The organism is Enterobacter cloacae complex sp. HYC003_NIDB (assembly GCF_056673375.1).
The window spans coordinates 2,528,501-2,643,843 of the sequence record NZ_CP114220.1 but is presented as its reverse complement, the minus strand read 5'-3'; the positions used below and the strand labels follow the sequence as shown (position 1 = coordinate 2,643,843).

The window sequence follows — 115,343 nt, the reverse complement described above, 5'->3', positions numbered from 1 at the left end:
CCTCGCCGCGGCACAAGCGTGGATGGATGGCGACTGGGAGACGCCCCACCTGACGCCGCTGCTGGAGCTGATTGCGCGCAATAGCCAAATCCTCGGAAAGCTGGAAAAAGGGTTTCGCCTGCTCGGGAAACCGGTGGAGCGGCTGCGGCACTGGATGCGGCGCAACTCCCGCGCGCAGGCGCGGGAAAATATTGCCGCCCATTACGATCTGGGCAACGCCTTTTACGCCCATTTCCTTGATGAACATCTCCTGTACTCCAGCGCGCTGTTTAGCGGGGACGAGCAGGATCTGACCGCGGCTCAGCAGGCGAAAATGGCGAGGCTGTGCGACCAGCTGGCGCTCACGGCAAACGATCATCTGCTGGAGATTGGCACCGGCTGGGGGGCGATGGCGGAATATGCCGCCCGTCATTACGGCTGCCGGGTGACCACCACCACGCTGTCGCAGGAGCAGTACCACTGGGCCACCGCGCGCATCGCCCGGGCAGGGTTGCAGGATCGCGTTGAGGTGCTGCTCTGCGACTACCGCGATCTGACCGGGGTCTACGACAAGCTGGTATCGGTTGAGATGATTGAGGCCGTCGGTCAACGCTACCTGCCAACATTTTTCCGCACCTGCCAGGCGCGTCTGCGTCCAGGCGGGCGGATGGCGATTCAAGCCATCACCATTCAGGATCAACGCTATCGCGACTACAGCAAAAGCGTCGATTTTATTCAGCGCTACATCTTCCCCGGCGGCTTTTTGCCCAGCATCACCGCCATGAATGAACTCATGACCCGCCATACCGATTTTGTGGTGCGTAACCTCTTCGATATGGGACCGGACTACGCCCGCACGCTGGCGCACTGGCGTCAGCGGTTCGTTCACGCCTGGCAGGAGATTGAAAAGCTCGGGTTTGATGACCGTTTCCGCCGGATGTGGCTGTACTACCTCGGCTACTGTGAAGCCGGGTTTAATGCCCGCACCATCAGCGTGGTGCAGCTGACTGCGGAACGCGTATGAAGCGCTACGGGCAGGTATTTCTGTTGGCCATCGGGTTTGATCTCTACTGGACGCGCTCTGGGCGCTGACGGGGCTGATTGCGTTCACGGGCGCGTCCCTGATGCCGCTATGGATGGTGGCGCTGTGGCTAATGTTTGCCACCGTCTGGACGCAACTGACCCGCACGACCACCTTGCCGGGCTGGTTGCTGACGGTACTGGCGACCCTGGGCGGGCCGGTGGCCTACCTGATCGGCGAGCGTCTGGGGGCCGTTTACCGTTTATACCTCTCAGCTTCTGACGCTCGACGGCAGCTATACAGGGTTAGACGGCGATAATGCGCTGATTATCACCTATGCCCGGGACATCGATGGTGACGACCTGGTTGAGGCGACCCGCGACCAGTGTCAGGCGCAGGGCATTTTGCAGCAGGAGCCGCAGAGTGAAGCCTGGCTGAGCGAGTATCCTGAACTGCGTCAGCAGTTAATCGGAGGACCACAATGAAACGTTTCCTGTTAATGGCGCTTGCCCTGACGATGCTGGTGGCCGGATGTAGCACCGAGGTGACAGAGTATCGTCAGCAGCAGCCACGGCTTGATATTTTTACTTACTTCCAGGGGAAAACCGAGGCGTGGGGGATGGTGCAGGATCGCAGCGGTAAGCAGATCCGTCGTTTTCACGTCGAGATCGCCGGGGATGTTATCGGCGATACGCTGACCCTGAATGAACATTTTGTCTACGATGACGGCGAGAAGCAGCAGCGCGTCTGGCATATCCGCCGCGTTGGGCAGAATCGCTATGAAGGCACGGCGGGTGACATAGAAGGTGTCGCGACAGGCCAGGCGGCGGGCAATGCCCTTAACTGGCGCTACAGCATGAACGTGAAGGCGGACGGTAAAACCTGGCTGCTGCACTTTGATGACTGGATGTATTTGCAGGACAGCACCCGTCTGTTTAATAAAACCGAGATGAAGAAATTTGGCGTCACCGTCGCCACGGTGACGCTGTTCTTTACCCGCAAAGAGGGCGGTCAATCCTCTTCGGGCTGAGGTTTACTGCTTGAGTAGATGAAGAAGAGCGCAATACTCAGGCAGACGACGGCCCCGAAACGGCTCACTGAAAACGGAATGGCTTCATTGTTCAGCCAGCCAAAGTTATCAATCAGCATGCTCATGGCCAGCTGGCCCAGGATAACCGCTACCGTGGCAACGGCGGTCCCGATGCGCTGCACTGCGAGCACCATAATCACGATATAGGGCACGCCGCAGAGGGCCCCCAGAAGCTGCCATTTGGGTACATCCATCAGGCTGACCGCCTGTTTCGGCTCAAAAAAGAAGATCAGCAGGGCGGTCACCAGCGCGCCGACGGAAAACGTCAGAAACGCGCTTTTAAATACCCCCACGCTGCTGCCTAATTGCCCGTTAATAGCAGCCTGAATGCTCAGCGTTGCGCCGCCAATCACCGCCAGAATAATCATAATTACTGTCATAACGTTACCCCTGCGCCACGAGAATGAGCGCGGCGATGATAAATCCCAGCGCAATAATGCGTTTTGTATCGATCCTGCGGTGCGGCGTACCCAGCAGGCCATAGTGGTCAATAATCAGGCTTTTAAAAACCTGGCCTGCCAGAATGCCGATCATCGTCATGGCAATGCCGATCGCAGGCGTGGCAATGGTGAGAATGATGACGTAAACCGGGCCGAGCACGCCGCCCAACAGGTGCCATGAAGGCTGCGCAAAAAATGAGGGACTGTTGCGCGGGCTGAAAAACAGCATCAGCAGAAACGTCAGCCCCGTTCCCACGCTGAATATGCTGAACGCCGCCCACAGGTCGCCCACCTCTGCGCCCAGCGGCCCCAGCAGCCCGGCTTCCACGGACAGCCCCATGCCGCCGGCAATCACCAGTAAAATTAAAATAATGTGCATAACGCTTTTTCTCCTTTTTCCAGGCGGAGAAGATTACGTCTGAACATCATTGAGAAAAATGCCATAATGCAGGAAACACCTTTGCAGGAAATGCATTAATGATGGGTGCCGGACATATCAGCATTCGCGCGCTGCTGATCTTCATCGACGTTTATGAAACGCAGAATTTTTCCGTGGTGGCGAGGCGGGAAGGGATTTCTGCGTCGCAGGTCTCACGCGTGATCCACCAGCTTGAGGACGCCCTCGGGCAACAGCTTTTCTACCGCAACACGCGGGCGATTATGCCCACAGAGAGCGGGCATCTTTTTGTGCGCTATGCCCGTGCGATGGCCGGGAATATGGAGGACGCGCGACGCGAGCTGGATGAACGCGCCCGCGAGCCGTCGGGCACGCTGCGTATCAATGGCCCGGTCTTTTTCGGACAAAGGCACATCGCGCCGGGCCTGCCGGGGCTTCTGGCGCGTTACCCTCGTCTCTCCATTGAACTGACCCTCACCGACGATTTTATCGATCCGCACCGTGATGCCGCGGACGTTATCTTCCGCATCGGCGCGCTGACGGACTCCTCGTTTCACGCCCGGGTGTTCGGGCAGCAGTTCTATCATCTGGCGGCCTCGCCGGACTATCTGCAAAAACATGGCGCGCCCGAGGGGCCGGACGATCTCAGCCGTCACCACTGTCTGGTTTACCGCGGCTCGTCCGGGCCTAACCGCTGGCTGATCCGGCGGCCGGGCGAGGCGTGGGTTCACTATCCCATTGTACCGCTGATGACTTCCAATAACGCGGAAACGCTCCTGATTGCGGCGCTGGGCGGCATGGGCGTTGTGCTTTTCCCGGACTGGATGGTGAGCGAACGGCTCAAAAGCGGTGAGCTGGTGGCGCTGCTGCCGGAAATGGAGTGTTCAATTAATACGGAGCCACTGACGATTGCGGCGATTTACCCGAACGCGCGTCATCCGCCCCTGAACGTCAGGGCGGTGATTGATTACTATATTGAGCGATTCGGTACGCCACTGTACTGGCAAACCTGAAGGTTAGCGGGCAAGCTCGCGACGGATAATGTCAGCCCCGGCGCTTAACGCCTTCAGCTTACCGTTGGCGACCTGGCGGGAAAGGGGGGCCATACCGCAGTTGGTGGACGGATAGAGCTTGTCTGCATCAACAAACTGCAACGCCTTGCGCAGCGTATCGGCCACCTCTTCCGGCGTTTCGATGGTCTGGGTGGCGACGTCAATTGCCCCGACCATCACTTTTTTACCGCGGATAAGCTCCAGCAGATCCATCGGCACGCGCGAGTTGTGGCACTCCAGCGAGATGATATCGATCTTCGAGGCCTGTAACTTTGGAAATGCCTCTTCATACTGGCGCCACTCGGAGCCGAGCGTCTTTTTCCAGTCCGTATTGGCTTTGATGCCGTACCCGTAACAGATATGTACCGCGGTTTCGCATTTCAGCCCTTCAATGGCGCGCTCCAGCGCGGCGATACCCCAGTCATTCACCTCGTCGAAAAAGACGTTAAAGGCAGGTTCGTCGAACTGAATAATGTCGACGCCGGCCGCTTCCAGCTCGCGGGCCTCCTGATTGAGAATTTTAGCGAACTCCCAGGCCAGCTTTTCGCGGCTTTTATAGTGGGCATCGTATAGCGTGTCGATCATGGTCATCGGGCCGGGCAGCGCCCACTTGATCGGCTTGTCAGTCAGCTGGCGCAGGTATTTAGCGTCGTCAACAAACACCGGCTTCTGTCGCGCCACCGCGTCTACCACGGTCGGCACGCTCGCATCGTAACGGTTACGGATGCGTACCGTCTGACGGTTCTCAAAATCCACGCCGCTGAGATGTTCAATAAAGGTGGTGACAAAATGCTGGCGGGTTTGTTCCCCGTCGCTGACGATATCAATCCCGGCGCGAATCTGTTCATCCAGAGACAAACGCAGCGCATCCTGTTTCCCTGCCAGTAATTCCTCGTCCTGGAGTTTCCACGGCGACCAGAGCGTTTCCGGCTGCGCAAGCCAGGTGGGTTTCGGCAGGCTGCCAGCCGTTGATGTCGGGAGCAATGTTTTCATAAAAGAACCTTTTATCCGTATTAAATTAAAGCGTGAAGTGTTGAGACCACTGCTCAAGAAGGGTTTTATAGGGTTTGATAAACCGCTCTTCGGTATATTTACCCTGTTCAATGGCCAGCCGGCTGCGCTCTTCACGGTCATAGACGATTTTGGTTAATGAGTGATCCTGCTGATTCAGGTCGGGCTGATAGCACTGTCCCGCAGCGGAATTGGCATTGTAAATTTCTGGTCGATAGATCTTCTGGAACGTCTCCATGGTGCTGATGGTGCCGATCAGTTCCAGATTGGTGTAATCACGCAGTAAATCGCCGGTGAAGAAGAAGGCAAAAGGCGCGACACTGTTTTCCGGCATGAAATAGCGAACCTTCAGGCCCATCTTCGCGAAGTACTGTTCCGTTAGCGACTCGCCGTCCGGCTGGTACTCATAGCCCAGCACCGGGTGGTGGTTACCGGTACGACGATAGGTGTCTTTGCTGGAGACGCTCAGGCAGATCACCGGCGCTTTTTTAAAGTTCGCCTGATATTCCGCAGAATGAACGAAGCTTTTAAAGATATTGCCGTGCAGCTCGCCAAAATTCTCGGGGAGAGAGAAACGGGCCCGGTCTTTATTATGCTCCAGCAGCAGGACGCTGAAATCATAGTCACGAACATACGATGAGAAGTTATTTCCGACGATGCCTTCGATGCGCTCGTGGTTTTTTTTATCCACGATCGTCGTTTGCAGAATTTCGATGGCCGGGAAAGTAAAATCGCCGCCGATATTCATATCGACTGAAATAATCTCCAGCTCGACGGCATAGCGGTCAGCTTTCGGGTTATCCCAGCTCGCCAGCGCGTTAAAGCGGTTGTTGATCATCACCAGCGTATTGCGCAGGTTCTCCTGACGCTTCTCGCCACGCGCCAGGTTGGCGAAGTTGGTGGTGGTACGCGTGTTTTCTGACGGGTTATAATTTTCATCAAAGCAACTGCGCTTAAGGGTAAATGTGAAAGCCTGACTCATTTGGTTATGCATCCTAAGTTCATGTTGCCGGAACGTTATCAATGCATAATTTATGCCTGAGCCACTGGCGCAGGGGAAGTGACTTAATTTCACTGCAACATGAGGGTTCTTCATGAACTGCGCGATTCAGGTATAATCCCCCGACATTTCCAACCGGTTTAAACGAACATGACAAAACTCACCCTACAAGAGCAGATGCTGAAAGCGGGCTTAGTCAGCAGTAAAAAGATGGCGAAGGTCCAGCGCACGGCGAAAAAATCCCGCGTCCAGGCTCGCGAGGCGAGAGAGGCTGTTGAAGAGAACAAGAAAGCCCAGCTGGAGCGTGATAAGCAGCTGAGCGAACAGCAAAAACAGGCGGTGCTGGCAAAAGAGTTCAGGGCGCAGGTGAAGCAGCTGATTGAGATGAACCGCATCACCGTGGCGAAGGGCAATATTACCTTTAACTTTACCGACGGCAACCTTATCAAAAAAATCGAGGTCGATAAGCAGACGCAAACCCAGCTGATCAACGGCCGTCTGGCGATTGCCCGACTGGTGATTAACGCGAATGGCGACTGTGATTACGCGATTATCCCGGCGGTAGTGGCGGATAAAATTGCCCAGCGCGATGCGGACAGCATTGTGCTAAACAGCGCCCTGAGTCAGGAAGAGCAGGACGAAGACGATCCGTACGCAGACTTCAAAATCCCTGACGATTTAATGTGGTAATCCCCGCTCAGAACGGCGCGGCGTGACGGGCGTTTATCGTCTCGCCGCTCAGCGGATGAATAAAATTCAGAGCGCTTGCATGCAGCATCAGCCGGGGCGTTTCTTCCGCCCCCGGCCATTCCAGACCACCATACAGATCGCACCCCAGAATAGGGTGGCCTAACTGCTGGCAGTGAATGCGCAGCTGGTGGGTGCGCCCGGTCTCCGGGGTAAGCTCAACCCGCGTCAGCGGCATTATCGTATCCTGGTAAATACGTTCCACCACCCGATAGCGGGAGCGAGCGGGCTTACCGGTGCGGGCACAGATCGTCATCAGCGGAAACAGCGCCGGATCTTTGGCAATCGGCGCATCCACGGTCCCTTCGTCCTGTTCCACATGTCCGCACAACAGGGCGGTGTAAACCTTGTTCACGGCGCGCTGACTGAACTGGTGGCAAAGCGCGGCGTTGATCGCTTTGTTACGCGCAATGACCATCAGACCCGAAGTGCCAAAATCAAGACGATGCACCAGCGTGCAGCCGGGAAAGGTTTGAACAAGACGGTGGTGGACGGAATCGAGGTTTTGCGGATTTTTCCCCGACAGGCTGAGCAGACCGGAAGGTTTATTGATCAGCAGCAGATGCTCGTCCTGCCAGAGGATCTCAATGTCGTCGTGACAGGGTGGTGCAATAAACGTATCGATAATGACAGACATCAGGCCGCCGGGCTGGAGAGTGGGTGCGGATGATAACGAAATACGGGGGAAAAGAAAAACCCTCCCACCGGGCGGTGAGAGGGGGAAAACTTAGGCAGCGACCAGGCTGTCGATAGCGGCTTTCGCGTCGGTCTGCGCTTTGGTGGCCACTTCCGGGCCGTAAGCGATACCTTCAGCGAACACGAAGTTCACGTCGGTAATGCCGATGAAGCCCAGGAACAGCGTCAGGTACGGTGCGACCAGGTCGGTAGGGGTATCTTTGTGAATACCGCCGCGGCTGGTCAGTACAACCGCACGCTTGCCTTTCACCAGACCTTCCGGGCCGTTCTCGGTGTAACGGAAGGTTACGCCAGCGCGCGCCACCAGGTCGAAGTAGTTCTTCAGCTGGGTAGGAATGTTGAAGTTGTACATTGGGGCGTTGATCACGATAACGTCGTGCGCCTGCAACTCAGCAATCAGCTCGTCGGAGAGCGCCAGGGCTTCCTGCTGACGCGGGGTAAGAGGCGCATCGCTCGGACGCAGCGCGCCAACCAGCTCGCCGTCCAGCACAGGAATTGGGTTTGCCGCCAGGTCACGCACGGTGATTTCATCCGCGCTGTGCTGTTCACGCCACTGTTCAACGAAATAGTCAGACAGCTGACCAGACTGTGAATACCCTGCCAGAATACTGGATTTCAACACTAATACTTTGCTCATGGGAAATTCCTGTTTTGTATTTGATTGAGGGGGTTGCCCCGTTGCTTGTTGACACTTTATTCACAATCCTGCCACAGGGATAGCGCAATATATCGAAGCCTATGTTCGAATTTTTTGAATAAGGCGCGAAAAGCGCTGATGTGGTACTCTATACCAATCATTAAAAAGAGATTTTATCCGGCAGTGCACTGCCCGTTAACGCTATGACAGAACACCAAAAATTGACCTTCCCGATGCTGATGCAAAAGCTTGATTCGCTGATGCTGCGCGATAAACAGCGGTTTGCGCGCCGTCTGCACGGCGTTAAGAAGGTTAAAAATCCTGATGCACAACAGGCCATTTACCAGGAGATGGCCAACGAGATTGAACAGGCGGCAGGGAAAGTTGTGCTGCGTGAAGCCGCACGTCCGGAGATTACCTATCCGGTAAATCTGCCCGTCAGCCAGAAGAAACAGGACATTCTTGAGGCCGTACGCGACCACCAGGTGGTGATCGTCGCGGGGGAAACCGGTTCAGGTAAAACCACTCAGCTGCCGAAAATCTGCATGGAGCTGGGCCGCGGGGTGAAAGGGTTGATCGGTCACACCCAGCCGCGTCGTCTGGCGGCGCGCACCGTGGCGAACCGTATTGCGGAAGAGCTGCAAACGGAGCCGGGTGGCTGCATCGGCTACAAGGTGCGATTCAGCGACCACGTCAGCGATAACACCATGGTTAAGCTGATGACCGACGGTATCCTGTTGGCGGAAATCCAGCAGGATCGTCTGCTGACGCAGTACGACACCATCATCATCGATGAAGCGCACGAGCGCAGCCTGAACATCGACTTCCTGCTCGGCTACCTGAAAGAGCTGCTGCCCCGGCGTCCGGATCTGAAAATCATCATCACCTCCGCGACCATCGACCCGGAGCGCTTCTCAAAACATTTCAACAATGCGCCGATTATCGAGGTGTCAGGACGCACGTATCCGGTGGAAGTGCGCTATCGCCCGATTGTGGAAGAGGCGGACGATACCGAGCGCGACCAGCTTCAGGCCATCTTTGATGCCGTCGACGAGCTGGGCAACGAGAGTTCTGGCGACATTCTGATCTTCATGAGCGGCGAGCGCGAGATCCGCGATACCGCCGATGCGCTCAGCAAGCGCGATCTGCGCCATACCGAGATCCTGCCGCTGTACGCGCGCCTGTCGAACAGCGAGCAGAACCGCGTGTTCCAGCCGCACAGCGGGCGCCGCATCGTGCTGGCGACCAACGTGGCCGAAACTTCGCTGACCGTACCGGGCATTAAATACGTGATCGACCCGGGTACGGCGCGCATCAGCCGCTACAGCTACCGCACCAAAGTTCAGCGCCTGCCGATTGAGCCGGTTTCGCAGGCGTCGGCTAATCAGCGTAAGGGCCGCTGCGGCCGCGTGTCGGAAGGGATCTGTATTCGTCTCTATTCGGAAGACGATTTCCTGTCGCGCCCGGAGTTTACCGATCCGGAGATTCTGCGGACCAACCTGGCATCCGTTATCCTGCAAATGACCGCGCTGGGGCTGGGCGATATCGCCGCCTTCCCGTTTGTGGAAGCGCCGGATAAGCGCAATATTCAGGACGGGGTGCGGTTGCTGGAAGAGCTGGGGGCCATCACCACCGACGAACAGGCGACGGCCTACAAGCTAACGCCATTGGGCCGCCAGCTTAGCCAGTTGCCGGTCGACCCGCGTCTGGCGCGCATGGTGCTGGAGGCGCAAAAACACGGCTGCGTGCGCGAGGCGATGATCATCACCTCGGCGCTCTCCATTCAGGATCCGCGCGAGCGTCCGATGGATAAGCAGCAGGCGTCGGATGAAAAACACCGTCGCTTCCACGATAAAGAGTCCGATTTCCTCGCCTTTGTGAACCTGTGGAACTACCTTGGCGAGCAGCAAAAAGCGCTCTCCTCGAACCAGTTCCGCCGTCAGTGCCGGGTGGATTTCCTCAATTATCTGCGCGTACGCGAGTGGCAGGATATCTACACCCAGCTGCGCCAGGTGGTGAAAGAGCTGGGTATCCCGGTGAACAGTGAACCGGCGGAGTACCGCGAAATCCATATCGCCCTGTTGACTGGCCTGCTGTCTCATATCGGGATGAAGAATGCGGATAAGCAGGAATATACCGGCGCACGCAACGCGCGTTTCTCCATCTTCCCGGGCTCCGGTTTGTTTAAGAAGCCGCCGAAGTGGACCATGGTCGCCGAGCTGGTGGAAACCAGCCGTCTGTGGGGGCGTATCGCCGCGCGTATCGATCCGGAGTGGGTTGAACCAGTGGCGCAGCACCTGCTGAAACGCTCATACAGCGAGCCGCACTGGGAGCGCGGGCAGGGCGCGGTGATGGCGACGGAAAAAGTCACCGTCTACGGCCTGCCGGTGGTGGCCGCGCGTAAGGTTAACTACAGCCAGATCGATCCGGCGTTGAGTCGCGAGCTGTTTATCCGCCACGCGCTGGTGGAAGGCGACTGGCAGACGCGTCATGCCTTCTTCCGCGAAAACCTGAAGCTGCGCGCCGAGGTGGAAGAGCTTGAGCACAAGTCCCGCCGTCGCGACATTCTGGTGGACGACGAGACGCTGTTTGAGTTTTACGATCAGCGCATCAGTCACGATGTGATCTCGGCGCGCCATTTCGACAGCTGGTGGAAGAAAGCCAGCAAAGAGGCCCCGGACCTGCTCAACTTCGAAAAGAGCATGCTGATCAAAGAGGGCGCGGAGTCGGTCAGCAAACTCGATTACCCGAACTTCTGGCATCAGGGCAACCTCAAGCTGCGTCTGACCTATCAGTTTGAGCCGGGCGCGGATGCCGATGGTGTGACGGTGCACATTCCGCTGCCGCTGTTAAACCAGGTGGAAGAGAGCGGGTTTGAGTGGCAGATCCCCGGCCTGCGCCGCGAGCTGGTCATTGCGTTAATCAAATCCCTGCCTAAACCGGTGCGGCGTAACTTTGTGCCGGCGCCGAACTACGCCGAAGCGTTTTTAGGCCGCGTCACGCCGCTGGAGCTGCCGCTGCTGGACGCCCTGGAGCGTGAGTTTCGCCGCATGACCGGAACCACCATCGACCGCGACGACTGGAACTGGGATCAGGTGCCCGATCACCTGAAAATCACATTCCGCGTGGTGGACGATAAAAACAAAAAGCTGCTCGAAGGCCGTTCTCTGACGGAGCTGAAAGAGGCGCTGAAAGGTAAAGTCCAGGAGACGCTCTCTGCGGTGGCCGATGACGGCATTGAGCAGAGCGGGCTGCACATCTGGAGCTTTGGTCAGCTCCCGGAAAGCTACGAGCAGAAGCGCGGGAACTACAAGGTGAAAGCCTGGCCCGCGCTGGTGGATGAGCGCGACAGCGTGGCGATTAAGCTCTTTGACAATCCGCAGGAGCAACAGCAGATGATGTGGCGCGGGCTGCGTCGACTGCTTCTGCTTAACATCCCGTCGCCGATTAAGTATCTGCACGAGAAGCTGCCGAACAAAGCCAAGCTGGGACTCTACTTTAACCCGTACGGTAAGGTGCTGGACCTGATCGACGACTGCATCTCCTGCGGTGTGGATAAGCTGATCCACGAGGCCGGCGGTCCGGTCTGGACGGAAGAGGGCTTTGCTCAGCTTCATGAAAAGGTGCGCGCGGAGCTGAACGACACCGTGGTCGAGATTGCCAAACAGGTCGAGCAGATCCTTACCGCCGTGTTCAATATCAACAAGCGCCTGAAGGGGCGGGTGGATATGACCATGGCCCTGGGGCTGTCGGACGTCAAGGCGCAGATGGCGGGGCTGGTGTATCGCGGCTTTGTCACCGGCAATGGCTTTAAGCGTCTGAGCGATACGCTGCGTTATTTGCAGGCGATAGAGAAGCGTCTGGAGAAAATGGCGGTCGATCCGCATCGCGATCGTGCGCAGATGCTGAAAGTCGAAAACGTGCAGCAGGCGTGGCAGCAGTGGCTCAACAAACTGCCGCCGGCGCGTCGCGATGACGACGACGTGCGGGAGATCCGCTGGATGATCGAGGAGCTGCGCGTCAGCTTCTTCGCTCAGCAGCTGGGAACGCCGTATCCCATTTCGGATAAGCGTATCTTGCAGGCGATGGAGCAGATTTCCGGCTAAAACCGTTGCCCGGTGGCGCTGCGCTTACCGGGCCTACGGTAAAACATGTAGGCCGGGTAAGGCGTAGCCGCCACCCGGCTTTTTATCATTTCTCCGGGTATAACCCTTGCCCGGTGGCGCTGCGCTTACCGGGCCTACGGGAGAATATGTAGAACATGTAGGCCGGGTAAGGCGTAGCCGCCACCCGGCTTTTTATCGTTTCTCCGGGTATAACCCTTGCCCGGTGGCGCTGCGCTTACCGGGCCTACGGGAGAGCATGTAGAGCACGTAGGCCGGGTAAGGCGTAGCCGCCACCCGGCATGTCTTCAGGCACTGACCCAACCGCCGCCCAGCGCTTTATACAAATCAATTTGCGCCAGCAGCAGGTTGTTTTTCACCTGTACCACGCTAGTCTGCACCGAGAACAGCGTGCGCTGCGCATCGAGCTCATCCAGATAAGAAGAGTATCCGTTGCGGTAGCGGTTTTGCGCAATCCGCAGCGTCTCCTGCGCGACCGTCTGCTGTGCCAGCAGCTCGGTAAGCTGTTCCTGATAGCGGGTGATGGCATCAAGGCTGTCATTCACCTCAGCAAACGCGTTACGCACGGTTTTTTCGTAGCTGTACAGCGCCTGATTCCGCTGGGACTGGGAGATATCTACCTGCGCATTGAGCGCCTGACGGTTCAGCAGCGGCGCAAGAATACTGCCGCCCACGCTCCAGAGCTGTAGCGGGTTATCCAGCAATCCCGACAGCGTGCGATCCTGCACCGATCCCGTGGCCGTGAGGTTGATCGACGGCAGCAGGCTGGCGCGCGATGCCGCCAGCGTCGCGTCCGCCGCAATCAGCTGACGTTCAGCCTGGACGATATCCGGGCGCCGGTTCAGTAGCGTCGACGGCAGCTGGGAGGGCAGTTTCAGCGGCGTCAGGGCATCAAAGCTTTCACCGCGCGCAACGTCACCCGGGTTGCTGCCCAGCAGCAGGCTAAGCGCATTCTCCTGCTGCGCAATCTGGTGCTGAAGCAGTGGAACCTGGGCGCGGGTGGCGCGCAGCTCAGAATCCGATTGCATCAGCTCAAGGCGAGAGCTGTATCCCGTCTCAAACTGTCGCTTGGCGAGGTTGAACGCCTCTTCACGCGACTTCAGCGTGGACCGGGTAACGCGAAGCTGTTCGTCCAGCGACAGCAGGGTGACGTACCCGGAGGCCACCGAGGATGCGACGGTAAGATCAGCCGCCGCAGCCGCCGCCTTTTGTGCCTCCAGCGACGCTTCAGCGGCACGGGAGGTGCTGCGGTTTACGCCCCAGATATCCACGTCGTAGCTGGCGGTCAGGCTGCCTTTGTACAACGTACCGTATACCGGAAGCCCCGTGGCGGCGGACTGCGAGCGCGCGCGCGTCCCGGTCACGCCCGCGTCAAGCGACGGGAACAGGCTGCCGTCAGCGGCGTACACCCGGGCCTGGTACTCGTTAATCCGCTCGCGGGCAATCAGCACGTCGCTGTTATTCTTCAGCGCCTGATCCACATAGCGATTCAGATTGCTGTCGTGAAAATTTCGCCACCAGAGCTGCTCTGTCGGGCTGGCTGGCCCCGACGTCGCGCGCCACTGGGCCGGTATGTGCAGGGACGATTTGGCGGGCTCAACGTCTACCGACTGGCATCCCGCCAGGATAGTCATTATCAGCAGGCCGGCTATCGGGCGAAGCGTCATTGTTTCGCCTCCCGCGTGTCGATGGTCACCTGCACCGACATGCCAGGACGCAGCAGCCGGTACGCCTCCGGCTCACCGAGTACCTCAATGCGTACCGGGATGCGCTGGGCGATTTTAACAAAGTTGCCCGTGGCGTTGTCCGGGGTGATAGCGCTGAACTCGACCCCTGTGGCCGGGGATATGCTCTCCACGCGGCCCTGATAGGCTTTATCGTTTAAGGCATCGACGGTGAATTTCACCGGCTGGCCGACGCGTAAATTCGCCAGCTGCGTCTCTTTGATATTGGCGATCACCCAATGCTGCGGCGGGACCAGCGTGGTAAGGTGCGTCCCGGCGGTGACGTACGCCCCCAGACGCACTGCAATCTGCCCAAGCTGACCGTCACGCGGCGCGACAATGCGGGTGTTTTGCAGATCGATCTGCGCCAGCTCCAGCGCGGCTTTCGCGTTCTCAACGTCCGCTTCCAGCGAACCGCGATTGACGATGACCGTTTGTAGATCCTGACGCGACATCTCAAGCGTTGCTTTCGCCTGGTCGATATCGGCGCTCCCCTGGGCGGCACTGGCCAGCGCCGAATCGCGCTCGCGAATGGAGAGGGAACCGTCCGCGGTCAGCTCTTTCACGCGTTTCAAATCCGCCTGGGTTTTCAGACTTTGGGCACGGGCGTTTTTCAGCGCCGCCTCGTTTTTGGCAATCACCGCTTCCGCGCTTTTGCGCTGTTGCAGGTTGTTATTCAGGGCTGCAATTTTCATTGCCAGCTGCGCCTCGGCCTGATGGACGCGCTGGCGATAGATGCGGTCATCTATCTGCAACAGCAGCTCGCCTTTTTTAACCTGCGCGAAATCCTGAACATGGACCTCGGTAATGTAGCCGTTTACCTGCGGACTGATGAACGTGGTCTGGCCGCGCACGTAGGCGTTATCGGTAAACTGGGCATGACGCGTGAACGGGGGCAGCTGCCAGGCATAAAGGATCACCAGTACCCCGACAATGCCGATAGCCGCGGCGGTGAAAATGGAAACGACGCGCACATTTTTGCGGGTGTTGGCCTGCTCTTTGGCGGCATCCTGCTGACTCATAACTTCTCCTGAAAAATAGTCATTACTTGTTGCCAGTGGCGTTCTTAAGGGCCATACGGGCGGTGATGCGCAGACGCAGCAAGCGCCATAAAATCCAGACCAGCGTGGCAGTGGCAATGCTCGCCGTCAGGAGATAAGTATCGTTGTAAGCCAGAATATTCGCCTCAAGCGTCGTCACCGACTGAAGCTGAGTTATGGCCTGGGTTCCCAGCAGGGAACTGTCGCCTACCAGGCTTTTGTACATCTGGGTGTAAAGCTGTATGCGTTCGTTCACCAGCGGGTTAAGGGTGGTGAGCTGGTCAGCCAGCAGGCTGGAATGGTACTTCTCGCGCCAGGTCTGGAAGGTGCCGAGGATCGCGGAACCCAGCAGGCCCCCAAGGTTCTGACTCATGCCAAACATCACGGAAAAGCTGACCAGATTGCGCGGATCGGCGATCACCCCGCCAATGGCGGCCAGCATCGCAGGCGCAAGGAAGAACGCGCTGCCGAAGCCCAGCAGGAACTGGCTGAATATAAGCTGATCCGGCCGGGTCAGGTTGTTGGACTGGCTGTCCAGCAGCGAGGCAACGATCATCAGCGCCAGCGAGGTGATAATCGGCCAGGCCAGTTTAGTGGGCTTAATCGTCAGACAGCTGGTGACGATACCGCAGACGATCCCGGCGAAAATAGCCCACGCCAGATGGGTCATCTGTTCATTCTGTAAGCCTACATATTGCAGCCAGCCGATGACGCCCGTGTTCTGCTCCGCCAGTACGATGCGGATCAGCAGCATGATCAGCCCCAGGCGTACGATGCTGCCGCTGGAGAGCCAACGGGTATTAAGCAGCGGGTTGTTGCGGTTATGTTCAAACACGATCGCGGAGACAATCAGCACCAGCGAGAGAGCCAGCGCCCAGCCGATCCACGGCGCTTCAAACCACCAGTCCAGACGCCCTAACGACAGAACCGCGCACAGCAGCGCCATGCCGGGCGCAAGCAAAAAGAAGGTGATGAAATCTTTCTTCTCGAAGACTTTGCGCCGATCGCCCGGCGGTAGCTTGAGCGCCATCACGCAGGCCAGGGAGATCAGGGCCAGACCCAGCTCGAAGAAGTACAGCCCGCGCCACTCATCAAGCTGTAACAGCTCGGTGGAGAACAGCCGCGCCAGCGGGATCGCCAGCGACGACCCGGTTATGCCGATGGTCAGCGCCTTCAGTCGGTGCTTCGCGGGCCAGGCCTGGATCTGGTAATAAATGCCGAGCGAGCTGAGCGCGGCGGCGACCATCCCGTGTGCCGCACGTACCATCAGCGCCGAGCTGAGATCGTTCACAAACAGGTGGAAAAAGGTGACCAGCACATACAGCACCAGGAAGCCTTCCGTAAAGGCGCGCAAACCGTACTGCTGGCGAAACTTTACCAGCAGCAGGTTGATGGAGACGTTGGTCATGACATAGACGGCAGGCAACCAGGCGATTTCAGTCGACCAGGCGCCAAAGGTGCCTTGCAGGTTTTGCAGATTGGCGGTGACGACCGCGTTACCCAGCGCCCCGGTCAGACACACCAGCAGGCCGACCACGCCATAGGCGATTCGTTTCGACGTTGGATGTTCCGGGGTGGAAGGGGAACCCAGCAGGGCGGGTTTCTCGTGTGGCTGCCACTCGCGAGGAGCATAAGGGTCGCGTTGGGGCAGGCGCATAACGGGGTTTACCTTTCAAAAAGTTGAATTGTGAGCGGGCTAATGATTCTAAGGCTGACGCAAATCATAATTCAAGTGAATACGATTTTCTCACGTTAATCAAATGTGAGTGCTTTTTGAGCACATCCCGGCCCGTTTTTTCAGCATTCATGCCATAGCATGACGCAAAGAAAGGGGGATAATCGATGGCTCTGTATGCTGTAAGGAGGTAACGATGACAATGGCACTTTTCCCCTGTCTGCCTGGCACAACCCTCGACGCCGTGAATACCGTTGGGGCGTGGCTTGCTCAGGACGACTATCAGGACAACCAGCCCGTTGATCTGGTGATTCTGGCGGGTAATGCGGTGATCCCCGCGATTGATGCTGCCTGTAAAATCGCGGCTGAACAGGGTGTTCCTCTGATCATCAGCGGCGGGATCGGTCACTCGACGACCTTCCTCTACGCCGCGATTGCGAAACACCCCCGCTATAACAGGATACCCACCACCGGGCGTGCTGAGGCGGCTATTCTGGCCGACATCGCCCGTGAATTCTGGAACATTCCGGCCGAGCATCTTCACGTTGAGGATCAGTCGACCAACTGTGGCGAAAACGCCCGCTTCAGCCGGGCGTTGATGAAACAATCCGGACTGAACGCCGCCCGGGTGCTGGTGGTGCAGGACCCGACAATGCAGCGTCGCACAATGGCTACGTTTGCCCGCGTTTGCCGCGACGAGGCCGCATCGCCCGCATGGGTGAGTCATCCCGGCCTGACGCCCGTGCTGCAAAACAGCGACGACGGTCTGGTGTTTAGCGGCCCGGTCGAGGGGTTATGGCCGGTAGAGCGCTACTTGTCGCTGGTGCTGGGTGAATTTCCGCGACTCAGGGACGATATCAACGGCTACGGTCCGGCGGGACGTGATTTCATTGCCCATGTCGATATCCCTGCCGACGTGGACGCCGCGTGGCAGATCTTGCGAAACGACGTCATTCTCACCGACGCGCTGGTGAGCCGTTCCCTGCTGTGATGCTCTGCCCGTTTGCGCCATCTTTTACGCAAACGGGCATCCTGTGTTGCCGATTTGTGATTTTGGAAACGGGCTGACCCGTTTCTTTTATGAGATATCTCACAAAAACAGACTCATAGAGTAGGCAATTGCCCCGGTAATTATAGTTTTTAACATTAAGTTTACTTGTTAAAAACAGTGTGATTACAGGAGCAGGTTATGACAGTACCCGTACAACATCCTATGTATATTGATGGACAGTTTGTTGCCTGGCAGGGTGATGCATGGATTGACGTGATCAATCCGGCCACGGAAGAGGTCATTTCCCGTATTCCCGACGGCAGCGCCGAGGACGCCCGCAAGGCCATTGACGCGGCAGATCGCGCGCAGGCTGGCTGGGAGGCGCTGCCTGCTATTGAACGCGCCAGCTGGCTACGCAAAATTTCCGCCGGGATCCGCGAGCGCGTCAGTGAAATCAGCGCGCTGATTGTGGCCGAAGGCGGCAAGATCCAGCAGCTGGCGGAAGTGGAAGTGAACTTTACCGCTGACTATATCGACTATATGGCCGAGTGGGCGCGCCGTTATGAAGGGGAAATCATTCAGAGCGACCGTCCGGGCGAAAATATTCTGGTGTTTAAGCGTGCCCTGGGCGTCACCACCGGCATTCTGCCGTGGAACTTCCCCTTCTTCCTGATTGCCCGTAAGCTCGCTCCCGCGCTGCTCACCGGTAACACTATCGTTATCAAGCCGAGCGAATTTACCCCAAACAACGCCATTGCGTTTGCCAAAATCGTCGATGAGATTGGCCTGCCGAAAGGCGTCTTTAACCTTGTGCTGGGCCGGGGTGAAACCGTCGGACAGGAGCTGGCCGGGAACCCGAAAGTGGCGATGGTCAGCATGACCGGCAGCGTCGGGGCAGGTGAAAAGATCATGGCTGCGGCGGCGAAAAACATCACCAAAGTGGGGCTGGAGCTGGGCGGTAAAGCCCCGGCCATCGTGATGGACGATGCCGACCTCGAGCTGGCCGTGAAGGCCATTGTGGATTCACGCGTCATCAATACCGGACAGGTGTGTAACTGTGCGGAACGTGTCTATGTCCAGAAGGGGATCTACGACCGCTTTGTGAATCGTCTGGGCGAGGCAATGAAAGCCGTCCAGTTTGGCAATCCGGCTGAGCGAACGGATATTGCCATGGGGCCGCTGATCAACGCCGCCGCGCTGGAGCGCGTGGAGCAGAAGGTGGCGCGCGCGGTGCAGGAGGGGGCTAAAGTGGTCCTTGGCGGTAAAGCGGCAGAAGGCAAAGGGTATTTTTATCCCCCAACGCTGCTGCTGGACGTACGTCAGGATATGACCATCATGCACGAAGAGACCTTTGGCCCGGTGCTGCCAGTGGTGGCATTCGACACTCTGGAAGAGGCGCTGAACATGGCCAACGACAGCGACTACGGTTTAACCTCGTCTGTTTATACGCAGGACCTGAACGTCGCCATGAAAGCCATTAAGGGGCTTAAGTTCGGCGAGACCTACATTAACCGTGAAAACTTTGAAGCGATGCAGGGCTTCCATGCAGGCTGGCGTAAATCCGGTATCGGCGGGGCGGATGGCAAACACGGTCTGAATGAGTATTTGCAGACGCAGGTGGTCTATTTGCAGTCGTAATCAGGAGCCCCCTCCATGCGAGGGGGTTCACATTTTCAGGAAAGGTGGTTATGTTGGCGCGATAATGATTCTTTATCGGGAAACAACATGCGCACAAAATATACGGGTCTGCAAATCAGCATTCACTGGCTGGTTTTTCTGTTAGTCATTATGGCCTATTGCGCCATGGAGTTCAGAGGGTGGTTCCCAAGAACCGATCGTCCGCTTATTAATATGATCCACGTTTCCTGCGGGATCAGCATCCTGGTGCTGATGGTGGCGCGCCTGCTTATCCGCCTCAAATTCCCGGCTCCGCCTATTCAACCGAAACCAAAAGCGATGATCACCGGGCTGTCCCATCTCGGGCATCTGGTAATCTACCTGCTGTTCATTGCGCTGCCGCTGATCGGTATGGTGATGATGTATAACCGGGGAAATGACTGGTTTGCGTTTGGCCTGACGATGCCGCATGCGGCGGAGGGGAATTTTGACCTGGTGGATACCCTAAAGGCGTGGCACGTAACGCTGGCGAATCTGGGGTACTTCGTGATTGGTTTGCACGCCTTTGCCGCGCTGATGCATCACTACTTCTGGAAGGACAACACGCTGCTGCGCATGATGCCGAAAAAGCGTCAGTAACCGATAATGCCCTGCGAACCCGCAGGGCATTTTTTTGCGGCTTATTGCAGTTGCGCGCGCTCCTGCGCCGTTAAGTCCAGTTCCTGAGTTGAACCCGTTTCCGAAGATTTTACCGCCGCTTCCAGCACCGCCATCACCGCCAGGGCTTCCACCGGATGGACCGGGTTGTCAATCTTGCCGTTCAGGGCATCGCGCACGTTTATATAGTACTGCCGCTGGTCGCCTTTTGGCGCAGGGATAGTGCTGGCTTCACCCTGGGCATTAAACAGCACCATAGCGTCGCTGTCTTCACCCCAGCTTTCGCTACCCGGAACGACGCCTGCCAGCAGCTGGGCTTCCTGCTGATCGATGTGCGCTTTCACCACGCTGGCCTTATCGCCGTGGACGGTAAAGCGGGCAACGCCACCCGCCACCAGCATGCTGCAATGGAGGACCACTTTGTGTTCCGGATAATTCAGCACCACGTGCGCCCAGTCGTTAATCTCCGCGCCGTCACGCAGGGTGGCGATGTTGCCCTGTACCGACTGCGGCAGACCAAAAAGCTGTAGCGTCTGGTCAATCATATGCGGGCCTAAGTCGAACCACAGGCCGCTGCCGGGCACGTTTTGCTCTCTCCAGCGCACGCGAACCTCCGGACGGAAACGATCGATATGCGACTCAAAATGTTTCACCTTACCGATACGGCCTTGCTCAATCACCTGCTTAATGCCGAGAAAATCGCTATCCCAGCGGCGGTTATGGAAGACCGAGAGCAGGCGCTGTTTTTCTTGCGCAAGCGCAATCAGATCTCGCGCTTCCTGCATATCCAGCGTAAACGGCTTATCCACTACCACATGCTTGCCGGCATTGAGCGCCAGGGTGGCCAGCGGCGCATGGGTCGCGTTAGGGGAGGCGATAACCACCAGGTCGATATCCGGATGCTGAATGGCCTCTTCCGGCGTGGCGACAACGAGGACGTCCGGCAGGTCGCGTTTCACTTTCTCTTCATCCCGGGATGAGACCACCGCCAGCTTCAGGCCTTCGACGGACTGGATCAGCGGGGCATGGAACGTCTTACCTACAAAACCATACCCGATCAGCGCAATATTCATTGTCTTCACTTTATTCATGACCTTCTCCACGTTAATGCGCGCCAACGGTAACCTGCAAGGCGCTATGGTCCCCGAGCTCTGCCCAGGGACGATCTAAAAACAGTTGATGAATCTCGGATAACCCTGACACCAGATACGGTTCGCACTGGTTGAGTTTTAGATGGTCGGCGACTACCCAGTGCGCCTGGCTTGCGGCCAGCATGGCACGCTTCACTTCGGCATCCGCCTCCTGACTGGCGCTCAATCCGAGTTCGGCATGGATGGCACATGCGCCAAGGATGGCAATATCCGCCCGGTAGCGAGAGAGCAGGGAAAGGGTGGCGCTTCCGGCAAACAGGCGTTGTTTCTGATCCCACTTTCCACCGAGCAGGATCAGGTCAATATCTTCCCGATCGCTAACCTGCTGGGCGATATCAAGAGAAGGGGTGATGATGGTCAGCGGCCCCTGAAGGAAAGAGGCAACGGCCAGCAGTGTGCTTCCGGCGTCCAGAAAAAGCGTCGAGCCCGCAGGCACGCATTGCGCAACCTGTTTACCCAGCCGCTGCTTAATTTCAGGGAGCAAGCTATTCCTGCTTACTCGGGTCATCGTCGAGAGATTCAGCGCGATGGCGCCGCCATGGTTTTTTTGTGCCAGTCCCTGTTTTTCCAGGTCGGTCAGATCGCGACGGATGGTGTCCGCCGAAACCTGCAATCGCTCTGCCAGCTCGGTAATGCTGGCCTGGCCTTGCTCAGTAATGATATCAAGCACATATTTCTGTCTGGCGGTTTTATGCATGGGGCAGTATCCTGCAAAAGGTCGCAATAAATCGCAGTTTACAGCATTTTGCAGGAAAGGGAATCGCGACAGGTGCGGGATGTTATCCAAAAACAGTTTAATGATGTGATTATTGATATCGCATTAATCAGTCATCAAAAACATGTATGTATCTTTTAGGTATGTTGTTATCGCTATGTTTTACTTGAAAATTTGGCTTAAGCTGCCGGATTATTGGCTCTAACCAGAATGTTTAACTAATTTGTAATTATAAATTAGTGCATATATCTATGAGTTTTTGTTTTTAAAGTAAAATAATTCAATTTTATTCGGTGTATTACTTAAGTTGACATTTCTTTGAAAATCTTTGTGTCTGATTCGGGGTGAAATTAACGCAAAAATGTACACCGGGGCATTTTAGAATTTTCTTTATATTACAGGGGGTTTATTTGTTTCATCTGAAAGGCCTTTTATAACGTTTTGTCCAGAAACCCCATCTTTTTTCTTATTTGTAACACCGCATTAACATTGCGGGTGTGGTTGCTCATATCACATTTTGTTATGCTGCGAATCAATAAATATTTAAGTAAATTCTTAAAAGAAAAAAAGAGATTGAACGGCTCTCATCTCAATTGAAATGGGCTTGGGGAACTATTACCCAAATTAATCGAGAAGAGGTGAGGGATTTCTGAGAATTATTTGTACCTCTTCCTGGGTATTTATTTGGCTATCACCTGGAGTCGGGGGATATTATGAAGATGAAATGCAATAACAGGTTGCTCAGATTATCTGTCTCCCTGACCTTAATTTCGCTGGTGGTGACTGCGGCTAATGCAAATAACGGCCAGGCGGGGATATCTCCCGTTGCGGCAATGACGATGAAAGAAAGTATTCTTTTCGCTCTCGATCGCGACCCCTCGGTGAGCCAGCAGGCTGCGCAACTGGGGATCGGCCAGGCACAAATAGACGAAGCGCGCAGTGGCTGGATGCCACAAATAGCCCTGAACGGGAGTACGGGTCACAGCCAGACCACCGATTCAAGCGGCTCGTTGCGAAATTCCGCAGCCTGGGGCCTGAGCCTGACGCAGCTGGTGTACGATTTTGGCAAGACCAATAACAGCATCAGCCAGTCTTCAGCTCAGCGTGACAGCTATCGCTACCAGCTGATGAGCACGATGTCTGCCGTCGCGGAAAAAACGGCCCTCAGCTATGTGGAAGTAAAACGCTACAGCGATCTGTTGCAGGCGGCAAAAGAGAACGTGCAGGCGCTTAAAAACGTTGAGCAGCTGGCAAAACTCCGCGCCGATGCTGGCGTAAGCTCCACCTCTGATGAGCTTCAGACCCGCACCCGTATCGCCGGGATGCAGGCGACGGTAGAGCAGTATAATGCGTCTCTGAACAGCGCCCGCGCGCGGCTGGCGGTATTAACTGGCATACAGGCTGAACGCTATTCACCGGTTCCGGGAGGTCTGGCCGTGGAGCCGGATTCTCTCAATCGGATTGATTATTCACTGATCCCAACGGTGATGGCCGCGCAGAACATGGAGCGTTCAGCCCAGTACGGCGTAGAAACCGCCAGGTCTCAGCACTGGCCGACCTTAAGCCTGAAAGGGGGCCGCACCCGCTATGAGTCTGATAATCGCGCGTACTGGGATGATCAGATCCAGCTCAATATTGACGCACCGCTTTATCAGGGCGGCGCGGTCTCGGCGCGCGTCCGTCAGGCCGAGGGCGCAAGGGCAATGGCATCGTCCCAGGTCGATCAGGCCCGTTTTGATGTCCTGCAAAAAGCCTCCGTCGCACAGGCCGACTGGACCGGGGCGCGTGGACGAATGGAAGCCGGGAAGCGTCAGCTGGAAAATGCGTTGCGCGCCCGCGATGTCTACAAAAATGAATATACCCTGAGCAAGCGCAGCATTAACGATCTGCTCAGCGTGGAGCAGGATGTCTGGTCTGCCACCTCAGCGAAAATAATGGCTGAATACGATGGCTGGAGTGCGGCGATTAATTACGCCTCTGCGGTGGATAATCTCTTGCCGCTTATCGGAATAGAGAAAAACGCTGCCGCGAAATTACCTGATTTAAGTTAAAAAAAGGCGCGCCTTTCTGCGCGAAATAAGTCAGACAATAATGGGTGATTTTTCCCAAGGATAGCTACATCCCTCTGGTGGACATATCCACAGGAATACGCGCACCTGCAAGGAGAAGAATATGAGTACCGCAAAAGTTGTTGATGTCATCATTCGCAAAACGGCAGAGAAGACGAAATTAACCGGTGAAGGGAATCTCTCGGTCTCTATTTCATCGCCGAGCGTGATTGAAATTCAGGGTTCTGCTCAGGACGTGGTGCGTTATGTCCGCCAGGGGAATGACCTCCTCATTTATATGAAAGATGGCAGCGTGATCCGCTGCAATAATTATTTTGTCGAAGACACGGAAACCCATAATCATTCCGAGCTGGTATTTAACGATAACCAGGAGCTGACGCATATTTCATTTGCCGATGCCGGGGAAGCATCAGGCGTTGCCGCCACCGAATTAACCGCCCAGGCTGCACCCATTAGCAGCATTGAACCTTTCCTGGAGCAGGGAAGCGTCTTAAGCGATGCGCCGTGGGGCTGGATTGCCGGTGCGGCGTTAGGGGGCGGTGCGATCGGCGCACTGCTGGCTCACGGCGGCGATGGCGAAACCAAAACCAGGGTTATTGATAATACAAAAGAAGTCGAAAGCGCCACGCCGACATTTTTGCTCACGGACAACGCGGGTGACAAGCAGGGCGTGCTGAGTGCAAAAGAGATCACGGATGACAACACCCCCACCTTCAGCGGTACCGGGCAGCCGGGCGCGACCATTCAGGTTAAAGACGGCAACGGCAGCACCATCGCCAGCACCATGGTTGCGAAGGACGGCACCTGGACGGTAACACTCCCGACCCAGGCGGACGGGGAACATACCTGGTCCGTCGTACAGATCGACGGCAGTAAAACGACCTCTGCGGGCAGTATTACCGTAACCGTTTCTACAGCGGATACCAGCGTGACGCTCGCCACCACAGCGGGCGATAACGTGATCAACGCCAGCGAGCAGTCCGCTGGCTTTACGCTGTCCGGCACCAGCAAAAACCTGGCGCAGGGAACGGCGCTTACCGTCACGCTCAACGGTAAAACCTATACCGCAGAAGTGGGGGCAAACGGCGCATGGAGCGTGAAGGTGCCTGCTGCCGACGCACAGGCGCTGGGCGATGGTACCTGGACGGTCAACGTCAGCGGTAAAGACGCGGCGGGCAACACCGTGTCCGGCAGCCAGACGATTGGCGTCGATACCGCCTCGCCAGTGATCTCTGTCGACACGATCGCCCAGGACAACATCATCAACGCGGCTGAACATAATCAGCCGCTGACGCTGACCGGGAAAACCGATGCGGAAGCGGGCCAGATTGTGACGGTCACGCTGAACGGCAAAAATCACACGGCGACCGTGGGCAGCGACGGCAGCTGGTCCGTTACGCTTCCGGCCAGTGAAGTACAGGCGCTGGCTAACGGCGAGCACACCCTGACGGTAAACGTCAGCGACAAAGCGGGTAACGGGTCTTCCGTCACCGCCGATTTCACGGTCGATACCGCAGCTCCAGTGGTCACTATCAACACCGTCGCGGGCGACGACATTCTGAACACCAGCGAGCAGGGGCAGGCGCAGATTATTTCCGGCCAGGCGAACGGCGCGGCGGAGGGCGACATTGTCACCGTGACCGTTGGCGGCAAGACCTTTACCGGTGCCGTCCAGGCGGACGGCAGCTGGAGCGTCGGCGTGCCTGCCTCCGTCATTGGCGCGCTGGGGGAAGGTAGCCACAGCATTTCGGTCTCCGTGACCGATGCGGCGGGCAACACCGGCAGCGCGACGCACGGCATTACGCTGAGCGGCAACCCGCCGGAATTTACCCTTGACCCCATCAGCCAGGATAACGTCCTGAATGCGCAGGAGGCCATGCAGCCCCTGAGCCTGAGCGGGACCAGTAATCTGCCGAACGGCAGCGCTGTCACCGTGACGCTGAACAACGTTAACTATCAGGCCACCGTTGAGAACGGTCGCTGGTCCGTTCAGGTGCCGGTTTCCGACGTGCTGGATCTGGCGAATACCCTTTACACCGTCAGCGTCAGCGGCACCGACAGCGTGGGTAACAGCGGCTCCGCCGAGGCGAATCTGCTGGTAGACACCGTGCTGCCGCAGGTGATCGTCAACACCTTTGCCGGGGATAACCTGGTCAATAACGCCGAAGCGGCGGTTGACCAAACCCTCAGTGGACGCGTCACCGGCGCGGCGGCGGGCGATACCGTCTCTGTCACCGTGGGCGGCAAGAGCTACACCGCGACGGTTGGCAGCGACCTCAAATGGAGCGTGACGATCCCATCGGCCGACCTCCAGGCGTTTGGCGACGGCGATTTAACCTTCAGCGCCTCTGTCACCAATGCGCACGGCAATACCGGCACCGGCGAACGTGATATCAACATCAACGCCGAACTGCCGGGCCTGCGCGTGAACACGATCTCTGGCGATGACGTGATTAACGCCATCGAGCAGCAGCAGGATCTGGCCGTAACCGGCTCCAGCACTCATCTGGCCGAAGGCACACAGATCACCGTTACCATCAATAATGTCGAATACGTCACCACGGTTAACGCCAGCGGCAACTGGCAGATTGGCGTGCCGGCGGCGGACCTTCAGGCATGGACGGCGGGAGGCATGACCGTCAGCGTCAGCGCGGAAGATGCCTGGGGCAACACCGTGGCGGCTGAACACCCGATCGAGCTTGACCTGAATGCGGTGGCCGTCACCATCGATACCGTAACCACTGACGATATGCTCAACGCGGCGGAAAAAGGCGCGGATGTCACGCTTTCTGGTCAGACGCAGGGCGTGGAGGCCGGGCAGACCGTGGTGGTGAAATTCGCGGATCAAACCTTTACTGCACAGGTGCAGCAGGACGGCTCCTGGCGCCTGACCGTTCCGGCGAGCGCGATGGAAACGCTGATCGACGGGCGTGCGCAGGTGAGCGTCAGCGTGACTAACGTCAACGGCAACAGCGCGGACGCCTCACGCGTGGTGATCGTCGATACGCAGCCGCCAGCCATTACGCTTGATAACCTGACCGACGACAACATCATTAATGCGGCAGAAGCGCAGCAGGATCTGGTGCTCAGCGGCAGCACAACCGCTGAAGCGGGCCAGACGGTCACCGTGACGCTGAACGGTAAATCTTACCAGACCACGGTACAGGCGGACGGTCGCTGGCAGCTGAACGTGCCTGCCGCCGACGTAGGCGCGCTGACCGATGGCAATGTCACCGTGACGGCCACCGTCAGTGACGTGGCGGGCAACAGCAGCAGCGCGGACCGCGTTGGGCTGGTGGATGCCACCGTGCCGCAGGTAACCATCAACGATTTCGTCACCGACACCAACACCGTTAACCAGCTGGCCCATGCTCAGGCGCAGATCCTGAGCGGCTCCGTCACCGGCGCGGCGGCGGGCGATTTGGTCACCATCACCATCAATAACGTGGACTACACCACCGTGGTGGATGCGGCAGGCAACTGGAGCCTCGGCCTGCCTGCGTCCGTCGTTCAGGGGCTGACGGACGGCACCTGGACCATTAACGTCTCCGTGACCGACCAATCCGGCAACACCGGCAGCAGTTCAGTGGATGTGGTGGTCAATACTGTGACGCCCGTTATCGGTATTAACACGCTGGCCGCGGATGACGTGATCAATGCGGCAGAGAAGGGCGAAGATCTGCTGCTTTCCGGTACCAGCAACCAGCCGGAAGGAACCACCATCACCGTTAATCTGAACGGTATCAACTACACCGCCACCACCGACGCCAGCGGCAACTGGAGCGTTACCGTCCCCGCCTCTGCGGTGAGCGCGCTGGGTGAAGCCAATTACACCGTGACGGCGAGCGTCACCGATAATGTGGGCAACAGCGCCGCTGCCACGCACGATGTGCTGGTGGACAGCTCGCTGCCGGTGGTCACCATCAACACCCTCGCGGGCGACAATATCGTCAACGCGGCGGAAGTGGCCGCAGGGCAAACCCTGACCGGAAAGGTTTCTAACGCGGCATCGGGCGATACCGTCACGATTATCCTCGGCGGGCAGACATACACGGCCACCGTACAGGACGATCTCACCTGGAGCCTGCCGTTAACCCAGAGTCAGTTAACCGCGCTCGGCAACGGCGACCTGACCGTATCGGCCAGCGTGACGAACGCGCACGGCAATACCGGATCGTCTTCCCTGGATGTCACCATTGACGCGCAGCTGCCCGGCCTGCGCATTGATACCGTCGCCGGTGACGACGTCATTAACGTTATTGAACACGCGCAGAACCTGGTTATCTCCGGCACCAGCACCGACCTGGCGGCGGGTAGCACCGTCACCGTGACCATCAACGGCAAGAGTTATTCCGCCTCGGTACTGGCGGATGGCACCTGGCAGGCTGCGGTTCCGGCTGCCGATGTCTCCCGGTGGGCGGACGGGTCGCTCACCATCAGCGCCAGCGCGCAGGATACCTCCGGCAACCCGGTGAATATCGGTACCGTTGTGGATGTCGATCTCGCCCCGGTGGCGATAAGCATCAACAGCGTGACGGACGACAACGTGCTTAACGCGGCAGAAAAAGGCCAGGATCTGGTGCTGTCCGGCTCCTCCTCGAACGTTGAAGCGGGCCAGACCGTTACCATTATCTTTGCGGGTAAAACCTGGACCACGACGGTCGATGCCAACGGCGACTGGACCTGCACCGTACCGGCTGCCGATCTGAGCGGCCTGAAGGACGGCGACGCCAGCGTACAGGTCAGCGTCACCAACGTGAACGGCAACGCGGCCTCTTCCTCGCAGGCATTCAGCGTCGATACCGCCGCGCCAGCGGTCACCATCAACACCATCAGCGGCGACAACATGCTGAATGCGGCAGAGGCGGCGCAGGATCTGACCCTGAGCGGGACGTCTACTGCCGAAGCAGGCCAGACGGTCACCGTGACCTTCAACGGCAATCAGTACACCGCCCAGGTGCAGGCGAACGGCAGCTGGACGCTGGACGTTCCGGCGGCGGATCTGGCGGGGATCGCCGACGGCAGCGCGGCGGTCACGGTGACCGTGTCCGATAAAGCGGGCAACCCGGCCAGCGCGGGGGCGTCCGTGCTGGTCGACACTACCGTGCCGCAGATTATCTTCAACATTGTGGCGGGCGACGACATTGTTAATATTGCCGAGCACGGCCAGGCGCTGATTGTCACCGGCAAGGTGACGGGCGCGCAGGCGGGCGATGTGATTACCCTGACCCTGAACGGGAAAGACTACACCGCGATGCTGGATGCGTCCGGCAACTGGAGCGTGGGCGTTCCGGCGACGGACGTGGGCGCGCTGGCTAACGGCGATCAGACGATCTCCGCGACACTCACCGATAAAGCGGGCAACAGCACCAGCGCGACGCACGCGTTTGACGTCTCCCTGACCGCGCCGGTGATTGCCATCAATACCCTGGCGGTTGACGACGTGATCAACGCGACCGAAAAAGGCCAGGACCTGTTGATCTCCGGCACCAGCAACCAGCCGGACGGGACCCGCATCACCGTAACCCTGAACGGTATCAGTTACGCCGCCACCACCGATGCCAGCGGTAACTGGAGCGTCACCGTTCCGGCGGCAAACGTCTCGGTACTGGGCGAAGCAAGCTACAGCGTGACGGCCAGCGTGACCGATACCGCGGGTAATAGCGCGAATACCAGCCATAGCGTGCTGGTCGACAGCGCGCTGCCGCAGGTCACCATTAATGCGGTTGCCACCGACGACGTGATTAACGCGGCGGAAGTGGCTTCCGGACAAACCCTGAGCGGGAAAGTGAGCGGCGCGGCGAGCGGTGACACTGTCACGATCGGTATCGGGGGCAACACCTATACCGCGACGGTTCAGGACGACCTGAGCTGGTCGGTTAACGTGGCGTCTGACGTCTTAACCGCTATCGGTAACGGCGATCTGACCGTAACAGCGAGCGTGACCAACGGCCACGGCAACACCGGCACCGGCGAACGCGACATCACGATTGATGCCAGCCTGCCGGGCCTGCGCGTGGATACCGTAGCAGGCGACGATGTGATCAACAGCATCGAACATGGTCAAAACCTGATTATCACCGGCTCCAGCGACGGGCTGGCGAGCGGATCGGCGCTGACGGTCACCGTCAACGGCAAAACCTACGCGGCAACCGTGCTGGCGGACGGCACCTGGACGGCGGCTATTCCGGCGGCGGACGTCGGCGCGCTGAGCGCAGGCACGATCACCGTGACCGTTGACGGCCAGAGCGCGGCGGGTAACCCGGTTTCCATCAGCCACGACGTGAAAGTGGATCTGGCGGCAGTCGCCATCAGCATTAATCCGATTGCCTCTGACGACGTAATCAACGCGGCTGAGAAAGGCGCGGACCTGGTGCTGTCTGGCTCGACCACCAACGTGGAAGAAAACCAGACCGTTACCATCACCTTCGGCGGCAAGTTGTACACCGCGACGGTGGATGCCAGCGGCAACTGGACGGCGACCGTACCGTCTGCCGATTTGGGCGGACTCAAAGACGGCGACGCCAGCGTGCAGGTCAGCGTCACCAACGTGAACGGCAACAGCGCCTCGGCGGGCCGCGAATACAACGTGGACGCCACCGCGCCGACGGTGTCCATCGAGATCGTCAGCGACAACAACATCATCAACGCGGCCGAAGCGCAGCAGGATCTGGTCGTTAACGGTGTCTCCAACGCCGAAGCGGGCCAGACCGTGACCGTGACGCTGAACGGCGTGGACTACACCACCACCGTACAGGCGAACGGCAGCTGGAGCGTCACCGTACCGTCTGCGGATATCGGCGCGATTACCGACGGCGATTACACCATCACGGCAGCCGTCGCGGATAAGGCGGGTAACCCGGCCTCGGCGGACCGCGATGTGCTGGTGGATACCACGGTGCCACAGCTGACCATTAACACCGTTTCCGACGACGACGTGATCAACAGCGCCGAGCACGCGCAGGCGCTGATTGTCACCGGTTCCGTGACCGGTGCGGCGGCGGGCGACGTGGTGACCGTCACCATCAATAACAAAGATTACACCGCGACCCTGGACACTTCCGGCAGGTGGAGCGTGGGCGTGCCTGCGGCGGACGTGAGTGCCCTGGCCGCCGGGGATTACACCATCACCGCGGCGCTGACCGATAAAGCCGGAAACAGCAACAGCACAACGCACGAGGTTGAAGTCAACCTCACCGCGCCGGTGCTGACCATTGACACCGTGTCCGGTGACGATGTGATCAACAGCAGCGAGAAAACGCAGGATCTGACCATCACAGGTACGGCTTCCGGGCTGGCAGCGGGCGCGGTGGTCACCGTGATGCTCAACGGCAAAGCGTACAGCGCCACGGTGGACACCAATGGCCAATGGACCACAACCGTTCCGGCGAGCGAGGTGGGGCAACTGGGTGAAGCGCTTTACACCGTGTCGGCCTCCGCGACGGACAGCGTCGGCAACAGCTCCAGCACCTCGCACACCGTGAACGTGGAATCCGTGCTGCCTGGCGTCATCATCAACACCGTGGCGGGCGACGACGTGATCAACGCAGCGGAGCTGGCAACCGGCCAGACCATTAGCGGCACAGTGGTGAATGCCGAAGCGGGCAACACCGTGACTGTGTCTGTTGGCGGCCACAGCTACACCGCAACGGTACAGGACAATCTCACCTGGTCCGTCAGCGTACCGGATTCTGTGCTCACCGCGCTGGGCAATGGCGATCTGACCGTGACCGCCAGCGTCACGAACGGCGTGGGCAACAGCGGCAGCGGCGAGCGCGATATCACTATCGATGCGAATCTGCCGGGCCTGCGCGTGGACACCGTAGCGGGCGATGACGTGATTAACAGCATCGAACACGGGCAGAATCTGATTATCACGGGTTCAAGCGACGGCCTGACGGCGGGCACAGCGCTGACCGTCACCGTAAACGGTAAAACCTATCCGGCTACCGTGCTGGCAGACGGCACCTGGAGCGCGGCGATCCCTTCTGCGGACGTGAGTGCCCTTGCCGCAGGCACGGTCACCGTGAACGTTGAAGGCCAGAGCAGCGCGGGCAATCCGGTGACTATCAACCATGATGTGACGGTGGATCTGGCAAACGTCGCCATCAGCATTGACGCCATCGCTTCCGATGACGTGATCAACGCCGCCGAGAGGGGGGCGGATCTGGTGCTCTCCGGCACCACCTCGAACGTCGAAGAAAACCAGATCGTCACCATCACCTTCGGCGGCAAGAACTACACCGCCACGGTGGACGCTGAGGGTAAATGGACCGCCACGGTGCCGACTGCGGATCTGACCGGTCTGAAAGACGGCGACGCCAGCGTGCAGGTAAGCGTCACCAACGTGAACGGCAACAGCGCGTCTGCGGGACGCGAGTACAGCGTGGATGCTACCGCGCCGTCCGTGACCATCAACACGATTGCCACCGACGATATCCTGAACGCCTCAGAAGCGCAGTCCGACCTGGCAACCTCTGGCACCAGCACCGCCGAAGCAGGCCAGACGGTGACCGTATCGCTGAACGGCAAAGATTACACCACAACCGTCAGCGCGAACGGCAGCTGGACGCTGAACGTGCCGGCAGCTGACCTTGCAGGATTAACCGACGGCAGCGTCACCGTGACCGCGGCCGTCAGCGACAAGGCGGGTAACCCGGCGTCGGTGGACCACACCCTGACGGTGGACGTCACCGTTCCGGCAGTGACCATCCACACCGTGGCAGGCGACGACGTGATTAACGTGGCTGAACACAATCAGGCGCAGATTATCAGCGGCTCCGCCACCGGCGCGGCGGCGGGCGATAAGGTCACCGTCACGATCGGCGGCCAGACTTATACCACCGTGCTGGATGCGGCGGGTAACTGGAGCGTGGGCGTTCCGGCCAGCGTCATTTCCGGCCTCAGCGACGGCAGCGTGACCGTCACTGCGTCAGTCACCGACGCGGCGGGCAATACCGGCAGCGGCACGCATAATGTGACCGTCGATACCGGTCTGCCGTCGGTCAGCTTCAACGCCATCAGCGATGACAACGTCCTGAACGCCGTTGAAAAAGGCCAGGATCTGAGCGTCAGCGGCACCAGCGCCAACCTGGCGGAAGGCACCGTGGTTACCGTGACCCTGAACGGTAAAAACTACACGGCGACAACTGCGGCAGACGGCACCTGGAGCCTGACGGTTCCGGCTGCGGATCTGGCCGGTCTCGGTCAGGCCAGTTACACCCTGAACGCGACGGCCACCAACGGCGTTGGCAACAGCGTGAGCAGTTCTGCGAACCTGCTTGTCGACACCGCGCTGCCAACCGTTACCATCAACACCGTGGCGGGGGACAACGTCATCAACGCGGCGGAAGTGGCGGCAGGCCAGACACTGAGCGGCACCGTGGCGAATGCCGAAGCGGGCAACACCGTGACCGTGACTATCGGCGGCCACAGCTACACCGCAACGGTGCAGAATAATCTGTCCTGGTCCGTCAACGTGCCGTCTGACGTGCTGACCGCACTCGGCAACGGCAGCCTGAGCGTGACGGCGACCGTCACCAACGGCCACGGCAACACCGGCACCGGCGAACGCGAGATCGCTATCGACGCTAACCTGCCGGGCCTGCGCGTGAATACCGTGGCGGGTGACGACGTGGTCAACACCATCGAGCACGCGCAGAACCTGATTGTTTCAGGCTCCAGCGACGGGCTGGCGCCGGGCACGGCGCTGACGGTTACCGTCAACGGTAAAGATTACGCGGCAACGGTACTGGCAGACGGCACCTGGAGCGCGGCGATCCCGTCCACCGACGTGAGCGCGTGGCCGGAAGGCACCGTGAAAATCAGCGTTACCGGTGACAGCGCGGCGGGTAATCCGATCACCATCAGCCACGACGTGACCGTGGATCTGGCTACCGTTGCCATCAGCATCAATGCGCTTGCCACCGACGACGTGATTAACGCGGCGGAGAAGGGCGCGGATCTGGTGCTGTCCGGTGTGACCACCAACGTGGAAGCCGGGCAGACCGTGACCATCAGTCTGAACGGCAGGATCTACACCACCACCGTGGACGACAGCGGCAACTGGACTTATACCGTGCCGTCAGCGGATCTGGCTGGCCTGAAGGATGGCGACGCCAGCGTGCAGGTGAGCGTCACCAACGTGAACGGCAACAGCGCCTCGGCGGGCCGTGAGTACAGCGTGGATGCTACCGCGCCGTCCGTGACCATCAACACGATTGCCACCGACGATATCCTGAACGCCACGGAAGCTCAGTCAGACCTGGCAATCTCCGGCACCAGTACCGCCGAAGCAGGCCAGACGCTGACCGTATCGCTGAACGGCAAAGATTACACCACAACCGTCAGCGCGAACGGCAGCTGGACGCTGAACGTTCCGGCGGCGGATCTGGCAGGATTAACCGACGGCAGCGTGACGGTCACCGCCTCAGTCAGCGACAAGGCGGGTAACCCGGCGTCGGTTGACCACACCCTGACGGTGGACGTCACCGTACCTGCGGTGACCATCCACACCGTTGCAGGTGACGATGTGATTAACGTGGCTGAACACAATCAGGCGCAAATTATCAGCGGCTCCGCGACCGGCGCGGCGGCGGGCGACACCGTCACCGTCACCATCGGCGGCCAGTCGTACACCACCGTGCTGGATGCGGCGGGTAACTGGAGCGTGGGCGTTCCGGCGAATGTGATTTCAGGCCTCAGCGACGGCAGCGTGACCGTCACTGCGTCAGTCACCGACGCGGCGGGCAATACCGGCAGCGGCACGCATAATGTGACCGTCGATACCGGTCTGCCGTCGGTCAGCTTCAACGCCATCAGCGATGACAACGTCCTGAACGCGGTAGAAAAAGGGCAGGATCTGAGCGTCAACGGCACCAGCGCCAACCTGGCGGAAGGCACCGTGGTGACCGTGACCCTTAACGGTAAAAACTACGCGGCCACGACGGCGTCGGACGGTACCTGGAGCCTGACCGTTCCGGCAGCGGATCTGGCGGGTCTGGGCGAAGCGAACTATACCCTGAGCGCCGCCGCCACCAACGGCGTGGGCAATAGCGTCAGCAATACGGCGAACCTGCTGGTCGACACCGCGCTGCCGACCGTCACCATCAACACCGTGGCGGGCGACAACGTCATCAACGCGGCGGAAGTGGCCGCAGGCCAGACCATCAGCGGCAAAGTGGCGAACGCGGAAGCGGAAGCGGGCAACACGGTAACCGTGACTATCGGCGGCAACAGCTACACCGCAACGGTGCAGAGCGATCTCACATGGTCCGTGAACGTGCCGGAAACGGTCCTCACCGCGCTGGGCAACGGCGAGTTGACCGTGTCGGCGACCGTCACCAACGGCCACGGTAACACCGGCGCGGGCGAGCGCGAAATCGTTATAGACGCCAGCCTGCCGGGCCTGCGCGTGGATACCGTCGCGGGCGACGATGTGATTAACAGCATCGAGCATGGACAGAACCTGATTGTCACCGGCTCCAGCGACGGACTGGCGGCAGGCACTACGCTCACCGTGACCGTCAATGGCAAAACCTATGCGGCCTCCGTGCTGGCAGACGGTACCTGGAGCGCGGCGATCCCGGCAGCAGACGTCGGGGCCCTGGCTGCGGGCACGGTTACCGTGACCGTTGCAGGCCAGAGCGCGGCGGGCAATCCGGTCTCTATCAGCCACGACGTCACCGTCGATTTGGCAGCCGTGGCGATCAGCATTGATGCCATCGCCACCGACGACGTGATTAACGCGGCGGAGAAAGGTGCGGATCTGGTGCTTTCCGGCAGCACCTCCAATGTGGAAGAGAACCAGACCGTGACCATCACCTTTGGCGGCAAGTCTTACACCGCCAAAGTCGATGCCGACGGCAACTGGACGGCCACCGTGCCTTCCTCGGATCTTGCGGGTCTGAAAGACGGCGACGCCAGCGTGCAGGTGAGCGTGACCAATGTGAACGGCAACAGCGCGTCTGCGGGCCGGGAGTACAGCGTCGATGCCACGGCGCCAACCGTGACCATTGACACGGTAGCCGGCGACAACGTGATCAACGGCAGCGAAGCGGCTGCGGGCGTGGCCATTTCCGGCACCACCACGGCTGAAGTCGGTCAGACGGTAACCGTTAACCTCGGTGGAAACAGCTATACCGCACAGGTTCAGCAGGGCGGCGTCTGGAGCATTAACGTGCCGGCCGCCGATCTGTCCACTCTGGCGGATAACGGCTACACCGTGCAGGTGAGCGTGAGTGACGCCGCGGGTAACTCGGGCAGCGCGGGCAAAGCGATTACGCTCGATACCACGCCGCCGACCGTCAGCTTTAACGTCGTGGCGGGCGATGACGTCATCAACAGCGTTGAGCACGGGCAGGCGCAGGTCGTCAGCGGCACCGCAACCGGCGCCAGCGTCGGCGATAAGCTGGTCATCACGATAGGTTCGAACCAGTACACCACCACCGTTGACGCCAGTGGCAAATGGAGCGTGGGCGTTCCTGCCAGCGACATTTCTGCCCTGACCGACGGCACCGTGACCCTCAGCGCGACAATCACCGACAGCGCGGGCAACAGCAGCACCCAGACCCATGACGTGGTGGTAAATACCGCATCGGTCGCGCTGACCGTCAACACCCTCAGCGGCGATGACGTGATCAATGCGGCAGAAGCGGGGGCGTCGCTGGTCATCAACGGCTCCAGCGCGCAGTTCGCCAGCGGTACGCAGGTCACTATCACCCTGAATGGTAAGAGCTATACGGCCACTATCCAGAGCGATGGCTCCTGGGCAACCACCGTACCGGCCGCCGACGTGGGCACCCTGGCCGACGGCGCGAGCTACCAGGTTTCTGTTTCGGCGCAGGACAGCGCCGGGAACAGCGCCTCGGCGACGCACACCATCAGCGTGGACACCACCGCGCCGGTGATTAGCGTGAACACGTTGTCGGGCGACGATGTGCTGAATGCGGCGGAAGCCCAGCAGCCGCTCACCGTACACGGCTCTTCCAGCGCGGAAGCAGGCCAGACGGTGACCGTCACGCTGGGCGGGAAAACCTACACTGCGCTTGTGGCAAACGACGGCACCTGGACGCTCGACGTCCCGGCCGCCGATCTTGCCAACCTGAGCGAAGGCGCGCTGACGGTCACCGCGTCGGTGAACGACAAGGCGGGTAATAACGGCCAGACGACGCATACCTTAACGGTCGATACCGTCGCGCCAGCCGTGACCATCAGCACCGTGGCCGATGACGATATCGTCAACGACGCCGAGCAGCTGGCGGGACAGACCATCAGCGGGACCACCACCGCGGAGCAGGGCCAGACGGTGACCGTCTCCTTCAACGGCCACAGCTATCAGGCGACCGTGGCGGCGAATGGCTCCTGGTCCGTCTTCGTGCCGGGACGCGACTTCCTCGGACTGAGCGACGGGGATTACACCATTACGGCTACGGTGAGCGATAAGGCAGGTAACCCGGGCAGCGCAACGCACGACGTGACGCTGAACGGTGACGTGCCGACCATCGCCATTAACACCTTTGCGCAGGATGATATCGTCAACGCCGCCGAGCACGGCACGCCGCTGGTTATCAGCGGCACCACCGATGCGCCAACGGGCCAGACGGTGACCATTACGCTTAACGGTAAAACCTACACGGCTACCGTTCAAAATGACGGCACCTGGAGCTATACGGTCGGCAGCGCAGACGTGACCGCGCTGGCGGACGGCGGTTCGTACGTGATTAACGCGCAGGTGAGCAACGACATCGGCAACAGCGCCAGCGATAACCATACCGTTACCGTGGATCTCACCGCACCGTCGATGGGGATCAGCATTGATTCCCTGCAAAACGATACCGGCCTCAGCGCGAATGACTTCATCACCAACGACAGCCAGGTGGTGGTGAATGGTTCCCTGACCGCGCAGCTCGGCAATAACGAGAAGGCGCAGATCAGCCTTGACGGCGGTACCACCTGGATTGACCTGACCGTCACCGGCACCACCTGGCGCTACACCGATGGCCGTACCCTGACCGACGGTACGTACCAGTACCAGGTGCGCGTGATCGACAATGCAGGCAACGTTGGGGCAACGGACAGCCAGGACGTGGTAATCGATCTGACGAAGCCTGCGGCGGCGACTATTACCGTGGATTCCGTCTCGCAGGATACCGGCCTGTCCGACAGCGACTTTATTACCAGCGACAACCAGATCAGCCTGAAAGGGACGCTCGGCGCGGCCCTGGGCAGCGGCGACCACGCTCAGATCAGCCTCGACGGTGGCGCAACCTGGACTGACGTGAGCGTCAGCGGCCTGAGCTGGACCTACGTTGACGGCCGCACGCTGGCCGACGGAGACTACAACTATCAGCTGCGGGTGATTGACGACGCGGGGAATATCAGCGCCACTACCAGCCAGGTGGTGACCATTGATACCGTCGCGCCGGACGCCAGCAAAACGATCGCTATCGACAGCATCAGCGACGATACCGGCCTGAGCAGCAGCGACTTTATCACCAATGATACCTCCCTGACGCTGCACGGCTCGCTCGGCGCAACGCTGGCCGACGGCGAATATGCCCAGATCAGCATCGACGGCGGGGTCACCTGGCAGAACGTGATCGTCACTGGCAACAGCTGGTACTACGTGGACGGCCGCACGCTGGGTAACCAGACCTATGACTACTACGTTCGCGTAGTGGATGCGGCAGGCAACGTAGGTGCCAGCGCTCATCAGCAGGTGACGGTCGATACGGTCGCGCCGGATGCGGCGATTACGGTGACCGTGGATAACATCACCGTCGATACCGGCTTCGACAATAACGACTTCCTGACCAGTTCGACCTCGTACACGCTCAACGGGACGCTCGGGGCCGAACTCGGGGCGGGTGAGTATGTGCAGGTGAGCATGGATGGCGGCACCACCTGGGTTTACGCCACGGTAAGCGGCACCCGGTGGAGTTATAACGACACCCGCACCCTGGCCGACGGCGACTACCGCTATCAGGTGCGGGTTGTCGATCAGGCGGGCAACGTTGGGGCCACCACCACGCAGGACGTGACGGTGGATACCCAGGCGCCGCAGTACGGCATCACCATTGACAGCATCAGCGAAGATACCGGGCAGTCCGGGAGTGATTTCATCACCATGGACACCTCGCTGACGATCAACGGCTCGTTGGGCAGCGCGCTGGCCAGCGACGAGCGCGTACAGATCAGCCTCGACGGCGGTAATACCTGGATTGACACTACCGTCACTAACCAGCGCTGGAGCTATACGGATACCCGCGATCTGGCGGACGGGGATTACACCTACCAGGTGCGGATCATCGACCAGGCGGGCAACGTCGGCTCAACCTCTTCGCAGGTGGTAACGGTTGATACCACGCCGCCTGACACGGTGGGAACGGTGGTCAGCTATACCGACGGGGAAGGTGAACGTACAGGCACGTACGGCGCATCAGTCGCGACGGACGATACCTCGCCGCTGATCAACGGTACGCTTAACCGCGCTCCGGAAGATGGCGAAATCGTGCAGCTTTACCGGGACGGGATCTTGCTGGGTCAGGTCACGATGAACGGCAGCGCAAGCTGGTCCTATCAGGACAACGGCCTGCTCGACGGGAATCACACCTACATTCTGCGCGTCACCGACAAAGCCGGTAACTACACGGAATCGGATGGCTTTGTGCTGAACGTCGATACCAGCATCCCGACCACCACCGCGGCGATTACTGCCCAGACCACCTCGGATACCACGCCGATTGTCAGCGGTACGGTCTCCGCAGACCTGGTGAACGGTGAATATCTGGTGGTGACGGTGAACGGGAAAACCTACACCTCCCAGACCGGCGGTGCGGTGGTCGTCGACCCGGATCACAATACCTGGTATCTACAGATCCCGGACAGCGATGCCCTGAGTGTGGCGAGTTACGACGTAACCGCGCAGGTGAAGAGTAGCGCGGGCAACGGTAACACCACCGGTACGGCAACCGGTAGCCTGGTGATCGATACCACCTCGGTGAATACCGACTGGGCGACCACTGCGGGGAACAGCAACAACTCAACCATGACTCTCGGCATGAACAGCAGCGGGCTGTGGAATATCATTGCTAATGGACAGTCTTATTCCAGCAGCGATGATTCAACCTATGCCGGGAATACGTTAACTAACACCCGTAGCTACTATGTGGTGAGCCAGACGGCAGCTGACTTTGACCGTAACGGCACCCAGGATATCTTTGCGACGGAGAACACCTACGCGGGCTCTACGCAGGTGATGTGGACCTACGATGGCAGCAGCTACACCGCCAGCCAGCTGGCGATGGGAACCACCATCTGGTACGGCGGCGTAATTGCCTACGACAAAACCGGCGATGGCTATCTTGATCTGGCGTACGGCGATGCCGGTATGGACTCCCTGACCTACCTGGTGAATACCAACGGCGTTCTGTCGCCGGACGGCACCGGCGGGGAAGGTGGATTCTACGGCCAGTTCGATTCCGGGCGTGAAATCTCCGGCGTCGACCTGAACAACGACGGTACCGTGGACATCGTGCAGCACACCAACCGCAGCGGGGCGTACTCGCTCACCGTGATTAACAACAACGGGAACGGTACGCTTTCCATTGGCCAGAACCTGACCAACGTGTTTGTGGCCAACGCCTCGAATACCACCACGGCGGCCTCCATGACGTGGGCGGACTTTAACGGCGATGGCTACATGGATCTGTACCTCGGCAGCAGCTACAACAACAACGGCGGGGTGATTTACTACAACGACGGTACCGGGCAGCTTTCCACGACCAAAAGCGCGGTGGAAGCCTCTAACGCCACGGCGGGCTATCTGTCGGTGGCGGTAGACTGGAACGGTGACGGGCAGATGGACATCATCAAGCTCAGCACCTACGGCAGCTCACAGACGGCGACCCTGTTCACCAACAACGGCTACGGCTCAACCTGGACTTCAAGCCAGCTGGCTTCTGGGCTGGCCAACGTCACCGGTGTCGCCGCGGTGGACTACAACTGGGACGGTGCGCAGGATCTGCTGGTGTCTCAGCAGAACGGTAAGGTGGTGCTGGTGCAGAACAATGCGGAGATCGCTGACGGTACCGCGATGCATCTGCACATTGTCGATAGCGAAGGCATCAACGCGTACTACGGCAATACGGTCAATCTGTATAACGCTGCGGGCGTGCTGGTGGCCTCGCAGATCATCAACGCTCAGTCCGGCATTGGCTCGAACGATACCTCTGCGCTGGTGAGTTTCTACGGGCTGGATCCGAACGAAACCTACTCGGCGGAGATCGTGAAGATCACCAACGGCGTCTCGGATAACGTCACCTGGACCGGCCTGGACGCGGGCAACGGCAAAGAGGGTTATGTTCTCACCGCCGAAGCGGCCACCGGCGGCCACAGCGGAACCATCACCGGTACCGGGTATAACGACACCTTTATCGCAGAGGATGGGACCTATACCTATAACGGCTCCGGCGGCTGGAATACCCATTCCGACTACGACACCTGGAGCAATACCGGCGGCATGGACGTGGTGGATTATCGTAATGCCACCTCTGGGATAACCGTTGATTTGCGCCTCTCAACGGCGCAGGACACCGGATTCGGTACCACGCGGTTGTTGAATATTGAAGGGATTAACGGCTCCGACTATGACGACGTGATCACCGGCAACAGCGGTGATAACCAGTTCGAAGGCCGGGGCGGGAACGACACCTTCAACATCGGCAGCGGCGGTCACGATACGTTGCTCTATAAGCTGATCAACGCGTCTGACGCGACGGGCGGCAACGGTAGCGATGTGGTGAACGGCTTTACCGTCGGCACCTGGGAAGGGACGGCGGATACGGACCGTATCGATCTGCGCGACCTGCTTTCCGACAGCGGCTATACCGGCACCGGCTCGGCGAGCTACGTGAACGGCGTGGCGACGCTGGACAGCAGCGCGGGCAACATCGCCGACTACATCCGCGTTGTGCAAAACGGCAGCAACACCGAGATCCAGGTTGACCTGGACGGGACGGGCGGTCAGTTCACGCCCACCACGCTGGTAACGCTGAACGGCGTGCAGACGGATCTGGCGACGCTGTTGGCCAATCACCAACTGTTAATTGCGTAAAACAACGCCGCGGGGAGCGATCCTCGCGGCCTTTTGCGTTTCTTTACACGAATAGCCATAACCCTATATTTCACAAGATTATTTTGCGGGCTCGTTTAGACAGTGTTCGATTTCTAATCATCCCGGAAAGGTATCATTTCAGTGCGAAATCATCGCCCTGAACAGGACGTAGCATTATGAAGACACATCCACAGTACGAACCCTGGTTGCAGGGCATGCTCATCATCGCGAAATATTATCGGCTGGATTTTTCGGCGGAGCATGTTCGGGTCACGATTAACCATGAAAGCCAGTCTCCACGCCAGCTGGTGCTGGAGGAGATGGCGCGCCAGCTTGGGCTGGGGATGCGTTGGGTGGCGGCGGGAGCCGTAGCGCTCGATCCGTGGCGTTTACCGCTGCTGGCGGAGTTCACCGGCGGGCAAATTGCGGTCATCAACCGTATGGACAACGAAGGGAACGTCAGCGTGCAGTTTAGCGGCGACGGGGGCCTGGAGACGACGCTGACGCGCGACGAACTCGGTTCGCGGTTAAAGGGGCTGATGGTGCTGCGTCCCCTGGAGTCCACGCCGGATGCGCGCGTGGATGATTACATCAAACCCTATGAGAAAAACTGGTTCTGGCAGCTGGCGCTGAAAGACTGGCGTCGTTACAGCGACATAATGCTGGTGGCGCTGGTCGCCAACGTGCTGGCGCTCTCCGGCATGGTCTTTTCCATGCAGGTGTATGACAGGGTGGTGCCGTCCCAGTCGGAGGCCACGCTGTGGGTGCTGTTTGGCGGTGTGATGATCGCCATCGTGTTTGAATTCATCATGCGCATGCTGCGGGTGCATATTTCGGACGTGGTAGGGAAACGCGCCGACCTGCGTATTTCCGAGCGCGTGTTTGCCCACGCCCTGAGGATTAAAAACGGCGCACGGTCGAAATCGACCGGGTCGTTTATCGCCCAGATCCGCGAGCTGGAGTCAGTGCGGGAGCTGATCACTTCCACCACCATTGCCGCTATCTCCGATCTGCCGTTCTTCCTGCTGTTCGTCTTCATTCTGTGGATGATTGGCGGCCCGCTGGTGCTGGTGGTGCTGCTGGCCGTACCGCTGCTGCTCATTCCCGGCCTGCTGGTGCAGCGCCCGCTGGGAAAACTCTCCAGCGAAGGGATGCGTGAATCGGCGATTCGTAACGCCACGCTGGTGGAAGCGGTGCAGGGGCTTGAGGACATCAAGCTAATGCGCGCCGAGCAGAGGTTCCAGAACCAGTGGAATAACACCAATGACGTTGCCGCGAGCGTCGGCATGAAGCAGCGCTGGCTGACGGGGCTGCTGCTGACCTGGACTCAGGAGGTGCAGTCTATCGTCTACGCCGTGGTGCTGCTGGTGGGGTGTTATCTGGTTATCAGCGGCGACATGACCACCGGTGCGCTGGTGGGCACCTCGATTCTGGCGTCCCGGACCATTGCGCCCCTGTCGCAGATTTCCGGCGTGCTCTCCCGCTGGCAGTCGGCAAAGGTGGCCCGCAAGGGGCTGGATGACCTGATGCAGCGCCCGATTGACGATCCCCAGCACGGCAAAAAAGTGCATAAAGCCCATCTGCGCGGTGATTATCGGCTGGACGACGTCGGGTTTTATTACGACGAAGAAGAGAAGCTTACCGTGCTGAATATCAGCAAACTGCGCATTCGCGCCGGGGAGCGCGTGGCGGTGCTCGGGCGGAATGGTTCGGGGAAAAGCACCTTGCTGCATCTGCTGGCGGGAATGCAGGAGCCACAGCAGGGCAGCATTTTGCTGGACGATATTGCTCTCAATCATCTTGACCCGGCCGACGTGCGCCGCGACATGCAGTTGCTCAGCCAGCAGGCGCGGCTGTTCTTCGGCTCCTTACGCGACAACATCCTGATGGGTAATCCGCTGGCGACAGACGAGGAAATCCATCAGGCGCTGGTCAACAGCGGCGCGCTGGAGTTTGTGCGCAAGCAGAAAATGGGGCTGAACACCATCATCAATGAGGGCGGAACGGGGCTTTCCGGCGGGCAACGTCAGGCGCTGCTGCTGGCGCGCGCGCTGATCACCTCGCCGAATATTCTGCTGCTGGATGAACCCACCGCCTGGCTGGATGAGGTCAGCGAGAAGCAGTTTATCCAGCATCTGCACCAGTGGCTCGGTAAGCGCCGGACGCTGGTGGTGGCGACGCATCGTCTGCCGATTCTGGACCTGGTTGACCGCATCATCGTCCTGGAAAACGGCAAAGTGGTGATGGATGGCCCTCGTGAAGCCATTTTACGCCAGCACGGAATGGCCCCGCAGCAGGCGCCGCAGCGCACGGTTAAACTGAAAACGGAGGGCGTGGCATGAATGATTTCTCCCGCTTTAACAGCCGGCTCAAGGAGCCGCGCCTGCCGCGTTCGTCGCTGGTGGCATGGTCGCTGTTTGCCCTGCTGGTGGTCTTTATTACCTGGGCCAGCCTGTTCCAGCTGGATGAGGTCACGACGGGTAGCGGCAAGGTGATCCCGTCCTCCCACGAGCAGGTGATCCAGTCCCTTGAAGGAGGGATTATTCACAGTCTGATGGTGCGCGAGGGCGATATCGTCGAGCGTGGTCAACAGCTTGCCCAACTGGACCGGACGAAAACCGAGTCCAGCGTGCTGGAGAGCGAGTCTCGATTAAACGCCGCGATGGCGACGGCCGCGCGTCTGAATGCTGAGGTAAACGACACCGGGCTGACATTCCCGGCAGAGCTGGATGACGACGTTGAGTTGGTCAAACAGGAAACGGCGCTTTATCAGTCACGTCGCGAAAGCCTTGAAAAAGGGCTGGCGGGTTTACGCCAGGGAGCAGATCTCGTGCAGCGTGAACTGGCATTAACGCGCCCGCTGGTGACGCAGGGGGCGGCCAGTAAGGTCGAAGTCTTACGCCTTGAACGTCAAAAAAATGAGCTGGAGAGCAAAATCACCGAAATGAAAAACCAGTACTACGTTCGCGCCCGCGAAGAACTGGCAAAAGCGAACGCGGAAATGGAAGCGCAGCGTTCGGTCATGAAAGGACGCGAAGATTCACTCACCCGCTTAACGTTTAATGCGCCGGTGCGTGGCATCGTGAAGGACATTGACGTGACGACGGTGGGCGGGGTGATCCCGCCGAACGGCAAACTGATGAGCCTGGTACCGCTTGATGACCAGATGGTGATAGAAGCGAAAATCTCGCCGCGCGATGTCGCGTTTATCCATCCCGGGCAAAAAGCGCTGGTGAAAATCACCGCCTATGATTACTCCATCTACGGCGGGCTGGAAGGGGAGGTGACGATGATTTCCCCGGATACCCTTCAGGACGAGGTGAAACGGGATGTTTATTATTATCGCGTTTATATCCGTACGGACAGTAACCATCTGACCAACAGGCAGGGCAAGGAATTCCCGGTGTTCCCGGGCATGATAGCCACGGTTGATATCAAAACCGGCAGTAAATCCGTCATTGATTATCTGCTGAAACCGTTGAATAAGGCAAAAGAGGCGCTGCGCGAGCGATAAAAAAGGCGTTCAGCAAACCGAACGCCCGTCAGATCAGAGTGTAGGCGTCATGTTGACAACATGGCGTCGTTCTTTTGGTACCACATTGATGTAATGTGTGACATACGCAAAATATAATCCGGCATAATTTTCGACAAGCTCGATAAAGGCCGGATAAATCGACATCCGGCCATCGCCGCGATCTTTAAGATAACCTGCCTCCTGCGCCGATTTGATAATCCGTTTAACATGAATACGCGAAACGAAAAATTCTTTTGCCAGCGTGCTGGCTGAATACGCTATTATGGCACCATGTGCTGTTTTGTTTTTGATGGCCTGCAAATAGAGATAGAGCATAATCATTCGGCCACCATCCTTATCAATAAATAAACCCACCTCCGGAAGCACTTTCCTGAATGTTAATCCGCGGAAAAGGTACTCTGCGGCGCGCCGGAAAAAGTTGTGCCTCAGAATATCATTGTCCAGAAGGTTAGCATTTATATTGAATGTCGGAAAAAGAATGCTAACAGGCGTAAACGCCCCGGACATATAGCGTTTCAGCTCATCCAGTCCTTTTTCCGTTGGTGCGATTTTTGTTTTTCGGCGATCTTCGGTACAGCGCCAGGTCTTAATTCGCCCGGTGGTCTTAAGTATGGTGATGATCGCGATAACACTGTTAGGGCTGGCGATATTATAGCGGGTACACAGTGCCTTTATCTCTGAAACTGACTCAGCCTGATTACCAAAAACAAAACAACACATGGACAGTATTATGTTGAAGCGTGATTCCTGAAGCATCGTTTTATAGAACAAGGGTTGTTTTTTATAAATGGCATCATTGATTCTGTAGTGCTCTGTTATAGCTTCACCAAATCGCGGGTTGTTTTTAATAACATCCCTTCGATGTAGCAAAGCCCTGGATGAAATGTGATTATCCATAGCATTTTCTCTTTTTGTCTGGGCCGATAAGATGAAGTGTCTGGTCTTCTTTTTCGGAATTTTCATTATACCTTGTGAAGTGCATATTTACTGTCGTTATATGAAAAGAAAGTAATATTTATGCTGCATATGGATGAGTGGGTTGATTAACGCAAAGATGTTCCCGTGCATAACATTGATAACGGTTTATTAACCAAATGGGGTGCGGTAAAATTATTCAATGCGACAAAGAATATTGGCTTTAATCACATTTGGGAATGATATTTACATTCTCAGGAGCAGGTTATGTCTCAAAACTTACCTTTTATGCAAGGTACTTGCTACAAGCAACGATTCGTTATTTCAGCCTGCGGTTTCACCTTCGAGGGGTATAGCCTGCTTCTGAAGTCTCGTGGCGTAAACGCCACGCGGCTCCATTTTGAAGAGGATGAAGTTTGCTCAGGTGATGTGCAAAAAATGATGCAAAATCAACAACATGAAGTTTCTGTTTTTCTTGGTCGCGACGTGACTGCCTTTCTTGAAAGCCTGAAACGGTTGGTCTCGGTTCTGAATGCACTGCCGGTTATTTGTAGCGTGACCCTGTATGGTGCAATACCAGAAAGGTGGCTTTATGCCACGCTGAAAAGTCTCGTTAATAATACCAGATCGTTGTCGAGGATCAGGGTGGCGAATATTTCAGAGGTAATGAATTGTGTAGAGAATATTTCTGAAGTACATGCCGATTCGTCACGTTTATTGCGTGAAGGACCTGAGAAAGAAGGTAAGGAAAGCCTGCATGGTTTATCAAAACGTGAATTAACCGTATTGCTGAATTTTTATCGAGGTATTTCGATAAAAGAGCAGTCGGCGAGGTTAGGTTTGTCAGATAAAACCATTTATACTCATCGTAAAGTGGGGTTGGGTAAATTATATCTTATCAGAGTGTGGTTTAGCGATGCACGTGTCTTAAGGGATGAGGTCTGTGCAGTAAAGAACAAAGCGCAGGGGTTTTCGGAAGCAGAAATAAATATATTGCAGGCGTTACATAAGCGGGAAATCTTTGCGGCTTATCAAATTATTACCGATGGCGATAAAAAAGGAGTGGGCTTTGAAATTCTGCTGCGCTGGCATAAAAACGGTCAGGTCCTGAAACCAGGCCAATTTCTGGATGGGATAAAAAATGGCGAAATTTGGCTCAAGCTGACGGCGTTAGTCATTCACGCGGCCGTGTCAGGTATCAACAGATACAATGGAAAATATTATTTTTCGGTTAATATTCCTCCTCAACTGGCTGCCGGGAACGCGCTGCCGGGAATGGCGAAAAAAGCCGTTGAAATGTTACTGAAGCCGCAGTGGGCCGGGAAACTTGTCTTTGAATTAGCTGAAACCATTGATGTAACAAAGGATCCAAATATTCCTGTCACTCTCCAGCGTTTACGCGCCGAGGGGTGTCGGCTGTTTCTGGATGATTGCTTTTCCAGAGATTACGCTATGTTACCCATCCGACAGATTAATTTTGATGGACTGAAGCTTGACCGCGATATAGTTGAGCACTTTGTTGCTAACGACAATGACAATAGCATTATTAAAGCGATACAGATATACAGCGACATGACGGGAAGGGAATGCGTTGCGGAAGGCGTCGATAGCGAAGAAAAATTTGAAAAACTTGTCGCATTAGGGGTTAAGCGCTTCCAGGGATATTATCTTTCCCGGGCGGTTAAAGAAGAAGAGCTGGATCGAATGGTACGGCTATTTAGTTAATGGCTTCACTATACTGGTGGTACGACAGACTTAACTCTTCGACCACCAGCAAAAACAGTCACTCACCAGGGCAATAATCTGTTATCAGATATCATCGCGCGTAAAACCGACAACAATTTCAAGCGTGTTTCGAATGACATCGCAGGCTTCGGGCTCCTCGGTAATTTCGAGGGCGTGAATCAGTTGCAGGATAATCTCTTTATTTGAGAGATTGTCACCGGTCAGCATAATACAGCGTATTGCCGATCCCAACACTTCAACCTCACCACTGAGATGCTTTCCAGCATTAAGAAAATGTTCCGCCAGTCCTTTATCGTGCAGGGCTTCAAAATTATACGTTTGCTGCATAATCGCTTTACTCATGGTGGTCACCGTTTCGGTTAAAATTAGTGTTTCTTGTCTGGGGTCAGAAGCGTGTTGTGAGTAAAGAGAGAGCGCATGCGCCCAATATCATAATCGCCCATCACTCTTCCCCGGTCGTGCGATACGCCGGTTACACGCTGGCGTACTTCATCTTCAGCGGCAATCAATGCATTTTTGCGTTCATCATTTGATTCAACGTTAGCCATCGCCCGCAGGCGACCAGCAAGAGACGCAAAGGTAATAGGTCCGTTCTCTTTCAGTATGGATAATACGGCCTCACCGATAAGGTCATCCTTAAGTCGTTCAAATTTAGTTCTATGCATAGCTTCAATCTCACTCTGCTACACGCAGGAGGCTGTAGCATGGGGTTAGTCATCGCATTCAGGAGCTCTATTCTCACTCAGCATGACTAACTTAGTAAGTTAAAAAAACAGTGTTCAGGTTAACGCTCGAAGAAGAGGGCTATCAGAGCGTTATAGTGCGCTTTCTCAACGTCAGACGTTGACTCTTCAATTCTGCGCAACAGCTTTGTACAGATTGTCATTCTGCTCAGTTGTACATTTTCTTTGATGATCTCACTGACGATAGCACCAAGGGTTTCCTGCTGTGTTGGGACGTTATCCTTGTTAAAATACAAGGTGATAGCGCTTTCTGCTGTAGAGGGAGCATGGTTGCGACGCATAATTTTCCACCGTTAACAAACAATTTTGTAACATCAGTGGCATTGAATTTATACTATTCGATCAAATCTGTACATTAAAATTGTACAACTTTTCACGTGGATCGTGTTTTTGTCAGGAAAACTATCAATAATAGGGGGGGAAAGAGCAGGAAAGAGGGGAAAAGGAAAGGCCCCGAAGGGCCTGAAATTATTTACGTCCCAGCAGAAGTCCCAGAACGATACCTACCGCACCCGCAGCGATTAAGCCCGTTAAGGGATTGTTTCTGACGGCTTCAGTGACATCCGAGACGGCATCACTGGCCTGGGCAGCATATTTTTTCGCTGCACCTTTCACCTGGTGTTTAGGGGAATCAACGAATTCACCAAACTGCTGCTGCGCAGAGCCGGATAATTCATCAAGTTTGTTTTTGGCTTTATCGCCAGCGTACTGTGCATTTTTATCAGTGTCGAAATCAGACATTCCAGCCTCCTTTTGTTGGTAGTCTAAGGATAGACGCTGATTGCAGGAGTGAGCGAGAATTCGCTGAAATCGACGGCAGATTGCCCCTTTTTAGGACATGTCTTTCTTACATGATCACCATAACGTCCAAAAAATGTCGTTCTCTACGCAGCGCGAAGAGACTGTTTCTGCCGTGCGTGAGTGCGAAAGGTAACGTAATAGCCAAGGGATGCGGCCAGGCACAGCATATAGCCGAATGATTCCGAACCTTCCTCCACGGCGTTTTTCACGACACGCATATAGCCATGCTCCAGGATGTCGTGCCACAGCACCTGCATTCCAAAGAGGCGGGAGAAGACCAGTACAGCCAGCAGGCCGCTCAACAGAATGCCGTACCAGGGGGATTGGGTATATTTTGCCAGCTGTTCCAGGGTAGCGCGAAAATGCATAACGGGGCGAATTAACGCCAGCAGAGCCGTAATCAGCGCGAACCACACCCAACTCCCATGAGAAATGAGATCAAAAAGCGCGTCCAGTTCACGAATTAGCATTGTCAGGAAAAATCCGCCCACCAGAATATTACAGTAACGCATGGATTCGTCCATTTTCGCCAGACGAAAATGGAGAAAGACAATAGTCGCTAATACCGTTTCCTGCATAATTTCGGTCAGTGATAATTCCGGAATATCATGGCCGACAAACCGCATATCAACCCAAAGACACAGTACGATAAGTGCGCAAGCGGCCGCCGCGCCAACGAAGAATAAAAAGCTCTTTAGTACAATCATTAACACCACCATTTTGTTTGTAGCGAATATGTTAGGTGACGCGAATGTTATTTCTGTTCACATTGTGCCATATAAGTGCGGATTTTTAACATTTTGAGCTAAATAGGGTTGGTCACGACGAGACGAAAGCGTAAATATCGTCAGCCTCGTCTGTGCTGTTTAGGCCGGCGCTGTCATTACGGAGGGTGCCTTCAGGCAACGGGATGTCAGGGTATTGAGGGACCAGCGAGAGGTGGAAAACACAGCTGCGGAACTATCTTGTCGATGTTTTTTTAAGAACGAACTCTAATAGAGAAAGCGTTCAGTTCCACAAAAAATGCTGTTTCTCCACCCTGGCAATTATTTTTCTTCTTTGTACTCACCTTTTGATTTCAGTTTATCTCTAACAAGGTTGGCGCAACTGGTTGCATTCTGTAAACTCTGATCGTTTACAATAGAGGACCGAGATTTTAAAACTTTGTTGTAAGCATCTTTAACTTTCGGACTGACTGTTGCAGCATAACTATCTGGCGGGAAGTCACCCAAAGGTTCTTTGTCACCGCTTAAGGCCTTAGCGCAAGCATTATTAATTTGGTCATCAATGCTTAATTGATTTGCGTTAGCAGATAACGAAAAAGCTAAAACCAAAGAGGCGAGAACAATTCTTTTCATACTTAGTCATTCCTTAATGATGAAGCGTTGTGATCCGAATTCAATTTGTAAAACCCAATTGTGATAGTAATATTTATCAGAGTGTATATCTAATTCTATTAGATAAACCGGATCCGAACCAGTTTCAGCAATGTTTTCTGTCCGAACATGCTGTATCCGACTTATTTTGTTTATTACAGGCTAAATGTTATCAAAGATAAATATATCCAACATGTATTAGTCTATTCTTTTTCGTATTCTTATGACACCTACATTCTTTAGTGGGGGGTAGTGTGCTTGCACAAGTCTTTAAAAGTAGGATTTTTAAGGGAGAATGACGTTGTATGACTTCATCTGTACCACACTTGCATTACACTTAATAACAAGAACAACCAACACGTTAATTTTAAAGGGACAGTGCATGTCTGCCATGGATTTATCCAATCTACTTTTCGCTCATGACGCACCTGATTGCCCACTTCTGGTATATCAGCGAGTCACCAATATTAACTCCAGACGCTGATTTTTCACATTACCTACGGCTCTACTTAAAACCCACACTAAACTTCATGTTTACATAAAATCGTATTAACAGATACAATACCCCCCTATAGTATCAGGAGGGCGTATGCCGCATTCACCCGAAGATAAAAAACGTATTATGACCCGCGTCCGCCGCATTCGGGGCCAGGTTGATGCCCTTGAACGCGCCCTGGAATCGGGCGATCCCTGTCTCGCCATTTTGCAGCAAATTGCCGCCGTGCGCGGCGCTGCCAATGGTCTGATGGGGGAAATGGTCGAAATTCACCTCAAAGATGAGCTGGTGACGGGGGAGACCACCCCGGATCAGCGGGCAGTGCGGATGGCGGAAGTCGGCCATTTACTGCGCTCTTATCTAAAATAAACCCACACACCTCACAACAAGGGAAAGACATCATGAAATCTCGCGCAGCTGTCGCGTTCGGCCCAGGCCAGCCGCTGAAAATCGTTGAAATTGATGTTGCTCCGCCGAAGAAAGGCGAAGTGCTGATCAAAATTACCCACACCGGCGTTTGCCATACCGATGCGTTTACCCTGTCCGGTGACGATCCGGAAGGCGTATTCCCGGCGGTGCTCGGCCACGAAGGGGGCGGTGTGGTGGTGGAAGTGGGTGAAGGCGTCACCAGCCTGAAGCCCGGCGACCATGTGATCCCGCTCTACACCGCAGAGTGCGGCGAGTGTAAGTTCTGCAAATCCGGCAAAACTAACCTCTGCCAGGCCGTGCGCGCCACGCAGGGCAAAGGACTTATGCCGGACGGCACCACCCGTTTCTCCTATAACGGCGATCCCATTTATCACTACATGGGTACCAGCACCTTCAGCGAATACACGGTGTGCGCCGAGATCTCACTGGCGAAAGTGAATCCGCAGGCCCCGCTGGATAAAGTCTGTCTGCTCGGCTGCGGTGTCACCACCGGTATCGGCGCGGTGCATAACACGGCGAAAGTGAAAGAGGGGGACACCGTGGCGGTGTTCGGCCTGGGCGGGATCGGTCTGGCGGTTATCCAGGGCGCGGTACAGGCGAAAGCTGGGCGTATCATTGCTGTGGATACCAACCCGGAGAAATTTAAGCTCGCAGGTGAGATGGGGGCGACCGACTTCATCAACCCGAAAGACTACGACAAACCGGTTCAGGACGTGATCGTGGAGCTGACCGATGGCGGCGTGGACTTTAGCTTCGAATGTATCGGCAACGTCAACGTAATGCGCTCAGCGCTGGAGTGCTGCCACAAAGGCTGGGGCGAGAGCATCATTATCGGTGTGGCCGGCGCGGGTCAGGAGATCAAAACCCGTCCCTTCCAGCTGGTGACAGGGCGCGTATGGCGCGGGTCAGCATTTGGCGGCGTGAAAGGCCGTACTCAGCTGCCGGGCATGGTTGAAGATGCGATGGTCGGTAAAATTCAGCTTGATCCGTTCATTACGCACCGCCTGCCGCTGGAGCAGATCAACGAAGCCTTCGATCTGATGCACGAAGGAAAATCCATTCGCACCGTTATCCATTTCGGCGACAACTGATTATTCTGCCAGCGGTTTTTTCCGCTGGCATTTCTTCCCTGATCTTCTCTAAAGTGTGACCTGTCCGGCGCTTTTAGACGTAATTTAATTCCCTGGCGTGCCGATGACTCTTTTACAGGCGTGTTATTACGCATCTTACCTATAAGAGAGTCGACGGTCATGGACAACACAACATCGATGCAGGCGCAGCCTAAGCTGAGTTTCTTGCATCACATCCGGCTGGTTCCGCTGTTTTCCTCCATTCTCGGTGGCATTATTCTCCTGTTTGCATTGAGCTCAGGTCTGGCAGGCTATTTCCTGCTCCAGGCCGATAACGATCAGCAGGATGTCACGGCAGAAATCCAGGTGCGCACCGGTCTGTCAAACAGTTCCAACCATTTACGCACCGCCCGTATCAACATGATCCACGCGGGTGCGGCCAGCCGTATCGCGGAGATGGAGGCGATGAAACAAAACATCGCTGAGGCTGAGATCCGCATCAGGCAGTCGCAGGATGGATTTGCCGCCTATATGAAGCGCACCGTTCGTACCCCGGCTGATGAAGCGCTTGATGGCGATCTGAAAGCCCGCTATGACGCCTACATCGCCGGTATGCAGCCGATGCTGAAATATGCCAAAAACGGCATGTTTGAAGCCATTATTAACCACGAAAATGAGACCGCGCGTCCGCTGGACGATGCCTATAACGCGGTGCTGCTGAAGGCGATAAAAATCCGCACCGAACGCGCCAACGCGCTGACGGCACAGGCTCACACCCGCACCCGGCTGGGGCTGATGTTTATGTTCGGCGCGTTTGGCCTGGCGCTGGCGCTGGCGGTGATCACCTTTGTGGTGCTGCGCCGTACGGTGATAAACCCGCTCCAGCGAGCCGCTACGCGTATCGAAAATATCGCAAAAGGCGATTTGACCATGCCGGACGAACCGACCGGACGCAGCGAAATTGGCCGCCTGACGCGCGATCTGCAAACGATGCAGCACGCGCTGGTGACAACCGTGGGCACCGTGCGGCAAGGGGCGGAGGAGATCTATCGTGGAACCAGCGAGATCTCCGCGGGTAACACCGATCTCTCTTCCCGTACCGAGCAGCAGGCGGCGGCGATTGAACAGACGGCGGCCAGCATGGAGCAGCTCACCGCGACGGTGAAACAGAACGCCGATAACGCGCATCATGCGAGTAAACTGGCAGAAGATGCCTCCGGTAAGGCCAGCCGCGGGGGGCAGATGGTCTCCGGCGTGGTGAAAACCATGGGTAATATTTCCACCAGCTCGAAGAAGATCTCTGAAATTACCGCCGTGATTAACAGTATCGCGTTCCAGACCAATATTCTGGCGCTCAACGCGGCGGTCGAGGCGGCGCGTGCGGGTGAACAGGGACGCGGCTTTGCGGTCGTGGCGAGTGAAGTCCGCACCCTGGCAAGCCGCAGCGCGAATGCGGCGAAAGAGATTGAAAGCCTGATTAATGAATCTGTGTCGCTTATCGATCAGGGTTCCGGGGAAGTGGTTGCGGCGGGCAATACCATGAATGAGATCGTCGAGGCGGTTAAACGCGTCACCGATATTATGCTGGAGATTGCAGCGGCGTCCGATGAGCAGAGCCGCGGCATTGTTCAGGTGAGCCAGGCGATTTCCGAGATGGACAAGGTGACGCAGCAGAATGCCTCGCTGGTGGAAGAAGCTTCTGCGGCGGCGGCCTCGCTGGAAGAGCAGGGCGCACGTCTGACGGAGGCTGTTGGCGCGTTTCGTCTCATCGGGGCAGGGGCTGGACGGACTACAGCCCCTGCAACCGCAGCGAAATCCGCGCCTTTAACCCCGGCGGCGGCCGTCTCAGGTGATAACTGGGAAACGTTCTGAGTAAGACAGACCCGCCTTCGCGGCGGGTTCTGCATTTAGGGTCAGAGAGGCATTGATTTACGAATGGCGCTTAACAGCGTTTGCGCGCCTTCAGAGAGCGGGGCATCTACCCGCGTCAGGATCCCAATCGGTTCTCCCGCGCCGGGCGATGTTACCGGCAGCGCCGTAAGCACGCCGCGTCGCAGATCGTCCTTCACCGCGCCGGACGGCACAAACCACACGTAGTCGTAATCCACCGTAAGCTGGCGCGACAGCGACGCCGAGAGCGTTTCAATACACCCGGAAGGCAGCGTGCAGCCCTGCATTTGCAGCAACGCTTCCGCATTCTGACGCGGAACGGTTCCTTTTGGTGAGACCACCACCGGCCACTCCATCACGCGGCTCAGGGTCACGGTGTCCTGCAACAGGGGATGATTCGGACGCACGACCAGCTTCAGCGATTCCAGGAACAGCAGCTCGTAATTCAGGCCGCTCATCAGTTCCGGATCGGACATCCGCCCAATGCCCAGATCCAGCTCGCCTGACTTCAGGCCCGCCAGCAGCATGGTGTTATTCATGGTCGCGACCTGAAGCGTGGCGTGCTTTTGCTGACGGTGGAACTGGCCGATCGCCGCAGGCAGTATTCCCAGCGCCGCCGTTGGCAGCGCGCCCACGCGCACGATGTCGCTGGCCGACTCCTCTTTGCGGTTGAGCGCCTGACCGGCGGTATTGAGGGCATCGAGAACTTTAACGGCATGCGTCAGGAACTGTTCACCCACAAGAGTAAGCTGAGCGCCCAGACGGCCGCGATCGAACAGGCGGGTTCCGGTAAGCTGTTCCAGTTCGTTCAGCGTTTTGGATAGTGCAGGCTGACTGAGGTTAAGGGTTTCAGCCGCTCGCCCCAGCGTTCCCTGTTGAGCGACGGCCACAAAAGTATGCAAATGGCGCAAGCGTATGCGCTGACTGAACAGACCATTTTTTTCCATAGGCGATGTTAAAAACAGAGCGACGCGGGTGACAAGTTAAGATGTTTGAATTTGATAACCTGATAGCAAAATATTTTTAACATTTGATCTATTTGAGTTACAACCGTTTTTCGAAAATGCCCACGCTTTGACCACTGGTCTGCCTGGATCACAATTCGTAAATTCTTCCCAACGAAAGGAACGGGCTTCTCTACACTCCAGGTAGTATTCACTGGAGGCATGACATCATGGCGAACACCATCACGGCTGATGATATTCGGGAACACTTTTCGCAGGCTATGTCGGCGATGTACCAGCAGGAAGTTCCGCAGTACGGCACCTTGCTGGAACTGGTGGCGGACGTTAACCTGGCGGTTCTGGAAAATAACCCACTTTTACATGAACAACTGGCAAACGCAGACGAACTGGCGCGCCTGAATGTTGAACGTCACGGTGCGATCCGCGTTGGCACCGCGCAGGAGCTTTCCACCCTGCGCCGGATCTTCGCCATTATGGGCATGTATCCGGTCAGCTATTACGATCTCTCCCAGGCGGGCGTGCCCGTCCACTCGACGGCGTTTCGTCCGACAGACGATGCGGCGCTCTGCCGTAATCCGTTTCGCATTTTTACCTCGTTGCTGCGCCTGGAGCTGATTGAAAACGTTGCGCTGCGCGAAAGGGCGGCGGAGATCCTCTCCCGGCGCAACATCTTTACGCCGCGCTGCCTGGAACTGATCGACCTGCATGATGCGCAGGGACACTTTACTGAGGCACAGGCGCGCGAATTTGTGCAGGAAGCCCTGGAAACCTTCCGCTGGCATCGCCATGCGACGGTCGATCAGGAAACCTATCTGGCGCTGAGCAACGAACATCGCCTGATTGCCGACGTGGTCTGTTTCCCGGGGTGCCATATCAACCATCTCACGCCGCGCACGCTGGATATCGACCGGGTGCAGGAGCTAATGCCGAAGTACGGCATTGAGCCGAAAATTCTGATTGAAGGCCCGCCGCGCCGCGAGGTGCCGATCCTCCTGCGCCAGACCAGCTTTAAGGCGCTGGAGGAGCCGGTGCTTTTCGCGGGAGAACACAAGGGCACCCATACCGCGCGTTTCGGTGAGATTGAGCAGCGCGGCGTGGCCCTTACGCCGAAAGGGCGCGAGCTGTACGACAGTCTGTTAAATCAGGCCGGGACCGGCAAAGACAACCTGACCCACCAGCTTCACCTGCGCGAGATCTTCAGCGCCTTCCCGGACAGTGAAATGTTCCTGCGCCGTCAGCGGCTGGCTTATTTCCGCTACCGTCTGACCCCGACAGGTGAGGCGCATCGCCACGCATTTCGTCCCGGCGACGATCCGCAGCCGCTGATCGAACGGGGCTGGGTTGTGGCACAGCCCATCACCTACGAGGATTTTCTGCCCGTCAGTGCGGCGGGGATCTTCCAGTCGAATCTTGGCAATGAAACGCAGGCGCGCAGCCACGGCAATGCCAGCCGCAATGCCTTCGAAGCCGCGCTCGGCTGTGCGGTGTACGACGAGTTTTCGCTTTACGAGGGGGCGGAAGCGCGCAGCAAACAGCGTTGCGGTTTGCTCTGAAACCGTTACTCTGCAAGGGTGTGATGGAAAAAGAAGGTTGGTATGGAAAATCCCTCCGCCCCTGTGGTTGAAACGCGCCAGGGCGCACTGATTGGTTTTACTGAAGGCGATACCCACGTGTGGTGCGGCATTCCCTATGCAGCACCGCCCGTAGGCCAGTGGCGCTGGCGCTCCCCGCGTCCCCCCGCGCGCTGGGATGGCGTGCGTCCGGCGACGGCGTTCTCCGCCTCCAGCTGGCAGAGCAGCGAAAGCTGTCAGGAGCTGGGCGGCGGCGATCCCGGCCAGTTCTCTGAAGACTGCCTCTACCTTAACGTCTGGTCGCCAGTTGCACGCGCCGCGCCGCTTCCCGTGATGGTCTGGCTGCACGGCGGGGGCTTTACTCTCGGCGCTGGCGGGCTGCCTCCGTATAACGGCAGGGCGCTGGCGAAGCGCGGCGCGGTGGTGGTGACGATCAATTACCGTCTCGGACACCTCGGCTTTTTTGCCCATCCGGCGCTGGAGGGGGAAGAAGAGCGCGTGGTGCATAACTTTGCGCTGCTCGATCAGATCCAGGCCCTGGAATGGGTGCGCGATAACATCGCCGCGTTCGGCGGCGATCCTGAGAACATCACCGTATTTGGCGAGTCGGCCGGCGCGCGCAGCGTGCTGTCGCTGATGGCCTCTCCGCTTGCGCGAGGACTGTTCCATAAAGCCATTGTGCAAAGCGGGTACACGCTGCCCGACACCCCACGCGGGCAGGCCATGCATAAAGGCGAAGCGATTGCCGCCCATTTCGGCCTGCAAAATGCCACCGCTGAACAGCTTCGCGCGATCCCGCCTGAGGCGTTCTGGCCGCTGACCTCGCCGCTGAATATCGCCCCTGCGCCCATCGTGGGGGATTGCGTTTTGCCTGAGGCCATGCTCGACGTTTTCTTCGCGGCCCGCCAGCATCCTGTACCGGTGATGATTGGGTCAAACAGCGACGAAGCCAGCGTGATGTCGGTGTTCGGGGTCGATCTGGCCGGGCAGATCCAGAAGCTTCGCCGCGAGCGGCGCTTTGGCCTGGGGCTGATTAAGCTGCTTTATCCTGGCGTGAAGGGCGATGAGGAACTTGGCAGGCAGGTATGCCGCGATATGGCCTTCACCACTATGGGATACGTGGTGATGCAGGCGCAGCAGCGGGCGGGCGGCCTGTGCTGGCGATACTGGTTTGATTATGTGGCCGAAGCGGAGCACGCGACGTACATCAACGGCGCCTGGCACGGCAACGAAGTGCCCTACGTGTTCGATACCCTTGGACAGGTGGAACCCTCGCGGCAGTATGTAAATGAACGCGATCTGGCCTTCGCCGCTCAGGTGGCGGACTACTGGGTGAGCTTCGCCCGGGATGCGGGGGCACGCGATAGTCTGGCAGGGCCCACGCGCTGGCCCGCCTGCCGGAAAGGGCGGGACGTGCTGTTACGTATCGGTGTGAATAAACATGCAGGTTTTCGGCTTGAAAACCGCTTTATGCGTGCCCGTATGAGCCTCTTCAAACGGGTGATGAAACACCACGTCAGCCTCGACTGAGCAAACAGGCGCGAAACGCATCCAGCCCGTTTTCCGGGCCGGGTGCGTCGCGTAATACCAGCCGGTAGCTCGCCCCCGTCTTTATGCTTGTGTCAAAAGGCCGCATCAGCCGTCCGGCGCGCACGTCCTCCTCCACCAGCGTTTCATCCGCGATGGCGATGCCCAGCCCCTGAATGGCGGCGGTAATGGCCAGATCCATGGTTTCGAAGTGTTGATTTTTGAGCATAGCTGGCGGCGGACCCGGCTGTTTCGCCAGCCACAGCGTCCAGTCCGTTTTGTCCCGCGTGGGGTGAAGGAAGGTGAGAGTTTCCAGCGCAGAACCGGCCCGTACCGGGCTCATCACCGGGGTTAAGGCCTCTTCGAACAGCAGATCGCCGGCGCTCATGTGTGTCCCAAACACAATCGCCGCGTCACAGGATTCGGTTTTGAAATTGACGTTATGATCGGTGGTGGTGGTCAGCGCAATCTGGAGTTCCGGCTGTTCGCGCTCCACCTGTAGCAGCCGCGGCACCAGCCAGCGCATCGCGCAGGTAGGCGCTTTCAGACGAATAACGGTCTGGTGCGTTCGTGCCTGTTCAGCAACGTTCAGCAGGTGCTCAAACGCAGATTGCAGCTCCGGCAGCAGGGCGCTTCCCTGAGAGGAGAGACGCAGGCCGCGCGCATGGCGCTCGAACAGCGGGAAGCCGAACCAGCTTTCCAGCGAAGCGATTTTGCGGCTTACCGCCCCCTGCGTCAGACAAAGCTCCCTGGCGGCATGGGTTAGATTCAGGTGACGCGCGGTCACGATAAATGTCTCTACGGCATTGAGCGGAAATGATCGACGCGACATATCTCACCTTAGCTATGCGTTTTTGTCATGGCTATTATGACAACAATTCGATTGTCCCGGCAATGAAGTTGTTGTTTGAATAGTTATGCATTCACCACGAGAAGGGACAGAGGATGACTTTGAAAACGCCGGTGCAGACACGATCCAAATTGCCCGATGTGGGAACCACCATTTTTACCGTTATCGGCCAGCTTTCAGCCCGGCATAACGCCATCAACCTTTCTCAGGGTGCGCCGAATTTTTCCTGCGACCCAAAACTTATCACCGGCGTGACCCGCGCCATGGAGGCAGGGCATAACCAGTACGCCTCCATGACCGGGCTGCAACCGCTCAGGGAGCGCATTGCGGACAAAATTGCCTCGCTCTATGGCACACGCTATGACCCGGCGAGTGAGGTGCTGGTGACCGCCAGCGCCAGCGAAGGGCTTTACTCAGCCATCAGCGGGCTGGTTCATCCTGGGGATGAGGTGATCTATTTCGAGCCCTCCTTTGACAGCTATGCGCCGATTGTGCGTCTGCAAGGGGCGACGCCGATCGCCATTAAGCTGACGGTACCGGATTTTGCCGTGAACTGGGATGAAGTACGGGCGGCTATTACCCCGCGCACGCGGATGATCATCGTCAATACGCCGCACAACCCGAGCGGGCAGGTGTTTTCAGCCGCCGATCTGCACCAGCTGGCAGCGCTGACGCGCCACACCGACATCATCATTTTGTCTGACGAAGTGTACGAGCACGTCGTTTTTGATGGCGAACCGCACCACGGAATGGCGACGCACCCGCAGCTGGCGGAGCGCAGCGTGATTATTTCTTCTTTCGGAAAAACCTATCACGTCACCGGCTGGCGCGTGGGTTATTGTGTGGCGCCCGCGGAGCTGATGGATGAGATATGTAAAGTCCATCAATTTTTAATGTTCTCGGCCGATACGCCGATGCAGTACGCGTTTGCCGAACACATGACCGATCCGCAAACCTGGCTGTCGCTGGCGGCGTTTTATCAGCGCAAGCGCGATCTGCTGCAAAGTTTGCTCGCCGACTCACCGTTCAGGCTGCTACCAAGTGCCGGTTCGTTCTTCCTGCTGGCGGATTACAGCGGCTTTAGCGACGAGCGCGACAGCGAGATGGTGAAAAGGCTGATTGTCGAGTACGGGGTTGCCACCATTCCGCTGTCGGCGTTTTATGCCGATGGCACGGACAATAAGTTAATCCGTCTCTCTTTTGCGAAAGATGAGGCGACGTTACGGGCAGGTGCCCAGGCCCTTTGTCGGGTTACACCACGTTAAGGAATTTGAAATGAAATTACGCGCGTTAGTTGTCGGCATGGGACTGTTGTGTTCATTCTCGTCGTTTGCCGCTACCGAGTTGCGATACGGGCTGGAAGCGGAATATCCGCCGTTTGAAAGCCGCAATGCGTCAGGGGAGCTGGAAGGGTTTGACGTAGAGCTGGGAAATGCCATCTGTAAAGCCGCCGCGCTGAAGTGCAGCTGGGTTGAAACCTCGTTTGATGCGTTGATCCCCGGTCTGGTGGCGAAAAAGTTCGACGCCATAAACTCGGCGATGAACATCACCGAACAGCGTCGCAAAAGCATTGATTTCACCCAGCCCATCTATCGCATTCCCTCCCAGCTGGTGGGCAAAGCCGGTTCTGCGGTAGAGGCTACCCCCGAAGGGCTGAAGGGCAAAACCATCGGCGTTCTTCAGGGTTCAATTCAGGAAACTTACGCCAAAGAGCACTGGGAAAAGCACGGTGTCACCGTGGTGTCTTATAAAGATCAGAATATGGCCTGGGGAGATCTGCTGAATGGCCGCATCGATGCCTCGCTGGTCATGTCAGCGGCCGGGCAGGCAGGTTTCCTCAGTAAGCCGCAGGGTAAAGGGTTTGGCTTTATCGGCAAACCGGTGTCGGACGACACCATCCTCGGCAGTGGGATCGGCTTTGGGCTGCGTAAGGGGGATGAGGCCACCAAAAAGCAGCTTGATGCCGCAATTGATAAAGTACGTGCCGATGGCACGATCGCTAAACTGGCTGATAAGTACTTCCCGGGTATCGATGTCAGCGTAAAATAACCGCCTCGTTGGTCCCGGCTGTTGATGTCCAGCCGGGACTCTTTTATACATAACTTTACCCCTTTTTCAGGCCGTTCTGGTCGACAGAAAATATTTCTCGGTTTGTTCAGATAATCACCCGCCAACAATTGGATTCTTAACCGTTTTTGTTTAGGCTGTGCGTTCTTTCTTGCCGTCATTTCGCTGCGCGCGAAACTCATTCACACGACCATAAGGACGTTTTCTCAGGCATGAATCGCAGACGTTTTCTCAAAGGTTCCCTGGCAATGGCTGCCCTGAGCGGCACTTCTGGCCTTGCTTCTCTGTTTTCCCAGGCGGCGTATGCTGCTGACTCCGACATTGCCGACGGTCAGAGCCGTCGCTTTGACTTCTCTGTTCTGCAATCCATGGCGCACGATCTGGCGAAAACCGCGTGGGGCGGTGCGCCGCGTCCGCTGCCGGAAACGCTGGCCACCATGACGCCGCAGGCGTACAACGCCATCCGTTACGATGAGAAGCAGTCGTTGTGGAATAACATTGAAGGCCGTCAGCTGGACGCCCAGTTCTTCCATATGGGGATGGGGTTCCGCCGCCGCGTGCGCATGTTCTCGCTGGATCAAACCACCTCTCAGGCGCGTGAGATCCACTTCCGGCCTGAGCTGTTCAGCTACGGCGATACGGGCGTGGATACCCGCCAGCTTGAAGGGCAGAGCGACCTCGGCTTCGCCGGATTCCGCGTCTTTAAAGCGCCGGAGCTGGCGCGACGCGATATCGTTTCGTTCCTGGGCGCGAGCTACTTCCGCGCGGTGGATGATACCTACCAGTACGGCCTCTCTGCGCGTGGTCTGGCGGTGGATACCTTTACCGACACCCCGGAAGAGTTCCCGGATTTCACCTCCTTCTGGTTTGAAACCGTGAAGCCGGGTGATACCACCTTTACCGTCTATGCGCTGCTGGACAGCCCGAGCATTACCGGTGCCTATAAGTTTGTGATCCACTGTGAGAAGAGCCAGGTGATCATGGACGTCGAAAACCATCTCTATGCGCGCAAAGACATCAAGCAGCTCGGCATCTCGCCAATGACCAGCATGTTTAGCTGCGGCAACAACGAACGCCGCATGTGCGACACCATTCATCCGCAGATCCACGATTCAGACCGCCTGGCGATGTGGCGCGGTAACGGGGAGTGGATCTGCCGGCCGCTGAACAACCCGCAAAAGCTGCAATTTAACGCCTACCTGGATAAAAACCCGAAGGGTTTTGGTTTGTTGCAGCTTGACCGTGACTTCTCTCATTACCAGGACGTCATGGGCTGGTATAACAAGCGACCAAGCCTGTGGGTCGAGCCGCGCAACAACTGGGGGAAAGGTTCCATTGCCCTGATGGAGATCCCGACAACCGGCGAGACGCTCGATAACGTGGTCTGCTTCTGGCAGCCAGAGAAACCGGTGCAGGCGGGTGATGAGCTGGACTTCAAATACCGTCTCTACTGGAGCGCGCAGCCGCCGGTGCGTTCCCCGCTGGCAAACGTCTACGCCACCCGTACCGGTATGGGAGGCTTCCCGGAGGGCTGGGCGCCGGGTGAAAATTACCCGAAAGTGTGGGCCCGTCGCTTTGCCATTGATTTCGTCGGGGGCGATCTGAAGGCCGCCGCACCGAAGGGCATTGAGCCGGTGATCACCCTGTCCAGCGGTGAAGCGAAGCAGGTGGAGATACTCTATGTCGAACCGTTCGACGGGTATCGCATTCTGTTTGACTGGTATCCAACCTCTGACTCCACCGAGCCGGTGGATATGCGCCTGTTCCTGCGCTGTCAGGGCGATGCCATCAGCGAGACCTGGCTGTATCAGTATTTCCCGCCCGCGCCGGACAAACGTAACTACGTTGACGACCGGATCATGCGCTAGTCCTTATGGGTCTGTGCCGGGTGGCGACCCGGCCTGCTCTTGACGCATTTGTAGGCCGGGTAAGCGTTAGCGCCACCCGGCAATTAAGAGGCACCATGTCTTCAGAAATCATCCCCGTTAACCAGGAAATCGAGCTTCGCGCCGTCGAAGAGCGCTATACCACCGATCTGCATAACCTCGTAATCAAAAACAAAACCTGGCTGCAAACCGCCTTTGACTGGGCGCAGCATGTCGGCAGCGAAGAGGACACGCGCCGCAACGTGCAGAGCAACCAGATGTTGCACCAGCGCGGTTACGCCAAAATGTTCCTGATTTTTATGAATGACGAATTGGTGGGCGTGCTCTCCTTCAACGCGATCGAGCCTGCGAATAAGGCCGGGTATATCGGCTACTGGCTTGACGAGGCGCATCAGGGGCAGGGTATTCTTTCTCAGGCGCTCCAGGCGTTTATGCGCTATTACGTTGAGCGCGGCGAGATCCGCCGTTTTGTGATCAAGTGTCGCGTGGATAACCAGAGCAGTAACCGGGTGGCGCAGCGCAACGGTTTCACGCTGGAAGGTTGTTTGCGGGAAGCGGAAATGCTCAACGGTCGCTACGATGACGTGAACCTGTACGCCAGAATTTTCCCGCTATAGCGCCCCCAGCAGCGGCGTCCGGGTGATCCGCGTGTCGCCGTTGATCACTTTGGCTCCCCGGACGTGAATGCTTTCACCCTCCAGCGCCTCGATAACCGCATCGTCCGTTATTTCCACCTGATGCTCAATCAGGACATCGCCGCTGATACGCGCCCGCCCCTGAATGACCACTTTGTCATCAATCAGGATCGGCCCGCCGCGTAACCACGCCTCGCCGCCTATTAATACGTGGTGTTTAATGACGCAGTTGCCTTCGACGAGGGCGTTTTCCGCGACCTGTGAACTGTACCGCACGGTCGGGATGGCATCATCCTCCAGACCGGCCAGCAGACGGGCGTTGCCGTACACTTTGGCGCAGTCGCACACCCAGACGTTATTCAGCGCGTTGCCCTCAATAATGGCGCGATCGAACACCTCGGCGCGGTGCTCAACAAAGGCCCAGGTCACCATGGCATCGCCGTAGATTTGCGCCTGATGCACAATACGCGACTGGCTGACCGTGGCTCTGTCATAGATTTGCAGGATCTGCTCACGGTCGGGTGTCAGCCCTTTGGCTGCAATCACCAGGCTGTTATGCAGCACCCGCGCGTCACCCGCGATACGGCATTCCCCGCGTACGGTGGAGTGCTGAATGGTGACGTTGTCACTTATTGCCGCCCCATGACTCACCTCTGCCGCGTCAAGCCAGCCGTTGCCGCCAACGTGTGCGCGGTGGCTTACGATGCAGGGTTGGGTGAGGCGGGCGTTACCGGATATTCTGGCCCCGGCAAATACCACGCTGTTTTCATCGTAAACCCAGCAATCCCCGTCCTGGGCGAGCGCGTGTTCATCCTCAACCCAACCGCCTTTAGTCCCGCTGGTCACATCGTTAAAATCCTTCACGGCAATAATTTGTCTGAGAGGCGTTGTGCACGGCGTTGATCCGTCCTGCCAGCGCCAGAGACGCGTTTCATTGCTAAGCCGATATTTTGTCATCGTGTTATCCCTGAAAAGCCTTTCAATAAACGTAGCAAAGTTTTGGTTTTTCGAAGTGCTGGCGTCCGCTCAGTAAACCCCTTAAAATGGCATTTAAAATACATTTTAAACTTTAAAAAAAATGCATAACCAAAACCAACGCGTTCTTAACTTGCCCGCCGGGTATTTCGGTATGGTCCTCGGGACCATAGGCATGGGGTTCGCCTGGCGTTACGCCGGCACCATCTGGCCGGTGACGCGCTGGCCGGGCGAGATCCTGGTGGCGCTGGCGGTGGCGATCTGGTTCCTTCTAGGCGTGGCGTTTCTTACCCGTGCGGTACGGTTTCCACATAGCGTGCTGGCCGAGATGCGGCATCCGGTAATGAGCAGTTTTGTCAGCCTGTTTCCTGCCACAACGCTGCTGGTGGCCATCGGCTTTGTGCCGTGGTATCGCCCGCTGGCGCTGGGGTTGTTTAGCGTGGGCGTGGTGATCCAGCTTGCGTATGCCGCCTGGCAAAGCGCCGGGCTGTGGCGCGGCAAGCATCCGGAAGAGGCCACGACGCCGGGACTGTATCTGCCGACGGTAGCGAACAATTTTATCAGCGCGATGGCCTGCGGTGCGCTAGGCTTCCACGACGCGGGGCTGGTGTTCCTTGGTGCCGGGGTCTTTTCCTGGCTGAGCCTGGAGCCGGTCATTTTGCAACGCCTGCGCAGCGCGGGCGAACTGCCCGCTGCCCTTCGTACCTCGCTCGGGATCCAGCTTGCGCCTGCCCTGGTGGCCTGTAGCGCCTGGTTTAGCGTCAACGGCGGCGAAGCGGACACCTTCGCCAAAATGCTTTTCGGCTATGGCCTGTTGCAACTCCTGTTTATGCTGCGTCTGATGCCGTGGTATCTGTCGCAGCCGTTTAACGCGTCGTTCTGGAGCTTCTCGTTCGGGGTGTCGGCGCTGGCGACCACCGGTTTACATCTGGGGCAGAGCAGTCCGTCAGGGTTCTTTCATGCCCTCGCGGTTCCCCTGTTTATTTTCACCAACGTCATCATCGCGATGCTGCTGGTCCGTACTTTTATCTTGCTGATGCAGGGCAAACTTCTGGTGCGCGCTGATAAGGCACTGCTTATGCAATCTGAGGAAAAATAATGACTGTCGATGAAAACTACTTTACTGAGAAATATGGGCTGACCCGCACGCACTCAGAGGTGCTGCTCAGCGCGGACATTGTTAAGCCCGGTAAAACGCTCGATCTGGGTTGCGGAAATGGCCGCAACAGCCTCTACCTCGCGGCTAACGGCTATGACGTGACGGCGTGGGATAAAAACCCGATGAGCATCGATAACATCGAGCGCATTAAGGCGGCGGAAGGGATCGCGAATCTGGAAACGGCGATTAAGGATCTGAACAACCTGACCTTTGACGGCGAATACGACTTTATTCTTTCCACCGTCGTGTTGATGTTCCTCGAAGCGAATACCATCCCTGGTCTTATCGCCAATATGCAGCGTTGCACCAGACCAGGCGGCTATAACCTGATCGTTGCTGCCATGGATACGGAGGATTATCCGTGCACAGTCGGCTTCCCGTTTGCCTTCAAAACCGGTGAACTGAGCAACTACTACGAAGGCTGGGAGCTGATCAAGTACAACGAAGAGGTAGGGGAACTCCACCGTACCGATGCCAACGGGAACCGTATCAAGCTGCGCTTCGCTACCATGCTCGCACGCAAGCCCGCTTAACGCGCCGCCAGCAGACAGAGTTGCAGGGCAGTGCGACAGGAGGCCTCGAACGACGACAGCGGTAAAAACTCAAACTTCGAGTGGAAGTTATGGGCGCCGGTGAAGAAGTTCGGGGTGAGCAGGCCTTTGGCTGACAGGGCCGCTCCATCCGTGCCACCGCGCATGGGGATCGGTTTTGGGGTGATGCCGAGCGACTCCATCGCCTCGAACATCAGGTCGATCGCGCGGCGGTCTTCGCCAATCGCATTGCTGATATTGCTGTAGGTATCCTCAATGCGGTATTCCACGTTTGCCGTGGGATGCTGCGCGGCTATTTGCGCCGCCACATCGGCAATGTGCTGCTTGCGGGCGGCGAAACCATCTTTGTCAAAATCACGAATATTGGCTTTCAGTATCGCTTCGTTCTGCCCGGCCTGGATGCCGTTAAACCAGATATAACCTTCGCGCCCCTCGGTGCATTCCGGGGTTTGCCGGCGATCGAAATGGCTGATGAAATCCGTTGCCATCAGCAGCGGATTGACCAGCACCCCTTTGGCGGACATCGGGTGAGCCGTGACGCCGGTAAAGCGAATTTCAGCCGCCGCCGCGTTAAAGTTCTCGTAAACAATCTCCCCCAGCTCGCAGCAGTCGATGGTCCAGGCAAAATCGACGTCGAAGCGCTTCAAATCCAGCGCTTTCGCGCCACACAGGCCAATCTCTTCATCGGGCACAAACGCCACCACAATATCGCCATGCTTATGTTCAGCGGTGAGGTTTTCCAGCACCGTCATGACCACGGTGACGGCCGCTTTATTATCTGCGCCTAATACGCTGGTTCCGTCGCTGAAAATAATCTCCTCATCAGGATAAGCCAGAATTTCCGGGTGCTCATTTACGCGCAGCCAAATATCTTTCTCTTTATTCAGGCAGAGATCATCCCCCGTAAACGTTAATATTTGTGGATGAATATCCGGGGATAAACCGACGTCGACGGTGTCGATATGGGTAATAAAACCAATCCGCGGCGCGCCGGGAACATTGCCTTTTTTCACGGCGGTAACGGTGGCGAACTCATCTATCACAATATCGTCTAACCCCAGCGTTTCCAGCTCCTTCGCCAGCTCCCGCGCCATGTCGTGCTGGCCCGGGGTGGAGGGCAGGGTTTTGACTTTCGGGTCGCTCTGGCTGGTGATGGCGAGATAGCGGAAAAAGCGTTGGGTTAATTGTCTGGAGAGTTCTGAGCCCATAGTGTTTCCTTCTGTATTTATTTTTCATGTGTTTGCGCCATCACTTTAATGTTATTTATGAAATGGCAAAAGAAGTAATTAGCCGTCGAATTAAAAAGACAGGAATAAATGATGAAAAGCACATTCACAATGATAACGCTGGCGCTTGCTGCGCTGACGGTCAGTTCCACCGTCGCGGCAAAAACGCTGGTGTATTGCTCCGAAGGATCGCCGGAAAATTTCAATCCTCAGCTCTATACGTCGGGGACCAGCGTGGACGCCAGCGCCGTACCGGTTTATAACCGTCTGGTCGATTTCAAACCGGGCACTACCGAACTGGTGCCGAGCCTGGCGGAAAGCTGGGAGGTAAGCGAGGATGGCAAGATCTACACCTTCCACCTGCGCAAAGGGGTGAAATTCCACAGTAATAAGCTGTTCACGCCGACGCGCGACTTCAACGCGGACGACGTGATTTTTTCGTTTATGCGCCAGAAGGATGTGAATCATCCCTACCATAACGTCTCCAACGGCAGTTATTCCAACTTCGAAAGTCTGGAGTTCGGCAGCCTGATTACCGCCATTGATAAAGTTGACGATCGCACCGTGCGCTTCACCCTGGCGCATCCGGAAGCGCCGTTTGTCGCTGATCTGGCGTGGTACTTTGCCTCCATTCTGTCGGCGGAGTATGCCGATGCCATGCTGAAAGCGGGCACGCCAGAAAAGGTCGATATGCAGCCGATTGGCACCGGGCCGTTTAAGCTGGCGCAATATCAGAAGGATTCCCGCATCCTCTTCACCGCTTTCCCTGACTACTGGCAGGGAAAATCGAAGCTGGATCGTCTGGTGTTCACCATCACGCCGGACGCCTCGGTGCGTTTTGCCAAAGTCGAGAAGAATGAGTGCCAGGTGATGCCGTTCCCGAACCCGGCGGACCTGCCGCGTATGAAGGCTAACAAAGACATCAACCTGATGAGCAAGGCCGGTCTGAATACCGGTTTCCTGGCGTTTAACACGCAAAAGCCGCCGCTGGATAACGTAAAAGTGCGCCAGGCGCTGGCGATGGCGATTAACAAACCCGCCATCATTGAGGCGGTGTTCCACGGCACCGGAACGGCGGCGAAAAACCTGCTGCCGCCTGGCGTCTGGAGTGCCGACAGCGAGCTGAAAGACTACGATTACGATCCAGAAAAAGCGAAAGCGCTGCTAAAGGAGGCGGGATTTGCCAACGGCGTAAGCATCGATCTATGGGCCATGCCCGTGCAGCGGCCGTATAACCCGAACGCGAAGCGTATGGCGGAGATGATCCAGGCGGACTGGGCGAAAGTGGGCGTGCAGACCAAAATCGTGACCTACGAATGGGGCGAATACCTGAAGCGCGTGAAGGGCGGGGAGCATCAGGCCGCACTGATGGGCTGGACAACGGCGACGGGCGATCCGGATAACTTCTTCGGCCCGCTGTTTACCTGTACGTCCGCCAACGGCGGGTCGAACTCGGCCAAATGGTGCTATAAGCCGTTTGATAACCTGATTGCCGAAGCTAAATCGATAACCGATCGCGAAAAACGCGTGGCGCTGTACAAGCAGGCGCAGCAGATGATGCACGATCAAATGCCGGCGGTAATGATTGCCCACTCGACGATTTTTGAGCCAGTCCGTAAAGAGGTCACGGGCTATGAAATCGATCCTTTCGGCAAGCACCTGTTCTGGCAAGTGGACCTGAAGGAGTAATTTTTCACTGCCCGGTTTCGGTCGGGCAGTTTTTTCGCTATTTGTGCTGTCTTCGTCATTTTTTGCCACAACACATCGCCCGGTTTTTTGTTATAACTTCAAGTGCATACTTGCAGATAACATGGAATACCATCATGCGTACTCACACTTTTTTTAAAGTTGCAGTGCTTTCTGGTCTGTTGGCCCTTTCCGGCTGTGCGTCAAAAGTCGCAGCCCCCGATCAATATTCAGGCTTTTTAAAAGATTACTCCGGCTTGCAGGAGATGAAATCTGCAACCGGGAAGCCAACCCTGCGTTGGGTTGACCCGTCCTATAATGAGGCGAATTACGACAGCATTATCTGGACGCCGATAACCTATTATCCGACGCCAAAACCGACCACTCAGCTTGGGCAAAAAACGCTTGATGAGCTGTTGAATTATACCAATACCAAACTGAAAACCGCGATTGGCCAGCGTAAGCCGATTGTGACGACGCCGGGCAAACATAGCCTGATCTTCCGCGGCGCCATCACGGGTGTGAGCTCAGACAAAGAAGGTTTGCAGTTCTATGAAGTGGTGCCTGTGGCGCTGCTGGTTGCGGGTACGCAGATGGCAACGGGCCATCGTACCATGGATACGCATCTGTTCTTCGAAGGTGAGTTAATCGATGCGGCCACGAACAAACCAGTGATTAAGGTTGTTCGTAAGGGTGAAGGGAAAGAGCTGGCGAACGAGAATACGCCAATGGGCTTCGGCACCCTGAAGCAGGTTGTGGATGATATGGCGACGGATGCCACCATGTTTGATGTCCATCAGACAACAAAATAATAAAAAATGGCCTGCATTTTCGCAGGCCGTTTTTTTATGCCGTCCGCAGGCGGCGGAACCAGGTTTCCGGCTTCGTAAACATCACCATATTTCCCCCCAGAATCAACAGCAGGCCGACGATCCCATTGAGATGCCACACGTAACCCTCGTACACCGTTGAAATCGACAGCGCCACCAGCGGGAACAGCAGGGTGCTGTACGCGGCTTTACCGGGACCAATGCGGCCTACCAGCGTAAAGTAGGCGCCGAAGGCAATCACCGAGCCAAACAGCGCAAGATAGAGCAGCGCCCCCATATAGCTCACCGTCCATTCCGGCATAAAGCTATCGCCCCTGAAGAGCGCGATAAGGCCCATCACGACGGTGCCATACAGCATCGCCCAGGCGTTGGTTGTCATGGTTTCCAGCCCGTTTCGCTGATGACGCATGCTGATCATATTCCCCAGCGAGAAGCCGTAGGTGCCGAGGGCGGAAAGCCCGATGCCCGTAAGCAACGACGCGCTCCAGCCGCTGGCGAGCAGATCGTTCCAGAAAAGGGTAATGATCCCGATAAGCCCCAGCTCTGCCGCCGTCCAGAAGCGTGCGGGTGGGCGCTGGCCGAAGAAGATAAAGCTGTTGATGGCGTTATACAGCACGGCCATCGAGAAAATCACCGACTCAAGGCCGGTATTGATATGGGCGGCGGCGGTGTAAAAGCACCAGAAGTTGAAACAGAAAACGCAGCAGCCCTGAAGGATGCAGTAGAGATGATCCCGCAGCGCCAGCCTGCGCAGGCGGCGAAGGGCGACCAGGACCATCATCATCGTGGCGCTGGCCACGGCGAAGCGCCAGAAAATGGAGACCGGCGCTGCAACCGGCCCCTGTTGTAAAAAAATGGCGATCCAGGTCGTGCCCCAGATCACAACGACCAGCCCATAGAGTAATGCGTTCATGGTGTCTCTCTTCTCATACCGCGAAAAACGACAGTGTGGCGAAAGAAGGGTGGTCCGGCTTTCATCGCCTTGCGCCGGACTTGCAAATTCTTGCGCTTTTTTCTCGCACAATGGCTGGTAACAGGCTGCAACACTTCTTAGACTGACAGTCTGATTAATCACCTGTTTACGGCCATGTCTCTCGTTTACGACACCTTTGAAACGTTACGCCAACAAAATGCAGTGCTGCGGGAAACCGTCGCGCTCAATACTGGCATTCAACTGGCGGCGTGGTACAACAAGCACGACACGATCACGGTGAAAAGCAACCATCACACCCTTAGCCTGTACGTGGCGGATGGCTATGAAAGCTATCAAAAAACGCCGGGTGGCTGGAAAAATGGCGGCGGGCCGGACCGTTTTTGTCTGATGCCGGAAGAGAGCGAATCCACGTGGGATATTCGTGACGACCTGTCGTTTGTGCACCTCTACTGCACCGATGAACACCTGCGGGACGTGGGGGAGAAAATCTGGGATAAACGACCGCTATCGCTGACGCTGGAGGAAAAAATCTTCGGCAGCGATCCGAAAATCACCGCCCTTTATCGCCAGTTTTTGCTCGGCTGCGACTGGCAGCAAAACGCCAATCAGCTCACCCTGAGCACCGCGTCGACCTTATTGCTGACGCATTTGGTCCAGCACTACTCCAGCGTACAGTGGAAGCTGCCGGTAGTGACCGGCGGGTTATCACCGTTTGTGCTGCGCAACGTGCTGGCCTTTATCGAGGAAAACCTGGCGCAACCCTTAACCCTGGCGGAACTGGCGGGCCAGGCCGCACTCAGCGAGTATCACTTTGCGCGGATGTTCCGCCAGTCGATGGGGCTGGCGCCGCATCAGTACGTTATGCAGCGCCGCATGGAGAAGGCCAAAGCGCTGGTGCAGCACACGACCACGCCGCTCACCGACATCGCGCTGGCCTGTGGATTTAACTCCGCCAGCCATTTCAGTAACCGTTTTCGCAGCATGACCGGCATCACGCCGTCACAGCTACGCGCGGCGAAGGCGTGAGAAGACGGTGTAACAGATCCCTCCCAGCACCAGCCCCCAGAAGGCGGAGCCAATTCCCAGGAGCGTGACGCCGCTGGCGGTCATCAGGAAGGTAACGATCGCCGCGTCGCGTTCTGCTTCATGGTTCAGTGCCTGATACAAACTCCCGCTGATAGTGCCGAGCAGGGCCAGCCCGGCCAGCGTCTGGATGCCGCTCAGCGGCAGGGCGGCCATCAGGCCGGAAATCGACCCGCCGAACACCCCCGCCAGCAGATAAAACCCGCCTGCCGCCGCCGCGGCCAGCCAGCGTTTACTGGCATCCGGATGGGCGTCCGGGCTCTGGCAGATGGCGGCAGTGATGGCGGCGATGCATATAGAATAAACGCCGAAGGGGGACAACAGCAGTGCCAGCCCGCCGGTGGCAACGATCAGCGGTGAGACCGCCAGCGGATAGCCCGATGCCTGCATGGTGGCGAAGCCGGGCGCATTCTGCGACGCCATGGTCACCAGGAAGAAGGGTAAGCCGATGCTGAGCAGGCTGGTGATGGTGAACGCAGGGGCAATGAATTCCGGCATGATGACTGATAACGTCATCCTGTCCGTGACAACGTCACCTACGGCCCATGCCACGAGGATTCCCACCAGCAGCGTGGCGACAATGGCGTAACGGGGCGCTACGGCTTTGGCCACCAGCCAGGCGGCCAGCATACTGCCGCAAAGAAAAATGTGTCCCTCAAGATTGCTGAATGCCTTCAGGCCAAACTGTAACAGCACGCCCGCCAGCATAGCGGCGGCAAGCGAGTGCGGGATCAGTTTCATCAACCGGGCAAACAGGCCGGTGACGCCGCACAGCAGAATCAGCGCATTCGCAAATATAAATACCCCGATGGTTTCCGCCAGCGTCACGCCTTGCAGGCTGGTGGCGAGCAGCGCCGCGCCGGGAGTCGACCAGGCGGTCAGCACAGGGGCTTTATACCACCACGACAATGCCAGCGTGCTAATCCCCATCCCGAGCCCCAGCGCGGTCATCCATCCTGCGATTTGCTGTGTACTGGCGCCAGCCGCCGCAGCCGCCTGCCAGATAATGGCGGCAGAGCTGGCATAGCCCACCAGCACGGCAACAAAACCGGCCAGCACGGCAGGAAAGAGAGAGGCAGTCGATCGCATGGATACTCCGTTGTGCGTTATAACGTCCGGGATAAGGTATCACTGTGCGCTATAGCGTACAAGTGGTATGCTTTGCCGCAACGGGAGGAACTATGGATATCACTCAACACCTGGCAACCACACTGAAAGCGCTGCGTCAGGCGCGGGGCTGGAGCCTGTCGAAACTGGCGGAAGAGACGGGCGTGTCGAAAGCGATGCTTGGGCAAATCGAACGCAATGAGTCCAGCCCGACGGTCTCTACTTTGTGGAAAATCGCCACCGGGCTGAACGTACCTTTTTCGGCGTTTATCACTCCAGAGAGCGAACCGCAGGCGGTGTTCGATCCGCAGCAGCAGGCGATGGTGGTGAAACCGCTTTTCCCCTGGGATGAACAGCTTAAGTTCGACCATTTCTCCATCACCCTGTCGCCCGGCGCGCTGAGTGAGTCCACGCCGCACGAAGCCGGGGTGATCGAGCATGTGGTGGTGATAAGCGGTGAGCTGGACATGCAGATTGACGGTGTCTGGCGCACGCTATACGCTGATTCCGGCGTGCGTTTTGCCGGCGATAAACCGCACGCGTACCGCAACAGCAGCGCCCGGACGGTGCATTTTCACTCTCTGATCCATTATCCCCGCTAAAGCGTCGCAAAACGGTTTCACTGGCACAGACTTCTGACTACAATAGCCGCCATTTTGACCATAACGGATAACGACGAAGTATGCGCCTGCACTCCCATCATCTTGAACTGCTAAGCCCGGCCCGCGACGCCGCCATTGCCCGTGAAGCCATTCTTCACGGAGCAGATGCCGTCTACATTGGCGGCCCTGGCTTCGGTGCCCGTCATAACGCCAGCAACAGCCTGCGCGACATTGCCGAGCTGGTCCCGTTCGCCCACCGTTTCGGGGCGAAGGTGTTCGTGACCCTGAACACCATTCTTCATGATGATGAGCTTGAGCCCGCGCAGCGTCTTATTACCGATCTCTACCAGACCGGCGTTGACGCCCTGATCGTTCAGGATATGGGCGTTCTGGAACTGGATATCCCGCCGATTGAGCTGCATGCCAGCACCCAGTGCGATATCCGCACCGTTGAGAAGGCGAAGTTTCTTTCGGACGTCGGGTTTACGCAGATTGTTCTGGCGCGCGAGCTGAACCTGAACCAGATCCGCGATATCCACCAGGCGACCGACGCGACCATTGAATTCTTTATCCACGGTGCGCTGTGTGTGGCGTATTCCGGGCAGTGTAATATCTCTCACGCCCAGACGGGGCGCAGCGCTAACCGGGGCGACTGCTCTCAGGCCTGCCGTCTGCCTTATACCCTGAAAGACGATCAGGGCCGCGTGGTGGCATTCGAAAAACACCTGCTGTCGATGAAAGATAACGATCAGACGGCCAACCTCGGCGCGCTGATCGATGCCGGTGTACGCTCCTTCAAAATTGAAGGGCGCTATAAGGACATGAGCTACGTGAAAAATATCACCGCCCATTATCGTCAGATGCTGGATGCCATCATCGACGATCGCGGTGACCTGGCGCGCGCGTCCGCCGGTCGTACAGAGCATTTCTTTATTCCGTCGACGGACAAGACCTTCCACCGCGGCAGCACGGACTATTTCGTGAATGCCCGTAAAGGGGATATTGGCGCGTTCGATTCACCGAAGTTTATCGGTTTACCGGTGGGTGAAGTGCTGAAAGTGGCGAAAGATCATCTTGACGTTCAGGTTACAGAGCCGCTGGCGAACGGCGATGGTCTCAACGTGATGATCAAACGTGAAGTAGTGGGTTTCCGCGCCAATACGGTGGAGAAAACCGGCGAAAATCGCTATCGCGTCTGGCCGAACGAAATGCCTGCCGATCTCTATAAAGCCCGTCCTAATGCGGCGCTTAACCGTAACCTGGATCACAACTGGCAGCAGGCCTTGCTCAAGACCTCCAGCGAGCGCCGCATTGCGGTGGATATCGCGCTGGGGGGCTGGGAAGAGCAGCTGATCCTGACCATGACCTGCGAAGACGGTATCAGCGTGACGCATACGCTCGATGGCCTGTTCGAGGTGGCGAACAATGCGGAGAAAGCGCTTAGCAACCTCAAGGATGGCGTGGCGAAGCTGGGGCAGACCATTTATTACGCGCGCAATATTGAGGTGAATCTGCCGGACGCGCTGTTCGTGCCGAACAGCCTGCTGAACCAGTTCCGCCGTGAAACGGCAGAGATGCTGGATGAAGCACGGCTGGCAAACTATCCGCGCGGCAGCCGTAAGGCCGAAACGGTGCCTGCGCCGGTCTACCCGGACACGCATCTCTCGTTCCTCGCGAACGTTTACAACCACAAAGCGCGTGCGTTTTACCATCGTCACGGCGTGCAGCTGATTGACGCCGCGTATGAAGCGCATGAAGAGAAGGGCGATGTGCCGGTGATGATCACCAAACACTGCCTGCGGTTTGCCTTTAACCTTTGTCCGAAACAGGCGAAAGGCAATATTAAAAGCTGGAAAGCGACGCCGATGCAGCTGGTGAATGGCGATGAAGTGCTGACGCTGAAGTTTGACTGCCGTCCGTGTGAAATGCACGTTATCGGCAAGATGAAGAATCACATCTTCAAAATGCCGCCGCCGGGAAGCATTGTGGCCTCCGTCAGCCCTGACGATTTGATGAAGACCCTGCCGAAGCGTAAAGGCAGCTAACCCGCAGAGTGGGTATCCGGTTTGCGCGATTTCTGCCAGGCATGGTGCTCGCGCAACCCCTCCGCAGACTCCTCAGCCGCGCTGCGTAACTCGTCGCTGTCAGCTTCATGACGAAGCTGATGGTCGGCGTTTTTCACATACACAAATTCATGCCCTTTGTGCTCCGCCATAATCTGCCCTGAGAACAGGGCGCTAATCACCAGCAGTAGCGAAAATTCTTTTCTGAACATCCTTTATCCCCTGAAAATACGCTACGGTCATCGTAGGGATAATTTCATAGAGTAATTATTCGACTGTTTAAATTTGAGAAAATAGACTGTCAAAAATTGTGGTCGCAATAAAACTCACTTAAGACTATTCTTAAAAGCAATATCGCCGTTGTAAACTCCCATTTCTGGTATGCAAAGAGAAGCTAGATTTATTGGGAAATCATTTACAATAAGATTTTTCTGGCTAAGGATTGGATCGAATAAATGAAAAAAATAATCGTGCTATCACTTCTGGGCGTAGTGGTTGCGGTGGGTGCTGCGGCCAGCATCTATTCAAATGAAGAACCAGAATATATTCAGTCAGCAAAAAGCCGTGTCGGATCGTATTTAACCAGCGATTACGGACGTGTCGAATGTAATAGCACCCAGGTAAGTGAAGATCGCTGGGAGCTGGGCTGTACCAATAAGGCGAGGGGCAAAACCTTCCAGTTCGCCGTTTACCCATCCGAGCAGGCGCCGTATGGGGTCTCTCGTGCGTTTTATCTCGAAGCGATTAATGATGATGCCCGCCAGAGTGCAGAGCAGGGGCTGATGCGTTATCTGCAAATTAATACCAAAGCGGGTTAATCGATTCGTTTATGCTTCGTTGAGGCTCACAGTGGTAGATTGCAGATGATCCACATCCCGGTATGGAATACCGGAGCGTAGATACCAAAATACAAATCTATCCATGCAAGCATTTACCGCCAGATTATGGCGGTTTTTTTTTGCCCGTTTATCGTACCGGCTGTGAAAATTGTTTGCGATATTGCGCGGGCGAAAGCGCAAATTGCTGCCGGAAATGGTGGCGCAGCGTGCCGCTTTGTCCAAAACCGGTTTGTTCCGCAATATTGTCGATGCTGAGCCGACTGTTTTCGAGGTAATCTTTTGCCCGCTGCAATCGTGCAGTTAATAACCAGCGCGCGGGCGTTGTTCCGGTCGCGTCCTGGAAACGGCGCAGAAAGGTGCGCTGACTCATACCCACCCGCAGGGCCAGCGATTCGACGGTATGGGAAACGGCCAGATGCTGGTGAAGATAATCAAACAGCTGGCCCAGGCGCTGGCTCTCCCGCAACTGAGCCACCGGTCGGCTAAGCTGCTGGGTTTGCGAGCCGTCCCGATGGGGCGGGATCACCAGCCGACGCGCCACGCGGTTTGCCGCTTCAATACCGTAATTCCGGCGCACCACGTGCAGGCACAGATCAATCCCCGCGGCGCTGCCTGCGGAAGTGAGAATATCGCCTTCGTCCTGGTACAGCACATCCTCAACCACGGTGATAGCGGGATAGCGTGCTTTCAGAGCTTGCGTGTAGCGCCAGTGGGTGGTTGCCTTCCGCCCGTCAAGCAGGCCTGAGGCTGCCAGAACGAAAACGCCAGAACAGATTGAGAGTAGCTGGCAGCCGCGGGCATGCGCCGCACGGAGCGCCTGGCAGAGCGCGTCGGGTACGGGTTCGTCCAGCCCTCGCCAGCCGGGTACGACAACCAGATCCGCCGTCTCCAGCAGACGCAGATCGCCATCGGCCAGAATACGGATCCCGCCCGTTGCCCGGAGCTCACCCTCATCCACGCTCGCCACGGCGAACTGATACCAGTCCTCGCCCATCTCCGGGCGCGGCAAGCCAAAGATCTCTACCGCCACGCCAAACTCAAAGGTACATAAACCGTCATATGCCAGCACGACCGCGCGCGGCGAGGGATGTCTTAAATTTGTCATCTTTTTGCTGTTTTCTGGCATAGGCGGACGCATTCATGGGCTGAATTAAGGGATAAAGTAGTGTTAACACAAACACCACAAATGAGAAAGATTCATGAGCTATGTTACTGAATTTCCGGCTGCTGAGCCGCAGGAAGCCGTGGGGCATTTCCTGCGTCGTCTGAGCGTCGAGACGGACTGCGCCGATGTCCATCACGCGGTATCCAGCGGTGACCAGGACTTTGTTCTGCTGCACGTTGTCGGAAAACCTGAACATTTTGCCCGGCGGCATCTGCCCGGCGCGCTGCATTTACCCCTGGAGCCAGATCACCGCCGAGCGGATGAAAGCGTGGCCAGAGGGCACGCTGTTTGTCGTCTATTGTGCAGGCCCGCACTGCAACGGGGCGGACAGGGCGGCGCTGAAGCTGGCGCGTCTGGGTCTGCCGGTCAAGATTATGCTCGGGGGCATCACCGGCTGGGAAGATGAGCGGTTCGCGTTTGCAGGATCTTCATCACCCGCCCTGTGAACATGAATTTATTTCAACACAGATGAAATTTTCTCGTTTGTCGGCGGCGAGCCGGTATGACATCTTTTCAGGACGTTTAGACATCCAGAAGTCTAAAGATTCAAGAGATGAATTATCACTGTGGGCAATTAACGCCGACAGACAGAGGAGATTTCCATGCAGCGACACCACGCCCCGTACCGCGCCGATGTAGTCGGCAGTTTTTTACGCCCGGATTCTGTTAAACAGGCCCGTCTGCAATTTGCCAGCGGTGAGATCGATGCCGGTCAGCTTCGCGCGGTTGAGGACGAGGCCATTCGCCATGTTGTCGAGCAGCAGTGCGCCTGCGGTCTGCATGTGGTAACGGACGGTGAATTCCGCCGCGCCTGGTGGCACTTTGACTTCTTTGACGGGCTACAGGGTGTAGAGCGTTATGATTCGCAGCAGGGCATTCAGTTCAACGGGGTGCAGACCAAAGCCCATGGCGTGCGCGTAACGTGCAAACTGGGCTTCGGCGATCATCCTATGCTGGAAGATTTCCGCTACCTCAAAAGCATCAGCGGTAACGCACAGCCGAAGATGACCATTCCGAGCCCGAGCGTGCTGCACTTCCGCGGTGGCCGCAAGGATATTGATGCCACGGTATACCCGGATCTGAAAGATTACTTTGACGATCTGGCGACCACCTGGCGCGATGCCATTCGGGCCTTTTACGATGCAGGCTGCCGCTATCTGCAACTGGATGACACCGTCTGGGCCTACCTTTGTTCAGAAGACCAGCGCCGGCAGATCCGCGAGCGCGGTGATGATGCAGACGAACTTGCCCGAACCTATGCCCGGGTGCTGAATAAGGCGCTGGAGGGCAAACCGGACGATCTGACCATCGGGCTACACGTCTGCCGCGGCAACTTCCGCTCAACCTGGATTTCCGAAGGCGGCTATGAGCCGGTGGCGGAGGTGCTGTTCGGTACGGTGAACGTCGACGCGTTCTTCCTGGAGTACGACAACGACCGTAGCGGCGACTTTGCGCCACTGCGTTTTGTGCGCCCGGGTAAACAGCAGGTGGTTCTGGGGCTAATCACCACCAAGCACGGTGAACTGGAGAACCCGGAAGGGGTGAAAGCGCGTCTGGAAGAGGCCGCGCGCTACGTGGCGAAAGAGCAGATTTGCCTCAGCCCACAGTGCGGATTTGCCTCCACGGAAGAGGGTAACAGCCTGAGCGAAGCCCAGCAGTGGGATAAAGTTCGCCTGGTGACGCAAATCGCCAGCGACGTCTGGTAACATCGTTCACAGCGCTGCATTATTACAGTGCAGCGCTGTACCATTCTGAGTCGTTTCCCGTAGATCCTCTCTTCGAACCCGTTTAAATCCTGCCTCTGCAACCTGGCACCCTTTTTGCTCTCCTGAAACTGACGTTACTTTTTCTGCGTCCGGGCGGTAACGGACGTCTTCGCACAGCTTTCTTTTTCAGGAGTGAAAATATGCACCGTCGTACCTTTATAAAAGCGTTCGCCTTGTCCGCCTCCGTGGTCGCCATGGGGGTCAGTTTTGGCGTCCAGGCCGCAGAGACCATTAAAGTCGGGATCATGCACTCACTCTCCGGCACGATGGCCATTTCAGAAACGCCCCTGAAAGATGTCGCCCTGATGACCATCGACGAAATCAACGCCAAAGGCGGCGTGCTCGGGAAAAAGCTGGAGCCGGTGGTGGTTGACCCGGCATCCAACTGGCCGCTGTTTGCCGAAAAGGCCCGCCAGCTTCTGAGCCAGGATAAGGTCGCCGTGGTGTTTGGCTGCTGGACCTCCGTATCGCGTAAATCAGTTCTGCCGGTTTTTGAGGAGCTGAACGGTTTGCTGTTCTATCCGGTGCAGTATGAAGGTGAAGAGATGTCACCTAACGTCTTCTATACCGGCGCGGCGCCTAACCAGCAGGCGATCCCGGCGGTGGAGTACCTGATGAGCGAGGACGGCGGCAGCGCGAAACGCTTCTTCCTGCTGGGAACGGACTACGTTTACCCGCGCACCACGAACAAGATCCTGCGCGCCTTCCTGCACTCGAAAGGCGTGGAAGATAAAGATATTGAAGAGGTCTACACCCCGTTTGGTCATAGCGATTACCAGACCATCGTCGCCAGTATCAAGAAATTCTCCGCGGGTGGTAAAACGGCAGTGGTCTCCACCATCAACGGTGATTCCAACGTGCCTTTCTATAAAGAGCTGGCGAACCAGGGGCTGAAAGCCACGGACGTGCCGGTGGTGGCGTTCTCGGTGGGCGAGGAAGAACTGCGCGGCATTGATACCAAACCGCTGGTGGGTAACCTGGCGGCGTGGAACTACTTTGAATCCGTCGATAACCCGACCAACCAGACCTTTGTCGCGGCCTACAAAGCCTACGCGAAAGCCCATAAGCTGCCGAATGCCGATACCGTCGTCACCAACGATCCGATGGAAGCGACCTATGTCGGCCTGCATATGTGGGCGCAGGCGGTTGAAAAAGCGGGGACAACCGACGTGGACAAAGTGCGCGCGGCAATGGCGGGCCAGTCGTTCAACGCGCCGTCCGGCTTTACGCTGACCATGGATGCCACCAACCACCACCTGCATAAGCCCGTCATGATTGGTGAAATCGAAGGCAACGGCCAGTTCAATGTCGTCTGGCAAACCGAACAGCCGGTACGCGCTCAGCCGTGGAGCCCGTTTATCGCCGGGAATGACAAAAAACCTGACCAGCCGATGAAAACCGCCAGCAACTAAGCCACCACCAGGGAGAGACGTCATGAACGCCATGCGCATAATTATTGCGATTGTGTGGCTTACCGGACTGCTGCCAGGGATGGTGCAGGCATCGGATGCCGATGATTTCGTTGCCGCTAGCCGCAGCCAGCAGACCGCTATGCTGACCCGCTGGGCAGCCACGCCGGAACCTGCACGTTTGCCGCTGCTTAAAGCGCTGCAACAGGAGAACCTCTACACCGACAGCCAGAAGAAGGCTTTTACCCGCATCGACGGCGAAATGGTTGCCCTGGGCGCGGCAAAGAGCGCCGAAGGAACGACCAAAGCCGTGCGGCTGACCAACCGGCTGCGCGTGTTAACCGTCACGGCGCTGGCGACGCATCAGCTTGTCAGTGACAGTGTCACCGAAAGGCGTCATGCCGCGCGGCAACTTCAGCGTGACGCCCAGCCGGATATGCTCGGGTTTCTGCAACAGCGGGCTAACCGCGAAACGGATGACGTCACCCGACAGTCGCTGAGGCTGGCGCTGGCAAATCTTCAGCTGGCGAGTCCGCAGGCGGAAACGCGCCTCAACGCGGTTGAACTGTTGGGACAGTCTGACGATCCGGACGTTCAGGCCACGCTGACGCCGTTCACCCGGGCGCAAACCGAGCCGGACGCACGGGTACGTGCCGCCGCCGCTGAGAGCCTGGACCGTATTCAGCACCGGCTGATGTGGGGCGAACTGCTGGGGCAGGCCTTCATGGGCCTGTCGTTGGGTTCGGTACTCTTGCTGGCCGCGCTCGGGCTGGCTATCACCTATGGTCTGCTGGGGGTGATTAACATGGCCCACGGCGAAATGCTGATGCTCGGGGCGTATGCCACCTGGATGGTGCAGCAGGTGATGGCGCAGTGGATGCCTCAGTGGCTGGCGCTTTATCCGGTGGTGGCGCTGCCGGTGGCGTTTTGCCTGACGGCAGGTATCGGGATGGTGCTGGAGCGCACGGTGATCCGCCATCTGTATGGCCGCCCGCTGGAAACCCTGCTCGCCACCTGGGGGATCAGCCTGATGCTTATCCAGCTGGTGCGCATGACCTTTGGCGCCCAGAACCTTGAGGTCGCAAACCCGGCCTGGCTGTCCGGCGGGGTGCAGGTTTTCGCCAACCTGACGCTACCGTGGAACCGCATTGTGGTGCTCGGGTTTGTGCTGATGGTGCTGTTCTTCACCTGGCTCATTCTGAATAAAACGCGTCTGGGGCTGAACGTGCGGGCGGTGACGCAAAACCGCAGCATGGCGGCCTGCTGCGGCGTCCCCACCGGACGGGTAGATATGCTGGCGTTTGGCCTCGGGTCCGGCATTGCCGGGCTGGGCGGCGTGGCATTGTCCCAACTGGGGAACGTGGGACCGGAGCTGGGCCAGGGATACATCATTGATTCGTTCCTGGTGGTGGTGCTCGGCGGCGTCGGCCAGCTGGCCGGTAGCGTCGCGGCGGCCTTTGGTCTGGGGATCTTCAATAAAATTCTTGAACCGCAGATGGGCGCCGTGCTGGGCAAAATCCTGATTCTGGTGGCGATCATTCTGTTTATTCAGAAACGTCCGCAGGGGTTATTCGCACTTAAAGGGAGGGTGACAGACTGATGAGCCAGCCATTGACCTTAACACTGGCGCGCAGGGCACCGCGCTCCACGCAAATCTTCGGCAGTCTGCTGGTTGCGGCGCTGCTGGTGCTGCCTTTTCTCGCGCTGTTGCCCGCAACGCATCCGCTGGCCGTTTCTACGTGGATGTTGACGCTCATCGGCAAGATCCTCTGCTACGCAGTTGTCGCCGTGGCCCTCGATCTGGTCTGGGGCTATGCCGGTATGCTCTCACTGGGGCACGGCATATTCTTCGCCCTGGGCGGCTATGCGATGGGCATGTACCTGATGCGCCAGGCGGCCGGGGACGGGCTGCCCGCGTTTATGTCGTTTCTCTCGTGGAGCGAGCTGCCCTGGTTCTGGTGGGGAACGCAGCATTTTGCATGGGCTCTGGTGTTAATTGTGACGATCCCCGGCCTGCTGGCGCTGGTCTTCGGCTGGTTTGCTTTTCGCTCGAAGATCAAAGGGGTCTATTTCTCCATCATGACCCAGGCGCTGACCTACGCGGGCATGCTGCTGTTCTTTCGCAACGAAACCGGCTTTGGCGGCAATAACGGCTTTACCGGTTTTACCACGCTGCTCGGGTTTTCCGTCACGGCGACCACCACGCGGATCGCGCTGTTTCTCGCAACGGTCGTGCTGCTGCTTCTGGCCCTGGGCACAGGCTACGCGCTGGCGAAGAGTAAATTTGGCCGCATTTTAACGGCGGTGCGCGATGCGGAAAACCGTCTCACGTTCTGCGGCTACGATCCGCGCGGTTTCAAGCTGCTGGTCTGGACGCTTTCCGCCGTGCTGTGTGGCCTGGCGGGAGCGCTGTACGTTCCGCAGGTGGGCATTATCAACCCGGGTGAAATGTCCCCGACCAACTCGATTGAAGCGGCCATCTGGGTAGCGCTGGGTGGACGCGGCACTCTGGTGGGCCCGGTGATTGGCGCGGCGCTGGTCAACGGTGCGAAGAGCTTTTTCACCGTGGCGATGCCGGAGTACTGGCAGCTGTTTCTGGGGCTGATTTTCATCGCCGTGACGCTGTTTTTACCGCGCGGCGTGTTCGGTCTGTTTCGTAAGGGAGAGAATTAATGCAGCCCTCTGAAGGACTCTTTACCCGCCAGCTACCGGGCGACCGTTACCGCGAGCAGACCGATCCGGTGTTGCAGCTCGAGGCCATTAACGTCAGTTTCGACGGTTTTCAGGCGTTGACCGATCTCTCGCTGAACATCGGCGTCGGAGAATTGCGCTGCATCATTGGCCCTAATGGCGCCGGTAAAACCACGCTGATGGACGTGATTACCGGCAAAACCCGGCCAAAAAGCGGGAAAGCTATTTACGATCAGTCCATCGATCTGACTGCCCTGGAACCGGCGGCCATCGCCCGTCAGGGCATTGGCCGTAAGTTCCAGAAGCCGACCGTGTTTGAAGCGCTGACCGTAGGGGAAAACCTCGAAATCGCCATGAAAGCCGACAGGTCCGTCTGGGCGAGCCTGCGGGCCACGCTCAGCGGCGAGCAGCGCGACCGCATTGATGAGATGCTGGTTTTGCTGCGGCTTGGCAGCGAGCGCGATCGCCGTGCCGGGCTGCTTTCCCACGGACAGAAGCAGTTTCTGGAGATCGGCATGCTGCTGGTGCAGGACCCGCATCTGTTACTGCTGGACGAACCCGCTGCCGGTATGACTGACGCAGAGACGGAATACACTGCCGAGCTGTTCCGCACCCTGGCAGGCAAGCATTCGCTGATGGTGGTTGAGCACGATATGGGCTTCGTCGAGACCATCGCCGACCACGTCACGGTGCTGCATCAGGGGCGGGTACTGGCGGAAGGTTCGCTTCGCGAGGTACAGGCCAATGAACAGGTAATTGACGTCTATCTGGGACGTTAAGGAGAGGTGATGTTACAGGTTAGCGAACTGAATCAGTACTACGGCGGAAGTCATATTCTGCGCGGGGTGAGCTTTGAGGCGGTCGTCGGGGAAGTTACCTGCCTGCTGGGGCGCAACGGGGTGGGCAAAACCACGCTGCTGAGGTGCCTGATGGGGCTGATCCCGGTGAAAGGCGGGGAGGTGGTCTGGCAGGGAAAGAGCATCACTCACAGTAAACCGCACCAGCGGGTGCAGTCCGGCGTGGCCTATGTTCCGCAGGGGCGGGAGATTTTTCCGCGTCTGACCGTAGAAGAAAACCTGCTGATGGGGCTGTCACGCTTCTCCGCGGGAAACGCAAGGAGCGTACCGGAGGAGATTTGGCAGCTTTTCCCGGTGCTGAAGGAGATGAAGCACCGACGCGGAGGCGATCTTTCCGGTGGTCAGCAGCAGCAGCTGGCGATAGGTCGCGCGCTGGCGAGCCGTCCACGGTTACTGATTCTGGATGAACCCACGGAAGGTATTCAGCCGTCGGTGATTAAAGAGATTGGGCAGGTGATCCGCAGCCTGGCGAACCGGGGGGATATGGCCATCCTGCTGGTGGAGCAGTTTTATGATTTTGCGGCAGAGCTGGCCGACAGCTATCTGGTGATGTCGCGCGGCAGCATCGTCCAGCAGGGGCGCGGGGAGAACATGGAGCAGGAGGGCGTTCGCGGGCTGGTTGCGATCTGAAATGTTATAATATAACATCCTCATTCTTATAAAACGGAATGAGGATTTTGCTGTGGCTGCACAACTTGCAAAAATTGCGCTGACTCTGGGAACGCTGCTGGTAAGCGGCTCGCTTTTTGCCCATTCGCACGGTCATCAGATGACAGAGGCGGAACAGAAGGCGGCAAACGGCGTCTTTGAGGATAAAGACGTCAGGGACAGGAAGCTGTCTGACTGGGACGGGACCTGGCAGTCCGTGTATCCGTTCCTGCTTGATGGTTCGCTGGATCCGGTTTTCGAAAAGAAAGCGCAGAAGGGAGAAAAATCCGCTGCCGAGGTGAAGGCCTACTACCGTAAGGGGTACGCGACGGACGTGGACGCCATCGGCATTGAAAACAACGTGATGGAATTCCACCGAGGCAAAACGGTGAGCAGCTGCCGCTACGACTACAGCGGCTACAAAATTCTGACCTATGCGTCGGGGAAAAAAGGCGTGCGCTACCTGTTTGAATGCAAGGATAACGCGAGCCAGGCGCCTAAGTTTGTGCAGTTCAGCGACCATATCATCGGGCCGAAAGCCTCTTCACACTTCCATATCTTTATGGGCAACACCTCCCACGAGGCGCTGCTGAAAGAGATGGATAACTGGCCGACCTACTACCCGAATGAGATGTACAAAGAGCAGGTGGTGGAGGAGATGTTGCACCACTAGGGTGTTGGTTTTGCCGGGTGACGGCTTCGCCTTACCCGGCTTACGATTAGGGTTTTGTCGGTCGGGTAAGCGCAGCGCCACCCGACACGCTATCTTCACTTTTCACGCGCATCCCGCGCAATATCATCAGCCAGGCCGCAATGATGGCGGCCATCATAATGATAAATAATGACCAGTGCGGTAGATGGGTCAGGATGAGCCCGGTGATCATCGGGTTCGCCGCCGCGCCGAGCCAGCCCAGCGCCTGGGCGGAGAAATAGCTCGCCTTCATGCCCGGCGGGGCGATATTGTCGATCAGCATGTATTCACCCGGTGCATAAATAATTTCACCCAGGGTGAAAATCGCCGCCGCGATCCCCCAGTAAATCAGGTTCTCGCCGGAAAGCATAAACCCGCCCAGCCCGAGGATGAAAAAAAGCGTCGCGGCGGTCATTAACGGACGAATATTGCTGGCGGTGATCTTACGTCCAAGCGCGTATTGCAGGGTGACGACCACCGCCGCGTTGACGGGCAGCACAACGGCCACCACCTTTTCTGCGAAATCACTGTCCGCATGTGCGGCGAGGACATACTGGGAAATGCAGGTGGCGAACGATCCACCCACATACGACGCCAGCAGGCCGGAGAGCGTGTACCAGAACAGCGCCCGGTCTTTCAGCAGCACCGAGGGCTGCCACGGCATTTTCTCCTCAGGGCTGTCTGAGGCTATGCTTTTCTGCACAAAGAAATGGATAAACCCGAGCGGCAGTGCGGCGCAGAAGGCGGCCAGCCAGAACGGCAGTTGCAGGCTGTACATCACCAGCAGGGTGCCGATCGGCGGCCCGATCGTCCAGCCAATGTTCAGGAAACTGTAGTTGAGCGAGAAAACGCGCGCCTTTTCGCTGGAGGTCAGCACGTCGGCAAACCATGCTTTCAGCACCGTTGAGAAGACGGAATAGGCGCAGTTAATCAGGGCAAAGAACAGCACCACCAGCGTCACGTTATTCACCAGCGGAATCGCCACAAACCCGGCGATAAAGGCCACGATGGCGATCAGCATATAGCGTTTTTTGTCGAACTTATCCGCCAGGATGCCAAACCCCAGGCTAAACACCACGCCGATGGTCAACGCCACGGTAAGGGCATAGCCAATATTCTCCACGCTCATATCGTACACGCGTGTGAGATATATGGTCATAAAGGGCAGCGTTGCCCCGCGGCCAATTGTTAATAACAATGACGATGCCAGCAGCGCTGCGGTTGAGCGCCTGATTGATGGTTTCATTTTCCTGCCCGACAAATGCTTATGCTTTTTTTGTTGTGTTATTACAGGATTATCATGGGATCGGCAGCTTGTATAGCACCCAATTTATCCGCAGGTGCTTCTCTCCACTACCAGAATTAATGATCTTCTCGCGGGGCTATTTTTTCTGTTACCTTGAAGTGTTTACAAAATTTTAATAATTCAGGGGCGGAAAATGACGCGGAAAGACGGGCTGTTAGCGTTGCTGGTTGTCGTGGTGTGGGGACTCAATTTTGTGGTCATCAAAATGGGGTTGCACAACATGCCTCCACTGATGCTGGCGGGGCTGCGCTTCCTGCTGGTGGCCTTCCCGGCGCTGCTGTTCGTTGCCCGCCCGAAAATTCCCCTTAAGCTGCTGCTGGGCTACGGCCTTACTATCAGCTTTGGTCAGTTTGCGTTTCTTTTTTGCGCCATCAAATTCGGTATGCCTGCGGGCCTGGCTTCGCTGGTGCTTCAGGTGCAGGCGTTCTTTACCATCATTCTCGGCGCGTTTGTCTTCGGCGAACGCTTGCAGGGCAAGCAGCTGGCGGGCATTAGCCTTGCGGTCTTTGGCGTGCTGGTGCTGATTGAAGGCAGCCTCAACGGTCAGCATGTCGCGCTGCTAGGCTTTATGCTCACCCTGGCGGCGGGGCTGAGCTGGGCGTGCGGCAATATCTTTAACAAACTGATAATGCAGCACGAGACGCGTCCGCCGGTCTTATCGCTGGTGGTCTGGAGCGCATTGATCCCAATCGTGCCGTTTATGGCCGCGTCGTTTATTCTGGATGGTCCGCAGGCGATGTTGAAAAGCCTGGTGGAGATCGACCTGACGACGATTTTGTCGCTGATCTACCTGGCGTTAGTCGCCTCAATCATTGGCTATGGTATCTGGGGATCGCTGCTCGGACGCTATGAAACCTGGCGTGTGGCGCCATTATCGCTGCTGGTACCGGTGGTCGGGCTTGCCAGCGCCGCACTGTTGCTGGATGAAACGCTCAGCGTGCTGCAACTGTGTGGCGCAGGGCTGATTATGGCCGGGCTGTATATCAACGTCTTTGGCTTGCGGGTGCGTCGGGCAACGCAGGTGCGGGGTTAAGGCAGAAAAAAGCCCCGCATTAGCGGGGCAAAAACGAATTACAGGTCGTGGTTGTAATACGGCACGCCTAATTCGTCGGATTTGTCGCTGCCAGCGCCCATGTGATTGAAGTCCCAGGGCGACTGGTTTTGCGTGGACGGCATAATCATGGTGTCACGATTATTTTGCTGCCCCGCATTGGGGGTTTGCTCCGCGAAGCTCTGGCCGGAAACCAGCACCAGCAAGGTGAGGGCGGCGGAGGCGATAAATTTCATGATTTCCTCGGTTACGTCTTAACAGGCGATGATTAACTGCAATGTTTTAGCGGATACAGATAACGGGATTCACCCGGCATACTGGTAATACGGTACTTATGAGGCGGCACGTCAAAGTAGTTCTTGAACGTACGCGTCAGGGTCTGTTGCGATTCAAATCCGTAGCGTTCCGCCAGATAGAGGATCGGCTCATTGCTTTCTTTCAGTTTTTGGGCAATCTCCGTCAGCTTGCGGCTGCGAATATATTGTCCTAATGAATGGCCGGTCTCTTTTTTAAACATCCGTTGCAGGTGCCATTTTGAGTAACCTGAACGCTCAGACACTTTCTCAAGAGAGAGTGGAGATTCCAGGTTATCTTCGATCCAGTCCAAAATGCTATGAATGGTGATAGCGTCAGTATTGCGTCTGGACATCGTCATACCTCTTTTTCTGTTTACGGCAGGATTTTCTTGAGTAAGAGCTCAAGCGTTGCCACTTCATCTGCCGATAAGTTTTTTGTCAGTTCCTGGTGCAGTGTTTGTCCTACTAATTGATGACATTGCTCACACATGGCCGCGCCATCGCTGGTCAGTTTCACCAGTACGCCACGTTTGTCATTCGGGTTAGGGCTTCGTTCTATCCATCCTTTACAGACGAGACGATCCAGCATGCGGGTTAACGCACCCAGATCGACAGAGAGCACCTTTTTCAGCTCAACCGGCGTGATACACACTTCGCAGCGAATGGAACACAGCACTTTGAACTGTGTTGCGGTGATATCCAGCGGTGACAGATAGTCATTGAGCAGGCGATCTTTTTTCTGGTTAACCATATGAATAAGACGACCCAGTGGGATTATGTCGTTAAAGAGGTCACTGGTGCTTTTCACAATGGTTGCCCTGGCAAGTAGTTTAGTCACGGCAGATATTATTGCTCAGGCAAGTATAAGTCAACTGAATGAATCGGCCGATGCCACGAAATGCTAAAACGCTTCAGGAACTTATTCTGTACGCTTTTAAATCATACAAATAATCTGGGGTTATGAATTACGCGAGACAATTATGGTTACGCTGTCGGATGGCTCCGGACGAGGATTTGCCCCTATAATTGCGATGTTGAATAAGGATAAGGACTGCGGTGCGTTATGTTGGATTTGATTAAAGCAGTGGGGCTTGGACTGGTGGTGTTGCTGCCGCTGGCGAACCCGTTAACGACGGTGGCGCTTTTTCTGGGGCTGGCGGGGAACATGAACAGCGCAGAGCGCAATCAGCAGTCGATGATGGCCTCTGTCTATGTCTTTGCCATAATGATGGTGGCTTATTACGCCGGGCAACTGGTGATGAATACCTTTGGTATTTCGATTCCCGGTCTGCGTATTGCTGGCGGGCTGATTGTGGCCTTTATTGGTTTCCGGATGCTGTTCCCGGCGCACAAAGCGCACGAATCCCCGGAAGCCAAAAGCAAATCGGAGGAGCTTGAAAGCGAACCGAGCGCCAACATCGCGTTTGTGCCGTTAGCCATGCCGAGCACGGCGGGGCCGGGGACGATTGCGATGATCATCAGTTCCGCCTCAACGGTGCGTGATGGGACGACATTCCCGCACTGGGTTATCACCGTTGCGCCGCCGATCATTTTTGCGCTTATCGCTATTATCGTCTGGGGGTCATTGCGCAGCTCCGGGGCGATTATGCGCTGGGTGGGTAAGGGGGGGATTGAAGCTATCTCCCGACTGATGGGTTTTCTGCTGGTCTGTATGGGCGTGCAGTTTATTATTAACGGCGTGCTGGAGATTGTTAAGACGTATCATTGAGAACGTTGCCGGGTGGCGGCTTCGCCTTACCCGGCCTACTCGCTAAAAAATGCGGCAAAATAAGCGATGCGTCTTCTGCAACCACTCCTCTGGCAACGAGAATCGGTATCTATGATTGTCAGACCAAAATGACAGATGAAAGATTCCGTTATCTTGGCGGTGATGATGAACACGGATATTAATGCTTCGTAGGCCGGGTAAGGCGAAGCCGCCACCCGGCATAACAAACGTCAACCGTGGCTGGACTGTTCTTCCATCGCGACCGGCCATTTACGGAAGATAAGCACCGACCAGATCAGCGCGATCAGCGCCGGAATCGCCCCGAGATAACCAATGGCCGACATCGATACATGCAGGCTGATCTGATTTCCCACCAGCGCACCGGCTCCAATCCCCAGATTAAAAATCCCGGAGAAGAGCGACATCGCTACGTCCGTGGCGTCCGGGGCCAGGGCCAGCACTTTGACCTGCATTCCCAGACCAATAATCATGATTGCCACGCCCCAGAACAGACTGAGGATCGCCAGATGACTCTCGCTGCCTGCCGCAGGCATCAGTAACAGCAGGCATGCCAGCAGCAGACCAATCGCACTGCTTACCAGCGCAGACGCGTGCTTATTGCCCAGCTTCCCAAACAGGATGCTGCCGATAATCCCCGCGCCGCCCAGGATCAGCAGCAGAACGGTGGCAAAGTTAGCGCTAAAGCCCGCCACAACCTGAACAAACGGCTCAATATAGCTGTAGGCCGTGTAATGGGCGGTCACCACAATCACGGTCAGCAGATAGATGCTCATCAGCGCCGGTCGACGCATCAGCAGCGGCAGACTTTTCAGCGAGCCGGAGTGTTCGCTGGGCAGTTTTGGCAGCAGTTTGATCAGACACACCAGGGTGATCAGCGCCCCCATGCCGATGGCAAAGAAGGTGGTGCGCCAGCCGAAGTATTGTCCCACAATGCGCCCGATCGGCAGGCCTAACACCATCGCCAGCGCCGTTCCGGTGGCAATCAGGCTCAGCGCCTGGGCGCGTTTTCCCGCCGGAGCCAGACGAATGGCGAGGGACGCGGTGATCGACCAGAAAACGGCATGGGCAAACGCGATGCCGACGCGGCTGATGACCAGCACGGTAAAGTTCCATGCCATAAATGACAGCACATGGCTGGCAATGAACACCACAAACAGCCCAATCAGCAGCTTACGACGTTCCATCTGGCTGGTCAGCAGCATAAACGGCAGCGACATCAGCGCCACCACCCATGCATAGATGGTCAGCATAATGCCAACCTGTGCCGTTTCCATATCGAAGCTGGCGGCGATGTCGGACAACAGCCCAACCGGAACAAATTCCGTGGTGTTGAAAATAAACGCGGCGATGGCGAGCGTGACCACGCGTAGCCACGCGACTCTGCGGGAAACCGTGTGTGTTGTCATAGGGATATCTGGGATTCGTTGCCTGAAAGATGAGGAGACGATCTTAAAGCCTTAAACGGTGAAAACTCAACCGTTATGTGATGTGAATCACAAAATATACCTTCATGCAGCGGTAGCGAACGGGGTTGTTTTCATCGAAGATAAAGAACAACACAACAAAAACAGGCGGTAACACGATGCAGGAGATTGATTTTTATCTGGTAGATGCGTTCAGCGCGTCCTCCTTTGGCGGCAACCCGGCGGTGGTGTGCCCGCTCGACGCATGGCTACCGGATGAGACGTTACTGCGGATGGCACAACAGCATAACCAGTCAGAAACCGCGTTTTTTGTGTGTACCAAAGGGGGGATCGAGTTGCGCTGGTTCACCACGCTCACCGAGGTTAATCTCTGTGGTCACGCGACGCTTGCCGCGGCGTATGTACTTTTTCACGAACTGGATTATCCGGACTCACGCCTTCATTTTGACACCGCCTCTGGTCGCCTGACCGTCAGTCGTGAAGGTGACTGGATGACGCTGGACTTCCCGGCCTGCCCGACGCAGGCACAGACGCCGCCACCGGAGATGCTCACCGCACTCGGTATCAGCCACTACGTCGAGGCGCGCAAAGGCCGCGCCTGGGTGCTGGTACTGGAAAGCCGCGAGCAGGTTGAAGCCCTTAATCCGGATTTCTCAGCCATGACGCCGGGCGAGCATAAAGTAGCCGTCACTGCCCGGGACGAGGGGGAATACGACTTTGTCAGCCGTTTCTTCTCGCCAGGCGTGGCCGTGCCGGAAGATCCTGTCACCGGCTCCGCGCACACCATGCTGATCCCGTACTGGAGTGAACGGCTTGGCAAAACACAGATGTTTGCCCGCCAGGTTTCTGCCCGTGGTGGCGACGTACGCTGCGAACTCAAGGGCGACCGCGTGCGGATGGGCGGGCAGGCGGCACTGTATCTGAAGGGCACAGTATTTCTGCGCTGAACAAATCTAAGAGGAACCAACGATGCAGGAAATTGATTTTTATCTGGTAGATGCCTTCAGCGACAGGGCGTTCGGCGGCAATGCGGCGGCGGTGTGTCCGCTGGAAGCGTGGCTGCCGGATGAGACGCTGCTGAAGATGGCGAAGCAGCATAATCAGTCAGAGACGGCGTTCTTTGTCCGAACGGATAACGGGTTTGAACTGCGCTGGTTTACCACGCAGGATGAAATTAACCTCTGCGGCCACGCAACCCTTGCGGCTTCTCACGTTATTTTCGAATACCTGGATTATCCGCATACGGAAATCACCTTCACCACGCGCTTTGTCGGCGATCTGACGGTACAACGCAGCGGCGACTGGCTGACGCTTAATTTCCCGGCGTGGTCAACCGAGGTTGTCGATACTCCACCCGCAGTGCTGTTCAGCGCGCTGGGCATTAACGCAGCAGACGAGGTGCGTGTGGGGCGTGACTACATGGTGGTGCTCGACAGCCAGCGGCAGGTGGAAGCGCTGACGCCGGATATTGCGGCCATGCTCCCGCTGGGGAAAATGGTCTGCGTTACGGCGCCGGGGGATGAGTATGATTTCGTCAGCCGCTTCTTCTGCCCGGGGGAAGGGGTGCCGGAAGATCCGGTGACGGGATCAGCTCACAGCATGCTGATCCCGTACTGGAGCGAAAAGCTTGGTAAAACGCAGATGTCGGCCCGCCAGGTCTCCTTGCGCGGCGGGGATCTGCGCTGCGAGCTGAAAGGCGACCGCGTGCTGATTGGCGGGCAGGCCACGCTGTATATGAAGGGAAAAATTTTCCTTCGACTCCAGGACTACGTTCATCATTAACAACTGGGCGCTGGTGGCTGACGCTCGTTCAGCAGCGCGATAAACGCCTCAAGCTGGCGGGTCATCGCCCCGCGTCGCCACACCAGCCAGGTGGTGAGCCAGCGCCAGTTTTCCGCCAGCGGCCACGCCGCCACCTGATGATGGCCCGGCATGCTCTCCAGCATGGAGCGGGGCATCAGCGCAATGCCTGCCCCGGCAATCACGCAGGCGAGCATCCCGTGATAGGACTCCATCTCATGGATCCTTCCCGGCGTGACGCGGTCGGCATGGAACCAGCTCTCCAGATGACGCCGGTAAGAACAGTTGGCGCGAAAGGCATACACGTCGCTGCCGCTCACCTGCGTGGCTTTTGATACTTCTGCGTGACCCGCAGGGGTGACCAGCATCATCTCTTCCCGGTAAACCGGCATCCCTTCCAGTTCCGGGTGCGAGAGCGGCCCGTCGACAAAGGCGGCGCTGAGCGTCCCCTCAAGCACGCCGTCAATCATCGTACCGGAAGGCCCGGTGGATAACGCAAACTGAATGCGCGGATAGCGCTGGTTAAACCGCGCCAGACTTTCCGGAATGCGCACGGCGGCGGTACTTTCCAGCGCGCCGAGCGAGAATAATCCCTGCGGTTCATCCCCGGCGACGACCATTCGCGCTTCGTCAACCAGCGCCAGGATCTGCTTGCTGTAGCGCAAAAAATTGTGCCCGGCGGGGGAAAGCCGCAGGCGCTGATTCTCGCGAATAAACAGTTCCACGCCGAGGTCCGCTTCTAGCTGTCGGATGCGGGTGGTGAGGTTTGACGGCACCCGGTGTACCTTCTGCGCCGCCTGGGTAATGCTGCCGGTCAGTGCGACGGCGTTAAACATCTCAAGCTGAGTTAAGTCCATACCGTTCTCGTATTGTGAATAAGGTGGTGAGTATTATTCATTTTTAAGAAATAGCAGAGTAGGCCACAATCAATCAACTGTTATTACGTGGAGAACATCATGACCTATTCATCTGCTACCCATGCCCACTCTGTCAACCCGGCTACCGGCGAAACGCTGGCTGCTTACCCGTGGGCAACGTCCCATGACGTTGAGCGTGCCATTGCGCAGGCGGATACCGGTTTTCGTCAGTGGCGACGCGAAAGCGTGGCGCACCGGGCGCAAAAACTTCGCGATCTGGGTGCGGCGCTGCGTAGTCGTGCGGAAGAGATGGCGCAGACTATCTCCCGGGAGATGGGCAAGCCCATTATGCAGGCGCGTGCGGAGGTGGCTAAGTCCGCCAGCCTTTGCGACTGGTACGCTGAACACGGCCCGGCGATGCTGAACCCGGAATCTACCCAGGTCGAAAATGCGGTGATTGAGTACCGTCCGCTTGGGCCCGTTCTGGCGGTGATGCCGTGGAACTTCCCGCTCTGGCAGGTGCTGCGCGGTGCGGTGCCGATCCTGCTGGCAGGGAACAGCTATCTGCTTAAACATGCGCCTAATGTGCTCGGCTCGGCGGAGCTGACCGGGAAGGTATTCGCGGATGCCGGTTTCCCGGAGGGGGTCTTTGGCTGGGTGAACGCGACGAATGACGGCGTCAGCCAGGCGATTAACGATCGTCGTATCGCGGCGGTGACCGTAACCGGCAGCGTTCGGGCTGGTGCGGCAATTGGCGCGCAGGCGGGCGCGGCGTTGAAGAAATGTGTGCTGGAGCTGGGCGGCTCCGATCCGTTTATCGTTCTGAACGATGCCGATCTGGATCTGGCCGTCAACGCGGCGGTGGCCGGACGTTATCAGAATACCGGGCAGGTTTGTGCGGCGGCAAAACGCTTTATTGTGGAAGCGGGCGTGGCGGACGCCTTTACCCAACGCTTTGTTGACGCGGTCAAGGCGCTGAAGATGGGCGCACCGGATGAGGAAGATAACTATATTGGCCCGATGGCGCGATTTGATCTTCGCGATGAACTGCATCAGCAGGTGCAGGCTACGCTGGCGGAAGGGGCGACCCTGCTGCTGGGCGGAGAGAAGATGTCCGGGACCGGTAACTATTATGCCCCAACCGTACTCGGCGGCGTCACCCCACAGATGACGGCCTTTCGTCAGGAGCTGTTTGGTCCGGTGGCGGCAATTACCATCGCGAACGATGCGGCGCACGCATTGCAGCTGGCTAACGACAGCGATTTTGGCTTATCGGCGACGGTCTTTACCGAGAACGATGCGCTGGCTGAAACCTTTGCGCGCGAGCTGGAGTGCGGCGGGATCTTTATCAACGGCTACAGCGCCAGCGATGCGCGCGTCGCGTTTGGCGGGGTGAAGAAGAGCGGCTTCGGGCGAGAGCTTTCTCATTTCGGTCTGCATGAGTTCTGTAATGTGCAGACGGTGTGGAAGGATCGCGTCTAGTCTTGTTGCCGGGTAAGGCCAGGCCGCTACCCGGCAGTTCACGTTTCCTGTCATTTTTGCGTAATGGTTCTGTCATTTTCGTTTCGTAGACTCGCTCGCGTCTAACGTATTGTTACAGAAGAAAATTATGAACCTAACGCAAATTTTTAGTCGTCTTGCGCCGCGCTTTATCCCTCGTCAGTTTGGCCTGCTGACCGGCATCTTTTGTATTATAGGCCTTTTCTCCGCCCTGCAACTCTCTTCCTCCTTCCTGCTGACCGCCTCCCTGAATGAAGCCCAGCGTAACGAACAGCGCAATCAGCTGGCCTGGCAGCAGCAGAGCAGGCTGGATCAGGCCCGTATTTCTCTGCTGGCGGCCAGCGATCTGCTCAACCGCTCCGGCGTGTACTTTATGCAGGACAAGGAGACCGGCTCGGAAGGGAGCTGGCATAGCCTGATGGACGAGGCGCAAAAATCCCTGGCGGCGTCACAGCAGGCATGGCAGGCCTGGCTCGCGCTTAATCCGCCGAAAGACGAGGGGTTGGTTAACAGCTATCAGCTGTTTTTCGACGCCATCCGGGAGCAGGCGGAGGGGCTGGTGAAAACCAACAGCATCGACCTCTTTTTCGCCGTACCCGCCCAGGCGTTTCAGACCGATTTTAATGACAATTTCGCACGCTATCAGCAACGGAGTGAGAAGCAGACGATACAGGGGCGTCAGTCGCTCATGGAACAACTCTCAGGTCTGCAACGGCTGTTCCTGTTTGCGCCGCTGGCGCTACTGGCCATTGCCATAGCCGTCTGGTTCGGAATGGCGAAGTGGGTGATATCCCCGCTACGCCGTCTGATTATCCATATTAACCAGCTTGCGGCAGGGGATTTGTCAGGCACGCCGCCTGACGTTGTGCGCTTTAACCGTGAAATCAGCCAGCTCAGCGGCAGTATTACCGCCATGCAGCGCGGGCTCCAGCAACTGGTGACCCAGGTCAGCGAGGCCACTACCTCCATGGTTGAAAATATCGGATCGCTTGCGCAGGGGAATCAGAAGCTTTATCAGCAGTCTACGCGACAGGCCAAAGAGCTGGAGGAGGTGACCGCACACATCGCCGATCTCGAAACCCACGTTGAGGGGAACACGGGTTATGCAAAACTCGCCCGCTCGCGCGCGGATGAAGCCCGACAGGCTGCCGCTGGTGGGGAGCAAATGATGTCAGCGATGAATGGCTCGATGCAGACGATCGTCGACCGATCCTCAGAGATGCGCGGGATCGTCGCGATGATCGACAGCGTGGCGTTTCAGACCAACATTCTCGCCCTCAATGCTGCCATTGAAGCCGCCCATGCAGGAGAGCAGGGGCGCGGATTTGCTGTGGTTGCCCGGGAAGTGGGGCTGTTGGCCAGAAAAAGCAGTCACTCTACGCAAACCATCCAGGCGCTAATTAACCACTCGCTACAGGGCATTGAAGAAGGTTCTCAGGTGGTAAACCGTCTGGAAGAGAATTTGCAACAGGTCACCGGGCTGGTGGCGAATCTGAGCAGCCTGCTGAATGATATTTCGCTGGCCACCCTGAATCAGGGGGACAGCATTCATCAGATGACCCGTCAGCTTCAGGCGCTGAATCAGGTATCGCGTCGGACAGATGTGCTGGTTAGCGAAGCGTCAAATGCCTCTGAGCGCCTGCATCAGCAGTCCGATCTTTTGTTGCAGGCCGTCTCGCGTTTTCGTCTCCCTGCCTGACGTGACGTATCAGCCTCTGTTATACTCGCAGCCCGTTTTAGCCTGAGGGCAAGGAGCAAAGTGTGGCTGCGGTCATCCATAATGAGATGCTGGACGAGATTCTGGCGCAGGTTCGTCCGTTACTGGGGCAGGGTAAGGTTGCCGATTACATTCCCGCGCTGGCTTCGATCAGCGGTAATAAGCTCGGTATCGCCATTTGTACTGTCGACGGTCAGCGTTTTCAGGCGGGAGACGCGCTTGAGCGCTTTTCGATTCAGTCGATCTCAAAAGTGCTTAGCCTCGTTGCCGCCATGCGCCAGTATGACGAGCAGGAGATCTGGCAGCGGGTGGGCAAAGATCCGTCCGGTCAGCCGTTCAACTCCCTTCTCCAGCTGGAAATCGAACAGGGTAAGCCGCGTAACCCGTTTATTAACGCCGGGGCGCTGGTGGTGTGCGATATGCTGCAAAGCCGGCTGAGCGCGCCGCGCCAGCGGATGCTCCAGATTGTGCGGCAGCTTTCCGGCGTGCAGGACATCGCCTACGATCCGGTGGTAGCGCGCTCTGAGTTTGAACACTCTGCACGTAACGCCGCCATCGCCTGGCTGATGAAGTCCTTCGGCAACTTTCATAATGACGTTGCCACGGTGCTGCAAAACTATTTTCATTACTGCGCGCTGAAGATGAACTGCGTCGAACTGGCGCAGACTTTTCTGTTTCTGGCGCATCAAGGCCATGCCCCGCATCTGGGCGAGGACGTTGTCTCCCCGATGCAGGCCCGGCAGATCAACGCCTTAATGGCAACCAGCGGAATGTATCAGAATGCCGGGGAGTTTGCCTGGCGCGTGGGGCTGCCGGCTAAATCCGGCGTTGGCGGTGGGGTCGTGGCGATTGTCCCTCACGAGATGGCGATTGCCGTCTGGAGCCCGGAACTGGACGAGACCGGAAATTCACTGGCGGGCGTGGCGGCGCTGGAACAGCTGACCAAACGCCTTGGACGGTCCGTATACTGATGTCCACGTTAGATCCTCTGTTCGCGCGCCTGGCTCGCTCCACGTTCCGTTCACGATTTCATTTAGGGACGAAAGAGCGGCAATACTGCTGGGATAAGGGCGCGGAGACTATCGATAAGCATGCCGCCGATTTTGTCGCCGCGCGGCTGGCGCCTGCACACCCGGTGAATGACGGTAAGCAGACGCCGATGCGCGGCCATCCGGTTTTTATCGCCCAGCATGCCACGGCAACCTGCTGTCGGGGCTGTCTGGCTAAGTGGCACGCTATCCCGCAGGGCGTGCCGCTGAGTGCGCAGCAACAACAGTATATCGTCAACGTAATCCATCATTGGCTGGTCATAGAGGTAAATCGTGCCTCCTGAACTGACAATGTCTCTGTTTAAGCTACGCTTTTACTAATGCTCAGCGTCAGGAGACGTTATGAAGGCACCTCAAATTCCCGTGAATGAAGCGGAGCGCATGAATGCTCTGCGCGAGTCCGGTCTGCTTGAGATCGACAATTACCCCGCGTTTGATCGTCTTACGCGGCTGGCAACACGCTTTTTCAGGGTGCCGCTTGCGATGATTACGCTGGTGGATGATCACGCCGTGATCGTGAAGTCTGCCGATGGGCGGGTACCCGTCAGCCAGCCTCGCGAACTCTCGTTTTGTGGTCATACGATCCTGGGGGACGCGCCGCTGGTGGTGGGGGATACGCTGCGGGACGAACGCTTTGCGGACAACCCGCAGGTGGCGGGAGAGCCTGGCGTGCGCTTTTATGCCGGTTACCCGCTGCGTTTACGTGACGGGGCGTGCGTAGGCTCGTTGTGTCTCATTGATTACGCACCGCGTGAGTTTTCGGCGGCGGATTCCGCCGTACTGGCCGATCTCAGCGCACTGGCAGAGGATGAGTTTGCAGCCGTTAGCGCGGCCACAACCGATGAACTCACGGGGCTGTTTAACCGTCGCGGGTTTAACCAGTTTGCGCAGTTTGCACTGTCGGTTTCGCAGCGTCGGGCAGAACCCTTAACCCTTGGCTGGCTGGATCTGGACCATTTCAAAACCATTAACGATCGCTTCGGACATCAGGAGGGGGACAAAGCTCTGAAAGCGATGGCCGCCCTGATGCGTTCCTCGTTCCGCGAGGCCGATCTGCTGGTACGTTTCGGGGGAGATGAGTTCGCGGTGCTGTTTGCGGATACCGATGAGCCTGGCGCCTGGATCGCGATGCAGTATCTCGTGGAACAAACGGAAAAGTATAACGCGCGTCAGCTGCATCCCTGGTCGTTACAGTTCTCCTGGGGACTGAGCGAGTTCGATCATCACCGCAACGATATGCAGGCATGGCTAAAACACGCGGATGCGCAAATGTACGCCATGAAGCGGCAACACCACGGCGAGAAATGACATAACGAAATCCTATGTCATCACTTATTGCGTTACAAAAATGTTAATAGCAAAGTGGAGAGATTCAACCTAAGGACGCGCAATGAACTCTCCCATGCTGATTAAACCTCTCTCCCGGCAGGACATCCTCACCCACATCGATGCCCTGAACGATATTCTCGTCAACTGTGTCAACGGCGGCGCCTCCGTCAGCTTTATGCTGCCTTTTTCTGCCGGGAAAGCCCAAACCTTCTGGCTCAGCGTCGCTGACAGCGTCGGGCGCGACGAGCGTACCGTCCTGGGCTGTTTTGATGCGGAGCAGGGGCTGGTTGGCACGGTCCAGCTGATCACCGATCAGCCTGAAAACCAGCCGCACCGTGCAGATGTCGCGAAACTGCTGGTTCATGAGAACGCGCGCCGTAAAGGGGCGGCAATGGCGCTGATGGAAGCCCTGGAGGCGGTTGCACGTGAAAAAGCGCTTACGGTACTGGTGCTTGATACCTCAACCGGCAGCGGCGCGGAGACGTTTTACCAGAGAGCAGGCTGGCAAAAGGCGGGGGAAATCCCACGCTACGCCCTGATGCCGAACGGGGACATGACGGCGACCTCGGTGTTCTATAAATTTCTGTGATTATTTTTCACCATCGCATCCTGAGTTGATCCAGACAGGGGTTATGGTCCTGAAGTTTTGATAAGTTATCACACCAATCTTATCAGGCTGTATGACTAATCATAAAGGACCTCCATTGTGAACACACTCAACCGTCGTGATTTCCCCGGTGCGCGCTACCCTGAACGTATCATCCAGTTTGGCGAAGGTAACTTCCTGCGCGCGTTCGTTGACTGGCAAATCGACCTCTTAAACGAGCATACCAATCTCAATGCCGGTGTGGTGATTGTGCGGCCGATCCAGAGCGATTTTCCGCCGTCCCTGAGCACCCAGGATGGTCTGTATACAACGATTATTCGCGGTCTGAATGAGCAGGGGGAAGCGGTAAGCGATGCGCGTCTTATTCGTTCCGTGAATCGTGAAATCAGCGTCTACAGCCAGTACGATGAATTTCTGAAGCTCGCCCATAACCCGGACATGCGGTTTGTCTTCTCCAATACCACGGAGGCGGGGATCAGCTATCACGCGGGGGATAAGTTTGACGATGCGCCAGCTGTCAGCTATCCGGCCAAACTGACGCGTCTGCTGTTCGAGCGTTTTACCCACTTTAACGGGGCAGCGGATAAAGGCTGGATTATCATTCCTTGCGAACTCATCGACTACAACGGCGATGCCCTGCGTGAACTGGTGCTGCGCTATGCACAGGAGTGGGCGCTGCCGGCGGCATTCATTGCGTGGCTGAATGATGCTAACACTTTCTGTTCGACGCTGGTTGACCGCATTGTTACCGGCTATCCGCGTGATGAGGTGGCAGAGCTGGAAGCCGGGCTGGGCTATCACGACAGCTTCCTCGACACGGCGGAACATTTCTATCTGTTTGTTATTCAGGGGCCGAAATCACTTGCAGCTGAACTGCGCCTGGATAAATACCCACTCAACGTCCTGATTGTTGACGATATCAAACCGTATAAAGAGCGTAAGGTGGCGATCCTCAACGGCGCGCACACGGCGCTGGTTCCGGTCGCTTTTCAGGCCGGCCTGGATACGGTAGGGGAAGCCATGAACGACGCGGAAATTTGCGCGTTCGTAGAGAAGGCTATTTATGAGGAGATCATACCGGTCCTGGATCTGCCGCGCGACGAGCTGCACTCCTTCGCCAGTGCCGTAACGGGACGTTTCCGTAATCCGTACATTAAGCATCAGCTGCTGTCGATTGCACTGAACGGGATGACCAAATACCGCACCCGCATTCTGCCGCAACTGCTGGCAGGGCAGAAGGCGACCGGCAAACTGCCAGCACGCCTGACCTTTGCCCTGGCGGCGCTGATTGCGTTCTACCGCGCCGAACGCAACGGTGAGCCTTATCCGGTGCAGGACGATGCGCACTGGCTTGAACGTTACCAGCAGTTGTGGACGCAACATCACGACAAACAGGTCACTACCCGTGAGCTGGTATCGTCGGTGTTAAGCGTGAGCGAGCACTGGGAGCAGGATCTGACTCAGGTGAACGGACTGGTAGAACAGGTTGCGCAGGATCTGGATGCGATTTTAAGCAAAGGCATGCGCGATGCGGTGAAACCGCTCAGCTAATCATGATGCCCGGCGTTTGCCGGGTTTTTTACAGACCCTATTTAGTTACAACATACTATGTGCTCTTTTTTTAAAAACCACATGCAGCACCGTGCGCGTAAAGCTTTGCAGGTCAGAAAATGCAATGAGTTATTAACATGCTTGCAACCGTGAGGGTGATCACGTTTAATAGCCGCGCTCTTTACTTTTCTGAAGCTGATTATGATTGTTCGTCCTCAACAGCACTGGCTGCAACTGATTTTTGTCTGGCATGGTTCGGTACTTCCCAAAATTTATACCCGACTGCTGCTTAACTTCCTGCTTTCCATCGCCGTGATTGTCATGCTGCCGTGGTATACCTCGCTGGGCATTCGGTTTACCGTCGCGCCGTTCAGCATTCTGGGTGTGGCTATTGCCATCTTCCTGGGATTCCGTAATAACGCCTGTTATTCCCGCTACGTTGAGGCACGTCTGCTTTGGGGGCAGTTGATGATAGCGGCGCGCTCGCTGTTTCGCGAGGTAAAAAACACCTTACCGGATGATAAACATCTCGGCGAGTTTGTACGCCTGCAAATCGCCTTTGCTAACTGTCTACGTATGACCCTGCGCAGAGAAACCAATGCCGATCAGCTGTCTCGCTATCTGGCGCCTGACGATTTACGCAACGTGATGGGCGCCAACTCACCGGCGAACCGTATCCTGCTGATCATGGGGGAATGGCTGGCCGTGCGGCGGCGTAGCGGGCAGCTTTCAGACATCCTGTTTCACAGCCTCAACAACCGCCTGAATGACATGTCCATCGTGCTGGCTGGCTGTGAGCGTATCGCCAATACGCCAGTCCCGTTTGCCTATACGCTGATCCTGCACCGGACGGTGTATCTGTTCTGCATCATGCTGCCGTTTGCGCTGGTTGTGGATCTGCATTACATGACGCCCTTTGTCTCTGCGCTGATTTCGTACACTTTTATCTCGCTGGACACGCTGGCGGAAGAGCTGGAAGATCCGTTTGGGACAGAAGATAACGATCTGCCGCTGGACGCCATCTGCAACATGATGGAGCGCGATCTGTTGCAGATGAACGATGAAGAGAACATCCCTGAAAGACTGATGCCGGATAAGCATTATCAGCTGACCTGACGGGCATTCCACTCATCGCGGGTGATTTCCCACAGCTCCGAATCCAGCAGGCCGCTGACATAGGCTTTCTTCTCCGTCCTGATGAGCCGCATGCCGCTGCTGTCTGAAATACGTCGGGAGCGGCTGTTGGCCGCCGCTTTCGGCGCGCGTAACACCGGTTTATTGAGCGTATTGAACCAGTAATCCGTGGCCGCAATACTCGCCTCGCGCATATATCCCTGGCCCTGAAATTCCGGTGCGAGCCAGAAGCCCCGGTTGTTGTCCTCCACGTCATACAGGCAAATCAACCCCATCAGTTCGTCAGGCGCTTCGCGACGGCGAATCGTCCAGAACCACGCAATCCCTTTGGCCATATCGGGTAGTGCAACGTTGTTAACATAATTTTCTGCACCGTTTTCCGGGTAGGGCCAGGGGACTGAAGCCACCATATAGCGGACAATTTCCCAGCGCGGATAGCGTTGCTGGATCTGGACGGCATCTTCTGCAATCAGGGGGCGTAATATCAGGCGCTCGGTGGTAAGCGTGGGTATGGTCATCCGCTGATCTCCATAATTAAGCGTTATGCTTTTGTTTGGGTTCTGGTATTTTCATCTTAATAACATTCTGTTCCGATGTACTGTACTAAAACGATGTTGAGTTAACGTAATCAACCTGCTTGAAAAGGAGAAGGGTATGGTTTTACCTGGGATAAACCTTGATAAAAACTTACCGGGCTACGATTTTGCGAAAATGTCGGGAGTTGGGGCTGCGGATTTCGATTTTAAAGCGCTTGGTGCCGCCATGGACTGTCATCGTGAATTTGCTCACGCGGGTATCATTTACTCTGCCGGCCCCCAACGCTTCCTGGTGCGACCCGGCAAAAGACATCCTCAAGGGCAAAGTGGAATAGTAACGCATGTTATCGTGACCAAAGCCTCCTCGTTTCCGTCTGCTTCCACAGCAGGAAAAGTATTGAGTGATGCAGTTTCATCTACTTCCATGGGAACTGAAATTGCCTCAACCGTTCTGTCATGTGGAGCGATGATCATAACTGGCGGAGTGATGCTCGCTGGAACAGCAGCAACTCCCCTTACCGCAGGCGGGGGAAGCGTACTGGTCGCTATTGGCTACGCCGGAACGGCTGCCACCGGTCTGCAATGTGTGAATGGCCTTTATCGAATTTATGATTTGGTTGAAAATGACGGTGCCAATGTCGCCTGGCTGGATACTCAGGACTGGTATGTCGCGACATCCACTTCCTTAGATGTCATTTCTCTGGCAAGCGCAGGCGGTGCACTTAAAGAGGCTGTTACTACCTGGCGCGCTATGAAATCCGTTTCGTCCTTGAAAGCAACCGAGTGGCTAAAAAGTTATCCTCGTCAGGACCGTGCTCGACTGACTGAATTAATTATTCGCGCTCAAAACCCTGGTATAAGCAATAAAGAAGTCAAAGCGCTTATTCGAGCAGGCTTTTATCCAAAACGATTCCCATCGGGTCCTGTTCAGGTTGAGCTCACCAGGCAATTAAGTCAAGTTGTAACGAGTGCCGCGGCGCTTGCAGGAAGCGCTGTAAGCGGAGTTATTGCCGCTCCGGGGAACATACCTCGCACCAGTAAATACATTATCGGTACTATCCAGTCACTGGCGGTTTTCTGATGAAAATTCTGCACTTGTTAACCGGACACGTTTCTTACGAGCTCCTGCAACACGGAAAACGGATTGAGGACGCTATTGCCCGTCATGACAATGATTTATTAAACCATTCCACACCCGAACTGGAGCGGTATTTTTCACGCCCGCTTAGTGAGCTGCCACGGCAAAATGCTTATCCGGTAGCGATATTATTACCGCTATTTCTGGTGATTTTTGCGTTTAATTTGCTGCCATTTCTCCAGACAATATCCAGTATGCCGCCAACGCTACATGCACTCAGTTTTTTTGTCCCATCGCTAGCGATACTTATCTTCCTGATGCTCGCGAGTGCCTTCCTTGCCCGGGGATACACTTCAGGACTAACAGGGTTTTTAGCGCTTTTCATCATCCTGCTGACATTAACGGTACTGCAATGGCTTCACTATCTGACCATTTCTGACGGCAGTAGCTGGCAGCTGATCATTGCAACGATCGCTTTGGTAATTAGCCGTATGGTGTTAAACAGTCGAGGCTTTGTGCTGTTCACGCTATATTGTCGTTCGAAGCGTCTTGCCACGCTGGCTCGCATCATGCGCCTGAAGAGCAGTAAGGATAATGTGAGGAACACATGACACTCATCGTACGCCCGTTACAGGCAGAAGATTACCCACAGTGGCGACCGCTGTGGGATGGCTATACCCATTTTTATGAGTGCTACCTTGACGAGTCCGTTACCACGACCACCTGGGACAGGGCGCTCGCAGATTCATCACCCCTGTTTTGCCGGGTCGTGGAGAAAGACGGCAGCGTCATCGGCTTCGCCATGTGTGTCCTGCATGAAGGGACCTGGTCAACCGCGCCCGTTTGCTATCTGGAAGATCTGTTTGTTGACGCTGCCGAACGTGGCGCAGGGGCGGGTAAAGCGCTTATCGACGCCCTGATCGATGAGGGTAAGCGGGAAGGGTGGTCAAAACTCTACTGGGTAACCCGCATGCACAATCCGGCGCGTAAGCTGTATGACCACTATGGTGAAGCCGACGATTACGTCCGGTACCGAATCACCCCTTAACCGGGTTTGTATCACACTGTATCTGCGTCTGTGATACATACACAGGTATGCAATAAAGCCGCATCCGCACACATCCTTTATACAAACGCATGGTGTTATATCTCCGTCAACTGAACTCACCCGGAGATAACATCATGTTTAACAAACTCGCATACTCAGCAGTCGCCCTGACCGTTTCGATTGGCACCGTGATGTCCTGTCAGGCGGAAGCGATGGGCAAGGATTACGCGTCGGCCTTCAACCAGGTAAAACAGATTAACGCTGGCGATCTTAACGTCGGTTATGTCGATATCGGGCCGAAAGAGGGGCAACCGGTGATCCTGCTGCATGGCTGGCCGTACGACATTCACAGCTACGCTGAAGTGGCCCCCGCGCTGGCCGCGAAAGGGTATCGTGTCATTGTGCCGTCCCTGCGCGGGTACGGCACCACGCGCTTTATTTCTGATAAAACACCGCGAAACGGCCAGCCTTCGGCAATGGCGAAAGATATCGTTAATCTGATGGACGCCCTGAACATCAAACAGGCGGTGTTTGCCGGTTATGACTGGGGAGCGCGTACCGCGGATATCGTTGCGGCGCTCTGGCCGGAACGGGCGAAATCGCTGGTCTCGGTGAGTGGCTATCTGATCAGTAGTCAGGCGATTGGGAAACAACCATTACCGCCGAAGGTAGAGGTTCAGTGGTGGTATCAGTTCTATTTCGCCACGCCGCGCGGTGCGGAAGGCTATGCTAAAAATACGCACGATTTTGCCCGGTTGATCTGGTCCCAGGCTTCGCCGGACTGGAAATTCAGCGATGCCACCTTCAATGCCAGCGCCAAATCCCTCGATAACCCGGACCACGTTGCCGTCACGCTCAGTAATTACCGCTGGCGTCTGGGTCTGGGTCTGGAAAAAGGGGAGCCTAAATATGACGCCTACGAACAAAAACTGGCGACGCTGCCGAACATTACGGTGCCGACCATCACCATCGAAGGCGGTAATAACGGGGCGCCACACCCTGCACCTGCGGCCTATGCCGGGAAATTTACCGGAAAATATGAGCACCGTACTTTCGGCGCAACGGTGGGCCACAACCCGCCGCAGGAAGATCCGCAGGACTTTGTTAAAGCAGTTGTCGACGCGGATAAGCTCTGATATGTGCTATTTTCAATCCGTTACCTCTTAATCAGGAGCCTGCGGTGGAGCATATTGATCACATCCTTGTCGTCGATGACGACAGGGATATTCGTGAACTGATTGTCGATTACCTCGTGAAATCCGGCTATCACGCCTCTGGTGCGGCGAACGGAAAAGAGATGCGCATGGTGCTCGACAAACAGCATATCGACCTGGTGGTGCTGGACGTGATGATGCCCGGCGATGATGGCCTGACGCTGTGTCGACAGCTGCGCAGCAGCAGGCATAAGGATCTGCCGATCCTGATGCTTACCGCGCGCAATGAAGACACGGACCGGATCCTGGGGCTGGAGATGGGCGCGGACGATTACGTGGTGAAACCGTTTGTGGCCCGCGAGCTGCTGGCGCGTATTAAAGCCATCCTGCGTCGTTTTCGCACTATGCCGCCTAATCTTCAGGTCACCGAGGCAGGGCGTCTGGTGGGCATGTGCGTGACTGGGCGAAGAAATATCAGTCTGAAGGTCTGGTGGTGATTGGCGTCCACACCCCGGAATACCCCTGGGAAAAGCCGTTATCATCGGTGAAAAACGCGGTCAACAAATGGCCGTTGCCGTACCGCGTAGTGACGGATAATAACTACAAAATCTGGAGCGCGTTCGGAAATCAGTACTGGCCCGCACATTACTATTTCGATGCGAAAGGGCAACTGCGTTATACCGCGTTTGGCGAAGGGAGCTATGACAAGCAGGAGGCCGTGATTCAGCAGTTGCTCAAGGAAGCGCGTTCCTGATCCGGCTTACGGAACCCGCTGAGCCACCAAAAACAGGCGCGGAAAAGCCAGCAGTATCTGCCCGTTCTCCTGGAGCGGATACTGCTCTTCCAGCAGCTCAAGGTAGCGTTTCAGATAGTTTTTCTGCTCGCTTTCGTTGAGTTCCTGTAACCACGGGCGTAACCCTGTAGCGCTGACCCAGTCAATAATCGCCTGATGAGAGCTCATCTGATGGAAGTAAGTGGTGCGCCAGATATCCACGTCGCATCCCGCTTCCGTCAGAATATCGTAGTAGGCATGGATACCCGGCAATGGCTCGCGGCCACGATCGGGGTAGCCCTGTTCCCAGGCAACTTCACGCATCAGGGCGTGCGTCGGCTCAAGCCAGTTGTCAGGCATTTGCACCGCCAGCACGCCGTTTAACTGGAGCAGTGAAACCAGATGTGGCAGAAGGTGGTAATGGTCCGGGATCCATTGCAATGAGGCGTTGGCGTAGATCAGGCTGAGCGGCTGGTCAGGTTTGTAGTGCCGGATGTCCGCCTCAACAAAGTGGCAGTCTGGCAGGGCCTGTCGGGCTTCCTCCAGCATGGCCGGGGAGTTATCCACGCCGGCGATCTGCGCAGAAGGCCAGCGCTGTTTCAGCAGCGCGGTGCTGTTGCCTGGCCCGCAGCCCAAATCCACGCCAGAGGTTATGTCAGCTAGCGGCACCCGGGCGAGTAACTCAGCGGCGGGACGTGTGCGTTCTGCGCTGTACTGTAGATAAAGAGAGGGATCCCAGTCGGCCATTTTCGCATCTCCATGTTGAGGTGTTCAGCAAGAATAGCACAGGCAAATACCTGCGCCGGGGCAGGTATCTGGCTAATGGTGAGATTATAAAATGCCTTTGAGGGCCAGGTGATAGAGCAGCATGATGGTTTTTCCGTCGACAATCTGCCCATTTTCAATGCCCCGAAGCGCGTCGTCCAGCGTCATTTCCAGTACGTCGATATCTTCTCCCTCTGCTTTAACGCCGCCGCCCGCGCTGGTCCGATCCTGCGGATGATATTCCGCCAGATAGAAGTAGAGTTTCTCGGTAACCGAGCCCGGGCTCATATAGGCCTCAAAAATTTTCTCTACGCGCGTCACCTTATACCCGGTTTCTTCTTCCGCTTCGGCCTTAATCCGGCTTTCCGGGTCAAGGTTATCGAGCAACCCGGCGGCCGCCTCAATGAGATCCTCTTCGTGACCATTTATAAACACCGGGAAACGGAACTGACGCGTCAGAATGACGGTTTTGCTGTCGCGATTATAGAGCAGGATCGTCGCGCCATTCCCCCGGTCATACACTTCACGCTCTTGTCGCTGCCAGTCGCCATCGCTGCGCTGGAGGTCAAAAGTATATTTTTTCAGGTTATACCAGTTGTCGGACAACGTTTCGCTGTTGATAATGCGTATATCTGCACGTTTTGATTGCACGTTTGGCTCTCCTCTCGTAGAGTAAGCATCATAAACAGCACTATCGTGCAAATACAAGGCATATCGTGCAACAACAGGAATAATTCATGCTCACAAGCCAGCGTAAACAGTTGATTCTGGAAAAACTGGAGGCGGAAGGTCAGGTCCAGTCTACTGCGCTCAGCCTCTTTTTCTCGGTGTCTGAGGACACTATCCGCCGGGATTTACGTGAACTGGCGGCAGAAGGGCGTTTGCAACGTGTTCACGGCGGCGCACTGCCAGCATCGTCAGCGATTGCGCCTTTTGCCGAGCGTCAGTCCGTTAAAATGGATGCAAAAAAACGCGTGGCACGGAGAGGCGCGCAGCTCATTTCACCGGGGCAGGTGGTGATCATTGATGGCGGGACGACCACCTCCGAACTTATTACGTTCTTACCACCCGATTTACGGATAACCGTGGTGACGCACAGCCCGGGTATCGCTTTGGGGCTGGTCGACCATCCATGCATAGAGGTGATCCTGATTGGTGGTCGTTTGTATAAACACTCCATCGTCACGGTCGGCGCGGCCGCTATTGAAGGCATCAATAATATTCATGCGGATCTGTTCTTCATGGGGGTCACCGGCGTCCATCCTGAGGCCGGGCTGACCACCGGAGATTACGAAGAAGCGTGCATCAAACGTGCATTTTCCGGCAGAGCGGCGGAAACGGTGGTATTGGCCTCACCGGAAAAGATCAACACGGCCTCGGCGTTTGTGATTGGCGACCTGTCGCTGGTGAATACGCTGGTTGTTGAAAACACAACGGATGAACGCTGGGTGAGCGCTCTGAAAGAAAAGGGCGTTGCGGTGATCGCAAGCCAGTAAATATCTGCTTTTTTGCCAGCCTGACCGCGTGGCTGTCAAACAGACAAAGGTTATCCTTCACGCGGATTTCTAGACTAAGGCTTTCATCTGTTTAAGGACAAGCCATGAAAGCGGTCTCCATTCTGACGTGCGGCGCGGACCCAACCGCGCAACGCCTGTCAACGTCTGCCATTCAGCAGGCCATAAATAGGGCTCAACAGAACGATGTCATTGTTATTCCGCAAGGCCGTTTTCTGACCGGAGCACTGTTCCTGAAAAGCGGTGTTTCGCTTCGCCTGGACGCTGGCGCACAGCTCGTTGGAAGCCAGGATCTGGCTGATTATCCGTTGATAAACACCCGGGTGGCGGGCATTGATATGCGCTGGCCGGCAGGCATTATTAATATCATCGATTGTGAAAACGTCAGTATTACCGGTACAGGCACGATAGACGGGCAGGGTGTTATCTGGTGGCGACGCTTCTGGGGCGATGACGAGCGCAGCGGCATGGTCGGCGATTACAGCGCCAGAGGATTGCGCTGGGTGGTTGATTACGACTGTCAGCGCCCGCGCAATATTCTGGTCTTTGAAAGCCAGAGCATTCTGCTGCGTGATTTTACCAGTCGGGAGTCCGGATTCTGGAACGTGCACCTTTGTTATTCGCGCCATATCACGGTTGAGGGCGTGAAAATCAGCAATTCTGCGGGGCCGAGCACCGACGGGATTGATATCGATTCCTGTGAACAGGTGCGGGTTGAACGCTGCATTGTTTCCTGTAATGACGACAATATCTGCATAAAATCAGGACGAGGACGCGAAGCGGCGCAAAAAGCACGTACAGCACGGGATATCGTGGTTCGCGGATGTACGCTGAATAAGGGGTCCGGGATCACGCTGGGGAGCGAAACTTCAGGCGGCATTGAACGCGTCCTGATAGAAGATAACGCGTTTAACGGTACGGGCGTCGGGTTTCGCATTAAGTCGGCCCGCAACCGGGGCGGATTTATCCGTGATATCACCGTCCAAAATTTACATCTTACGGACGTACGTTTCCCGGTGCTGATCCAGCTGAACTGGTTTCCGCAGTACAGCTATGGCGACCGGGGAAATTTATCTGATAAACCAGAACACTGGCGCAAGCTGGCTGAAGGTGTTGAGGACGAAGCCGGCCTTACTGCGGTCAGCGGACTGACGATTAAAAATATGTCGGCGCATCGCTCAGACAACAAATATTTCTCGCGTGCATTTTTCATTGAGGGGTATCCGGAGCGTCCTGTGATCGGGTTAACGCTGGACGGAATTTTGATTGACGCGTCAGAGTTCGGGAAAATTTCCGGTGTGGATGGGTTGCGCTTTAAGGATGTGCAGGTGACTGCCGTGGAGAACACGCAAGACCGTAACGACAGTTATGAGCGTTGATGTATTGCACGGTGAAGGCGTTAACGTTACTGTTAGAGAGCTACAAGTAAAGAAATCAGGGGCTTACCGTGAAGAAAGAGATAAAAACACTGGAATCGAGACAGATTTATCGTAACCGCTGGATGTCGCTAAAGGAAGACCGGATTCTGAGAGCCGATGGGAGCGAGGGGCTTTATTCCGTCATTGAAAAAGATGATTTCGTGGTCATCATTCCGGTTGAGAATGATGAAATCTATCTGGTTGAACAATACCGATACCCTCTGGGCCAGAGAACCACAGAACTCCCTCAGGGAAGTTGGGAATGTTCTCGCGACGCTGCACCTGAAGACGTTGCCAGAGGCGAGCTTAAAGAAGAAACCGGGTTAAGCGCCGGGAAAATGGAGTACGTCGGTTATCAAAAGCTCGCACAGGGTTATTCAGCCCAGGGTTATCATATTTACCTTGCCACGGAGCTGACATTTACCGGCCAGCAACTGGAGGAGGAAGAATACGGCCTGACGGTGAAAAAAATTAAAATTAGTGCCTTTGCTCAATTAATACGTGACGGCAAAATCACTGACGCCACCTCACTTACGGCATTCCTGCTGGCGAGAACAAAAAATATGTTCTCTTAATCATAACGTTTTAGATTAATATTAAGTCTCCACATCATTGTCAAAGCCAAGTTCAGATGTCCGGGGCAGCGAAAAGCTCAAATATTTGCTCTGTGCCAGGAGCGGACGTTAATGTCAATGCTCTCAGGCGGAGGCACACCAGAAATGGCTGCCTCCTGATAAAATGGTGTTATTGCTTGGAGGTTATTTTTCATATCCGTATAAATTAATCCTACCTGACAAGTACTCACCTAAATATACTTCACTGATTTTACTGAAGCCTTTCTTTGTAACTTCAGTTTCTAACCATTCACTGTCTTTATTAAGGATTTCTAGCAGGTCATGGTTGGCCAAACCGTCCACTATAATTGGATAGCGTATATTTTCATCGCCACTTTGTATGATGGTTAATTGCCCATTTTGTTCGAGAACGACGCGTTTTAGTTGTTCTATTTCATAAATTCCATTTGCTCTTAATTTGAACATTAGATCATTTGCAGAAACACCATTCCGTAAACACTCCTTAACATTAACACTGCCATTGTGTACTAAGGTAATCGGTTTCCCATCAATTATCCTTTTAATTAATCGATTGTTTTCCTTCAGGAATTTAAGAGCGAAGACCAAAAGAGTCCATATGATTAGTACCAGAATAAATTGAAGAACCGATATAGATTCGTTGTAAATTACGCCCCCTATAATTCCCCCCAGCACATAGTTTTGAACCTGGTCCATTGCAGATGAGGGGGCCAGATTTCCTTTTCCCATAAGATTTATTTGAACAATTAAACACAGTATCCCCAGGCCTAACTTTATTATGATAGGTAAATAAATTATCATTTCCACACCTCAGTTTGTTATGATTTCTATTTCTGGGTTTACTAACGAAACCTCTACTAAATTGTATGTTTTTTGATCTGGGCTCAAATTGACGCGATAAAAAACATCACCAATTTTAACGATAATGCCATCAGAGAGTTGTACGGAACTGGAAAATATAGCATTTACATTCACATCTTTTTTTTGTGATAGGAGCCTAACAAAATTAACCATTTGCGAGGATTGGGAATGTATATTTTGACTATCAGTATAATCAGCATACTGAACACCAGAAATGAAGAGCAAAAACAAGAAAACTATGATTGTTAAGTCACGATATTTGGTTTGCAGGCGATGACGCATATACAGGCTAAAAACAACGATCAAGATAAATAAAGTACTAAATATAACTATGTATTTTAAATAGTCATTGATATTAGACTGCATTTGTAGATAATCTATGCTATAAAATTTCATATAAGTTCAATCCCTAACCCCTCAAAACCACATTTTATTATAGTAAAACATTTCCATTTATTAGTTATCAGCTGAAATTGATCATTATCCTTAAGCCAACTATGTTGACTTGCTTGTTATGACTCAAGGCATCTCAATGTTAGTAGCATTCAGAACTTCCGTTCTTCGCTCATGTCGGGCATTTATCATTCTTCCATACAGGTCACTCACTACCGGAAAAAGAATTCAGAGTATAAATAATCTTCTAACGTTTGTCCTGAACCAGCTTAATAAACTAAGGAATCTGCCCGAGGCGCTTGTTGTCCACGATAGCAGCCTAATCAATTTCCTGAATACGATTATAAGTGGAGTAGGGAAGGATGACTCCGTTTAGCCTGAGTTCTTTCCGGCCATCCGGGTAATGCCAGACCTCAATGTACTTCCCAATATTTTGACAGGTGAACATCGTGCAGTTCTTTGTGTTCCTCGCTGGCAGCGTAGGCCCAAAGTCAGTATAGCGTTCGCGGATAATATTGAATGCGTACCGGGCAAGACCATCCGGTAGTTGATTATTGCCGGGTTTCCCGCGACGACGGCCAGCCATACCCAGTGGGCCAGATTCATTGTAACGCAACAGAAGGCGTTCTGAAATATCAAGGCGCTGCGCGGCCATCAGTGTGGTCAGAGGCTGGACGACAACGTCCTGAATGATTTTGAGTCGGTTAACTTTGTCCATAGTGAAAAACTCCGCTGCGTGTGCCGTCACTAGAATCCCTCGATGGTGAATCTATGTGATGTACACTTAACTTATCCTTATCCCAGAACGGACATTACAATTTTGCTGTTACAACCTTTGTCAAGGCTCAATTGAAATGTCCGTTATCCAGCTCAATTAAAATGACCACTTTGATCTCTCATTCTCTTTACTGATAGACTTGGCTTTGTTGAATAAATCAGATTTCGGGTAAGTCTCCCCCGTAGCGGGTTGTGTTTTCAGGCAATACGCACGCTTTCAGGCATACCTGCTTTCGTCATTTTGTTCAGCGCTCGTACCAGGGCCATAGCCTCCGCAACCTGACCATCGTAGTCACGCAGCGTCAGTGAACCCCCGAACAGCTGTTTTACC

94 protein-coding genes and 9 pseudogenes (2 of these 103 running past the window's edge) are annotated in these 115,343 nt (G+C 56.4%); 63 read left to right on the top strand and 40 right to left on the bottom strand.

The window, feature by feature from the left end:
- From O1722_RS12530 to O1722_RS12515, 4 genes and pseudogenes are all read left to right on the top strand, one after another.
- Positions 1-1,003: the 3' portion of an SAM-dependent methyltransferase gene (locus O1722_RS12530; protein ID WP_033486779.1), read on the top strand. It extends 218 nt beyond the left edge of the window; 1,003 of the gene's 1,221 nt are visible here — the last part of the coding sequence; the start codon falls outside the window, past its left edge; the stop codon is at positions 1,001-1,003.
- Positions 1,004-1,043: 40 nt separating this feature from the next.
- Positions 1,044-1,256 (top strand): annotated as a pseudogene (locus O1722_RS12525) (DUF2878 family protein); the annotation flags it as partial.
- Positions 1,246-1,458: pseudogene (locus tag O1722_RS12520) on the top strand (hypothetical protein); the annotation flags it as partial. The pseudogenes O1722_RS12525 and O1722_RS12520, both read left to right, overlap by 11 nt.
- Before the next feature lie 23 nt (positions 1,459-1,481).
- On the top strand, positions 1,482-2,030 hold the full coding sequence (locus tag O1722_RS12515) for a DUF3833 domain-containing protein (RefSeq protein ID WP_033486780.1): 549 nt from the start codon (positions 1,482-1,484) through the stop codon (positions 2,028-2,030).
- Here O1722_RS12515 and O1722_RS12510 read toward each other — a convergent pair.
- Both O1722_RS12510 and O1722_RS12505 read right to left on the bottom strand, forming a co-directional pair.
- Complete coding sequence (locus O1722_RS12510; protein ID WP_003857305.1) at positions 2,012-2,470, bottom strand: DMT family transporter; 459 nt, start codon at positions 2,468-2,470, stop codon at positions 2,012-2,014. The two genes, O1722_RS12515 and O1722_RS12510, sit on opposite strands and share 19 nt — an antisense overlap.
- 4 nt (positions 2,471-2,474) lie before the next feature.
- Positions 2,475-2,909: a DMT family transporter gene (locus tag O1722_RS12505; RefSeq protein WP_003857304.1), complete on the bottom strand. Its 435-nt coding sequence runs from the start codon at positions 2,907-2,909 to the stop codon at positions 2,475-2,477.
- Between the two features lie 98 nt (positions 2,910-3,007).
- On the opposite strand from O1722_RS12505, the gene O1722_RS12500 reads away from it, so the two are divergent.
- Complete coding sequence (locus tag O1722_RS12500; RefSeq protein WP_033486781.1) at positions 3,008-3,940, top strand: LysR family transcriptional regulator; 933 nt, start codon at positions 3,008-3,010, stop codon at positions 3,938-3,940.
- A 3-nt stretch (positions 3,941-3,943) separates the two neighbouring features.
- Here O1722_RS12500 and O1722_RS12495 read toward each other — a convergent pair whose 3' ends face one another.
- Complete coding sequence (locus tag O1722_RS12495; protein WP_033486782.1) at positions 3,944-4,972, bottom strand: methionine synthase; 1,029 nt, start codon at positions 4,970-4,972, stop codon at positions 3,944-3,946.
- A 25-nt stretch (positions 4,973-4,997) separates the two neighbouring features.
- Positions 4,998-5,972, bottom strand: a complete 975-nt coding sequence (locus O1722_RS12490; protein WP_033486787.1) for a DUF1852 domain-containing protein — start codon at positions 5,970-5,972, stop codon at positions 4,998-5,000.
- Between the two features lie 168 nt (positions 5,973-6,140).
- Between O1722_RS12490 and O1722_RS12485 the strand changes: the two genes are divergently transcribed.
- A complete protein-coding gene (locus tag O1722_RS12485) occupies positions 6,141-6,680 on the top strand; it encodes a DUF2058 domain-containing protein (protein WP_017384500.1) in 540 nt (179 codons plus the stop codon).
- A gap of 7 nt (positions 6,681-6,687) precedes the next feature.
- On the opposite strand, the gene O1722_RS12480 is transcribed toward O1722_RS12485, so the two are convergent.
- The gene (locus O1722_RS12480) at positions 6,688-7,374 is read right to left on the bottom strand and encodes an RluA family pseudouridine synthase (protein WP_017384499.1); all 687 of its coding nucleotides are present in this window, start codon (positions 7,372-7,374) and stop codon (positions 6,688-6,690) included.
- A gap of 90 nt (positions 7,375-7,464) precedes the next feature.
- Entirely contained in the window at positions 7,465-8,070 is a 606-nt protein-coding gene (gene azoR / locus O1722_RS12475) for an FMN-dependent NADH-azoreductase (protein WP_015570577.1), read from the bottom strand.
- Between the two features lie 203 nt (positions 8,071-8,273).
- Here azoR and hrpA point away from each other — a divergent pair, with 203 nt between their 5' ends.
- Positions 8,274-12,176 (top strand): ATP-dependent RNA helicase HrpA, encoded by a 3,903-nt coding sequence (gene hrpA / locus O1722_RS12470; protein ID WP_033486783.1) that lies wholly within the window; start codon positions 8,274-8,276, stop codon positions 12,174-12,176.
- A gap of 305 nt (positions 12,177-12,481) precedes the next feature.
- Here hrpA and O1722_RS12465 read toward each other — a convergent pair whose 3' ends face one another.
- From O1722_RS12465 to O1722_RS12455, 3 genes are read right to left on the bottom strand one after another with little or no spacing between them, the layout of a single operon-like run.
- Positions 12,482-13,861, bottom strand: coding sequence for an efflux transporter outer membrane subunit (locus O1722_RS12465; protein WP_033486784.1), 1,380 nt, complete (start codon positions 13,859-13,861; stop codon positions 12,482-12,484).
- Positions 13,858-14,940 (bottom strand): HlyD family secretion protein, encoded by a 1,083-nt coding sequence (locus O1722_RS12460; RefSeq protein ID WP_017693458.1) that lies wholly within the window; start codon positions 14,938-14,940, stop codon positions 13,858-13,860. Before O1722_RS12460 ends, O1722_RS12465 begins: the two co-directional genes overlap by 4 nt.
- 22 nt (positions 14,941-14,962) lie before the next feature.
- The gene (locus O1722_RS12455) at positions 14,963-16,615 is read right to left on the bottom strand and encodes an MFS transporter (RefSeq protein ID WP_017384496.1); all 1,653 of its coding nucleotides are present in this window, start codon (positions 16,613-16,615) and stop codon (positions 14,963-14,965) included.
- A gap of 214 nt (positions 16,616-16,829) precedes the next feature.
- Between O1722_RS12455 and O1722_RS12450 the strand changes: the two genes are divergently transcribed.
- From O1722_RS12450 to cybB, 3 genes are all read left to right on the top strand, one after another.
- The gene (locus O1722_RS12450; protein WP_017384495.1) at positions 16,830-17,624 is read left to right on the top strand and encodes a YdcF family protein; all 795 of its coding nucleotides are present in this window, start codon (positions 16,830-16,832) and stop codon (positions 17,622-17,624) included.
- A gap of 198 nt (positions 17,625-17,822) precedes the next feature.
- Positions 17,823-19,262, top strand: a complete 1,440-nt coding sequence (gene aldA, locus O1722_RS12445) for an aldehyde dehydrogenase (RefSeq protein ID WP_032669926.1) — start codon at positions 17,823-17,825, stop codon at positions 19,260-19,262.
- Between the two features lie 87 nt (positions 19,263-19,349).
- A complete protein-coding gene (gene cybB, locus O1722_RS12440) occupies positions 19,350-19,880 on the top strand; it encodes a cytochrome b561 (protein ID WP_023300059.1) in 531 nt (176 codons plus the stop codon).
- A 41-nt stretch (positions 19,881-19,921) separates the two neighbouring features.
- Here cybB and O1722_RS12435 read toward each other — a convergent pair whose 3' ends face one another.
- Together O1722_RS12435 and O1722_RS12430 are read right to left on the bottom strand one after the other, a co-directional pair.
- Entirely contained in the window at positions 19,922-20,989 is a 1,068-nt protein-coding gene (locus O1722_RS12435; RefSeq protein ID WP_033486785.1) for an oxidoreductase, read from the bottom strand.
- 13 nt (positions 20,990-21,002) lie between these two features.
- Positions 21,003-21,746 carry a DeoR/GlpR family DNA-binding transcription regulator gene (locus O1722_RS12430; protein WP_015570569.1) on the bottom strand — a complete coding sequence of 248 codons (744 nt, stop codon included), beginning with the start codon at positions 21,744-21,746 and terminating at the stop codon, positions 21,003-21,005.
- A 731-nt stretch (positions 21,747-22,477) separates the two neighbouring features.
- On the opposite strand from O1722_RS12430, the gene O1722_RS12425 reads away from it, so the two are divergent.
- From O1722_RS12425 to O1722_RS12400, 6 genes and pseudogenes are all read left to right on the top strand, one after another.
- Complete coding sequence (locus O1722_RS12425; protein WP_023303703.1) at positions 22,478-23,815, top strand: TolC family outer membrane protein; 1,338 nt, start codon at positions 22,478-22,480, stop codon at positions 23,813-23,815.
- Between the two features lie 121 nt (positions 23,816-23,936).
- A pseudogene (locus tag O1722_RS12420) lies at positions 23,937-24,281 on the top strand (BapA/Bap/LapF family prefix-like domain-containing protein); the annotation flags it as partial.
- Positions 24,282-24,503: 222 nt separating this feature from the next.
- Positions 24,504-25,286 (top strand): annotated as a pseudogene (locus O1722_RS12415) (Ig-like domain-containing protein); the annotation flags it as partial.
- A complete protein-coding gene (locus tag O1722_RS12410) occupies positions 25,278-41,948 on the top strand; it encodes an Ig-like domain-containing protein (RefSeq protein ID WP_479954639.1) in 16,671 nt (5,556 codons plus the stop codon). The pseudogene O1722_RS12415 and the gene O1722_RS12410, both read left to right, overlap by 9 nt.
- 176 nt (positions 41,949-42,124) lie before the next feature.
- Positions 42,125-44,290, top strand: coding sequence for a type I secretion system permease/ATPase (locus O1722_RS12405; RefSeq protein ID WP_033487929.1), 2,166 nt, complete (start codon positions 42,125-42,127; stop codon positions 44,288-44,290).
- Entirely contained in the window at positions 44,287-45,462 is a 1,176-nt protein-coding gene (locus tag O1722_RS12400) for an HlyD family type I secretion periplasmic adaptor subunit (RefSeq protein ID WP_032104109.1), read from the top strand. The genes O1722_RS12405 and O1722_RS12400 overlap by 4 nt, the downstream gene beginning before the upstream one ends.
- A gap of 33 nt (positions 45,463-45,495) precedes the next feature.
- Here O1722_RS12400 and O1722_RS12395 read toward each other — a convergent pair whose 3' ends face one another.
- The gene (locus O1722_RS12395) at positions 45,496-46,380 is read right to left on the bottom strand and encodes a hypothetical protein (RefSeq protein WP_032655601.1); all 885 of its coding nucleotides are present in this window, start codon (positions 46,378-46,380) and stop codon (positions 45,496-45,498) included.
- Between the two features lie 285 nt (positions 46,381-46,665).
- Between O1722_RS12395 and O1722_RS12390 the strand changes: the two genes are divergently transcribed.
- Entirely contained in the window at positions 46,666-48,123 is a 1,458-nt protein-coding gene (locus tag O1722_RS12390) for an EAL domain-containing protein (protein ID WP_033487930.1), read from the top strand.
- Between the two features lie 84 nt (positions 48,124-48,207).
- On the opposite strand, the gene O1722_RS12385 is transcribed toward O1722_RS12390, so the two are convergent.
- The 6 genes from O1722_RS12385 to O1722_RS12360 form a co-directional block, all read right to left on the bottom strand.
- A complete protein-coding gene (locus O1722_RS12385; RefSeq protein WP_044596271.1) occupies positions 48,208-48,486 on the bottom strand; it encodes a biofilm development regulator YmgB/AriR family protein in 279 nt (92 codons plus the stop codon).
- 23 nt (positions 48,487-48,509) lie between these two features.
- Entirely contained in the window at positions 48,510-48,809 is a 300-nt protein-coding gene (locus O1722_RS12380; RefSeq protein WP_032669919.1) for a hypothetical protein, read from the bottom strand.
- Between the two features lie 119 nt (positions 48,810-48,928).
- Positions 48,929-49,168, bottom strand: a complete 240-nt coding sequence (gene ycgZ / locus O1722_RS12375) for a regulatory protein YcgZ (RefSeq protein WP_033487931.1) — start codon at positions 49,166-49,168, stop codon at positions 48,929-48,931.
- A 187-nt stretch (positions 49,169-49,355) separates the two neighbouring features.
- On the bottom strand, positions 49,356-49,628 hold the full coding sequence (locus O1722_RS12370; RefSeq protein ID WP_003857263.1) for an ElaB/YgaM/YqjD family protein: 273 nt from the start codon (positions 49,626-49,628) through the stop codon (positions 49,356-49,358).
- Positions 49,629-49,771: 143 nt separating this feature from the next.
- Positions 49,772-50,395 carry a hypothetical protein gene (locus O1722_RS12365; protein WP_032104107.1) on the bottom strand — a complete coding sequence of 208 codons (624 nt, stop codon included), beginning with the start codon at positions 50,393-50,395 and terminating at the stop codon, positions 49,772-49,774.
- A 339-nt stretch (positions 50,396-50,734) separates the two neighbouring features.
- Positions 50,735-51,046 carry a hypothetical protein gene (locus tag O1722_RS12360; protein ID WP_033487932.1) on the bottom strand — a complete coding sequence of 104 codons (312 nt, stop codon included), beginning with the start codon at positions 51,044-51,046 and terminating at the stop codon, positions 50,735-50,737.
- Between the two features lie 607 nt (positions 51,047-51,653).
- On the opposite strand from O1722_RS12360, the gene O1722_RS12355 reads away from it, so the two are divergent.
- The 3 genes from O1722_RS12355 to O1722_RS12345 all read left to right on the top strand — a co-directional run bounded on the left by O1722_RS12355 (position 51,654) and on the right by O1722_RS12345 (position 54,931).
- Complete coding sequence (locus O1722_RS12355; RefSeq protein WP_032104106.1) at positions 51,654-51,929, top strand: metal/formaldehyde-sensitive transcriptional repressor; 276 nt, start codon at positions 51,654-51,656, stop codon at positions 51,927-51,929.
- Positions 51,930-51,961: 32 nt separating this feature from the next.
- The gene (locus O1722_RS12350; protein ID WP_033487933.1) at positions 51,962-53,080 is read left to right on the top strand and encodes an S-(hydroxymethyl)glutathione dehydrogenase/class III alcohol dehydrogenase; all 1,119 of its coding nucleotides are present in this window, start codon (positions 51,962-51,964) and stop codon (positions 53,078-53,080) included.
- 159 nt (positions 53,081-53,239) lie between these two features.
- A complete protein-coding gene (locus O1722_RS12345; RefSeq protein WP_032648265.1) occupies positions 53,240-54,931 on the top strand; it encodes a methyl-accepting chemotaxis protein in 1,692 nt (563 codons plus the stop codon).
- A gap of 41 nt (positions 54,932-54,972) precedes the next feature.
- Here the strand turns inward: O1722_RS12345 and O1722_RS12340 are convergent, their stop codons facing one another.
- Complete coding sequence (locus tag O1722_RS12340; protein WP_015570563.1) at positions 54,973-55,896, bottom strand: LysR substrate-binding domain-containing protein; 924 nt, start codon at positions 55,894-55,896, stop codon at positions 54,973-54,975.
- 227 nt (positions 55,897-56,123) lie between these two features.
- On the opposite strand from O1722_RS12340, the gene hglS reads away from it, so the two are divergent.
- Complete coding sequence (hglS, locus tag O1722_RS12335; RefSeq protein WP_370941426.1) at positions 56,124-57,467, top strand: 2-oxoadipate dioxygenase/decarboxylase HglS; 1,344 nt, start codon at positions 56,124-56,126, stop codon at positions 57,465-57,467.
- Between the two features lie 42 nt (positions 57,468-57,509).
- Positions 57,510-59,015, top strand: a complete 1,506-nt coding sequence (locus O1722_RS12330; RefSeq protein ID WP_033487934.1) for a carboxylesterase/lipase family protein — start codon at positions 57,510-57,512, stop codon at positions 59,013-59,015.
- Here the strand turns inward: O1722_RS12330 and O1722_RS12325 are convergent.
- A complete protein-coding gene (locus O1722_RS12325) occupies positions 59,002-59,844 on the bottom strand; it encodes a LysR family transcriptional regulator (protein WP_015570561.1) in 843 nt (280 codons plus the stop codon). The genes O1722_RS12330 and O1722_RS12325 overlap by 14 nt on opposite strands.
- Positions 59,845-59,957: 113 nt before the next feature.
- On the opposite strand from O1722_RS12325, the gene O1722_RS12320 reads away from it, so the two are divergent.
- The 4 genes from O1722_RS12320 (at position 59,958) to rimL (ending at position 64,432) form a co-directional block, all read left to right on the top strand.
- Positions 59,958-61,127 carry a pyridoxal phosphate-dependent aminotransferase gene (locus O1722_RS12320; RefSeq protein ID WP_033487935.1) on the top strand — a complete coding sequence of 390 codons (1,170 nt, stop codon included), beginning with the start codon at positions 59,958-59,960 and terminating at the stop codon, positions 61,125-61,127.
- A 10-nt stretch (positions 61,128-61,137) separates the two neighbouring features.
- Complete coding sequence (locus O1722_RS12315; RefSeq protein WP_003857237.1) at positions 61,138-61,911, top strand: ABC transporter substrate-binding protein; 774 nt, start codon at positions 61,138-61,140, stop codon at positions 61,909-61,911.
- 230 nt (positions 61,912-62,141) lie between these two features.
- Positions 62,142-63,797, top strand: a complete 1,656-nt coding sequence (locus O1722_RS12310) for a glucan biosynthesis protein D (protein WP_017384001.1) — start codon at positions 62,142-62,144, stop codon at positions 63,795-63,797.
- Positions 63,798-63,892: 95 nt separating this feature from the next.
- Positions 63,893-64,432 (top strand): 50S ribosomal protein L7/L12-serine acetyltransferase, encoded by a 540-nt coding sequence (gene rimL, locus O1722_RS12305; RefSeq protein WP_032653529.1) that lies wholly within the window; start codon positions 63,893-63,895, stop codon positions 64,430-64,432.
- Here the strand turns inward: rimL and ydcK are convergent.
- Positions 64,427-65,407 carry a YdcK family protein gene (gene ydcK / locus O1722_RS12300; RefSeq protein WP_015570557.1) on the bottom strand — a complete coding sequence of 327 codons (981 nt, stop codon included), beginning with the start codon at positions 65,405-65,407 and terminating at the stop codon, positions 64,427-64,429. The two genes, rimL and ydcK, sit on opposite strands and share 6 nt — an antisense overlap.
- Positions 65,408-65,528: 121 nt before the next feature.
- On the opposite strand from ydcK, the gene tehA reads away from it, so the two are divergent.
- Positions 65,529-66,524 (top strand): dicarboxylate transporter/tellurite-resistance protein TehA, encoded by a 996-nt coding sequence (gene tehA / locus O1722_RS12295; protein WP_033487936.1) that lies wholly within the window; start codon positions 65,529-65,531, stop codon positions 66,522-66,524.
- The gene (gene tehB, locus O1722_RS12290) at positions 66,524-67,117 is read left to right on the top strand and encodes a tellurite resistance methyltransferase TehB (protein ID WP_015570555.1); all 594 of its coding nucleotides are present in this window, start codon (positions 66,524-66,526) and stop codon (positions 67,115-67,117) included. Before tehA ends, tehB begins: the two co-directional genes overlap by 1 nt.
- Here tehB and pepT read toward each other — a convergent pair.
- A complete protein-coding gene (gene pepT / locus O1722_RS12285) occupies positions 67,114-68,343 on the bottom strand; it encodes a peptidase T (protein WP_015570554.1) in 1,230 nt (409 codons plus the stop codon). The two genes, tehB and pepT, sit on opposite strands and share 4 nt — an antisense overlap.
- Positions 68,344-68,454: 111 nt before the next feature.
- On the opposite strand from pepT, the gene O1722_RS12280 reads away from it, so the two are divergent.
- Both O1722_RS12280 and O1722_RS12275 read left to right on the top strand, forming a co-directional pair.
- Complete coding sequence (locus O1722_RS12280) at positions 68,455-70,050, top strand: ABC transporter substrate-binding protein (RefSeq protein WP_017693443.1); 1,596 nt, start codon at positions 68,455-68,457, stop codon at positions 70,048-70,050.
- 134 nt (positions 70,051-70,184) lie between these two features.
- Positions 70,185-70,859: a DUF3313 domain-containing protein gene (locus tag O1722_RS12275; RefSeq protein WP_015570552.1), complete on the top strand. Its 675-nt coding sequence runs from the start codon at positions 70,185-70,187 to the stop codon at positions 70,857-70,859.
- A gap of 34 nt (positions 70,860-70,893) precedes the next feature.
- On the opposite strand, the gene O1722_RS12270 is transcribed toward O1722_RS12275, so the two are convergent.
- Positions 70,894-71,790, bottom strand: coding sequence for a DMT family transporter (locus tag O1722_RS12270; protein ID WP_479954297.1), 897 nt, complete (start codon positions 71,788-71,790; stop codon positions 70,894-70,896).
- Between the two features lie 174 nt (positions 71,791-71,964).
- Between O1722_RS12270 and O1722_RS12265 the strand changes: the two genes are divergently transcribed.
- Complete coding sequence (locus O1722_RS12265) at positions 71,965-72,837, top strand: helix-turn-helix domain-containing protein (protein WP_006810606.1); 873 nt, start codon at positions 71,965-71,967, stop codon at positions 72,835-72,837.
- Here O1722_RS12265 and O1722_RS12260 read toward each other — a convergent pair.
- Positions 72,817-73,983: a benzoate/H(+) symporter BenE family transporter gene (locus O1722_RS12260; protein ID WP_100151279.1), complete on the bottom strand. Its 1,167-nt coding sequence runs from the start codon at positions 73,981-73,983 to the stop codon at positions 72,817-72,819. The genes O1722_RS12265 and O1722_RS12260 overlap by 21 nt on opposite strands.
- A 92-nt stretch (positions 73,984-74,075) precedes the next feature.
- On the opposite strand from O1722_RS12260, the gene O1722_RS12255 reads away from it, so the two are divergent.
- Complete coding sequence (locus tag O1722_RS12255) at positions 74,076-74,603, top strand: helix-turn-helix domain-containing protein (RefSeq protein WP_015570550.1); 528 nt, start codon at positions 74,076-74,078, stop codon at positions 74,601-74,603.
- A gap of 80 nt (positions 74,604-74,683) precedes the next feature.
- Positions 74,684-76,648, top strand: coding sequence for a peptidase U32 family protein (locus O1722_RS12250; protein ID WP_015570549.1), 1,965 nt, complete (start codon positions 74,684-74,686; stop codon positions 76,646-76,648).
- Here the strand turns inward: O1722_RS12250 and O1722_RS12245 are convergent.
- Complete coding sequence (locus O1722_RS12245; protein WP_015570548.1) at positions 76,645-76,878, bottom strand: DUF2554 family protein; 234 nt, start codon at positions 76,876-76,878, stop codon at positions 76,645-76,647. The genes O1722_RS12250 and O1722_RS12245 overlap by 4 nt on opposite strands.
- 243 nt (positions 76,879-77,121) lie before the next feature.
- On the opposite strand from O1722_RS12245, the gene O1722_RS12240 reads away from it, so the two are divergent.
- A complete protein-coding gene (locus tag O1722_RS12240; RefSeq protein ID WP_015570547.1) occupies positions 77,122-77,484 on the top strand; it encodes a hypothetical protein in 363 nt (120 codons plus the stop codon).
- Between the two features lie 148 nt (positions 77,485-77,632).
- Here the strand turns inward: O1722_RS12240 and ftrA are convergent, their stop codons facing one another.
- Positions 77,633-78,631, bottom strand: coding sequence for a transcriptional regulator FtrA (gene ftrA, locus O1722_RS12235; protein ID WP_033487939.1), 999 nt, complete (start codon positions 78,629-78,631; stop codon positions 77,633-77,635).
- Positions 78,632-78,704: 73 nt separating this feature from the next.
- Here ftrA and O1722_RS12230 point away from each other — a divergent pair.
- The 8 genes and pseudogenes from O1722_RS12230 to zinT all read left to right on the top strand — a co-directional run bounded on the left by O1722_RS12230 (position 78,705) and on the right by zinT (position 86,714).
- Positions 78,705-79,116, top strand: a pseudogene (locus O1722_RS12230) (rhodanese-like domain-containing protein).
- A gap of 156 nt (positions 79,117-79,272) precedes the next feature.
- Positions 79,273-80,376, top strand: a complete 1,104-nt coding sequence (locus O1722_RS12225; protein WP_033487940.1) for a cobalamin-independent methionine synthase II family protein — start codon at positions 79,273-79,275, stop codon at positions 80,374-80,376.
- A 200-nt stretch (positions 80,377-80,576) separates the two neighbouring features.
- Complete coding sequence (urtA, locus tag O1722_RS12220) at positions 80,577-81,848, top strand: urea ABC transporter substrate-binding protein (RefSeq protein WP_015570544.1); 1,272 nt, start codon at positions 80,577-80,579, stop codon at positions 81,846-81,848.
- 22 nt (positions 81,849-81,870) lie between these two features.
- A complete protein-coding gene (urtB, locus tag O1722_RS12215; RefSeq protein WP_015570543.1) occupies positions 81,871-83,445 on the top strand; it encodes an urea ABC transporter permease subunit UrtB in 1,575 nt (524 codons plus the stop codon).
- Positions 83,445-84,518, top strand: a complete 1,074-nt coding sequence (gene urtC / locus O1722_RS12210) for an urea ABC transporter permease subunit UrtC (protein ID WP_015570542.1) — start codon at positions 83,445-83,447, stop codon at positions 84,516-84,518. The genes urtB and urtC overlap by 1 nt, the downstream gene beginning before the upstream one ends.
- Entirely contained in the window at positions 84,518-85,315 is a 798-nt protein-coding gene (gene urtD / locus O1722_RS12205; RefSeq protein ID WP_015570541.1) for an urea ABC transporter ATP-binding protein UrtD, read from the top strand. Before urtC ends, urtD begins: the two co-directional genes overlap by 1 nt.
- A gap of 9 nt (positions 85,316-85,324) precedes the next feature.
- The gene (gene urtE / locus O1722_RS12200) at positions 85,325-86,023 is read left to right on the top strand and encodes an urea ABC transporter ATP-binding subunit UrtE (protein WP_032103021.1); all 699 of its coding nucleotides are present in this window, start codon (positions 85,325-85,327) and stop codon (positions 86,021-86,023) included.
- Positions 86,024-86,075: 52 nt separating this feature from the next.
- The gene (zinT, locus tag O1722_RS12195) at positions 86,076-86,714 is read left to right on the top strand and encodes a metal-binding protein ZinT (protein ID WP_017693437.1); all 639 of its coding nucleotides are present in this window, start codon (positions 86,076-86,078) and stop codon (positions 86,712-86,714) included.
- A gap of 46 nt (positions 86,715-86,760) precedes the next feature.
- On the opposite strand, the gene ydeE is transcribed toward zinT, so the two are convergent.
- Entirely contained in the window at positions 86,761-87,978 is a 1,218-nt protein-coding gene (gene ydeE, locus O1722_RS12190) for an efflux MFS transporter YdeE (RefSeq protein WP_017383985.1), read from the bottom strand.
- 193 nt (positions 87,979-88,171) lie between these two features.
- On the opposite strand from ydeE, the gene eamA reads away from it, so the two are divergent.
- A complete protein-coding gene (eamA, locus tag O1722_RS12185) occupies positions 88,172-89,071 on the top strand; it encodes an O-acetylserine/cysteine exporter (protein WP_017383984.1) in 900 nt (299 codons plus the stop codon).
- Between the two features lie 38 nt (positions 89,072-89,109).
- On the opposite strand, the gene marB is transcribed toward eamA, so the two are convergent.
- The 3 genes from marB to marR are packed head-to-tail and all read right to left on the bottom strand — an operon-like array spanning position 89,110 to position 90,193.
- The gene (gene marB, locus O1722_RS12180) at positions 89,110-89,325 is read right to left on the bottom strand and encodes a multiple antibiotic resistance protein MarB (protein ID WP_015570538.1); all 216 of its coding nucleotides are present in this window, start codon (positions 89,323-89,325) and stop codon (positions 89,110-89,112) included.
- A 32-nt stretch (positions 89,326-89,357) separates the two neighbouring features.
- Positions 89,358-89,738 carry an MDR efflux pump AcrAB transcriptional activator MarA gene (gene marA, locus O1722_RS12175; protein WP_001303241.1) on the bottom strand — a complete coding sequence of 127 codons (381 nt, stop codon included), beginning with the start codon at positions 89,736-89,738 and terminating at the stop codon, positions 89,358-89,360.
- A 20-nt stretch (positions 89,739-89,758) separates the two neighbouring features.
- Positions 89,759-90,193, bottom strand: a complete 435-nt coding sequence (gene marR / locus O1722_RS12170; protein ID WP_017383983.1) for a multiple antibiotic resistance transcriptional regulator MarR — start codon at positions 90,191-90,193, stop codon at positions 89,759-89,761.
- Between the two features lie 255 nt (positions 90,194-90,448).
- Here marR and O1722_RS12165 point away from each other — a divergent pair, with 255 nt between their 5' ends.
- Entirely contained in the window at positions 90,449-91,114 is a 666-nt protein-coding gene (locus O1722_RS12165; protein ID WP_017693435.1) for a MarC family NAAT transporter, read from the top strand.
- 230 nt (positions 91,115-91,344) lie between these two features.
- Here the strand turns inward: O1722_RS12165 and O1722_RS12160 are convergent, their stop codons facing one another.
- Positions 91,345-92,541, bottom strand: coding sequence for a sugar transporter (locus O1722_RS12160; RefSeq protein ID WP_033487941.1), 1,197 nt, complete (start codon positions 92,539-92,541; stop codon positions 91,345-91,347).
- A gap of 176 nt (positions 92,542-92,717) precedes the next feature.
- Between O1722_RS12160 and O1722_RS12155 the strand changes: the two genes are divergently transcribed.
- Positions 92,718-93,506, top strand: a complete 789-nt coding sequence (locus O1722_RS12155; RefSeq protein ID WP_017693433.1) for a PhzF family phenazine biosynthesis protein — start codon at positions 92,718-92,720, stop codon at positions 93,504-93,506.
- Positions 93,507-93,528: 22 nt separating this feature from the next.
- Positions 93,529-94,341 (top strand): PhzF family phenazine biosynthesis protein, encoded by an 813-nt coding sequence (locus tag O1722_RS12150; protein ID WP_032619672.1) that lies wholly within the window; start codon positions 93,529-93,531, stop codon positions 94,339-94,341.
- On the opposite strand, the gene ptrR is transcribed toward O1722_RS12150, so the two are convergent.
- Positions 94,338-95,216, bottom strand: coding sequence for a putrescine utilization regulator PtrR (gene ptrR, locus O1722_RS12145; RefSeq protein WP_017382364.1), 879 nt, complete (start codon positions 95,214-95,216; stop codon positions 94,338-94,340). The genes O1722_RS12150 and ptrR overlap by 4 nt on opposite strands.
- A 99-nt stretch (positions 95,217-95,315) precedes the next feature.
- On the opposite strand from ptrR, the gene sad reads away from it, so the two are divergent.
- From sad to O1722_RS12105, 8 genes are all read left to right on the top strand, one after another.
- Positions 95,316-96,698: a succinate-semialdehyde dehydrogenase gene (gene sad / locus O1722_RS12140; protein WP_033487942.1), complete on the top strand. Its 1,383-nt coding sequence runs from the start codon at positions 95,316-95,318 to the stop codon at positions 96,696-96,698.
- 127 nt (positions 96,699-96,825) lie between these two features.
- Positions 96,826-98,415 (top strand): methyl-accepting chemotaxis protein, encoded by a 1,590-nt coding sequence (locus O1722_RS12135; RefSeq protein WP_100151280.1) that lies wholly within the window; start codon positions 96,826-96,828, stop codon positions 98,413-98,415.
- A gap of 62 nt (positions 98,416-98,477) precedes the next feature.
- Positions 98,478-99,404: a glutaminase B gene (gene glsB, locus O1722_RS12130; RefSeq protein ID WP_003857165.1), complete on the top strand. Its 927-nt coding sequence runs from the start codon at positions 98,478-98,480 to the stop codon at positions 99,402-99,404.
- Positions 99,404-99,766, top strand: a complete 363-nt coding sequence (locus tag O1722_RS12125; RefSeq protein WP_003857163.1) for a DUF4186 domain-containing protein — start codon at positions 99,404-99,406, stop codon at positions 99,764-99,766. Before glsB ends, O1722_RS12125 begins: the two co-directional genes overlap by 1 nt.
- A gap of 58 nt (positions 99,767-99,824) precedes the next feature.
- On the top strand, positions 99,825-100,790 hold the full coding sequence (locus tag O1722_RS12120; RefSeq protein WP_058686657.1) for a sensor domain-containing diguanylate cyclase: 966 nt from the start codon (positions 99,825-99,827) through the stop codon (positions 100,788-100,790).
- An 82-nt stretch (positions 100,791-100,872) separates the two neighbouring features.
- Complete coding sequence (locus O1722_RS12115; protein WP_033487944.1) at positions 100,873-101,400, top strand: GNAT family N-acetyltransferase; 528 nt, start codon at positions 100,873-100,875, stop codon at positions 101,398-101,400.
- A gap of 117 nt (positions 101,401-101,517) precedes the next feature.
- Positions 101,518-102,969 carry a tagaturonate reductase gene (locus O1722_RS12110; protein WP_058686658.1) on the top strand — a complete coding sequence of 484 codons (1,452 nt, stop codon included), beginning with the start codon at positions 101,518-101,520 and terminating at the stop codon, positions 102,967-102,969.
- Positions 102,970-103,170: 201 nt separating this feature from the next.
- Complete coding sequence (locus O1722_RS12105) at positions 103,171-104,085, top strand: bestrophin family protein (protein ID WP_017693427.1); 915 nt, start codon at positions 103,171-103,173, stop codon at positions 104,083-104,085.
- Here the strand turns inward: O1722_RS12105 and O1722_RS12100 are convergent.
- Positions 104,073-104,621 (bottom strand): GNAT family N-acetyltransferase, encoded by a 549-nt coding sequence (locus O1722_RS12100; protein WP_022651192.1) that lies wholly within the window; start codon positions 104,619-104,621, stop codon positions 104,073-104,075. The genes O1722_RS12105 and O1722_RS12100 overlap by 13 nt on opposite strands.
- A gap of 136 nt (positions 104,622-104,757) precedes the next feature.
- On the opposite strand from O1722_RS12100, the gene O1722_RS12095 reads away from it, so the two are divergent.
- From O1722_RS12095 to O1722_RS12070, 6 genes and pseudogenes are all read left to right on the top strand, one after another.
- The gene (locus O1722_RS12095) at positions 104,758-105,720 is read left to right on the top strand and encodes an Ssp4 family T6SS effector (protein ID WP_033487945.1); all 963 of its coding nucleotides are present in this window, start codon (positions 104,758-104,760) and stop codon (positions 105,718-105,720) included.
- Positions 105,720-106,328, top strand: a complete 609-nt coding sequence (locus tag O1722_RS12090; RefSeq protein ID WP_033487946.1) for a hypothetical protein — start codon at positions 105,720-105,722, stop codon at positions 106,326-106,328. The genes O1722_RS12095 and O1722_RS12090 overlap by 1 nt, the downstream gene beginning before the upstream one ends.
- Entirely contained in the window at positions 106,325-106,765 is a 441-nt protein-coding gene (locus tag O1722_RS12085) for a GNAT family N-acetyltransferase (RefSeq protein ID WP_033487947.1), read from the top strand. The genes O1722_RS12090 and O1722_RS12085 overlap by 4 nt, the downstream gene beginning before the upstream one ends.
- Before the next feature lie 134 nt (positions 106,766-106,899).
- Positions 106,900-107,901 carry an alpha/beta fold hydrolase gene (locus tag O1722_RS12080; protein WP_033487948.1) on the top strand — a complete coding sequence of 334 codons (1,002 nt, stop codon included), beginning with the start codon at positions 106,900-106,902 and terminating at the stop codon, positions 107,899-107,901.
- Between the two features lie 44 nt (positions 107,902-107,945).
- Positions 107,946-108,365: pseudogene (locus O1722_RS12075) on the top strand (response regulator); the annotation flags it as partial.
- A 2-nt stretch (positions 108,366-108,367) separates the two neighbouring features.
- Positions 108,368-108,673 (top strand): annotated as a pseudogene (locus tag O1722_RS12070) (thioredoxin domain-containing protein); the annotation flags it as partial.
- Between the two features lie 6 nt (positions 108,674-108,679).
- Here the strand turns inward: O1722_RS12070 and tam are convergent.
- The gene (gene tam, locus O1722_RS12065; protein ID WP_032669878.1) at positions 108,680-109,438 is read right to left on the bottom strand and encodes a trans-aconitate 2-methyltransferase; all 759 of its coding nucleotides are present in this window, start codon (positions 109,436-109,438) and stop codon (positions 108,680-108,682) included.
- An 84-nt stretch (positions 109,439-109,522) separates the two neighbouring features.
- Positions 109,523-110,107: an NUDIX hydrolase gene (locus O1722_RS12060; RefSeq protein WP_017382349.1), complete on the bottom strand. Its 585-nt coding sequence runs from the start codon at positions 110,105-110,107 to the stop codon at positions 109,523-109,525.
- Positions 110,108-110,193: 86 nt separating this feature from the next.
- Between O1722_RS12060 and O1722_RS12055 the strand changes: the two genes are divergently transcribed.
- The 3 genes from O1722_RS12055 (at position 110,194) to O1722_RS12045 (ending at position 112,963) form a co-directional block, all read left to right on the top strand.
- Complete coding sequence (locus tag O1722_RS12055) at positions 110,194-110,952, top strand: DeoR/GlpR family DNA-binding transcription regulator (protein WP_015570520.1); 759 nt, start codon at positions 110,194-110,196, stop codon at positions 110,950-110,952.
- 104 nt (positions 110,953-111,056) lie between these two features.
- The gene (locus O1722_RS12050) at positions 111,057-112,349 is read left to right on the top strand and encodes a glycoside hydrolase family 28 protein (protein ID WP_032671140.1); all 1,293 of its coding nucleotides are present in this window, start codon (positions 111,057-111,059) and stop codon (positions 112,347-112,349) included.
- 68 nt (positions 112,350-112,417) lie between these two features.
- Positions 112,418-112,963 carry an NUDIX domain-containing protein gene (locus O1722_RS12045; protein WP_033487950.1) on the top strand — a complete coding sequence of 182 codons (546 nt, stop codon included), beginning with the start codon at positions 112,418-112,420 and terminating at the stop codon, positions 112,961-112,963.
- A 183-nt stretch (positions 112,964-113,146) separates the two neighbouring features.
- Here the strand turns inward: O1722_RS12045 and O1722_RS12040 are convergent, their stop codons facing one another.
- From O1722_RS12040 to O1722_RS12020, 5 genes and pseudogenes are all read right to left on the bottom strand, one after another.
- On the bottom strand, positions 113,147-113,782 hold the full coding sequence (locus O1722_RS12040; protein WP_015570517.1) for a DUF421 domain-containing protein: 636 nt from the start codon (positions 113,780-113,782) through the stop codon (positions 113,147-113,149).
- A gap of 9 nt (positions 113,783-113,791) precedes the next feature.
- The gene (locus O1722_RS12035; RefSeq protein WP_032671143.1) at positions 113,792-114,238 is read right to left on the bottom strand and encodes a DUF3290 domain-containing protein; all 447 of its coding nucleotides are present in this window, start codon (positions 114,236-114,238) and stop codon (positions 113,792-113,794) included.
- A gap of 277 nt (positions 114,239-114,515) precedes the next feature.
- Positions 114,516-114,665, bottom strand: a pseudogene (locus O1722_RS12030) (ISNCY family transposase); the annotation flags it as partial.
- 1 nt (position 114,666) lies between these two features.
- Positions 114,667-114,983, bottom strand: a pseudogene (locus tag O1722_RS12025) (ISNCY family transposase); the annotation flags it as partial.
- Positions 114,984-115,210: 227 nt separating this feature from the next.
- Positions 115,211-115,343: the 3' end of an IS5-like element IS903B family transposase gene (locus tag O1722_RS12020; protein WP_022652343.1), read on the bottom strand. 836 nt of this gene lie beyond the right edge of the window; only the last 133 of its 969 coding nucleotides appear in the window; its start codon lies beyond the right edge, outside the window; the stop codon is at positions 115,211-115,213.

What these genes read in the sequence shown, in the direction of transcription:
- O1722_RS12515 (WP_033486780.1), top strand. Translation starts at nt 1,482, where the DNA reads ATGAAACGTTTCCTGTTAATGGCGCTTGCCCTGACGATGCTGGTGGCC.
- O1722_RS12510 (WP_003857305.1), bottom strand. Translation starts at nt 2,470, where the DNA reads ATGACAGTAATTATGATTATTCTGGCGGTGATTGGCGGCGCAACGCTG.
- O1722_RS12505 (WP_003857304.1), bottom strand. Translation starts at nt 2,909, where the DNA reads ATGCACATTATTTTAATTTTACTGGTGATTGCCGGCGGCATGGGGCTG.
- O1722_RS12500 (WP_033486781.1), top strand. Translation starts at nt 3,008, where the DNA reads ATGATGGGTGCCGGACATATCAGCATTCGCGCGCTGCTGATCTTCATC.
- O1722_RS12495 (WP_033486782.1), bottom strand. Translation starts at nt 4,972, where the DNA reads ATGAAAACATTGCTCCCGACATCAACGGCTGGCAGCCTGCCGAAACCC.
- O1722_RS12490 (WP_033486787.1), bottom strand. Translation starts at nt 5,972, where the DNA reads ATGAGTCAGGCTTTCACATTTACCCTTAAGCGCAGTTGCTTTGATGAA.
- O1722_RS12485 (WP_017384500.1), top strand. Translation starts at nt 6,141, where the DNA reads ATGACAAAACTCACCCTACAAGAGCAGATGCTGAAAGCGGGCTTAGTC.
- O1722_RS12480 (WP_017384499.1), bottom strand. Translation starts at nt 7,374, where the DNA reads ATGTCTGTCATTATCGATACGTTTATTGCACCACCCTGTCACGACGAC.
- azoR (WP_015570577.1), bottom strand. Translation starts at nt 8,070, where the DNA reads ATGAGCAAAGTATTAGTGTTGAAATCCAGTATTCTGGCAGGGTATTCA.
- hrpA (WP_033486783.1), top strand. Translation starts at nt 8,274, where the DNA reads ATGACAGAACACCAAAAATTGACCTTCCCGATGCTGATGCAAAAGCTT.
- O1722_RS12465 (WP_033486784.1), bottom strand. Translation starts at nt 13,861, where the DNA reads ATGACGCTTCGCCCGATAGCCGGCCTGCTGATAATGACTATCCTGGCG.
- O1722_RS12460 (WP_017693458.1), bottom strand. Translation starts at nt 14,940, where the DNA reads ATGAGTCAGCAGGATGCCGCCAAAGAGCAGGCCAACACCCGCAAAAAT.
- O1722_RS12455 (WP_017384496.1), bottom strand. Translation starts at nt 16,615, where the DNA reads ATGCGCCTGCCCCAACGCGACCCTTATGCTCCTCGCGAGTGGCAGCCA.
- O1722_RS12450 (WP_017384495.1), top strand. Translation starts at nt 16,830, where the DNA reads ATGACAATGGCACTTTTCCCCTGTCTGCCTGGCACAACCCTCGACGCC.
- aldA (WP_032669926.1), top strand. Translation starts at nt 17,823, where the DNA reads ATGACAGTACCCGTACAACATCCTATGTATATTGATGGACAGTTTGTT.
- cybB (WP_023300059.1), top strand. Translation starts at nt 19,350, where the DNA reads ATGCGCACAAAATATACGGGTCTGCAAATCAGCATTCACTGGCTGGTT.
- O1722_RS12435 (WP_033486785.1), bottom strand. Translation starts at nt 20,989, where the DNA reads ATGAATAAAGTGAAGACAATGAATATTGCGCTGATCGGGTATGGTTTT.
- O1722_RS12430 (WP_015570569.1), bottom strand. Translation starts at nt 21,746, where the DNA reads ATGCATAAAACCGCCAGACAGAAATATGTGCTTGATATCATTACTGAG.
- O1722_RS12425 (WP_023303703.1), top strand. Translation starts at nt 22,478, where the DNA reads ATGAAGATGAAATGCAATAACAGGTTGCTCAGATTATCTGTCTCCCTG.
- O1722_RS12405 (WP_033487929.1), top strand. Translation starts at nt 42,125, where the DNA reads ATGAAGACACATCCACAGTACGAACCCTGGTTGCAGGGCATGCTCATC.
- O1722_RS12400 (WP_032104109.1), top strand. Translation starts at nt 44,287, where the DNA reads ATGAATGATTTCTCCCGCTTTAACAGCCGGCTCAAGGAGCCGCGCCTG.
- O1722_RS12395 (WP_032655601.1), bottom strand. Translation starts at nt 46,380, where the DNA reads ATGGATAATCACATTTCATCCAGGGCTTTGCTACATCGAAGGGATGTT.
- O1722_RS12390 (WP_033487930.1), top strand. Translation starts at nt 46,666, where the DNA reads ATGTCTCAAAACTTACCTTTTATGCAAGGTACTTGCTACAAGCAACGA.
- O1722_RS12385 (WP_044596271.1), bottom strand. Translation starts at nt 48,486, where the DNA reads ATGAGTAAAGCGATTATGCAGCAAACGTATAATTTTGAAGCCCTGCAC.
- O1722_RS12380 (WP_032669919.1), bottom strand. Translation starts at nt 48,809, where the DNA reads ATGCATAGAACTAAATTTGAACGACTTAAGGATGACCTTATCGGTGAG.
- ycgZ (WP_033487931.1), bottom strand. Translation starts at nt 49,168, where the DNA reads ATGCGTCGCAACCATGCTCCCTCTACAGCAGAAAGCGCTATCACCTTG.
- O1722_RS12370 (WP_003857263.1), bottom strand. Translation starts at nt 49,628, where the DNA reads ATGTCTGATTTCGACACTGATAAAAATGCACAGTACGCTGGCGATAAA.
- O1722_RS12365 (WP_032104107.1), bottom strand. Translation starts at nt 50,395, where the DNA reads ATGATTGTACTAAAGAGCTTTTTATTCTTCGTTGGCGCGGCGGCCGCT.
- O1722_RS12360 (WP_033487932.1), bottom strand. Translation starts at nt 51,046, where the DNA reads ATGAAAAGAATTGTTCTCGCCTCTTTGGTTTTAGCTTTTTCGTTATCT.
- O1722_RS12355 (WP_032104106.1), top strand. Translation starts at nt 51,654, where the DNA reads ATGCCGCATTCACCCGAAGATAAAAAACGTATTATGACCCGCGTCCGC.
- O1722_RS12350 (WP_033487933.1), top strand. Translation starts at nt 51,962, where the DNA reads ATGAAATCTCGCGCAGCTGTCGCGTTCGGCCCAGGCCAGCCGCTGAAA.
- O1722_RS12345 (WP_032648265.1), top strand. Translation starts at nt 53,240, where the DNA reads ATGGACAACACAACATCGATGCAGGCGCAGCCTAAGCTGAGTTTCTTG.
- O1722_RS12340 (WP_015570563.1), bottom strand. Translation starts at nt 55,896, where the DNA reads ATGGAAAAAAATGGTCTGTTCAGTCAGCGCATACGCTTGCGCCATTTG.
- hglS (WP_370941426.1), top strand. Translation starts at nt 56,124, where the DNA reads ATGGCGAACACCATCACGGCTGATGATATTCGGGAACACTTTTCGCAG.
- O1722_RS12330 (WP_033487934.1), top strand. Translation starts at nt 57,510, where the DNA reads ATGGAAAATCCCTCCGCCCCTGTGGTTGAAACGCGCCAGGGCGCACTG.
- O1722_RS12325 (WP_015570561.1), bottom strand. Translation starts at nt 59,844, where the DNA reads ATGTCGCGTCGATCATTTCCGCTCAATGCCGTAGAGACATTTATCGTG.
- O1722_RS12320 (WP_033487935.1), top strand. Translation starts at nt 59,958, where the DNA reads ATGACTTTGAAAACGCCGGTGCAGACACGATCCAAATTGCCCGATGTG.
- O1722_RS12315 (WP_003857237.1), top strand. Translation starts at nt 61,138, where the DNA reads ATGAAATTACGCGCGTTAGTTGTCGGCATGGGACTGTTGTGTTCATTC.
- O1722_RS12310 (WP_017384001.1), top strand. Translation starts at nt 62,142, where the DNA reads ATGAATCGCAGACGTTTTCTCAAAGGTTCCCTGGCAATGGCTGCCCTG.
- rimL (WP_032653529.1), top strand. Translation starts at nt 63,893, where the DNA reads ATGTCTTCAGAAATCATCCCCGTTAACCAGGAAATCGAGCTTCGCGCC.
- ydcK (WP_015570557.1), bottom strand. Translation starts at nt 65,407, where the DNA reads ATGACAAAATATCGGCTTAGCAATGAAACGCGTCTCTGGCGCTGGCAG.
- tehA (WP_033487936.1), top strand. Translation starts at nt 65,529, where the DNA reads ATGCATAACCAAAACCAACGCGTTCTTAACTTGCCCGCCGGGTATTTC.
- tehB (WP_015570555.1), top strand. Translation starts at nt 66,524, where the DNA reads ATGACTGTCGATGAAAACTACTTTACTGAGAAATATGGGCTGACCCGC.
- pepT (WP_015570554.1), bottom strand. Translation starts at nt 68,343, where the DNA reads ATGGGCTCAGAACTCTCCAGACAATTAACCCAACGCTTTTTCCGCTAT.
- O1722_RS12280 (WP_017693443.1), top strand. Translation starts at nt 68,455, where the DNA reads ATGAAAAGCACATTCACAATGATAACGCTGGCGCTTGCTGCGCTGACG.
- O1722_RS12275 (WP_015570552.1), top strand. Translation starts at nt 70,185, where the DNA reads ATGCGTACTCACACTTTTTTTAAAGTTGCAGTGCTTTCTGGTCTGTTG.
- O1722_RS12270 (WP_479954297.1), bottom strand. Translation starts at nt 71,790, where the DNA reads ATGAACGCATTACTCTATGGGCTGGTCGTTGTGATCTGGGGCACGACC.
- O1722_RS12265 (WP_006810606.1), top strand. Translation starts at nt 71,965, where the DNA reads ATGTCTCTCGTTTACGACACCTTTGAAACGTTACGCCAACAAAATGCA.
- O1722_RS12260 (WP_100151279.1), bottom strand. Translation starts at nt 73,983, where the DNA reads ATGCGATCGACTGCCTCTCTCTTTCCTGCCGTGCTGGCCGGTTTTGTT.
- O1722_RS12255 (WP_015570550.1), top strand. Translation starts at nt 74,076, where the DNA reads ATGGATATCACTCAACACCTGGCAACCACACTGAAAGCGCTGCGTCAG.
- O1722_RS12250 (WP_015570549.1), top strand. Translation starts at nt 74,684, where the DNA reads ATGCGCCTGCACTCCCATCATCTTGAACTGCTAAGCCCGGCCCGCGAC.
- O1722_RS12245 (WP_015570548.1), bottom strand. Translation starts at nt 76,878, where the DNA reads ATGTTCAGAAAAGAATTTTCGCTACTGCTGGTGATTAGCGCCCTGTTC.
- O1722_RS12240 (WP_015570547.1), top strand. Translation starts at nt 77,122, where the DNA reads ATGAAAAAAATAATCGTGCTATCACTTCTGGGCGTAGTGGTTGCGGTG.
- ftrA (WP_033487939.1), bottom strand. Translation starts at nt 78,631, where the DNA reads ATGCCAGAAAACAGCAAAAAGATGACAAATTTAAGACATCCCTCGCCG.
- O1722_RS12225 (WP_033487940.1), top strand. Translation starts at nt 79,273, where the DNA reads ATGCAGCGACACCACGCCCCGTACCGCGCCGATGTAGTCGGCAGTTTT.
- urtA (WP_015570544.1), top strand. Translation starts at nt 80,577, where the DNA reads ATGCACCGTCGTACCTTTATAAAAGCGTTCGCCTTGTCCGCCTCCGTG.
- urtB (WP_015570543.1), top strand. Translation starts at nt 81,871, where the DNA reads ATGAACGCCATGCGCATAATTATTGCGATTGTGTGGCTTACCGGACTG.
- urtC (WP_015570542.1), top strand. Translation starts at nt 83,445, where the DNA reads ATGAGCCAGCCATTGACCTTAACACTGGCGCGCAGGGCACCGCGCTCC.
- urtD (WP_015570541.1), top strand. Translation starts at nt 84,518, where the DNA reads ATGCAGCCCTCTGAAGGACTCTTTACCCGCCAGCTACCGGGCGACCGT.
- urtE (WP_032103021.1), top strand. Translation starts at nt 85,325, where the DNA reads ATGTTACAGGTTAGCGAACTGAATCAGTACTACGGCGGAAGTCATATT.
- ydeE (WP_017383985.1), bottom strand. Translation starts at nt 87,978, where the DNA reads ATGAAACCATCAATCAGGCGCTCAACCGCAGCGCTGCTGGCATCGTCA.
- eamA (WP_017383984.1), top strand. Translation starts at nt 88,172, where the DNA reads ATGACGCGGAAAGACGGGCTGTTAGCGTTGCTGGTTGTCGTGGTGTGG.
- marB (WP_015570538.1), bottom strand. Translation starts at nt 89,325, where the DNA reads ATGAAATTTATCGCCTCCGCCGCCCTCACCTTGCTGGTGCTGGTTTCC.
- marA (WP_001303241.1), bottom strand. Translation starts at nt 89,738, where the DNA reads ATGTCCAGACGCAATACTGACGCTATCACCATTCATAGCATTTTGGAC.
- O1722_RS12165 (WP_017693435.1), top strand. Translation starts at nt 90,449, where the DNA reads ATGTTGGATTTGATTAAAGCAGTGGGGCTTGGACTGGTGGTGTTGCTG.
- O1722_RS12160 (WP_033487941.1), bottom strand. Translation starts at nt 92,541, where the DNA reads ATGACAACACACACGGTTTCCCGCAGAGTCGCGTGGCTACGCGTGGTC.
- O1722_RS12155 (WP_017693433.1), top strand. Translation starts at nt 92,718, where the DNA reads ATGCAGGAGATTGATTTTTATCTGGTAGATGCGTTCAGCGCGTCCTCC.
- O1722_RS12150 (WP_032619672.1), top strand. Translation starts at nt 93,529, where the DNA reads ATGCAGGAAATTGATTTTTATCTGGTAGATGCCTTCAGCGACAGGGCG.
- ptrR (WP_017382364.1), bottom strand. Translation starts at nt 95,216, where the DNA reads ATGGACTTAACTCAGCTTGAGATGTTTAACGCCGTCGCACTGACCGGC.
- sad (WP_033487942.1), top strand. Translation starts at nt 95,316, where the DNA reads ATGACCTATTCATCTGCTACCCATGCCCACTCTGTCAACCCGGCTACC.
- O1722_RS12135 (WP_100151280.1), top strand. Translation starts at nt 96,826, where the DNA reads ATGAACCTAACGCAAATTTTTAGTCGTCTTGCGCCGCGCTTTATCCCT.
- O1722_RS12125 (WP_003857163.1), top strand. Translation starts at nt 99,404, where the DNA reads ATGTCCACGTTAGATCCTCTGTTCGCGCGCCTGGCTCGCTCCACGTTC.
- O1722_RS12120 (WP_058686657.1), top strand. Translation starts at nt 99,825, where the DNA reads ATGAAGGCACCTCAAATTCCCGTGAATGAAGCGGAGCGCATGAATGCT.
- O1722_RS12115 (WP_033487944.1), top strand. Translation starts at nt 100,873, where the DNA reads ATGAACTCTCCCATGCTGATTAAACCTCTCTCCCGGCAGGACATCCTC.
- O1722_RS12105 (WP_017693427.1), top strand. Translation starts at nt 103,171, where the DNA reads ATGATTGTTCGTCCTCAACAGCACTGGCTGCAACTGATTTTTGTCTGG.
- O1722_RS12100 (WP_022651192.1), bottom strand. Translation starts at nt 104,621, where the DNA reads ATGACCATACCCACGCTTACCACCGAGCGCCTGATATTACGCCCCCTG.
- O1722_RS12095 (WP_033487945.1), top strand. Translation starts at nt 104,758, where the DNA reads ATGGTTTTACCTGGGATAAACCTTGATAAAAACTTACCGGGCTACGAT.
- O1722_RS12090 (WP_033487946.1), top strand. Translation starts at nt 105,720, where the DNA reads ATGAAAATTCTGCACTTGTTAACCGGACACGTTTCTTACGAGCTCCTG.
- O1722_RS12085 (WP_033487947.1), top strand. Translation starts at nt 106,325, where the DNA reads ATGACACTCATCGTACGCCCGTTACAGGCAGAAGATTACCCACAGTGG.
- O1722_RS12080 (WP_033487948.1), top strand. Translation starts at nt 106,900, where the DNA reads ATGTTTAACAAACTCGCATACTCAGCAGTCGCCCTGACCGTTTCGATT.
- tam (WP_032669878.1), bottom strand. Translation starts at nt 109,438, where the DNA reads ATGGCCGACTGGGATCCCTCTCTTTATCTACAGTACAGCGCAGAACGC.
- O1722_RS12055 (WP_015570520.1), top strand. Translation starts at nt 110,194, where the DNA reads ATGCTCACAAGCCAGCGTAAACAGTTGATTCTGGAAAAACTGGAGGCG.
- O1722_RS12050 (WP_032671140.1), top strand. Translation starts at nt 111,057, where the DNA reads ATGAAAGCGGTCTCCATTCTGACGTGCGGCGCGGACCCAACCGCGCAA.
- O1722_RS12040 (WP_015570517.1), bottom strand. Translation starts at nt 113,782, where the DNA reads ATGATAATTTATTTACCTATCATAATAAAGTTAGGCCTGGGGATACTG.
- O1722_RS12035 (WP_032671143.1), bottom strand. Translation starts at nt 114,238, where the DNA reads ATGAAATTTTATAGCATAGATTATCTACAAATGCAGTCTAATATCAAT.